Annotated in this window: 89 protein-coding genes and 1 riboswitch (1 of these 90 running past the window's edge); of the genes, 65 read left to right on the forward strand and 24 right to left on the reverse strand. The window is 53.1% G+C overall.

Annotation, left to right across the window (positions count from 1 at the left end):
• Window positions 1-1,451: 1,451 nt before the first annotated feature.
• From LQ229_RS08825 to LQ229_RS08895, 15 genes are all read left to right on the forward strand, one after another.
• Complete coding sequence (locus LQ229_RS08825) at window positions 1,452-2,297, forward strand: AraC family transcriptional regulator (RefSeq protein WP_230191494.1); 846 nt, start codon at window positions 1,452-1,454, stop codon at window positions 2,295-2,297.
• Window positions 2,298-2,404: 107 nt separating this feature from the next.
• Window positions 2,405-3,784 (forward strand): ADP-ribosylglycohydrolase family protein, encoded by a 1,380-nt coding sequence (locus LQ229_RS08830; protein ID WP_230191495.1) that lies wholly within the window; start codon window positions 2,405-2,407, stop codon window positions 3,782-3,784.
• A 20-nt stretch (window positions 3,785-3,804) separates the two neighbouring features.
• Window positions 3,805-5,145 (forward strand): extracellular solute-binding protein, encoded by a 1,341-nt coding sequence (locus LQ229_RS08835; protein WP_230191496.1) that lies wholly within the window; start codon window positions 3,805-3,807, stop codon window positions 5,143-5,145.
• A gap of 80 nt (window positions 5,146-5,225) precedes the next feature.
• A complete protein-coding gene (locus LQ229_RS08840) occupies window positions 5,226-6,137 on the forward strand; it encodes a sugar ABC transporter permease (RefSeq protein ID WP_230191497.1) in 912 nt (303 codons plus the stop codon).
• On the forward strand, window positions 6,137-6,964 hold the full coding sequence (locus LQ229_RS08845) for a carbohydrate ABC transporter permease (RefSeq protein WP_216539701.1): 828 nt from the start codon (window positions 6,137-6,139) through the stop codon (window positions 6,962-6,964). Before LQ229_RS08840 ends, LQ229_RS08845 begins: the two co-directional genes overlap by 1 nt.
• A gap of 471 nt (window positions 6,965-7,435) precedes the next feature.
• Complete coding sequence (locus LQ229_RS08850; RefSeq protein ID WP_230191498.1) at window positions 7,436-8,524, forward strand: ABC transporter permease; 1,089 nt, start codon at window positions 7,436-7,438, stop codon at window positions 8,522-8,524.
• A 36-nt stretch (window positions 8,525-8,560) separates the two neighbouring features.
• Window positions 8,561-9,148 (forward strand): TetR family transcriptional regulator, encoded by a 588-nt coding sequence (locus LQ229_RS08855; RefSeq protein ID WP_216539703.1) that lies wholly within the window; start codon window positions 8,561-8,563, stop codon window positions 9,146-9,148.
• Between the two features lie 178 nt (window positions 9,149-9,326).
• A complete protein-coding gene (locus LQ229_RS08860; protein WP_216539704.1) occupies window positions 9,327-11,135 on the forward strand; it encodes a sensor histidine kinase in 1,809 nt (602 codons plus the stop codon).
• Complete coding sequence (locus LQ229_RS08865) at window positions 11,110-12,762, forward strand: response regulator (RefSeq protein ID WP_230191499.1); 1,653 nt, start codon at window positions 11,110-11,112, stop codon at window positions 12,760-12,762. Before LQ229_RS08860 ends, LQ229_RS08865 begins: the two co-directional genes overlap by 26 nt.
• A 209-nt stretch (window positions 12,763-12,971) precedes the next feature.
• The gene (locus LQ229_RS08870) at window positions 12,972-13,976 is read left to right on the forward strand and encodes a Gfo/Idh/MocA family oxidoreductase (protein WP_216539706.1); all 1,005 of its coding nucleotides are present in this window, start codon (window positions 12,972-12,974) and stop codon (window positions 13,974-13,976) included.
• Window positions 13,977-14,017: 41 nt separating this feature from the next.
• The gene (locus tag LQ229_RS08875) at window positions 14,018-15,364 is read left to right on the forward strand and encodes a sugar ABC transporter substrate-binding protein (RefSeq protein ID WP_230191500.1); all 1,347 of its coding nucleotides are present in this window, start codon (window positions 14,018-14,020) and stop codon (window positions 15,362-15,364) included.
• A gap of 65 nt (window positions 15,365-15,429) precedes the next feature.
• Window positions 15,430-16,290 carry a sugar ABC transporter permease gene (locus LQ229_RS08880; protein ID WP_216541228.1) on the forward strand — a complete coding sequence of 287 codons (861 nt, stop codon included), beginning with the start codon at window positions 15,430-15,432 and terminating at the stop codon, window positions 16,288-16,290.
• Between the two features lie 15 nt (window positions 16,291-16,305).
• The gene (locus LQ229_RS08885; protein WP_230191501.1) at window positions 16,306-17,121 is read left to right on the forward strand and encodes a carbohydrate ABC transporter permease; all 816 of its coding nucleotides are present in this window, start codon (window positions 16,306-16,308) and stop codon (window positions 17,119-17,121) included.
• A 42-nt stretch (window positions 17,122-17,163) separates the two neighbouring features.
• A complete protein-coding gene (locus tag LQ229_RS08890; protein WP_216541226.1) occupies window positions 17,164-17,850 on the forward strand; it encodes an N-acetylmannosamine-6-phosphate 2-epimerase in 687 nt (228 codons plus the stop codon).
• 12 nt (window positions 17,851-17,862) lie between these two features.
• Window positions 17,863-18,846, forward strand: coding sequence for an ROK family protein (locus LQ229_RS08895; protein ID WP_216541225.1), 984 nt, complete (start codon window positions 17,863-17,865; stop codon window positions 18,844-18,846).
• 1,054 nt (window positions 18,847-19,900) lie between these two features.
• Here LQ229_RS08895 and LQ229_RS08900 read toward each other — a convergent pair.
• Together LQ229_RS08900 and LQ229_RS08905 are read right to left on the reverse strand one after the other, a co-directional pair.
• Window positions 19,901-21,412 (reverse strand): response regulator, encoded by a 1,512-nt coding sequence (locus LQ229_RS08900; protein ID WP_230191502.1) that lies wholly within the window; start codon window positions 21,410-21,412, stop codon window positions 19,901-19,903.
• Entirely contained in the window at window positions 21,409-23,151 is a 1,743-nt protein-coding gene (locus LQ229_RS08905; RefSeq protein WP_230191503.1) for a sensor histidine kinase, read from the reverse strand. Before LQ229_RS08905 ends, LQ229_RS08900 begins: the two co-directional genes overlap by 4 nt.
• A gap of 203 nt (window positions 23,152-23,354) precedes the next feature.
• Here LQ229_RS08905 and LQ229_RS08910 point away from each other — a divergent pair, with 203 nt between their 5' ends.
• The 4 genes from LQ229_RS08910 to LQ229_RS08925 all read left to right on the forward strand — a co-directional run bounded on the left by LQ229_RS08910 (window position 23,355) and on the right by LQ229_RS08925 (window position 31,054).
• Complete coding sequence (locus LQ229_RS08910) at window positions 23,355-24,677, forward strand: extracellular solute-binding protein (RefSeq protein WP_230191504.1); 1,323 nt, start codon at window positions 23,355-23,357, stop codon at window positions 24,675-24,677.
• 181 nt (window positions 24,678-24,858) lie between these two features.
• Window positions 24,859-25,698 (forward strand): sugar ABC transporter permease, encoded by an 840-nt coding sequence (locus tag LQ229_RS08915; protein WP_230191563.1) that lies wholly within the window; start codon window positions 24,859-24,861, stop codon window positions 25,696-25,698.
• Window positions 25,695-26,504: a carbohydrate ABC transporter permease gene (locus tag LQ229_RS08920; RefSeq protein WP_230191505.1), complete on the forward strand. Its 810-nt coding sequence runs from the start codon at window positions 25,695-25,697 to the stop codon at window positions 26,502-26,504. Before LQ229_RS08915 ends, LQ229_RS08920 begins: the two co-directional genes overlap by 4 nt.
• A gap of 35 nt (window positions 26,505-26,539) precedes the next feature.
• Window positions 26,540-31,054 carry an S-layer homology domain-containing protein gene (locus LQ229_RS08925; protein WP_230191506.1) on the forward strand — a complete coding sequence of 1,505 codons (4,515 nt, stop codon included), beginning with the start codon at window positions 26,540-26,542 and terminating at the stop codon, window positions 31,052-31,054.
• Window positions 31,055-31,768: 714 nt separating this feature from the next.
• Here LQ229_RS08925 and LQ229_RS08930 read toward each other — a convergent pair.
• The 6 genes from LQ229_RS08930 to LQ229_RS08955 all read right to left on the reverse strand — a co-directional run bounded on the left by LQ229_RS08930 (window position 31,769) and on the right by LQ229_RS08955 (window position 36,309).
• On the reverse strand, window positions 31,769-32,941 hold the full coding sequence (locus tag LQ229_RS08930) for an MFS transporter (RefSeq protein ID WP_230191507.1): 1,173 nt from the start codon (window positions 32,939-32,941) through the stop codon (window positions 31,769-31,771).
• 112 nt (window positions 32,942-33,053) lie between these two features.
• Complete coding sequence (locus tag LQ229_RS08935; protein ID WP_230191508.1) at window positions 33,054-33,305, reverse strand: hypothetical protein; 252 nt, start codon at window positions 33,303-33,305, stop codon at window positions 33,054-33,056.
• An 89-nt stretch (window positions 33,306-33,394) separates the two neighbouring features.
• Window positions 33,395-34,135 carry a hypothetical protein gene (locus LQ229_RS08940; protein ID WP_230191509.1) on the reverse strand — a complete coding sequence of 247 codons (741 nt, stop codon included), beginning with the start codon at window positions 34,133-34,135 and terminating at the stop codon, window positions 33,395-33,397.
• The gene (locus tag LQ229_RS08945) at window positions 34,132-34,848 is read right to left on the reverse strand and encodes an ABC transporter permease (protein ID WP_230191510.1); all 717 of its coding nucleotides are present in this window, start codon (window positions 34,846-34,848) and stop codon (window positions 34,132-34,134) included. Before LQ229_RS08945 ends, LQ229_RS08940 begins: the two co-directional genes overlap by 4 nt.
• Window positions 34,845-35,699: an ABC transporter ATP-binding protein gene (locus LQ229_RS08950; protein ID WP_230191511.1), complete on the reverse strand. Its 855-nt coding sequence runs from the start codon at window positions 35,697-35,699 to the stop codon at window positions 34,845-34,847. The genes LQ229_RS08945 and LQ229_RS08950 overlap by 4 nt, the downstream gene beginning before the upstream one ends.
• A complete protein-coding gene (locus LQ229_RS08955; RefSeq protein WP_230191512.1) occupies window positions 35,692-36,309 on the reverse strand; it encodes a TetR/AcrR family transcriptional regulator in 618 nt (205 codons plus the stop codon). Before LQ229_RS08955 ends, LQ229_RS08950 begins: the two co-directional genes overlap by 8 nt.
• 155 nt (window positions 36,310-36,464) lie before the next feature.
• Between LQ229_RS08955 and LQ229_RS08960 the strand changes: the two genes are divergently transcribed.
• From LQ229_RS08960 to LQ229_RS09005, 10 genes are all read left to right on the forward strand, one after another.
• Window positions 36,465-37,094, forward strand: coding sequence for a bifunctional 4-hydroxy-2-oxoglutarate aldolase/2-dehydro-3-deoxy-phosphogluconate aldolase (locus tag LQ229_RS08960; protein ID WP_230191513.1), 630 nt, complete (start codon window positions 36,465-36,467; stop codon window positions 37,092-37,094).
• 155 nt (window positions 37,095-37,249) lie between these two features.
• A complete protein-coding gene (locus LQ229_RS08965) occupies window positions 37,250-39,697 on the forward strand; it encodes a YcdB/YcdC domain-containing protein (protein ID WP_230191514.1) in 2,448 nt (815 codons plus the stop codon).
• Between the two features lie 681 nt (window positions 39,698-40,378).
• Window positions 40,379-45,532 carry an S-layer homology domain-containing protein gene (locus LQ229_RS08970; RefSeq protein ID WP_230191515.1) on the forward strand — a complete coding sequence of 1,718 codons (5,154 nt, stop codon included), beginning with the start codon at window positions 40,379-40,381 and terminating at the stop codon, window positions 45,530-45,532.
• 215 nt (window positions 45,533-45,747) lie between these two features.
• Window positions 45,748-46,692, forward strand: coding sequence for a sugar ABC transporter permease (locus tag LQ229_RS08975; RefSeq protein ID WP_216540519.1), 945 nt, complete (start codon window positions 45,748-45,750; stop codon window positions 46,690-46,692).
• 3 nt (window positions 46,693-46,695) lie between these two features.
• The gene (locus LQ229_RS08980) at window positions 46,696-47,508 is read left to right on the forward strand and encodes a carbohydrate ABC transporter permease (protein ID WP_216540520.1); all 813 of its coding nucleotides are present in this window, start codon (window positions 46,696-46,698) and stop codon (window positions 47,506-47,508) included.
• Window positions 47,509-47,608: 100 nt separating this feature from the next.
• The gene (locus tag LQ229_RS08985) at window positions 47,609-49,957 is read left to right on the forward strand and encodes a glycosyl hydrolase family 65 protein (protein ID WP_216540521.1); all 2,349 of its coding nucleotides are present in this window, start codon (window positions 47,609-47,611) and stop codon (window positions 49,955-49,957) included.
• Window positions 49,958-49,964: 7 nt separating this feature from the next.
• A complete protein-coding gene (gene pgmB, locus LQ229_RS08990; protein ID WP_216540542.1) occupies window positions 49,965-50,639 on the forward strand; it encodes a beta-phosphoglucomutase in 675 nt (224 codons plus the stop codon).
• Window positions 50,640-50,753: 114 nt separating this feature from the next.
• Window positions 50,754-52,550, forward strand: a complete 1,797-nt coding sequence (locus tag LQ229_RS08995) for a sensor histidine kinase (RefSeq protein WP_230191516.1) — start codon at window positions 50,754-50,756, stop codon at window positions 52,548-52,550.
• 4 nt (window positions 52,551-52,554) lie between these two features.
• Window positions 52,555-54,168, forward strand: coding sequence for a response regulator (locus LQ229_RS09000; RefSeq protein WP_216540523.1), 1,614 nt, complete (start codon window positions 52,555-52,557; stop codon window positions 54,166-54,168).
• A gap of 123 nt (window positions 54,169-54,291) precedes the next feature.
• Entirely contained in the window at window positions 54,292-55,584 is a 1,293-nt protein-coding gene (locus LQ229_RS09005; protein WP_216540524.1) for an extracellular solute-binding protein, read from the forward strand.
• Window positions 55,585-56,405: 821 nt separating this feature from the next.
• Here the strand turns inward: LQ229_RS09005 and LQ229_RS09010 are convergent.
• The 7 genes from LQ229_RS09010 to LQ229_RS09040 form a co-directional block, all read right to left on the reverse strand.
• Complete coding sequence (locus tag LQ229_RS09010; protein WP_216540525.1) at window positions 56,406-57,749, reverse strand: FAD-dependent oxidoreductase; 1,344 nt, start codon at window positions 57,747-57,749, stop codon at window positions 56,406-56,408.
• A 22-nt stretch (window positions 57,750-57,771) separates the two neighbouring features.
• Window positions 57,772-58,542 (reverse strand): carbohydrate ABC transporter permease, encoded by a 771-nt coding sequence (locus tag LQ229_RS09015; protein ID WP_230191564.1) that lies wholly within the window; start codon window positions 58,540-58,542, stop codon window positions 57,772-57,774.
• 103 nt (window positions 58,543-58,645) lie between these two features.
• Complete coding sequence (locus tag LQ229_RS09020) at window positions 58,646-59,554, reverse strand: sugar ABC transporter permease (protein WP_216540526.1); 909 nt, start codon at window positions 59,552-59,554, stop codon at window positions 58,646-58,648.
• Between the two features lie 10 nt (window positions 59,555-59,564).
• Complete coding sequence (locus tag LQ229_RS09025) at window positions 59,565-60,251, reverse strand: hypothetical protein (RefSeq protein ID WP_216540527.1); 687 nt, start codon at window positions 60,249-60,251, stop codon at window positions 59,565-59,567.
• A 60-nt stretch (window positions 60,252-60,311) separates the two neighbouring features.
• Window positions 60,312-61,610 carry a sugar ABC transporter substrate-binding protein gene (locus LQ229_RS09030; RefSeq protein ID WP_216540528.1) on the reverse strand — a complete coding sequence of 433 codons (1,299 nt, stop codon included), beginning with the start codon at window positions 61,608-61,610 and terminating at the stop codon, window positions 60,312-60,314.
• A gap of 134 nt (window positions 61,611-61,744) precedes the next feature.
• The gene (locus tag LQ229_RS09035; RefSeq protein ID WP_216540529.1) at window positions 61,745-62,503 is read right to left on the reverse strand and encodes a response regulator; all 759 of its coding nucleotides are present in this window, start codon (window positions 62,501-62,503) and stop codon (window positions 61,745-61,747) included.
• Window positions 62,481-64,325 carry a sensor histidine kinase gene (locus tag LQ229_RS09040; protein ID WP_230191517.1) on the reverse strand — a complete coding sequence of 615 codons (1,845 nt, stop codon included), beginning with the start codon at window positions 64,323-64,325 and terminating at the stop codon, window positions 62,481-62,483. Before LQ229_RS09040 ends, LQ229_RS09035 begins: the two co-directional genes overlap by 23 nt.
• 51 nt (window positions 64,326-64,376) lie before the next feature.
• Here LQ229_RS09040 and LQ229_RS09045 point away from each other — a divergent pair, with 51 nt between their 5' ends.
• Window positions 64,377-65,693 carry a transglutaminase domain-containing protein gene (locus LQ229_RS09045; RefSeq protein WP_230191518.1) on the forward strand — a complete coding sequence of 439 codons (1,317 nt, stop codon included), beginning with the start codon at window positions 64,377-64,379 and terminating at the stop codon, window positions 65,691-65,693.
• Window positions 65,694-65,786: 93 nt separating this feature from the next.
• Window positions 65,787-67,076, forward strand: a complete 1,290-nt coding sequence (locus LQ229_RS09050; protein ID WP_230191519.1) for an MFS transporter — start codon at window positions 65,787-65,789, stop codon at window positions 67,074-67,076.
• Window positions 67,077-68,164: 1,088 nt separating this feature from the next.
• On the opposite strand, the gene LQ229_RS09055 is transcribed toward LQ229_RS09050, so the two are convergent.
• Window positions 68,165-69,625, reverse strand: coding sequence for an amino acid permease (locus tag LQ229_RS09055; RefSeq protein ID WP_216540532.1), 1,461 nt, complete (start codon window positions 69,623-69,625; stop codon window positions 68,165-68,167).
• 91 nt (window positions 69,626-69,716) lie between these two features.
• Window positions 69,717-69,905: riboswitch (Lysine riboswitch) on the reverse strand.
• A gap of 174 nt (window positions 69,906-70,079) precedes the next feature.
• Here LQ229_RS09055 and LQ229_RS09060 point away from each other — a divergent pair.
• Window positions 70,080-71,936, forward strand: a complete 1,857-nt coding sequence (locus tag LQ229_RS09060) for an ABC transporter ATP-binding protein (protein WP_230191520.1) — start codon at window positions 70,080-70,082, stop codon at window positions 71,934-71,936.
• Between the two features lie 31 nt (window positions 71,937-71,967).
• A complete protein-coding gene (locus LQ229_RS09065; protein WP_230191521.1) occupies window positions 71,968-73,179 on the forward strand; it encodes an alpha-D-ribose 1-methylphosphonate 5-triphosphate diphosphatase in 1,212 nt (403 codons plus the stop codon).
• A 79-nt stretch (window positions 73,180-73,258) separates the two neighbouring features.
• On the opposite strand, the gene LQ229_RS09070 is transcribed toward LQ229_RS09065, so the two are convergent.
• Window positions 73,259-74,395: a conserved virulence factor C family protein gene (locus LQ229_RS09070; protein ID WP_216540535.1), complete on the reverse strand. Its 1,137-nt coding sequence runs from the start codon at window positions 74,393-74,395 to the stop codon at window positions 73,259-73,261.
• A gap of 255 nt (window positions 74,396-74,650) precedes the next feature.
• Here LQ229_RS09070 and LQ229_RS09075 point away from each other — a divergent pair, with 255 nt between their 5' ends.
• From LQ229_RS09075 to LQ229_RS09085, 3 genes are all read left to right on the forward strand, one after another.
• On the forward strand, window positions 74,651-75,790 hold the full coding sequence (locus tag LQ229_RS09075) for an amidase domain-containing protein (RefSeq protein ID WP_216540536.1): 1,140 nt from the start codon (window positions 74,651-74,653) through the stop codon (window positions 75,788-75,790).
• A gap of 101 nt (window positions 75,791-75,891) precedes the next feature.
• Window positions 75,892-77,406: an oligosaccharide flippase family protein gene (locus tag LQ229_RS09080; RefSeq protein ID WP_230191522.1), complete on the forward strand. Its 1,515-nt coding sequence runs from the start codon at window positions 75,892-75,894 to the stop codon at window positions 77,404-77,406.
• Window positions 77,407-77,507: 101 nt separating this feature from the next.
• Window positions 77,508-78,533, forward strand: coding sequence for an MBL fold metallo-hydrolase (locus LQ229_RS09085; protein WP_216540538.1), 1,026 nt, complete (start codon window positions 77,508-77,510; stop codon window positions 78,531-78,533).
• A 79-nt stretch (window positions 78,534-78,612) separates the two neighbouring features.
• On the opposite strand, the gene LQ229_RS09090 is transcribed toward LQ229_RS09085, so the two are convergent.
• Window positions 78,613-78,894, reverse strand: coding sequence for a hypothetical protein (locus LQ229_RS09090; protein ID WP_216540539.1), 282 nt, complete (start codon window positions 78,892-78,894; stop codon window positions 78,613-78,615).
• 180 nt (window positions 78,895-79,074) lie between these two features.
• Between LQ229_RS09090 and LQ229_RS09095 the strand changes: the two genes are divergently transcribed.
• The gene (locus LQ229_RS09095; RefSeq protein ID WP_216540540.1) at window positions 79,075-80,694 is read left to right on the forward strand and encodes an ATP-binding cassette domain-containing protein; all 1,620 of its coding nucleotides are present in this window, start codon (window positions 79,075-79,077) and stop codon (window positions 80,692-80,694) included.
• A gap of 360 nt (window positions 80,695-81,054) precedes the next feature.
• Here the strand turns inward: LQ229_RS09095 and LQ229_RS09100 are convergent, their stop codons facing one another.
• Window positions 81,055-81,519 (reverse strand): hypothetical protein, encoded by a 465-nt coding sequence (locus LQ229_RS09100; RefSeq protein ID WP_216539204.1) that lies wholly within the window; start codon window positions 81,517-81,519, stop codon window positions 81,055-81,057.
• 177 nt (window positions 81,520-81,696) lie between these two features.
• Window positions 81,697-81,882 (reverse strand): hypothetical protein, encoded by a 186-nt coding sequence (locus LQ229_RS09105; protein ID WP_230191523.1) that lies wholly within the window; start codon window positions 81,880-81,882, stop codon window positions 81,697-81,699.
• A 207-nt stretch (window positions 81,883-82,089) separates the two neighbouring features.
• Here LQ229_RS09105 and LQ229_RS09110 point away from each other — a divergent pair, with 207 nt between their 5' ends.
• The 3 genes from LQ229_RS09110 (at window position 82,090) to LQ229_RS09120 (ending at window position 85,625) form a co-directional block, all read left to right on the forward strand.
• Window positions 82,090-82,392 carry a LytTR family DNA-binding domain-containing protein gene (locus tag LQ229_RS09110; protein ID WP_230191524.1) on the forward strand — a complete coding sequence of 101 codons (303 nt, stop codon included), beginning with the start codon at window positions 82,090-82,092 and terminating at the stop codon, window positions 82,390-82,392.
• A 389-nt stretch (window positions 82,393-82,781) separates the two neighbouring features.
• Entirely contained in the window at window positions 82,782-84,356 is a 1,575-nt protein-coding gene (locus LQ229_RS09115; protein ID WP_216539201.1) for a methyl-accepting chemotaxis protein, read from the forward strand.
• 36 nt (window positions 84,357-84,392) lie between these two features.
• On the forward strand, window positions 84,393-85,625 hold the full coding sequence (locus LQ229_RS09120; protein WP_230191525.1) for a chemotaxis protein CheW: 1,233 nt from the start codon (window positions 84,393-84,395) through the stop codon (window positions 85,623-85,625).
• A 355-nt stretch (window positions 85,626-85,980) separates the two neighbouring features.
• Here LQ229_RS09120 and LQ229_RS09125 read toward each other — a convergent pair whose 3' ends face one another.
• Window positions 85,981-86,646: an endonuclease domain-containing protein gene (locus LQ229_RS09125; protein WP_230191526.1), complete on the reverse strand. Its 666-nt coding sequence runs from the start codon at window positions 86,644-86,646 to the stop codon at window positions 85,981-85,983.
• Window positions 86,647-86,871: 225 nt separating this feature from the next.
• On the opposite strand from LQ229_RS09125, the gene LQ229_RS09130 reads away from it, so the two are divergent.
• Window positions 86,872-88,140: an MFS transporter gene (locus LQ229_RS09130; RefSeq protein WP_230191527.1), complete on the forward strand. Its 1,269-nt coding sequence runs from the start codon at window positions 86,872-86,874 to the stop codon at window positions 88,138-88,140.
• Between the two features lie 12 nt (window positions 88,141-88,152).
• On the opposite strand, the gene LQ229_RS09135 is transcribed toward LQ229_RS09130, so the two are convergent.
• A complete protein-coding gene (locus LQ229_RS09135) occupies window positions 88,153-89,262 on the reverse strand; it encodes a glycosyltransferase (RefSeq protein ID WP_216539197.1) in 1,110 nt (369 codons plus the stop codon).
• A 275-nt stretch (window positions 89,263-89,537) separates the two neighbouring features.
• Between LQ229_RS09135 and LQ229_RS09140 the strand changes: the two genes are divergently transcribed.
• Together LQ229_RS09140 and LQ229_RS09145 are read left to right on the forward strand one after the other, a co-directional pair.
• Window positions 89,538-90,110, forward strand: coding sequence for a TetR/AcrR family transcriptional regulator (locus tag LQ229_RS09140; RefSeq protein ID WP_216539196.1), 573 nt, complete (start codon window positions 89,538-89,540; stop codon window positions 90,108-90,110).
• Window positions 90,111-90,296: 186 nt separating this feature from the next.
• Complete coding sequence (locus LQ229_RS09145) at window positions 90,297-90,461, forward strand: hypothetical protein (protein ID WP_216539195.1); 165 nt, start codon at window positions 90,297-90,299, stop codon at window positions 90,459-90,461.
• Window positions 90,462-90,529: 68 nt separating this feature from the next.
• Here LQ229_RS09145 and LQ229_RS09150 read toward each other — a convergent pair whose 3' ends face one another.
• Window positions 90,530-90,898 (reverse strand): helix-turn-helix transcriptional regulator, encoded by a 369-nt coding sequence (locus LQ229_RS09150; RefSeq protein WP_216539194.1) that lies wholly within the window; start codon window positions 90,896-90,898, stop codon window positions 90,530-90,532.
• Between the two features lie 196 nt (window positions 90,899-91,094).
• Here LQ229_RS09150 and LQ229_RS09155 point away from each other — a divergent pair, with 196 nt between their 5' ends.
• The 18 genes from LQ229_RS09155 (at window position 91,095) to LQ229_RS09240 (ending at window position 110,630) form a co-directional block, all read left to right on the forward strand.
• The gene (locus tag LQ229_RS09155; RefSeq protein ID WP_216539193.1) at window positions 91,095-91,517 is read left to right on the forward strand and encodes a hypothetical protein; all 423 of its coding nucleotides are present in this window, start codon (window positions 91,095-91,097) and stop codon (window positions 91,515-91,517) included.
• Window positions 91,518-91,608: 91 nt separating this feature from the next.
• Window positions 91,609-92,385: a CpsB/CapC family capsule biosynthesis tyrosine phosphatase gene (locus tag LQ229_RS09160; RefSeq protein ID WP_216539192.1), complete on the forward strand. Its 777-nt coding sequence runs from the start codon at window positions 91,609-91,611 to the stop codon at window positions 92,383-92,385.
• Window positions 92,376-93,119, forward strand: coding sequence for a Wzz/FepE/Etk N-terminal domain-containing protein (locus LQ229_RS09165; RefSeq protein WP_230191528.1), 744 nt, complete (start codon window positions 92,376-92,378; stop codon window positions 93,117-93,119). The genes LQ229_RS09160 and LQ229_RS09165 overlap by 10 nt, the downstream gene beginning before the upstream one ends.
• Window positions 93,100-93,789, forward strand: coding sequence for a CpsD/CapB family tyrosine-protein kinase (locus LQ229_RS09170; RefSeq protein WP_230191529.1), 690 nt, complete (start codon window positions 93,100-93,102; stop codon window positions 93,787-93,789). The genes LQ229_RS09165 and LQ229_RS09170 overlap by 20 nt, the downstream gene beginning before the upstream one ends.
• A 311-nt stretch (window positions 93,790-94,100) precedes the next feature.
• The gene (locus LQ229_RS09175; protein ID WP_230191530.1) at window positions 94,101-95,987 is read left to right on the forward strand and encodes a nucleoside-diphosphate sugar epimerase/dehydratase; all 1,887 of its coding nucleotides are present in this window, start codon (window positions 94,101-94,103) and stop codon (window positions 95,985-95,987) included.
• Window positions 95,988-96,010: 23 nt separating this feature from the next.
• A complete protein-coding gene (locus LQ229_RS09180; protein WP_230191531.1) occupies window positions 96,011-97,282 on the forward strand; it encodes an oligosaccharide flippase family protein in 1,272 nt (423 codons plus the stop codon).
• A gap of 22 nt (window positions 97,283-97,304) precedes the next feature.
• Window positions 97,305-98,405 carry a glycosyltransferase family 1 protein gene (locus LQ229_RS09185; RefSeq protein WP_230191532.1) on the forward strand — a complete coding sequence of 367 codons (1,101 nt, stop codon included), beginning with the start codon at window positions 97,305-97,307 and terminating at the stop codon, window positions 98,403-98,405.
• A 29-nt stretch (window positions 98,406-98,434) separates the two neighbouring features.
• Window positions 98,435-99,940 (forward strand): hypothetical protein, encoded by a 1,506-nt coding sequence (locus tag LQ229_RS09190; protein ID WP_230191533.1) that lies wholly within the window; start codon window positions 98,435-98,437, stop codon window positions 99,938-99,940.
• On the forward strand, window positions 99,940-101,127 hold the full coding sequence (locus tag LQ229_RS09195) for a glycosyltransferase family 4 protein (RefSeq protein ID WP_230191534.1): 1,188 nt from the start codon (window positions 99,940-99,942) through the stop codon (window positions 101,125-101,127). The genes LQ229_RS09190 and LQ229_RS09195 overlap by 1 nt, the downstream gene beginning before the upstream one ends.
• Window positions 101,124-102,323, forward strand: a complete 1,200-nt coding sequence (locus tag LQ229_RS09200) for a glycosyltransferase (RefSeq protein WP_230191535.1) — start codon at window positions 101,124-101,126, stop codon at window positions 102,321-102,323. The genes LQ229_RS09195 and LQ229_RS09200 overlap by 4 nt, the downstream gene beginning before the upstream one ends.
• Complete coding sequence (locus tag LQ229_RS09205) at window positions 102,313-103,671, forward strand: nucleotide sugar dehydrogenase (RefSeq protein WP_230191536.1); 1,359 nt, start codon at window positions 102,313-102,315, stop codon at window positions 103,669-103,671. Before LQ229_RS09200 ends, LQ229_RS09205 begins: the two co-directional genes overlap by 11 nt.
• Entirely contained in the window at window positions 103,664-104,641 is a 978-nt protein-coding gene (locus tag LQ229_RS09210; protein WP_230191537.1) for an SDR family oxidoreductase, read from the forward strand. Before LQ229_RS09205 ends, LQ229_RS09210 begins: the two co-directional genes overlap by 8 nt.
• Window positions 104,638-105,252 carry a sugar transferase gene (locus tag LQ229_RS09215; protein ID WP_230191538.1) on the forward strand — a complete coding sequence of 205 codons (615 nt, stop codon included), beginning with the start codon at window positions 104,638-104,640 and terminating at the stop codon, window positions 105,250-105,252. The genes LQ229_RS09210 and LQ229_RS09215 overlap by 4 nt, the downstream gene beginning before the upstream one ends.
• Before the next feature lie 19 nt (window positions 105,253-105,271).
• Window positions 105,272-106,513, forward strand: coding sequence for a hypothetical protein (locus LQ229_RS09220; protein ID WP_230191539.1), 1,242 nt, complete (start codon window positions 105,272-105,274; stop codon window positions 106,511-106,513).
• A 42-nt stretch (window positions 106,514-106,555) separates the two neighbouring features.
• Entirely contained in the window at window positions 106,556-107,650 is a 1,095-nt protein-coding gene (locus tag LQ229_RS09225; RefSeq protein WP_230191540.1) for a GNAT family N-acetyltransferase, read from the forward strand.
• 6 nt (window positions 107,651-107,656) lie between these two features.
• Entirely contained in the window at window positions 107,657-108,826 is a 1,170-nt protein-coding gene (locus tag LQ229_RS09230; RefSeq protein WP_230191541.1) for an aminotransferase class I/II-fold pyridoxal phosphate-dependent enzyme, read from the forward strand.
• A gap of 11 nt (window positions 108,827-108,837) precedes the next feature.
• Window positions 108,838-109,632: a GNAT family N-acetyltransferase gene (locus LQ229_RS09235; protein ID WP_230191542.1), complete on the forward strand. Its 795-nt coding sequence runs from the start codon at window positions 108,838-108,840 to the stop codon at window positions 109,630-109,632.
• A 29-nt stretch (window positions 109,633-109,661) separates the two neighbouring features.
• Entirely contained in the window at window positions 109,662-110,630 is a 969-nt protein-coding gene (locus LQ229_RS09240) for an LCP family protein (RefSeq protein ID WP_230191543.1), read from the forward strand.
• A 400-nt stretch (window positions 110,631-111,030) separates the two neighbouring features.
• Here LQ229_RS09240 and LQ229_RS09245 read toward each other — a convergent pair whose 3' ends face one another.
• Window positions 111,031-112,755, reverse strand: a complete 1,725-nt coding sequence (locus LQ229_RS09245; RefSeq protein WP_230191544.1) for a glycosyl hydrolase family 28-related protein — start codon at window positions 112,753-112,755, stop codon at window positions 111,031-111,033.
• A gap of 435 nt (window positions 112,756-113,190) precedes the next feature.
• Between LQ229_RS09245 and LQ229_RS09250 the strand changes: the two genes are divergently transcribed.
• From LQ229_RS09250 to LQ229_RS09265, 4 genes are all read left to right on the forward strand, one after another.
• Entirely contained in the window at window positions 113,191-113,964 is a 774-nt protein-coding gene (locus tag LQ229_RS09250; protein WP_230191545.1) for a hypothetical protein, read from the forward strand.
• Window positions 113,965-114,054: 90 nt separating this feature from the next.
• Window positions 114,055-114,249, forward strand: coding sequence for a hypothetical protein (locus tag LQ229_RS09255; RefSeq protein WP_216539173.1), 195 nt, complete (start codon window positions 114,055-114,057; stop codon window positions 114,247-114,249).
• A 17-nt stretch (window positions 114,250-114,266) separates the two neighbouring features.
• The gene (locus LQ229_RS09260) at window positions 114,267-115,193 is read left to right on the forward strand and encodes an ABC transporter ATP-binding protein (RefSeq protein ID WP_230191546.1); all 927 of its coding nucleotides are present in this window, start codon (window positions 114,267-114,269) and stop codon (window positions 115,191-115,193) included.
• A protein-coding gene (locus LQ229_RS09265) for an ABC transporter permease subunit (RefSeq protein ID WP_230191547.1) crosses the window boundary here: on the forward strand, window positions 115,177-115,343 show its start. The gene runs 601 nt beyond the window's last position; only the first 167 of its 768 coding nucleotides appear in the window; its start codon is at window positions 115,177-115,179; the stop codon falls past the right edge of the window. Before LQ229_RS09260 ends, LQ229_RS09265 begins: the two co-directional genes overlap by 17 nt.

The following is a 115,343-nucleotide window of genomic DNA, read 5'->3' on the forward strand; positions in this document are numbered from 1 at the left end:
TACGGTATTGATACACCAAAAAGCTTTCGACCTATGATCTGCCCATATTAATTACCCCAAAAACGGATACAGTTTGCAACTCTATTTTCATTTATGGCGATGGTCGTCAGGCCATGGGGGATTTGTATGAAATTTCAAACAGAATCGACGGACTTCAACTCATGCGTCGCTAGTTTTGTATGATTTTTCACCTACCTCTGCAAGGATCGGGGCTAAAATCGCGATCCGTGTATGAAATTTCGAACAAAATAGACGGATCCGATGTATGCGTCCCTCGTTTTGTATGATATTTCGCCTACATTTTGTCATGCCTATGCTGATTCATCATCGCAACCCGTTTTAAAATTAATGCAACGCCATGCCTCAAAATACGCTAACTCCGCCTAAACAGCACTTATGGGGGAAAGTAAGACCTTCCCAAATCCGCTACCTATGACCCTCTCTTCGGAACCATTCGCCGACGCCGAGACCCAGTAATACATTCGATACAGCGCTAGCGAGTTAGCAAAACGCCTCGCAGAACGGCAAAACCTGCGAAAGTGCTGCGAAAGTGCAGGCTTTCACGACCGAAACCGCCGGCTCCGGGGAAAAACTTGCAAAAGCGGATGAATGTTATACCGATAACTGCTCATACTTGAATGAATAGATGGAAAATGCAAATTCAGTCAATTTCATAATTCGCCACCGTTGATGTAGGTGGCTTGATTGCGCATATAAAGGGGATGCCTTCCTATATTTCGAAGTCGATCCGCGCGGATCTACACTCCTTGTTTAGTGCTAACGAAACCGACAATCCTTATTGGGCCTAAAACGACGACGTTCCAATCCTAACGAAAATAGGTATCGTTATTCCATGGAAATCGGCGGGTCTACCGCCTTTTTCCCCTCATTAGCGTGTTTCAGTTTCGTTGCGCCAGCAACAAGGTGATTTAGCAGGCATTAGCGTGTTAACGTTTCGTTAGCTCGCTCGATGGGTCGTCAGCCGCCAGCGCGCCAGCGGTATTTTGAAATTGACTCGATTTGCAGCAATTTTCCTCGGCAGAGCAACAACAAAGCGAAAGGGTGTAAATTGCAGGCTTTATGCGGCCGCCCCAACGGTTTCGGTCCATTCGGGCCATTCGCCTCATGACGGGCCTGTTCGGTTTTGTTGTATAATAAAACTTATTTCAAGAGGTAGTTCAAAAGGTCCTCTTTTGATCAAAAAGCAAGTAGGAGAGAAAACTCGACATCAAATCTTGCGTTCACCCTCGAAGAGCTTCCAATTAAAGAAGTATGTTTCCTCCGGAAACATTTCAGGTGCTCATGTAGATTTTGCACACATTCCGCTCCTTCTGAAAGTTTTGCGTAGCAAAACTCGCTTCGGAAGCATGGGCTTCGGGTTCTCGCAACCTTCACGTGCCGGGAAGTTGACTTTTTGAACTCGCATATCAATGGAAGAAGAGGTTTCTGCCATGGTAAGAAAGCTGCTAATCGACATATTCGAATGGTCTCCGACGACGCATATCGACCCGTTTCATACGCATGATCATTTGGAGATCGGATATTGCCTGTCCGGAACCGGGACGTTTTATTTCGGGAATAAGTCGTATTCGGTTCGTCAGGGCGACGTGTTCGTCGTCAATAATTTGGAGTGGCATGCGGCGTCTTCGCATCCGGACAATCCGAGCAATTATTTATTCCTCTATTTCGATGCGATGATTATCGAACAGGTAGACCCCGATTTGCTGCTGCCTTTCGTTTATTGGCCGAAACATTTCGAGAATAAAATTTCCGGAGAACTGCCTGTCGCAGGTCAAATCGGAAGCCTGTTTCAAGATTTATGGAAAGAGTATCGGAATAAGGGCCGCGGGTACCAAGGGATGATGCATAGCAAAATTTTGGAGATTTGCGCCCTGCTGCTTCGCCATTACGACACCGCCATATCGCTTAAAGACTGGAACCAGGCCTTAATGTCCTACTATCGTTTGAAGCCGATTCTGGATTATATGAAGGAGCAATTTCGAGAACCGATTACGCTCAATAGCGTCGCTGCCATGCTCGGATTGAGCCCGTCGCGCGCGCGTCATTTATTCGCCGAAAAGCTCGGAGGAGGTTTCAAGCAATATTTGCTCCAGCTTAGAATCAACGAAGCGAAAAGGCTGCTCGTCAGCACGGAATTGCCGATCGTCGATGTCATGCATCAAAGCGGCTTCCAAAGCCATGCCCCTTTTTACCGCGCATTTAAACAAATTGTCGGGATGCCTCCGCAGGTTTACAGAGAACAATCCTCAAAATTAGCCCTTTTTAAGAATGAATAATCGAATAATGTGAAGAAAGGCCCATGGAAATCACTTACAATGGGAATGGATTTATTTTTAAGAAGTCGGATTATAATACTGCAACATAAATGAACGGGGGGCACATCATGGCAGGATGGGATTCGCTTTACGCGTTAGTGCGTGAAGAGATCAAACAGCGAGAAGAAGAAGGTGCCGACACTTCCGGATTTGCGGAAAAGTTGCAAGCCTCCGGCCAGGACGAGATGAAGCTGATGTCCATCTACGAGGAGTTGAGGGATTTACCGATATCCCCCGATTTTCCTTATTCCGAGCCGAATGATTTGCAGGCCATCCGAGCCGCACGGCCTGAAGGGCCGCGCAAGCTGCGCTTGAATGCAAGCGACGAGCAATTGCGGGATAAGTTTTACGGCGCATGGCTCGGGCGTTCGGTAGGCTGCGCGCTCGGCAAACCGCTTGAAAGCATGCATTTTCTGGAAGGTCATGGCGGGAATCCTGGATGGAAAAACGTAAAACTCTGGTTTGAAGGCGCCGATGCATGGCCGATTCGCGATTATACGCCAGGGCGTTCAAGAGCGCAACAGGAGCTTGGACTGGAACTGGCGCCTTACGGCGAAAAAAGCCAGCTTGAAAATATCCGTTATATGGAAAGCGATGACGATATCCGTTATACCGTGCTCGCTCTTTCGCTGCTCGAGGAAAAGGGGACGGATTGGGATAGCTGGGATATCGGCAAGCTATGGCACCAAAAGTTAACGTATGCGCAAATGTGTACGGCCGAGACGCAATCCTATCTCAATTTCGCCAAAGTAACGCATCATCTGGAAACGGAACGGCCAAGCGATTGGCAGACGAAACTGGAGTGGGTCCGCCATTATTTGAACCCTTACCGCGAATGGATCGGAGCGCAAATCCGCGTAGACGGATTCGCGTACGGCGCGGCCGGCAATCCGGAGCTTGCAGCCGAGCTCGCTTGGCGGGACGCATCGTTCTCCCATGTGAAAAACGGCATTTACGGCGAGATGTTCGTCGGAGCGATGATCGCCGCGTCGTTTGTTGAAACCGATCCCGAGCGGATTGTCGAAATCGGGCTTAGCGAAATTCCGGCCAACTGCCGGTTGGCGAGCGCGGTGCGGCATGCGGTGGACATTGCGAAGAACTCTACCGGCCAGCTCGAGATGGCGGAGCGAATTTGGGAATCCTACAAACAGTACAATCCGGTTCATACAATCAATAATGCGGCTTTATGCGCCGCCTCGCTCGTATTTGCCCAAGGCGATTTCGAGCGTGCGATCACGACCGCGGTACTGGGCTGGGATACGGATTGCAACGGAGCGACCGTCGGTTCCATTATGGGCGCCATTCTCGGAGCGAAGAAATTGCCTGAGCATTGGACGGCGAAGCTGAACGATACGCTGTACGCGGAAATAACCGGCTTCCATCCGATTTCGATCTCCGAGTGCGCCGAGCGCAGTTACAAGGTGTTTCAAAAAATCAACAACGTATAGAAGCAAAGGGGAGGCTCATGATGAAAAAAGCGACAAAAGTATTCGCCACATTGCTGGTTAGCTGCAGTTTGATCGCGGCGACCGCATGCGGCAACGCGGGCAAAGAAGCGGGGAACGCCGACAGTCAAACCGAAGGCAAGCAAGAAGTGAAGGAGATCACTTGGTACCTTCATAACCAATACGGAAAAGAGTATTTCGAGAACGACGTTATTAAACCGTTCGAAGATCAGCATCCGGATATTAAAATCAATGTTACTTACAACGCCGATCCGGAACAAATTACGAAATCCCAACTGGCTGCGGGAGCAGGTCCGGATATTATTACGACGGACGGAACGACGACGCTGCGTCAGTTCGCCAAAGCGGGCTATCTCGTGCCGTTGGACGAATACAGCAAACAATACGGTTGGGACGAGCGTTTCATTCCTTGGGCCTATCCGCCCGTTACGGTGGAAGGCAGCATGATCGGCTTGCCGGGCAAATACGAAACGGAATTCGTGTATTACAACAAAACGCTGTTTGAACAAAACGGATGGGAAATCCCGACAAGCTACGAAGAACTCGTTGAGCTTTGCAAAAAAATGACCGAAAAAGGCATCATTCCGTTTGCGTTCGGCGCATCGGATTACCGCGGCGCCAATGAATGGTGGCTGTCGATGGCTTATAACGCCACGCTGGGACCGGAAACGTTGAAGAAGGTGCTGTCGGGCGAACTTCCTTGGAACGGTCCGGAATCGACGGAAGCGGTGCAAAAACTGGTCGATCTTTGGAAAAACGGGTATATTAACGACAAGAAATCGCATGCGATTACCGGCGAGGATGCAACCACATTGTTCCTGTCCGGCCAAGCGGCCATGAAGATGGAAGGAAGCTGGCTGCTCAATACGCTTAGCACGAAAGCGGGCGACCTCGATTGGGGCATATTCCCGATGCCGTCCTGGAAGGAAGGCGTGGAAACGAACCTGCCTCTGGCTTTGGGTATCGCATACGGCATTAACAAAAACTCCAAGCATCCGGATGCCGTCGCCGAGTTTCTCGATTATGTAACGCAACCGGAAGTTGCAGCCAAAGGCGTTGTGGCGATGGGGCTGCAGCCGATTAAAAATCTCGATTTGAAATCGATCCCGGATCTGGACAAGCATTACATCGAAGTGTCCGAATTGCTTGACGATTACGGCAAACGCGATGCAACCGGCTATTTGTCCTGGACATTCTGGCCTGCGCAGACAAGAGTGTACTCCTACGACAATATCGAAGCGGTTTTCTTGGACGGCATGGATTTGAAATCTTACATGGATAAGATGGAATCGACGTATCAAGAAGATAAAGCAAGCGGCAAAGTTTACGAATTTACGGAATAAACGGGTTGGGGGCGTACGCTCCCGGCTTTTCAAAGGGGAGCTTATCTCCCCTTTACTTTCATTTAACGGGGTGCGTGCATATGGCTGATATGGTTTCAATGTCTTCGAAGCCGACATCCGGACACCGGCCGAAACGAAAATCGCTGCTGCCTTGGCTGTTCGTTTTGCCCGCTCTGCTGTTGATCGGTTTTGTCATTGCGGTTCCGACGATCGGGACGTTCTATCTATCCCTGACCAATTGGGACGGCATTCGTCCGCCGGAATTTATCGGGCTGAAAAACTTCGCCAACTTAATCCAGGACGTTACGTTTTACAAAGCGCTGGGAAACAACTTCATGTGGCTGTTGTTGTTCTGTACGATCCCGGTCGCGTTCAGCTTGATTGTCGCCGTGCTGCTCACGCGCGTGCGGCGGGGGCAGATGTTTTACCGGGTGACGTTCTTTCTGCCCTATATCTGTTCGACGGTCGTAACGGCGAAAATTTGGAGTTGGATCTATAATCCTTTCTTCGGTATCAACAAAGTGTTGGAAGGGTGGGGGTTTACGAATCTTCCGCTATGGCTGGGCGATCCGGACAAGGCTCTCTTTTCCGTAGCTTTCGTCGACGGTTGGCGGTACTGGGGATTTTTGCTTATTTTATTTTTGACCGGTTTCCACCAAACCGACCGCAGTCTGGAGGAGGCGGCCATGATCGACGGAGCGGGGAAATTCAGAATTTTCCGGAGCGTCATTATTCCGCAACTGCGGCCGACGCTGCTGCTCATTATGATGATGACGATGATTTGGTCGTTTGCCGCATTCGACTACGTATACGTCATGACAGGCGGCGGACCGGGGAATGCGACGGAATTGATCGCGACGTACATGTACAAGGAAGCCTTGCAAAACCAGGCCCCGGGATACGCGAGTTCCATCGCGCTGGCATTGGCCTTGTTTAGCGGAATCATTATCGCGGCGTTCGGATATTTAAGAAAAAGGGGCTGGGAAGTATAATGGCAGAGCGCTGGTTTACAACGTTATCCCGTCATTTTTTTCTGATACTCGTACTCCTGTTTGCGATCGGGCCGATCGCGCTGCTGTTCATTAACGCGGTCAAGCCGCCGGAAGAGTTTCAGGTGAGCCCTTTCTCTTTCCCTTCGCATTTGACGATGGAAAATATAACGGCTGCCTGGACGATGGGGGAATACGGCAAAGCGTATTTGAACAGCATTGTAATCGGCTGCGCGGCCGTCGCCGTCATTTGCGTCGCCGGCGGACTGTGCGCTTACGCGCTGGCGAAGATGGAGTTTCGAGGAAAAGGCGCGATTCTCGCCTACCTTTTTCTTTGCGTCTCCGTGCCGCTCGGCATGTTTCTTGTGCCGCTGTTCTTCGTATGGCAGAAGCTGCATTTGATGAATACGATGATTGGCTTGATTATTATATACAGCGCCATTTTTCTGCCGCTGAACATTTTCATTCTGCGCACGTTCTTTATCGGCATTCCGAAAGAGCTGAGCGAGAGCGCGCGGATCGACGGCTGCAACGAGTGGATGATCTTGATGAAAATTATCGTGCCGATCGCCAAACCGGCGTTTCTGACCGTTGCGCTGCTTGCGGGCTTGTATACGTGGAACGAATTTTTCTTCGCCAACGCGTTCATCCAAGCGGAAGCGCTCAAGCCGGTTTCCACGAAATATTTGACGTTTGCGGGCAATTTCAGCTCGGACTGGAGCAAAATTTCCGCCGCGGGCGTCATCTCGATCTTGCCGTTTACGATCATTTACATGTTCCTGCAAAGAAGGTTTATCGAAGGCGTGGCGGAGGGCAGCTTGAAAGGCTAGGGCCACTCCGCAGATGCCGCTACTGCGGGGCGGGAAACGAATACGCAGCAACCAAAGAGGGCTTCGGCTCTCTTTTTCTATGCAGAGATTGCCAGACGCGCTGCTACTGGCTCCGGAAGCTCTTTTTCATTTAGCGTTAAATGGTGGAGTTATTTCGAAGAGGATGCGCAGTTGTCGCGCCGTGCGCCCTGTCACTCCTCCACCTCTTCTGTCGATATCCCCTTTGTTCAGCAAGCTGGCTTCTTTCGGCGATAAGCGCTACGGAAATTCACCCAAATCCTACAGAGTATATGTAGCAAATCTGCGAATCTTGCTTGATACGATTGACAAGAAATTTTGCTGCGCCTATAATTAAACAAATGTTTAAAACAATTGTTTAATTTAAAAAGAAAGGGTGAAAATTGATGGCAGCGGCAATCAAACAATTTTTGCGGCGTCCTGCAACGTGGGCGGGAATATTGTCGGCATTTTATGTTTCAAATCATTTTCAGTGTGGTATGGACGACAGGTTACGACGGAATAACGGATAACATTAGGCAGTTGCGGGTGGCGATTGTCAATGAGGATCAAGGATTTGGCATGGTGCTGACAGAGCGGATGCGGGAGGCATTGCCTGCGCAGGCCGTTTCTTATTCAAGCCTTGACGATGCGCGGCGGGACTTGAACGAGCGGCGGGTGCACATGGTTGTGCACATACTTTCGTCCTTTTCGGCGCAGCTTCAAACCCCGGATCAACTGGCGGAGATACGTTATTACACGAACGATTCAAATTCTTCGCTTATCCGCAGCATGATGCATGGCATGGCCGACGGCCTGACGAAGAACGCCAACCGGGAGGCCGTATCGATGGCGATCGCGCAATGGGCCGGCACCGCAGGGAACATGCCGGCAGACCAAGCGCAGATCATCGGGCGGCAATTGTCCGAGCGCGTCGCCTCCAAGCTTCAGGCGGATCATCCCGTACGCGGCATGAACAACCAGATGGCTCCGCTTATGCTGGTGCTCGCCTCGTTCGTCGGGGCTATGATCATGGGCATGAACATGGAGCAATCTTCGAGGTCTTTGCCGCATATCGGCCGTTGGCAACGATTTGCCGTACGTGGTATGATAAATACGATTGTGGCAGTGCTTGCCTCTTTGGTCGGCTGCACGTTATTTTGGGCCTTTGGAGGACAGATGGAGCACGGATTCGTCTCCGTTTGGGCGTTTCAATCGCTTGTCATGGTCACGTTTTTGTTTGTGGCTCAGATGTTTTTGCTGTTATTTGGCATGGGAGGCATGCTGTTCAATATTTTGGCGTTGTCGGTCCAGCTTGTCGCTTCCGGCGGATTAGTCCCCACAGAACTGTTATCCGGGTTTTACCGTTCGATAAGCGGGTTTTTGCCCGCTACCTATGCGGTGGAAGGACAAATGAATTTGCTGTTCGGCGGTCCCGGCGTTCAATCGGCGGCTGGCTATCTCGGACTCATTTTGCTCGTAAGCGCCGTCATTGGCTTGCTCGGCGTTGCGATTCGCGGCCGGCGAACGACAATACAAGCCGAACCTTCCGCCGCGGTGTAAGGTTCGGAATCGATTATGGAATGAAGGAGGCGTCTTATGGCGCAGACGGATTTGGACATCAAGACCCGCATATTGTATGCGGCCCGCAACATGTTTGCCCAGAACGGATACGACGGCACGACCGTCCGGCAAATTTGCGAGGAGGCGGGGGCCAACGTGGCGCTTGTGTCGTATCATTTCGGAGGGAAGGAAAATTTGTTCTCCGCCGTATTCGACGCTTTTTTACCTGTAGATCGATTGAAAGAATTGGATGAATTCGCGAACGATCCGGTGAACGGACTTCGTACCATTATGCGGGAGGTCATCCGCTTCCGGCTCGATAATCCGGAAATCATACGTATTATTCAACATGAAATATTGATGCGTTCGCCGCGCGCAAAAGTGCCGAGCAGCTATGTTTTCCCGATATGGGGCAAGCTTAAGGATTTTCTTATTCAGGGCAAGGGACAAGGCGTATTCGAGTACCGGTCATTGTCCCATACGACGATGTTCGTGTTGAACTCGATCCTGTTTCATTATGACGAATCGTTTTGGAGCCCGATGTACGAATTGGATCCCGAGCATTTGGCGGAAGACATCATTCGGTTTGTCCTGTCCGCCTTGCGGTCGAGTGAAACGAGTTGAGTTTGCCGGTCCAGTATATGATCTTGCAAGGAAACACGCAATTCGAGGGAAAGAATGGATCCCGATTGCGTGTTTTTCGTTATGCTCCCGATTTCGCCCGGAAATTTTTCCAATTGGTTTCGTGCAACCGAATGCTATAATGGGTTAAAAACGCTTTCACAACAAAGGGGAGCAGAGCATGAACCGTATTATAAGCGTTTTGGGGCAAAGGCGGTCCATTCGCAGCAACATCTTTTTCTCGATCATATTCTTTCTGGTCGTTCCGTTCCTGATCTCGTTCTATTATATCGACAGGCCGTTGGAGGCTGTCATCGAAGGCAAGATCGGCAGTTCTTCGCAGGACGCCTTGTCTCTGGTCAATATGAACGCGGATGTCGTGATGCAAGACATGTTCAAGATGGCAACGGAGTTGGCGGCAAGCCGCGAGATCGTCGAGATGCTGAATCGCCCGCAGCAAATGAACGAATACGAATGGCTGCAAATCAAACAAAATATACTCCAGAAATTAACGTATTATAATTTTACGGCATATGTGGCGGTGTTGGACGGAAAGGGTCATTTTTTCAGCAGCCGCTATACGGAACAGGCGAAATTTCAAGAGTTGACGCAATCCGCTTGGTACGCCGAACTCGTCAATGAGCCCGGGAAGCTGATTTGGTTGTATGGGGACAACTATACGTTTGCCGACGCCAGCCCGGTAATCTCGCTTGCCAAAAGCGTCTTCGACCCTTATACCAAAAAGCCGATCGGCGTTCTGCTGTTCAGCGTCAGCGAGGAAGATATCGCCAAATATTTAACGAAGCTGGACGGGGCGGCCTATATGCTCGATCAAGACGGCATCGTCATTTCCGGACCGGATGAATCGAAGATCGGAACGCCGGCTTCGCGGGAGATGGCAAGCGCCGCGGATTGGACGGATGCGAAAGGGCAAACGATTATGGAGAGGGACGGGGAGAAATGGATCGTCAATTACAGCACGATTCAGCAAACCGGTTGGAAAATCGTTCAAGTGATCCCTTACGATAAAGTGTTTAAACAAATCTTCGATATACGCAGAGCGAACATTATGATTACGGTCGTTATTTTCGTCATTTTTATTTTGATTACGCTTACGATATCGTATAATATCTCGAAACCGCTCAAGCTGCTCGGCAAAAAAATGCTCGATTTTGAAAATCAGGATCCTGACGGGATCGCGTTCGTCAAAGGTCCGAAGGAAATCGCGCTGCTCGCCGGCACGTACCATAAAATGCTGCGGCATATCAAGGAACTGCTTCAACGATTGAAAGAACAGTACCAGCAAAAGGAGGAACTGCGGTTTCAAGCGCTGCAAGCGCAAATCAACCCGCATTTTATACTGAATACGCTCAATAATATCAAATGGATGGCTTATATCCGGGGCGACCGCGAAGTGGGAGACATGCTGTCAAATCTCGGCGGAATTATGGAGTCGGCGCTCGGCAGGGGAGAGAACTTGATTCCTTTGCGGCGGGAACTCGATTATATTCGCAATTATACTTCGCTCATGAAAATGAAATATAATGAAAAATTATCGGTTACGATCGACGTTCCGGATGAACTCCTCTCAATGCAGGCGATAAAATTTATGCTGCAGCCGATCATCGAGAACAGCATCGGGCATGGGATCGAGCGGTTGCAAGGGATGGGCGAAATTGCGATCCGCGCGGAAAAGCGGGAAGGACATATGGCGATACAAATTAGCGATAACGGTGTCGGAATGGATGAAGAGAAGCTGAATCGCATTCGGGCTTCCTTATCTTTCGGCCCGGAAGGCGGGGCAACGGATCGAATCGGCTTGAAAAACGTCCACGACCGGATCAGGCTCCAGTACGGCGCTCCGTACGGATTAAGCGTTGAAAGCGCCCCGGGGGTGGGAACGACCGTAACGTTGAAGCTGCCTTGCAAAGCGACGAAGGAAAGGAGCGGCGAATATGAGGCCAATGAAAGTGATTTTGGCGGACGATGAAATTCTCGTTCGCCTCGGAATTCGATCGGTGATCGATTGGAACCGGCACGGGTTCGAATATGCGGGCGATGCGCCCGACGGCGCCGAGGCGCTCGACCTGATCCGCCGAACGAAACCGGATATTGTGCTGACGGACATCGTCATGCCGAATATGAACGGCTTGGAATTGATACAAGCGATCAAGCGGAGCGACCCGGGCATTCGAATTATCGTGCTGAGCAGCCATAACGAATACGATTATTTGCGTCAAGCGATGAAGCTGGGCGTGGATGACTATATTTTGAAAGCGTCGATGAAGCCGGAGGAACTGCTGGCGCTGCTGCTCGAGACGGCGGATAAAATCGCGGCGGAACGGGAGGAAGCGGATGCCGGCCCGATCCGCAGCCAGCAGCGCAAGGAATCGGAGGGACGCGACCGGCTCGCCCAGACGATCCACCGCTGGATCGGGGAAGATTCGCAAGATACGCCGCAGGGCGTTGCGGGAAGCGACCGGGATATCGCTGAGGACGAAAAGGAAATACCGCTAGCCGCCAACAATATGCTGCTGTTGCTGCGCGTGCACCCGCAGCCGCCGAATTCCGCCGGCGAACCGTTGGAGCTTCATACCTTGATCGATCTGGCCGAGCTGGAGATGCGCAAATGGCTGCACGGGTACGCCTTGCCTTATAACGACCATACCGTATTGCTGCTCATTCCGATCAAGGAGCCGCTCCCTGAACAGGACGGCATTGTCGAAGGCCTATGCGGCGACATCGTGAGCGCTTTGAAACGGTTTCTGGCCGCATCCGTCTCGATCGGCGTCAGCGAACCTTTTGCGGATCGAACGGGATTGAAGAAAGCATATTGGCAGGCGCGCCAAGCGTTGGAGAGGTATTTTTACGAAGGGACGGAGAAGGTGTACCGGTACGCGGCGGAAACGGAGTTATCAACAAAGAACGGCGAACCGTTATTCACGAAAGAAGACGAACGCGAATTGCGGAACCGGATCGAATTGTTGGACGAGACGGGCATGAAACGGATCGTCGGCCGGGTACTTGGCAGCATGCGGGAGAACAGGCGCCAGATCGATCTTAGTATTCAAATTTGCCTTGCGCTGCTGCATCATTTGCAAGCCGGACTCAAGAAATTCGATGAAGCTTTATTCGCCGAAGGCGAAGGGGAGCCGCTATATAAACAAGTGATCGCTTTTCAGGAACTGCACGAAGCCGAGCGCTGGTTCGACCGGTTGATCGACGATGCCGCGGACCGTGCCAGAGAGGCGTTAAAGAAGACATACCGGGAAGAAATTCAACAACTCATTTTGCAGATGAAACAAAACTACGCGGAAGACTGGTCGTTGAAGCAAGCCGCGCGCATGGCGAATATGAGCGAGAGCTATTTAAGCTATTTGTTCAAAAAGGAGACGGGAGTCGGCTTTGCCGCATATATAAACAACATTCGCGTCGAGAAGGCGGTCGAATATTTGCGCGAAACGAATTGGCCGGCTTATGTGATCGGCGAAAAAGTGGGTTACGACAACATCAATTACTTCGGCAGAGTGTTCAAAAAGTTGATCGGCCTTAGCCCGCAACAATATCGAATGCAGTTCCAACTGAAAGGGAACGAACATGCCATCCCCAAACATTAATTTGGGGATCTCTTTTTTCTTAAAATAATGAAAACGCATCCAAAAAAAGTGAACGATGGCGATATAACGCGACGTCGAATTGAAAATATGTGAATGAAGTCATAGGTTTTGTGCATTTCTTATCCGCCGCGCCAATTTTATAATGCAAATGTAAGCGCTTGATAACAGCTGTTATCGGGCGCCAAGACGACTACCGAGGGGGATAAAGCATGATGCACACAATGAAAGTTGCCGTGATCGGACTCGGCGTCATGGGCCAATCGCATACGCGCCTTTATGCCGAAATGCCGAATGTGGAACTGGCGGCCGTTTACGATATTAACCGGGAATTGACCGAACGGATTGCGGCGCAGTACGGAACGGTTGCCGCGGATCGGGTCGAGGCGGTTTTCGAAATGCCGGACCTGGACGCGGTCAGCATATGCACGGCGGACGATCAACATTACGAACTTGCTATGCTCGCTTGCAAATCCGGCAAGCATGTATTGATGGAGAAGCCGCTTGCGTCCGATATTCGCGAAGCGCAGGAAATTGTCGAGCGAGTCCGGCAATCCGGCATTAAGATGATGGTCGGACATACGCTGCGCTGGGACCCGCGCTATTACCGGGCATACGAGGCCGTCCGCGGGGGCAAAATCGGCAAGCCGCTCCATCTGTACGCCAGACGGAACAATTCATTCGCCAACGGACAGCGCCTGAAAGGACGCACCTCCGTGCTTATGTTTCTGGGCGTTCACGATATCGATGCGATCGAGTGGATTACCGGAGATCAAATCGTGGAGGTATATGCCGTAAGCGTGAAGGAAAGACTGGCCTCATTCGGCGTATCGGACGCTACGCTAACGACGCTTCGATTCGCATCGGGGACGGTAGGCAATTATGAGACGAGCTGGGTGCTGCCGGAGCATCATTTGGAACTGGACGCCAAATTGGATATTACGGGAACGGAAGGCGCTCTGAATGTCGATATCGTCAAACAGAACATTTCAATTCATTCGAATACGCGATTTACGTATCCAGATACGGCATACGGAGTGGAAATGTACGGAAGAATGACCGGCATTATGAAGGAAGAGCTGACGTCATTCGCGATGTCCGTACTCCATGACGAGCCGTTGCCGATTTCGGTTGAAGAAGCTTATCGCGCGGTATATATTGCGCATTGCATGGAAGAGTCTTTGCGAACCGGACGCCCGGTTGAAGTAAGATCATAACGGATGTGCCTATCTCGAAACGTTTGCCAGGAGGGGTTATGATGACAAGATCGACGAAATGGATTACATTGCTTCTGCTCGCTTTATCGCTTGCCGCGGCCGGCTGCGGCCAATCGGGCGGAAACGCGGGGGGCGGTAGCGAAGGCGAAGGAAATGCCGCTGCGGACCAGCCATATAAGGGACAGCAAATCAGCGTGCTGCTCGAAGGGCATCCGACGAGCAACGCGATGCAAAAAATGCTGCCCGAATTCGAGGAGAAAACCGGCATTAAGGTCAATTTGGAAATCGTTCCTTACAGCGATTTGACATCCAAGGCGTTAATGAACTTCTCGAGCAGTTCCGGGCGCTATGATGTCGTCATGGACGATATGGTGCACGGTATCGGGTATGTCAACGCAGGTTATGTCGAGCCGCTCGATTCGTTCATGCAGAATGAGTCGTTGACCGCTTATTACGACGCGCAAGATTTCGTGCCCAAATATTTGGACGTGATGAAAGTGAACGGTCAAAGCTATGGTTTGCCGGTATACGGCGAGAGCAATTTTTTGATGTACCGCAAAGATTTGTTTGAAAAATACGGCTTGCAAGTTCCGAAAACGTACGACGAACTTATGAATGCGGCCAAGACGATTCACGAACAAACCAACGGGGAAATCGCCGGCATTACGCTGCGGGGCGAACAAGGAATTCAGAACGTATACGTATGGTCGACATTCCTATGGGGCTTCGGCGGCCAATGGCTGAACGAACAGGGCAAGTCGGATATCGCGTCGCCGGAAGCGGTCAAGGCGCTCGAATTTTACCGTGAACTGCTCACGAAATACGGGCCTACAGGCGTAGCGAACTTCGGTTGGCAGGAGAACAGGCTGCTGTTCCAGCAAGGAAAAGCGGCGATGACGATCGACGCGACGGTCAACGGCGCATTTAACGAAGACCCGAAGGAGTCCTCGATCGTCGGCAATGTCGGGTATGCTCCGGTGCCGACGCAGACGGACCAGCCGAAAGGCGGCGCTTCCACCTTAACGGTGCACGGCATCTTCCTGTCGAAGGACAGCAAGTATAAGGAAGCGGCTTGGCTGTTCATGAGCTGGGCGACTTCGAAAGAGCAGCAGGTCAAGTCGATGTCGATCGATCCGAACGCCGGCGTCACTTCGCTTAGCGCGATGAAAGAGCAAGTGTTTATCGATAAATTCGGCGCCTTCAAGGATGCGATGCTGGAAGCGATCGAGAATGGAAATACGGACTATTTGCCGCAAATCGCCCAAGCGAATGAAATGATCAACAATACGGGCGTGGCGATCTCCAAGGCGTTGACCGGACATACGCCTCCGGCGGAAGCGCTTAAGGAAGCGAACGATCTGAACAATCGGCTGCTGGAAGCGAACTAACGACGAATCAATGAGGGTCGAGCGCCGCAACCAGGCCTTGACCCTCATGTAAGGAAGTGAGATGAATGCATAGAAGCCAGCGTTATTGGTTGATGCCGAGCATACTGATTCTGATTCTATTCTCGGTCATGGTACTCGGATATTCCGTTTATTTAAGCCTTCATAATATCAGCATGATTAAACAAACCTTTTCGTTCGTAGGCCTGTCGAATTTATTCGATTTATTCCAAGACAAACGGGCTTGGGCTTCCGTCGGCAAAACGCTGCAATTTTCTTTCATCGCGACATTCGCGGAACTGGCGCTTGGTTTGGCGATCGCCCTCTATTTCAACCGCCAATTCCCGGGACGAAAGCTGGTCAGGGCGCTCATGCTCATTCCGATGATTATGACTCCGGTCGTCTCCGGCTTGATATGGCGGATCTTCTACGATCCGAACGCAGGGATCGTCAACTATTATTTGGGCGTCCTCGGCTTGGGGAATAAGCATGATTGGCTGGGCAGCGTCGATTTGGCGATGTTCTCCGTCATCATTGCCGACGTATGGCAGTGGACCCCGTTCGTGTTCCTGATTATGGCTTCCGCTCTAGATGCGATGCCGGGCGAGCCGCTGGAAGCGGCGAAGGTCGACGGGGCCAATGCTTGGCAGACGTTTCGGAGCGTCGTCCTGCCGCTGTTAAAGCCGGCATTAATGGTTGCGTTGCTGCTGCGCCTAATGGACAGCATCAAGACGTTCGATATCATCTATGTCATGACGCGGGGCGGTCCTTCGCTCGCGACGGAAACCGCCAATATGTACGCGTATATTCAAGGGTTTAACAATTTCAACTTGAGCTATGCGACCGTCATTAATTTATCGATTACCGTTTTGCTTACGTTCGTGTTCACCTTTTTATATAAATCGATGACAGCGAAGACAAGAGGATAGGAAGGGGGGATTCGAATGCGCGCTGCAAAAGGGTCGTTGTTTTACATCGGCACGATCGTGATTCTGCTGTTTTTCATGATGCCGTTCGTATGGCTGGTCTTGACGTCATTGAAAAATTATAAGGATGCCTTTGCCTTGCCTCCCGTTTTCATTTTTACGCCGACGTTTGACAATTTCGACAACGTCTTCAATCGATCGGATTTTTTCAAGGCGTTCGGAAGCAGCTTCTTTATATCGACCGTGTCCACCGTGCTATGCCTTATATTGGGAACGGTTACCGCTTATGCGCTGGCTTTCTTTCATTTTCGGCGCAAATCGAAATGGATTACGTTCATACTGAGCGCGAGAATCGCGCCGCCGATCTTAATGCTGCTGCCTGTCTATTTTATCGCGGTTAAGGTCGGTTTAACGGATTCGTACTTGCTGCTTATTTTCGTCTATATGCTTATGAATTTGCCGTTTGTCGTATTAATGCTGCTTACCTTTTTCGAGGATATTCCGAATGAACTGCGCGAGGCGGCCTTTGTCGACGGCTGTACGGAGTTTCGCGCGTTTTATCGGGTCATCGTCCCGGTTGCCCGGGGCGGAATCGCCGCCACGTTTATATTGTCCATGCTGCTGGTGTGGAATGAATTTTTGGTCGCGCTTGTGTTGACCGGCCGGGAAACGCAAACATTGCCCGTCTTGATCACTTCGTTCATGACGTTCCAAGGCACCGAATGGGGGCCGTTAACGGCGGCGGGAACGCTGGTCATGCTGCCGATGCTCGTATTCGGCATTGCGGTGCAGAAGCATTTGGTCAAAGGAATGACGATGGGCGCGGTTAAATAATGCGGGATGAATGGCTATTAATGCGATAGGAGTGGATGGATAATGAGAACATCGGTAATGAAGTTAGGAGAACCGGGGTTGATCGTTTCTTGCCAGGCGTTGGAGAACGAACCGCTGTTCGGCGCGGAGGTCATGCCTAGAATGGCGCTGGCGGCCCGCCAATCGGGCGCGATCGGCATACGCACCAACGGCGTTGACGATATTCGCGGCATTAAGCGATACGTCGATTTGCCCGTCATCGGGTTGATCAAACGGGACATTCCGGGATCGGAAATTTATATTACGCCGACGATGGAAGAAGTGAAGGCGATCGTGGAAGCGGGAGCCGATATCATGGCCCTGGATGTGACGGATCGGGAAAACCGGCTGGAACGCGTAAGCGAAATGATCGCGTATGCCCGGCAAGCGGGCGTAGCCGTCATGGCGGATATTTCGACCTACGAGGAAGGGGTGGCCGCCGAACGTCTCGGAGCGGATTATATCAGTACGACGCTGTCCGGTTATACGCCATACAGCCGTCAACAGGAAGGGCCGGACTTGGACTTGGTCGCTCGGCTCAGCCGGGCGGTTCGTGTTCCGGTCGTTGCAGAGGGGCGCATTTGGAACCCGGACGATGCCGTGAAGGCAATGGACGCCGGCGCGGCGTACGTCGTCGTAGGCAGCGCCATCACCCGCCCTCAATTGATTACGAAACGTTTCGCGGATGCATTGCGGAAACGCGGGAGCTAAGGAGCGGTTCCGATGAATAAGCATGCTTTGCGCCGTGCGGACGAGGAAACGTTCTACGCGGTTGGCGTCGACTTGGGCGGGACGAAGATTAGCGCGGCGGTCATCGATCGCGGCGGACAAATATTGCAGCAGCATGTCATGCCGACGTTGGCCGGGCAAGCGGACGTTATGCCGCGGGTTGCGGAAGCGGTTGAAACGGTTTGGAGCCGGTTTGCGGCGGAATCGGGCGGCGCACGGATCCGGGGAATCGGTATCGGAACCGCAGGCCAAGTGGAGTGGGAAACGGGGACGATCCGCTACGCCAGCGATCTCATTCCCGGCTATACGGGAACGCGGGTCAAGTCGCTGCTAGAGGAGAGATTCGGCGTTCCCGTGTACGTCGATAATGACGTGAACGCGCTCGCGCTGACCGAGAAGTACTTGGGAGCCGGCCGCAACGCGAAGACGTTCGTCTGCCTGGCACTCGGCACCGGCGTAGGCGGCGCGGTGATGACGGGCGGACGGATCATGCATGGCGCCTGGGGAAGCGCGGGAGAAATCGGGCATTTATCGGTCGACTATAAAGGCCGTCCATGCATCTGCGGGAATGTCGGTTGCCTGGAACAGTATGCGTCCGGCACAAGCATCGCCAACTTGATGAACGAGCGGTTGCAAGCCGCCGGTCTTGCAGGGACGCGCGCGCCGCTCAGCGCCAAAGAAACGGCGGACTTATGGCTTGCGGGCGATCCGCTCGCGGGCGACGCGATGAATGAAGCCATTGCCGCGCTCGGATCCGCCGTGGCGAGCCTTATTCATCTGTTCAACCCGGAGGCCGTCGTCATCGGCGGCGGAGTCGCAGCCTGCGGCGAACCGCTCTTCCGCAGATTGCGCGAGGAAGTCCGCAGGCGCGCGATGCCTTCGATGTTCGCAGGCGTCACGATCGAGCCGGCATGCGGAGGCGGCATGAGCGGCGCCATCGGAGCGGCGTTGCAAGTGTGGGAGTACGCGCATGAGTAAACGACAGCGCTTAGCTTCATCGTAGTAACTGCGTGCATCCATTTATTTGATGGTTCAAACCGCGTTAAATTCCACCTAATCGGGGGCGCAGCTTCGTTTTTATGCCCGTGCCCCGCTCATCGACGGATTCGATGCATGCGCCGCACATTGTGTACGATTTTTCGTATACATTTACAGGATCGGGGCTCAAATCGCGTTATGTGTATGAAATATCGAATAAAATCGACGGATTCGATGCATGCGTCCAATGGAGCTGCATCGAGAATTGCTATCCGGACCGTACGACCGTTATTTTGCGTCAAAACCGCTTATTCGCTGTTTCGGCGGACATTGATTCCGTTATCCGTTCGTCGCAGGGCTTATTTTTACGCTTTTGCCGCGAATAAAAGATCGTCTGTCCGCTAACGGTCCGAAATCGGGTCGTTTGTCACAATTAGCGTCTCCTGTGTCCGAACTTGGGGAGCAGGGCGGTAGAAGTTAATGCAACGACAGTGCCGTGCGCCGCACATTGTGTATGATTTTTCGTATACAATTACAGGATGAGGGCTCAAATCACGTTATGTGTATGAAATATCGAATAAAATCGACGGATTCGATGCATGCGCCGCACATTGTGTACGATTTTTCGTATACAATTACAGAATCAGGGCTCAAATCGCGTTATGTGTATGAAATATCGAATAAAATCGCAGAAGTAACGGGCTATTTGCAGCTGCATGGGCAAAACAGACAGAAATCGACTCATATAGATCGATTATTGAAGTTACATGACGCGGACACAGGGTGGTGAGCGTGGATACAGCGTGGGCATGACGCGGGTACAGGGTGATGGGCGTGGATACAACGTTGGCATGATGCGGACACAATGCGGACACGGCGGACACAATGCGGGCATCACGCAGACACAATGCGGACACGGCGAACACAACGTGGATACGGCGCGGGTCAACGCGAACAGAACACGCGCGAACAGAACACGCGCGAACACGCGCTGATCGGCGCGACACGGCGCATACACGCTGTCATGTTGGAACGCTGCAGACGTAAGGAACCGTCAGGACGATCCCTCCTGACGGTTTTTCTTGTCGCGGCATTCCGACGGATAGCAGCCGAATTGTTCCGTGAACAATTTGGTGAAATGGCGCGTGCTGTAATATCCGACGGCTTCGGCCACTTGCCTCACTTTGAGATCGGGCTCTTTCAGCAGCAGTTCCTTCGCCTTCAGCATTCTCGTTTCGGTCAAATATTTAATAAACGTGCTGCCGTGCTTCTTATGAAACAGGGTGCTCAAATAATTGGGCGTGACATGGAGCAGTTCCGCAATTTGCTTGATTCCGATATCATGCATATAGTTTTGATCCACGTACGCAATCACGCATTGAACGATATCCTTCTGCTCGTTGTCGGACTGCGACGCGGCGGATGAGAGCATGGAATCGCCGTGATGCTGCAACGTCTTGAACCAATCGGCAAGTTCCCCGGACGGATTAGCGACGCCGAGCGAATAGGCGAGGAACTCTTGGATGCGGCAAAGCGCTTTGCGGTCCGGCGTACCGATCCCGTTCATTTCCTTCTCCAGCAAATCGACTTCCCGGGCATACGCCGGGTAGTTCCGATGCCTGTAGGATCGGCATACATTTTCGAGACGGGCGCCGATTCGCAGCCACTCTTCATGGCTTGCCAGCGCGGTCAGCCCGCTTAAACGATATGTCGCATTGAGGGAAAGCATGGAACGCAAGGAAGCGACCGTTTGCAACCGGCCGATTTGTTCCGCCATCGATTCCAGTCCCGCACATTCCTCCAGTTCGATCGCGGTGACGGCAAATTGCGTCCCGGGAACTTGCTCCAACCATTGGCGGACGGCCTGTTCCAACTGCCGTTCCCGTTCTTCCGCCCTCCGGCGGCCGGAAGGATGCCAAGCCCATATTATCGCGGGATGGCCTTCGTTTAAAGCAATGGCAAAGGAATGAAATTCGCCCGATAAGAAGCGGTCCCGGATCATCGATTGCAACTCGTTGATCAGCCGGTGCTGAAAATCGGCGAGTTCCCGCTCCGGAAGGCAGCTGTCGATATAGAATGCCAGCCCTTTGCAATGCACGGAGGCCAGGAGATGATTCGCTTCGTGCAAAGGCGTTCGGCCTTGCATCCATGAAGCGAGCGCGTGCTCGAACCGGCCGTTTCGTTCGATCATATGTTGGCGCAGCGCTTCGTTCGCCTGTACGACGCTGTCCTTCAATTCTTCCAAACTGACAGGTTTTAATAAATAATTGCAAGCGCCGAGGCGCAGCGCTTCTTTCGCGTATTGAAACTCGGAATATCCGCTTAAAATGATCCATTTGGTGAACGGCGAGACCGTTTTTCCCTGGGCGATTACATCCAATCCGCTAAGTTTAGGCATGCGAATATCGACAAATGCGACGTCGGGACGCTGCTCCTCGATGAGGCGAACCGCCTCTTCGCCGTTCCTGGCTTCCCCGACGACTTGAAGCGGCATATTCAACTCGTTCAGCATACTTCTTAACCCGGCCCTGACCAAACTTTCGTCATCCGCTAATACGATGTTCATTGTTGTTCGTCCTCCTCTGGTATCGCAATCGTTACGCGCGTGCCGGACCCCGGAATGCTGTGTACGGTTAAAGACGCATTGGGATAAGCGAGCTGCAGCCGCGCCTGCACGTTGGAGATGCCGATGTGACGCGAAGGTTCGGCATCCTGCGTATGCGTATCGAATCCGACGCCGTCGTCGCAAATTTCGATGCAAATATGCGGCCGGCCGTTCGTTTCGGTTATAAACGCCGATACTTTAACCTCATTTTCTTTATCGTCAGGTTCAACCCCGTGAATAATCGCATTTTCCAATATCGGCTGAAACAGCAACTTCGGAATTTTGAAATCGGCCGCCGCTTCTTCGTATTCAATAACGATTTTCAACTTGTCTTCAAAGCGGATTTGCTGCAGCAAAGCGTATTTCGTCAAGAATGCAAACTCGTTCTCGATGCTGGTCCATTGGTTCTCGTCCAGCATGTACCGCAGCATGCCGCTCAGCGAAATGATGGCGGTCTCCAATTTTTTCGTCTCGCCGATACGGTTCAGGCCGATCAATCCGGCAAGCGTATTGTACAGGAAATGCGGCTGGATTTGCGATTGCAGCGCCCGGTATTCCGCGTTCCGCTGCGCCAGCGCCGCCTTGTACTCGCGGTTGATCAAATCGTCGAGCTGCGAGATCATTTTGTTCAACGACTGGCCCAAATACGACAATTCGTCCGATCCGGCGATCCCGTACCTCGCTTGCAAATTTCCTTTCTTGACTTTGTTCATCACCTCGATCATATGTTTGACCGGCTTGACGATCCATTGCGAGAAATAGAGAAATACGAAAAACGTAACGACAAGTCCGCCGACGGATAACAGCACGGCGGTCGTATAGATCCAGCGCACTTTATTTTTCAGTTCCTCGTTGGACAAAAAGACCGTCATGACCCAATTGGCCGGCTTGATCGTTTGCGACACCGTCACATAGCCGGTATCCTTCGCTTTCGCGTCTCCGCCGGACCGAAGCTGCTTGATCATATCCTCGGACAACGGCTTGTTGGCGTAGATCACGTTGCGATCTTCGTCCATGATCACAACAACCGAACTGACGTTAAACCGGATGTCCTTCGTAATTTTCTCCAGGACGTTCGTATCCGCATCGGCCAGAATGACGGCCAGCGGTTGGCCGGAATCCGGGTTTTTGATGAGCCGGGAAACGGAAAATACTTGCAGCTCTTTTTGATTCGTCAAGTAATCTTGCGGATGGGAGCTGATGAAAGCGACTTTCCCGTCTTTTTGGATCGCTTTTTTATACCATAATTCGTCTTGAAACGGAAAATCCGCCACAAGCTCGATATTGTTGTTTTTGGCCGTCAAATAAGCTTTGCCGTTCGTCGTAATCGTAATCGTGCTCAATATGTCTTTGCGGGTATTGATCAAATAATTGGGCAGCGTGCTCTTTAATGCCCGATCCGTTTGTAATTTTGTGTATGCGCTTGCATTTTCATATAAATTATCGGCCGTAATTTTAAGCGCCTGGATGACATTGTCGTTCAAGTACGGTGAAGCGGTCAGCCGCTCCAAATCGTCCAAATAGGTTTCGATATTGCCGGCCACTGCGCGCAGCGTGCCTTCCGTTAATTGCTCCGTATCGGTCGTGAGCACATGTTGAGCGTAGAAGGGAAGGGCGAACGCCAGGATGACGAACGGGGTGACAATGGTCAGCGCATAAACGATAGTCAGCTTCGAACGCAACGATTTGAACATGTTCATGACCGCACCGGCCTCCTCGCCCCAACTCTTTGTATATAAGAATAGGTACAACCGGCAGACGAAGTCAATACGAAATTAAATAGTGTAGAAAAGAGCTGAGCGATTGTAGTTTTATGACATATGAAAGCGCAACCAGCCATGGTAACCTAATACCTGTGGGGCGAACCGGTCTCACAAAAATCGAACTGGCTTGGGGGATAGATATGAGAAAAACAAACTGGTTTAAAATGATCAGCGTTGTGATGGCGGCGGCGTTTCTACTGGCGGCTTGCGGCAACGCGGGTACGGGAGGCAATCCGGACGGGGAAGGCGCGGCCGGCGAAACGCCGAATGCGGCGGGCGGAAACGGCGGCAATTCGAAAGTGACGCTTACGGTCATGACCAATGTCGTCGGCGAACCGGCCAAAGTATTGCAGGACATTGCGAACAAATTTATGGACGAGAATCCGGATATTAAAGTAGATTTCAGCGCTCCGGGCGCCGAGTATGAGAACATTATGAAGATGAAAATGGCATCCAACGAGTTGCCGGATGTGTTCTCGACGCACGGTTGGGCGAAAGTCCGCTATGGGCAATATTTGGCCGATTTGAAAGACGAAGAGTGGGCGTCCAAGCTGGATGCGTCGATCAAGCCTTCCGTCACCGACGAAGAGGGCAAAGTATATGTGCTGCCGATGGATCAGGATAAGGGCGGCCCTGTGTATAACGCCAGCGTGCTGGAGGAGTACGGCGTCGAAGTTCCGGCGACATGGGACGAACTGCTGCAAGCGGCCGAAACGATTAAAACGAAAAGCGGCGGGAAGGTGGCTCCGATCCATATCGGCGGCGCGGATTCCTGGCCGATCGGACAGTTTTTCGATTTCTACGCGACATCGGTGTTCGTCAGTCCGGAACAAAACGATGCCGAGCAGCTGCTTGACGGAACGTTCGACTGGAACAAGTTTGACGTATTGCCGCAAATGTTCCTCGATTTGCAAGAGAAAGGCTATCTGAACAAGGATGTCCTAACGGCGAAATATAGCGATTCCGCCAAAGCCTTCGCCGAAGGGAAAGCGGCGTTCGGCGTATATGGCCCGTTCCTGATCGAAGAGGCGAAAGCGATCAACCCTGAACTGAAAGCGGGATTGATGCCGATTCAATCGGTCGTGGCAGGCGATACGCCTACACTGGTAGGCGGAGAGAAAACGACATGGGGCGTATGGAAAGATTCGCCGAATAGCGAAGCGGCGCGCAAATTCGTCGCTTACTTTGCCAAACCGGAGAATGTCGCTCTAGTCGCCGCTTCGAACGCGCTGCCGCCGGGATTGGAAGGCGTCGCCATCGATGCGGGCAGTTTGACGGCGGATTACGAGAAATATAAAGATTTGCGCGTCTTCCCGTATTTCGACCGAGTGTATTTGCCGAACGGCATGTGGGACGTGATGTGCAAAAACGGCCAAGACATGCTGGCCGGCGCCATCACGCCGCGAGAATATTCGGAAAATATGAAGAAGGAATACGAGAGATTAAGAGCGGCTAGCCAATAAAGAGAATGAGATACGGCCCGTTGTTTGTTATTGAAACCGCGGGCCGTTGATATAAGAGATAGGAACTCGAGATAGGAGGAGAGGAGAAACCATGCCTAGAAGCTCATCATGGCCGGCCGATGCGGAGAAGCGATCCGGTTCCGTTGCCAAATGGTTCCGTTCCGCCGGAGTGCTCAATTTTATGTATTTGCCGGCGTTATTGTTATTCGCCGTGTTCATCTTCTATCCGCTGATTCAAGGGGTGAAAATTTCCTTCACCAATTGGGACGGGTACTCCCAGCATTATGTATGGGTCGGGTTGGAAAAATACAAGCTTATGTTCTCGGATAAAAAAATCGTACAAACGATCCAAAACACGTTTATTTACGGCTTGGGCAGCACCATCTTTCAAAATTTGCTCGGCTTGGCCTATGCCTTGTTTCTGGACCAGAAAATTCGGGGAAAAGGCCTGGTGCGCACGGTCGTTTATCTGCCGGTCATTATAAGCCCGCTCATTATGGGTTATATCAGTTATTTTTTCTTTCAATACGACGGCGGCGCGTTAAACGACGCCATGATGCTGTTTGGCAAAGAAACGGTCGATTGGCTCTCGAACGGTCCGCGCGCCGTATGGATTATCACTTTTGTCAACACGTACCAGTACATGGGGATTGCGATGATTATTTTTTTGGCCGGATTGCAGTCCATTTCGAAAGAATATTACGAGGCAGCGAGCATCGACGGGGCCGGATGGTGGTTCCGCTTTAAAAGCATCACGCTTCCGCTGCTCATGCCGGCCATTACGATCAATGTCGTGCTCAATGTCATCGGCGGATTGAAGCTGTTCGATGTGATCGTCGCCATGACGAACGGCGGACCGGGATATGCGTCGCAATCGTTGTCCACGATGATGTACAATCTGTATTTCGCCCGCCAGGACGCCGGGTACGCCGCGGCGCTGGGGAATCTCATGTTCGCGATCATATGCGTCATCAGCATTACCGCGCTCGTGCTGCTGCGCCGGAAGGAAGTGAAAATGTGAAGAAATCGCTCAAGTACATCATTGCCTTGCTTATTACGGTCATTCACATTGTTCCTTTTTATATTTTATTCAACATGTCCTTCAAATCGATCGAAGATTCGAGCAGCAAATGGCTGCTTCCCCAATCCATTTACATTGGAAATTTCACGAATGCGTGGAAGGATGCGCAGTTGGGGCAAGCCGTGTTGAATAACGCCATCATTACATTCTCTGCCGTCATTCTTGTCGTTCTAATCGGAGCGTGCGCCTCCTATCCGCTCGCGCGGCATCAAACGAAGTGGAATCAATTGGTGTACACGATCAGCATCTCGTGCTTAATCGTGCCGGCGCTGACGATTCTGGTTCCCCTCTATAAATTTATCGTTGATATCGGCGGAATCAACACCTATTGGGCCATCATCTTGACCCAGGTCGCTTTCTCGCTGCCGATGACGATTTTTTTATTTACCGGGTTCATGAATTCCGTGCCCAAGGAGCTGGACGAAGCGGGGCTTATCGACGGATGCAGCCGTTACGGCATCTTTTTGCGCATCATATTGCCCTTGTTGAAGCCGATTACGGCAACGGTCATTATTTTGATCGGGGTACAAGTATGGAACGACTATCAATTTTCCGTATTTTTCTTGCAGAAGAAAACGATGATGACAATTCCCGTCGCTCTGTCGGGATTCATTTCGCAATTTCACAGCAATATCAATTGGGTCGCCGCCGGATGTTTCATCGGCATGATGCCTTTGACCGCAATCTATCTTTTACTGCAAAAATATTTTGTAAAAGGGATGGTAGACGGGGCGATTAAAGGGTAATGCGAGTCAATGAACATAATAATGAGGTGAATACGTTGCCAAAAAATTACAAATGGTTAGCCGCCTTGATGGTAATCGTACTTCTGTTGACGGATTTCGCAATGTCTGCCGGGAGGGTTCACGCCGAGCAAACGGCGGCAAGCGTTGCCGCCGGAATTACGTCGATCCCCGCGCCGGAGAAAAACGCGACGAGATTGACGCTGCCGGCCGTTCCCGACGGCTTCGAGATTCGGGTGAAGAGCTCGAGCAACGAAGCGGTTATTCCGTCGATGGATGCGCAAATATTCCCGCTGGAGACGGACACGGAAGTGATCCTTGTGCTGGAAGTGACGAAGGTAGCGGATCAATCCAAGGCGGATACCGTTCCGATCAAGGTTATTGTGCCCGGCGTTTCCTCGGGAACGGTCGTAGACAAGACGGCCTTGATTGGGGCAATCTCGGTTGCGCAATCGGTATACGATGCGGCCGTCGAGGGGACGGAACCGGGCCAATATCCTTTCGGCTCGAAGGAAGTTTTGTTCGTTTCCATTCAAACCGCACAAGCTGTTGCGGATAACGACAACGCAGACCAGCCTGAGGTCGATGCGGCTGTTGCAGCATTGAATCAAGCGGTCCACGAGTTTACGGAATCAATGATTAAAGGAGACGGGGACTTCCTGGATTCCGTTGTATTGACGGCGGACCGGACGACGCTAAATTTGGACGGCTTGGCCCGGTTGAGCCTGAGCGGAACGATGAAAGACGGAAGCCCGGCGGATCTTAGCCAAGCGACGGTCAACTATACCGTCAGCAATACGAACGTGATCGCCTCCGTGACGCCGACCGGTGCCACAAGCGCGGAACTGAGAGCGGGGACGAAGCTTAATTCCGCCGGCAAGGCCACGGTCACGGTCAATGTTACGCTGAACGGGGTGACGAAGACGGATACGGCGACGTTCGAGGTGAATTTTGCCGCAGACCGGCCTTCCTACCACGACTACCATCAGACGTTGACGATGAAAATGTTTATGGCCGCAAACGACGGCAAAGTTAGTCTGACCTTCGAACAAGCGCTGGAATCGATTCGAAAAATCGACCAGCTGACGCGCGGCATTCCGAAAATTATTTATTTGGTCGGCTGGCAGTTCGACGGGCATGATACGGGGTATCCGGCGCTAAACGTTGTTAACCCGAAGCTGAAACGGGCGCAAGACGCCAAAGCGGAGGACAGCCTGAAATGGCTGATGGACGAAGCGTTCAAATACAATACGACGGTCAGCCTGCACATCAATATGTTGGATGCCAGCGATCAAAGTCCTTTGTGGCAAACGTATCTGGATGCGGATGTGATCGCTAGAGAGAAGGACGGTTCGCTCAGGAAATACGTTTGGGGATATCCGATCAGCTATACGAAAGAATGGGAAGCGGGCCTGACGCAGCAAAGAATCGACGCTCTGCTGGAGCTGCTGCCGATCGGACGGGCGGGTACGATTCATATCGACGCCTTCCATCAAAATATACCGAAGCTGGAAGCGGGTTATATCAGCCCGTATCACGGCATCACTTCCCAGGAGGAAGCGGAAACGCAGAAAAAAATCATTCGCTATTTTTACGATAAAGGTGTCGATGTTACTGCGGAATTCGATAAAAGCTACAGGGTCGATCCGTTCATCGGCTTGCAGCGAATGGCTTGGCATATTCGTTGGAGCGCATCGGAGCAGTTTCGGATCCCGGCATCGTTATATGTAGGAGGAGACGGGGGAGACGATCGTTTAGGCACAGGCATGCTCGGCGAAGGGACGATCAAAAGCGATCCGGTCAATCTGAAAGGATTTCTGGAGGAATTCTCGTTAAAAACGGTGCCATGGTATTACTTGAACCGGCTGGATCGGATTTCCGACAGCAACGGCATCGTCACATTCTCCAATAACGTTACCAGCGAAAAACAAGGCGGGAAATTGATTGTGAAGCAGGGCGGCCGCGTGATGCGGGACGGCGACGACATCTTCTTCCCGGCGCTGTGGAATGAGACGGCAAACAAGGAAATCATCGCGTACAGCAAAGGCGGATACGAGAACCGGCAGTGGACGCTTCCGGGCGATTGGTCCGACGTTCCGGCTGTGGATATTTATACGATCGGTTTGGACGGCCTGCAATTGCTGGAAAAAGGAAAGCGCCTATCCGGCGGCATGCTTGCCTTAACCTTATTGCCCGGCCAAGGCGTTTCGATTTTTCCATCCGACGGAGTGGAATCGCAGAAACCGGGTCCGTTCCGGCTGATCTCCCCGGAGAACGGCGCTGCCGGCCTGAATGCGGCGAATGTCGCTTTCGGTTGGGAAGCGGCGGATTTGGCGGATAGCTACCGGTTGACCGTAGCCGAAGATTCCGGTTTCCGCACGGTTATATTCGATGAGACGGTTAAGGCAACCTCCTACGAACTGAAGGGTGTGCTGGCGAACGATAAGCAATATTATTGGAAAATAACGGCGCAGAATGAGGACTCCGGAGAATGGACCGACAATACAGATGGGCCTTCATCGTTCCATACGGCGATTACGAAGGCGCCGGCCGCTCCGGGCGGATTGAAAGCAATGCGGATTTCCGCCGAGATGGTGAAGCTGGCGTGGCAACCTTCCTATGCGGCAACGTCTTACTCCGTATACCGGAAGACAGCCGCGCCGGACGGCAGCGGAGAGTTTGTCCTTGCCGCCTCGGGCATCGACGGCTTAGAATATACGGACATGAACGCGCCGAAGGACGAAGGCCGCTACATTTACACGGTAACGGCGACCAATGCGATCGGGGAGAGTTTACAAGCCGAGCCGATTGAGGCGCAGGCGGTCGTTTACTTAAGCGATATGGATTGGACCGAGATCAAAAACGGCAAAGTGGCGACGAAAAAAGATACGAACGCTTCGGGACGCGAGCTGATTATGAACGGAACAACGTACGGCAAAGGAATCGGATCGCATCCCGACGCGACGATTACCTACCGTTTCGGCGGAAAGTACAGCCGCTTCTCCGCGATGATCGGCATTGACGATCAAGCTTTGGAAAACTCGAAGCTTCCGACGAACATCAAGTTTGCGGTTTATGCGGATGGCGAGAAGCTGTATGAAAGCCCTAATATCACAGCGAAGCCTTATGTTGAACCGATGCCGATCGATCTGGATATCGCCGGCGTGGATGAGTTCCAGTTAGTCTTAACCGGTCATGCCGCCGGTTCCAATCCGCAGACGACGGGATACGGCGACTGGGCCGACGCCAAGTTGGAGCTGGCTGAGACGACGGCGGCGATAGTGGCCGGAGAGATCAGATCGATCGCTTCCCCGGCGAAAGATGCGGTTACGTTGACGTTGCCGGAAGTGCCCGCAGGATTCACGGTAGCGGTTCATAGTACGGACCGGCCGGACGTCATCGCCGCCGACGGGCAAATCTTCCCGCAGGATGAGGAGACGACGGTAACGTTGGTGTTGGAAGTAACGAAAACGGCCGACGGTTCGAGCGCTTTGACGAAGAGCATCCAGGTTGTCGTGCCGGCCAAAAGCGCTGCCGAAGACGGCGAAAAGCCGACATGGCCAAGCGGAAGCCGTGTTACCGCTTCGAACGTGACGAAGAACAGTCTTACCTTAACATGGACCGCCGCTGCGGATAATGTAGGCGTAACGGCTTACAAAGCGATGTTCGGCGGTCGCGAGATCATGTTGTCGGGCGAAGTCCATTCCGTCGATATGACCGGTTTGAGCGCCGGAACTCGCTATACCTTTACGGTCGAAGCCGGAGATGCGGCTGGCAACTGGAGCAACGACGGCCCGAGCGTGACCGTATGGACGAAATCGAACGAAGGCGGTTCCGGAGGCAGCGGCTCCGGAGGCAGTACGGAAGGCGGTACGTCGGGAAGCGGCGGATCGGGAGGCGACGCTTCGAAGGATAAAGCCGAAGAGAATAAGCCGGACAACCGTGAAAGCGGAGGCGAAGGGACTGCAGATAACGGCGGAACGACCGGTTCGAACGAAGGCGAAGGTTCGTCCAACGTTGTTCTGACGGATGTATCCGCTCATTGGGCGGCGGCATCGATCGCCGAAGCGGTCAAGCGCGGCATCGTCACCGGCTACGACGACGGCACGTTCCGTCCGGACGGTCAAGTGACGCGCGCCGAATTCGCGGCGATGCTGAGCCGGGCCTTGAATCTGGAAGGCGTGGGAGAGGGCTTGACGTTCGCCGATTCCGACCGGATTCCGGCATGGGCTAAGCCTTTCGTGGCACAAGCAGTCCGCGCGGGCATCATTAAAGGCTATGATGATCATAAGTTCCGTCCGGAGCGAAATATGTCCCGCGCGGAAGTAGCCGTTATGATCGTTCGCGCGCTGGAGCTTCCGACCGATCCGAACGCGGCGCTTACTTTCGCCGATGCGGACCAGATTCCGGCATGGGCTCGCCCGCAAGTTGCGGCGGCGTATGAAGCCGGACTCATGCAAGGCAGAGGAGGCAACCGGTTCGCGCCGCAAGCGAATGCGACACGGGCCGAAGCGGTCGCTCTTATTCTAGCGATGTTGAACTATAAAGCGTAACTATTGTTAAGGGCTGCCCCGGTTCGTTCGGGGCAGCCCTCTTGCTTGGTGATGCGGCACGCAGGCTGCGTTTTCGATTCTCGGTACCGCAGCAACTGTAGAAATCCAGTAATTTTTCTTAAAACAACCATTTCTGCATCGATTATAAGTCTTCGGCCTTTTGTCGAAATCCCTTTCGTTCAGAAGTCGGCAGTTGCGAATTCCTGTAACGAGTCAATTTCATAAAACCGCTGGCGGCTGCCGACCCGTCGGGCGGGCTAAGGAAACGTGTATACACGCTAATAGCCTGTAAATCAACTGGATGCTCGGTGTAACGAAACTAAAACACGCTAATGAGGGGGAAAAGGCGGTAAAACCGCCGATTTCCAATGAATAACGATGCGTACTTTCGTTAAAATAGAAACGTCTTCATTTTGAGCCCAATAAGGATTGTCAGTTTCGTTTGCGCGCTTGCTGACCATGCGGCCAATAAAGTGTGTGAACAATGTAAAGGGAATTGGGAGTGGTTTACTAATCCACTAGAAAAAAACATTGTTGGCCAAAAATTTTGAAGGTAGACGATTTCTAATTATACGAATGGGAATTACACAGAGGAACAGGGAGAAACTTTTGATAGAAGAGCGGCTTAATAGAATGAAAAGGAGAAAACATATTCTATAGGTATGATATGATTTCTCCTTTCTTTTTACCTGCCGGCCGACGGCCGCAACAGGCCTATCTTTGCGCCGCATGCTTTTGGCGGTACGCAAACCCAAGCAGCGTAAACAGGAGAAACAACCCCCCAAGCGCCCAGAACATGCTTTGCGCGGACACGTATTGAATGCCGAGCCCGCCGAGGTTCGGTCCAATAATACTGGCGATGCTGAACAAATAAGTCGCGATGACGTTGGCGGTCGGCAGCAATTCCTTAGGCAGAATATCGGCCACATATGCCAGTCCGAGCGAATAGAAGGAGCCGAGCATTCCGCCCGCCACGGCGAACAACAAAGCGATCCCCCAGACGCTCGCGCCTGCGGCGGGGATGGCCAGGAAGGCGATTCCGCCGATAAAGCCGGCGGCCATTAATACGTTTTTGCGTTCGTAGCGGTCGCTTAGAATGCCGAGCGGCAGCTGCAGCAGCAACCCGCCGATTCCGAAGAAGGGAAGCATAAACGAAATCCAATGCGCATCAATGCCGATTTTGAGCGCATATAGCGGAAAGCTGGTGTTCATGGAAGCTTCCGTATAACCGTACAGAAACGCCGGCATGAGCGCGAACCAGGCCCAGCGAAACGCCTTGGCGTAGCGCCGCTCCGCGGTCGCGCCCGTTGCCGGTTTCTCCGCCCGGCGATTCGGCAGAAAGGTTACGACGAGCCATAAGACGATCAGGAAACAAAAGGCGATGGCCGCGAACGGCAACCATTCCCCGTACGGTTTCAAAGTCATGCCCAGCGGGCCGAGACTGAAACCAAGCCCGTACGACATGCCGTACAAAGAAATGTTGCGGCCGCGTTGATCCGCGGGACTCGACGTAATGACCCAAAGCTGCGTCGCGTAATGAAGCGCGCTGTCGCCCATGCCGACGGCAAACCGGAGCAGGAACCAAACCCAAAGATTAGGAAACAGCGGAAACAGCACAAGCGCAATCAATACGACGATTAAGCCCGAACTGAGCAATTTTTTATAGCCGAGGCGGCCCAGTAAAGGCTCCACGAACAGCATCATGGCAAATGTGCCGATATAGAGCATGCCCGCGTTAAGCCCGTTCAAATGGGACGGGATCCCCATTTCCTCCAAAATTACCGTTAATAGCGGCAGGAGCAAGCCTTGGCTTAATCCCGCCGCGACGATGGTAGCGATCAATATGGCGAATTGGAGCCGAGACGATCCTGAAGATGATGTATTCATGCTGCACCCCTTGAAAATAACTATAATTTTTCCGAAAATTTCAAAAAGAACATATAAAAAGACGCCGAATTGCCGGCGCCTTCCAACTCTTCCTTATATGCGGGTTCATTCGTCATCCTAACGGCACGAAATTGAGTACCACCATAAACACCACATAGGTTGCGATTGCCGAAAAAATGTATGTGAGTCCGGAACGTTTGCGCGATTGGAACAGGCGCAGCACGCCAATGCTTACTAATGGGCCGATGACGATAAGGAAAAATAGAATCGTAAGAAACATAGGAAGACCGATATCGCTCGTATCAACATAGGTCACGCGAAACACCTCGCTATAAATAGGTACTGGTGAAGCCATATCCTCCATTATATACAAATATTTAATATTTTACCGCATATTTTTGAATGAAAATAAGGCTAAATCTAGAATTTTTTGCGAACATGATCATGCATCTATTAATCCGTTTTTAATAGAAAGCGTTGATATAAGAAACGCAGCGCGATGACATGCACGGCAATGCCGGTGACTCCGCAAAGGGCCAATACCGGTATTGTCAAAGCCTCCGGCGTCATGCCGCTGGCCAAAAACGTTCTCGGAACCCAATAAGCCGGGACGATTCCGGCGAGCAATTGCCATGGCAAAGGAACAAAGTAGGCGATCGCAGGCAAAAAAACGATCAATCCCGCTCCTTTCGACCAGGCCAGGCCTTCCACTTTGTTCGATGCGCAGGCGGCCAACAATAAGGCGATTAACGGAGCTTCCATCGCCAGCATGGGAAGCGTCGCAAGCAAACTCGCGGTCTGCGCCGGTGCAAGGGAAGCTGCGAGCAGAAACATGCCGCAATAGAGGACGGATAATACGATCGGGAAAGAGAGACGGTACAGCAAGTAGCCCGACTTGGAAAGCGGCGTGACGGAATAATAGGCGATCAGGTTCTCGTCCCGTTCGTCCAGCATCATAAATCCGGCGAGCACTCCTAGAATAAGCGGAATAAGCAGCATCGCAAAGCTGAGGATCAGATTGTAATAAGGAGCCAGATCGAATCCGGCTTCGCGCTGCAGCAGCGCTGCCACGAACGGAATGCCGAACCGGACCGCCAATATAATAAGCATCGGAGCCAGCAAATAAAAAGCGAGCATCGGATCGCGCGCAATTTGTTTGACGTCTCCGCGAATAAGATGAAGGAACCGATTCATTTGCCGCCTCTCCTTTCGTTTCCGATTTTTAAAATGATGAACTTGCGGAATGAATGCCAAGTCCATAGAAATGCAATCGCGTTCCAGCCTGCCAGAAGCAGGAGGCCGTACGCCAATTCGCGCCAATCAAGCGGCGAGAACGCCGTACCGAGCAGCAGCAACGACGCTTTCGCGGGCAAAACGGCAAATAGCGGACTTGTCCATACATCCACGGTTTCGAAGAGCGGCAGGACGAAAACAAACGTGTACAGCGTAGACATGAAGAAGAAACCGTTCAACGTCTGGCATCTTACCGCCAGTCCCATACCGATCAAGGTAAAGAAAAAGGAAGTAAGCGCAACGCCTGTCACATACAGCAGCAGATTCGTATGAAAGCCGAAGGCGCCGACATGAACCGCATAACTTGTAACGACGGACAAGAGGGTAAGGGACAGCGTTTTCGACACGATATATTCCGCCGGACGATACGGCGTAACGAATAAATTGTCGTAGACGTTCTGCCCTTTCTCCAGCAGCACGAGACCGCCGATAAAGAAAAAGCCGAGCACGCTCGGATCGGAAAAGGTTATGAGAATGCTTGCCGTTTCCTTGTACTCCCGAGGCATGAGTCTCAGCAAAACGATATAGGCGGCGCTGATGAACAAATAAGCGTAATAGAAGCCGTGCCTGAACTGCAGTTTCATATCGTAAACGAAAGCCGACGCCAATCTCATCCCAAACTCCTCCCGGTCACTTGAATAAAAATATCTTCCAACGAAGCTTCTTGCGTATGGATCGTCTCGACCCGTTTCGTCCGCAGCATATCGAGAAAATGCGGATCCGTTCCGATTCCGTCCAGATGGAAATCGGCGCTCCGCAAGCCTTCGCCTTCCCGGTATTCGACGCGCAGCCGTTTGCTGCCGCGCTGCACTTTCAACGTCCGCGGCGAATCGATCAGACTGATTCCGCCGTCGACGATAAATGCGACGCGATCGCAAATTTCATCGGCCGCGCTCATATTATGCGTCGTGATCAGAATTGTTTTGCCCTCGGACTTTTTGGCCATGATCAAATCCTTCATCTTCCTTGCGTTGACCGGGTCGAGTCCGGATGTCGGTTCGTCGAGAAACAAAATATCCGGTTTGTTCAGCAGCGCCCGGCAAAAATTCAGCCTCATCTTCATGCCTTTGGAGAAATCGGATACTTTCGTCTTGGCAAATCGCTCCAGATCGACCATGGCGAGCAGCCGCTCGGGTTGTTCCGTCTCGCCCTTGTACAGGGAACGGAATAAATTCAAATTTTCCAATGCCGTAAAACGGTTGTAAAAATTGGGGAATTCAAAAGCGACTCCGATGTTCTCGTAATAATCGTTCGTGACCTCGCGCAATTCGCGGCCCATCACCCGAACTTGCCCCTCATACCGTTTCAGGATGCCGATCAAAATTTTTTGCGTTGTGCTTTTGCCGGCGCCCGACGGGCCGAGAAAACCGAAAATTTCCCCTTTGCCGATCGAGAAATCGAGCCCTTTCAGCGCAGGTTCCGTTTGCCCCGGATACGTATAATAAAGCCGTTCGACCTCAATCATGGCGCTTAGCCTCCTCCTTAACCAAGCCGCTGGCGACCAGTTCAATGAGCAATTCGATCGTTTCCTCGTAACGTTCTTCGCCGATTTGCCTTTTTTGCATGGCCAGAAGCACGATGGACCGGATCAGACTGACGATCGTTTCCGGATTGCGGGCCGCCATCCACCCTTGTTGCTGTCCGCGCACGATCAGCGGCACGAAGAAAGCCGAGTCGTCCGTAAACAACTCTTGCAGTTTATCTTCCGGCAGCTTGCGAAACACAGATTCCATCGCATCCTCGTCGTACATTTGGCGGATGAACGGATTTTCCTCCATCACGGCAAACGACCGCCGCAAAAATTGTTTGAACATTTCTCTCGTGATATGGTCCTGCGCGAAGAAATGCTCGATCAGCTGCGATCGAATGACGCGTTCCTCCTGCTGCAAAATTTCACAATACAGTTCCTCTTTGGAACTGTAAAACAAATAGAACGATCCTTGCGCGATTCCGACCGCTTTCGTTACGTCTTCGATGCTCGTCTTTTTTAATCCTAACACGGCGAAAAGCCGCCTTCCCTCGTCCAGCAGTTTATTGCGGATCGTTTCCTTTTCTTTTTCCGTAAATTTCGGCATAGGATCGACACCTCGTTTATTTTGAATTTATGAATAATTTATTTTTATATTCATAATATACGCCGGCATTGTCGATTTGTCCAGAGCCACATGAAGTTATGGTATAATGACGTTGACGTTCAACGAATTGAAAATCGACGAAAAGAGGAATACATATGGATATGACAACATTATTGTTGCGGCATCGCATCGTCGCCATATTCCGCGGCATTGCCGCAGAACAGGCGGATATGGCGGGGCAAGCTCTCGTAGACGGCGGCATTGCCCTAATGGAAGTGACAATGAATACGGAAGGAGCGCTGCCGATCGTTTCGCGCTGGCGCGAGCGCTTTGACGGGCGCGCCTATATCGGCGCAGGCACGGTGCTGGATGAGGACATGGCCCGGGAGGCGGTCGCCGCCGGCGCGCAATTTCTCATTTCTCCGAATTTGGACGAGGCGGTGATCGCATACGGCTTGGAACGGGGGGTCGACGTATGGCCGGGCGTAATGACGCCGACGGAAATCGTTCGCGCCTGGAAAGCGGGGGCGAAGGCGGTCAAGCTGTTCCCGATGGGGGCGCTCGGCCAATCCTACTTGCGCGAAGTTCGAGCTCCTCTGAATCATATCCCGATGATGGCGACCGGGGGAGTCGATTTGCATAATATTGCCGATTTTTTCGCGGCGGGGGCGGCCGCAGTCGGTCTCGGCAGCAAATTGGTCAACGCCGAATGGCTGGCGCGCGGCGATTACGAGCGATTGACGGACAACGCGCGGCAGTTTGTCGAGGCGGCGGGACGCGCCTAGAGGTTATTCAAAAAGTTTTTGAACACATTTTTAGCGTTCGTTCATAAAAAGTTCAAAAAAAATAATAGAAAATCCGGTAACTTTCTCCAATGCGATACGTTTTACTTTATAACGAACTATGAAAGCGTTTGCTTTCGAAGCGAGGAGAGGTTGGTTTGAACCGGAAACAGATGCGCAAAGCGATGATGAAGAAATCGATGGTAGCGGCAACGCTCACCTTTTGTTTAGTGCAGCAGGCGGTTGCCGCGGAGGCGGCCCATTCCGAGACGGTAACGGCGCAGTCCGGCCCAAGTTTTGCGGAAGTATCCGTCATGTCGGGAACCGCAACGAATTCGGGCGAAGGAAGCGCCTCCGTTTCAAGCGGGACGGCGATAAGGCAAGCGGAAGCGATCGATATCGCAGGCGGGTTGAATCCCGCGGATGCCAACATTTCCAAGGACGAAGCGGTATCGATTCTGCGCCGGCTGTTTCCGCATCTGCAAGACGCGGAAGTCGACCGGGCGGAATTCGGCGATCCGCACTCCAATCCGCCGAGCAACGAGAAAGTGTGGACCATCCAATGGTCTTATCGAAGCGGCAATTCCGGCATCGGCTTCAATAGCAGCGTCGATGCGATGACCGGCGAAGTGCTGCAAGCGAACATCGGCAATTTGCTCGAACTGAAATACGGCAATATATACGAGCCGCCGCAAATGACGCGGGAGCAGGCGCTCGAGAAAGTGAAAGCGTTTATCGCGAAAGCTTCGCCTACGATAAAGCAAGATCAGTTATCGGAAGCCAATGTTCAATATCCGGACGAGCAATCGCTGTTTGCGCCTGCGAAGTATTATTTTCGCTTCAATATACAGGTGGACGGCGTTTCCTCGGATAACGAATCCTTATCCGTGACGACGGACGGCAACGGCGAGGTAACGGATTATTACCGCAGCCGCTCCGAACTGCCCTATCCGAGCGCGAAGCCTGCAATTACGCAACAGCAGGCGGATCGGATCTTGGCGGACCGGCTTGTCATGGAACTTGCCTACGTTCCGGTTTACCGTGACGGGGCGCTTCAGTCCTACATGCTTGCATACCGCCCCGCGGCAAACGGCTATCAAATGATCGACGCGCAGACCGGCAAACCGGTCGCCGCGCCTGCGGGGGAACAATGGGAGCATGCCGAAACGATCTATAAGCGGGTGCCGAGAACGGACGCAACGTTCATTCCGAAAACGGGAGGCGTGGCGACAGGCGACGAAGCGGTCAAGCTCGTGACAGATGCGGCAAACGTTCCGGATGGAATGCAGTTGCGCCATTCATCGCTTACGTCGAGCCGGGGCGTCAAGAATGAACAAATGTGGCTGCTGACATGGGCAAACGAGGAGAATCGGGCGATGCCGTTCGGCGGCGACCGGTTCACGGCTCAAGTTGACGCGGATACCGGCCGCGTGATTCGATTCGGCACGGAACGCTTCCCGATGCCGGGAGTGAGGAGCGAAGGGGAATCGAAACAGCCTGCGGGACAAACCGTTACGCAACAACAGGCGGAGCGAACGGCGATCGAACTGGTGAACAAGCTGTATCCGAACGCCGCGGAGGCGTTGAAACTGGCGTCTTCGCCGCCCGCCTACATGAAGAACGGCGATAGCGACGATTATTTATTTTATTTCCAACGTTTCTATAACGATGTTCCGGTTGACGGCGATACCGTGACCGTTGGCATCTCCCGTTCGGGGGCGGTACGGAGCTATTCCGCGGAACGGACCGGGATGTTGGAGCATTGGGCGGAAGGGCAGAAAGCCGCCGTAACGGCGGAACAGGCGCTGCAAACGTATCGGGAGCAAGCGGTAATGGAACTGCGCTATGCCCGGTTCGGCGGATATTACGGAACGGACGGGAAGGAGCTTAAACCTTCTGTGAAGCTCGTATATGATATGAAATTCAAAGATCGGGACCGATCGTTTATTGCTTATATTGATGCGAACAACGGGAAATTGACGCAGACATGGTCGATTCCCGGCGGCGGTGCGAAGGATGCCGAACAAGCGGCCAAAGATATTGAGGGGCATCCTTCCGAGAAGGCGTTGACCAAATTGCTGCTTCACGGCATTTTGACGCCGGACGAACAAGGGCGTCTGCAACCGGATCGTTCTATTACATACGGTGAGTGGCTGGCGATCATGTCCAAAGCGGTAAATCCCTATTACCAGTCTCTCTATCCCGGTATGAATGAGGCTCCTTTCGCCGATGTTGCGCCGGAAAGTCCTTATTTTGCGGCTGTGAAATATGCGATTCAAGAGGGTTGGCTGGCCGAGGACCGCAATGCGCAATTGCGGCCTGAACAAGGGGTAACCCGGGAGATGCTGGCCGTCTCGCTGGCCAAAATCGTAAAGTACGATAAATTATCGCAGTTTCTGGCCGATGACAAGACGGTCGCGGAGTTGAAGGACGCTTCGTCGATCGAACGCAAGGGAGCGGCGGCGCTCTCCCTCAAGCTCGGATTGCTGCAACCGAAGGACGGGAAGTTCGAGCCTCAGGGAACGGTAACCCGCGCCGATGCGGCGGAGATCGTCATGCGCCTGGTCGCCTTGCAAGGGAAGATCGATACGGCGATCGGCAGATAAACGGAAAAAGGCTGTACCGCGCATGGTCAATGCTGATGCGGTGCAGCCTTTGTTAACTTGTTTAGTGGAAGCTCGTCGTCATGCGTTTAGCGGTAAAATCTGGAGCAAATAGGTTCTCATCGCGTAAATCGCGAAAGGTAACGGTATTTTCCGGAGCTAATCTCGAGCATTTCGGCGAAAATGTCGATTTCGGAGAAATTAGCGGTAGATTTTCCATGTAATGTGGCTGAAGAGGGGCAGTCGGGAATATTAGCGCCGGTTTTTGGAGCTAACTCCCAAAGAGGCCTCCCTATGCATGCTCCGTATGTATGCGACACAGGAAACCTGTAAAAACGGCGATATGCGAGAAAATGCGGCTCGTTCTCTTCCGGAGGCGGGCTGTATTTTTTTGCTTAGGACGAGTTCTCCTGTCAAGCACTTTGGAGCATGTAAAAATTTTCGGAAGCATGTAAAGATCTTCTGTATTTTGCCGCGCCGGAACTCATTATGATGAAGTTGGTTAGGCAGGATTGATGGAACGACCGGCAAACGGAAGCTACTGGGGGTTAATCGGAAAGAAGTTTCTTAAAAAGGAGGGGAGAAATAGAAATTCAATCGGAACCGTTTTCATCCTGATGGAACGGTTCGCAGACATGCGTCTAAGAAGAATCTGACAATAAACCGGTAATGGAGGTCTTATTCATGCTTAAAAATGCGTTTCAAAAATGGACGTCCGCTGTCTTATTCATTTGTGTGATGATAACGACGATCATTCCAACCGCGGCGGCGTACGGGGCGGAGGAAGGCGGCGGCGCCGGCTCGCTTGCGCTTGAAATCGCGCAAAGCCAAGTCAATGGCGAATACGCGCTGAATCTGTCGGAGGTCGGCAATGTAGATTGGCTTCATCTTAAAGGGGATGGCGCAGGGAATGTCATTCAGATCAAAAAAGCGGGCTCCAACTCCGTTACATTTAGCGTATATGGAGAAACAGCGGTGGAGGGGAAACCGAACCGGGGCAGCGACGCCAACTATATATCGTACTCATGGAGCGACGGTATGCCGGGATATGAAACAGGCGTTAAAGACACAGGATTCGGCGTGTTCTTTCCCGAGCGGAGCAGGGATGCCGGACCATATGAAAATGTGGGCTGGGATTTTACAGTAGCGCCGCAGCCGCAGGATACGACGATCGTATTCGGCTTGGGAATGTGGAACGCCAAGATTGATCTGAACTTCTATGCGGAGGATTCTCTTGTAGAAACGAAGCAAATTAGCGCCGGCGGCACTTCGCAAGTATACCAGTACCAATTGAAAGTGCCTGCCCATGTAAGCGTCAAAGTGGAGGGCCGGCAGACGGAAACCATCGCGAAATACGGCAACATCACGTTCTCCGGGCTTGCGGTCGGCATCGGGGAAGTTGTGGACAAACTGCCATTGCGGAACGAATATAATGCGGTGAAAGATATGGTTCAACGTCTCTATACGGACGAATCGTGGCAAGCGTTCGTCGCCGCAAGAGAACAAGCCAAGACGATATTGGAAAAAGCGGATGCAACGCAAATCGAAGCGGACAATGCTCTCCATGATCTGAAGCAGGCCAAAGCCGCGCTCGTTAAAAGAGAAACGAATATTATGGTCGATTATACGGGCTCATGGAAAGGCAATTACGCTTTCGGCAACGTGGAAGATCAACGGGACCGATATCAGACGTTCACACCGAAAGAAAGCTTTGAGATGGAATACGTTCAAGTTCGCGTGATGCCGGAATACGGCGCGAACGATCTCATCGTAGCTCTCTACGCCGTCAATGATGGCGGAATTCCTGAGGGCTCGCCGCTTGCGCAAGCCGTCGTGGACAGCGCCGCGGTTGCAAGCGATGGGTTGACAACGGCGAAATTGAGTTACTCTCTCGAACAAAATCAACGTTATGCCATCATCCTTTCGCAAACGAATCCGGTAAACGGCAAATATCAATGGGTCGTAACGAACAAAACGGAAGACTCGGAGAACGAATACTTTGGCAAGACGGTATTTGCAAACGGGTCGGCGCGGTTTGTTCCGGAAGCGAGCCTGGGCACCGGAATATTGCGGATCGTCAAAAAATCGAACCTGGATAAAAGCTCGTTGGAAGCGTTAATAGAGGAACTATCCCGCTATAACCGAAAATTTTACACAGCACAGTCCTGGTCGGCACTGGAGACCGAGCTGGCCCGCGCCAAAGAGGTGCTGCACGATTTTGACGCCGAACAGACAGAGATTGACGCAGCCTTCTCCGCCTTGCAGGCCGCATTCGATAACTTGTCGGTAAGCGGCGGCTTGGACGGTTTTGCCGAACAAATCGCCGCCATCGAAGGAGCCGTTGTGAAAGGCTATACCGAGGAGTCTGTGTATACTTTGAAACTTGCCGTCGAAGCGGCGAAATCTCTGGGGACCGATGCCTCCGAACAAGAGAAATTGCAAGCCTACTCGAACGTATTGAATACGCTGGACCGTTTGCAGGTGTCCGGCAAATATCAATATGAAACGAACAGGAAAATGACGGCTGCGTTCGGATTTGAGGGAGATAAGAACGCGTCGCTCGCTTTCCTGGACGGCTCGTACCAAATCGGGGGAGCACGGCCGGAGCAGCACGGGCCTGTCGCGCCTATGCAAATGGTTACCTTCGGCGTGACGGATACCGACCATATTTCATGGTATAAAGCGGAAGGCTATCTGCCGGTATTCGTCAGCGAATATACGAAGGACGACGTGAAGTACAAGATTGAGAGCTTCGGCAACAAACACACGGTCGAGGGCAAGGATTATGTCATCGATTATTCCAGAGTAACGGCAACGAATCTGTCGGGCGAGAAAAGATTGTTGCCGGTCGTTTCCGGCAATTTGATCCCTTTGAACGAACATGCGAACCGCACCTTTGTCATGGAAGCCGGGGAAACCGTGGTACGCGACTATGCGATCGAAGCGGATAAATACGAATACTTTGACGAAGGCGTAACGAAGTTTACTTCGCTAACTTCGGATCAAGTGGCGAGTCAAGGCTCATTCGACGATAACTACCAATCCATGAAGACGTATTGGGTAAATAGGCTGTCCGCATTGGTAAGCATCGATCTGCCCAACAAAGAACTTGTCAATGCGTTTAAAGCGGGCTATATCGATATGATGATTATTAAGGACGGCACCTATCTGCATGTCGGCGAGAACGGATATGCGAGATTATACTCCCACGATACGCTGGGGATTTTGGTGCAGCTGCTTCAAAGCGGAGATTTCCAATACGCGAAACAGTATCTGGAGAGCATCCCTTTGACCGGAGGAATCAATATCGAGACCGGCGAGATCGACGGCAACCTGTATTGGGACGCCAACTGGAAACTGGCTTGGGCCTATGCCGTTTATGTAAGCAAGACGGGCGATATCGGCATTTTTGACGAGCAAATGACTGCCGATGACGGGTCGAGAGGAACGATATTCGAGAAAAGAGTCAAATATGCGGCGCGGAGCATAGCGGACGATCGCAAGGAGAATGCCGACGGAATTATGAAGCAAACCTATGCCATCGACGATAAAGGTTATTGGACGATTGACAATCACTCCGCACTTATGGGATTAACGGCTTATGAGTACATCGGCCGCGAATTGTACAAAGCGACGAACGACGAGCGGTATATGCTGGAAGCGCAATGGGCCAAGGCCGAGTATAATGATTTATTGGAAAAATTCACAGCCAGATTGCAGAAAACGATCGATGACAAGAAGCTGGATTACATCCCGATCTCCGTCGTGCAAAGCAATGACGAGAACCGAACCAAAGATTCGAGAGACGCGAACTGGGCATCGATGTTCCTGTTCGGCAGATGGACATGGGACGGCTACTTGTACGGAGCGGAACAGCCCGAAGACAATATCAACATTTCGATGCTGGATCAAACGTATACGTACGGCATCAACAGACGAATCAACGAGGGAACGACCGATTCCCCTTACAATTTCGGCGGATACCCGCACGGTTTCTATTCTAGCGCGTACAACGCGGGTTACGGCAGCGCGGCATTGCGCGGGGAACAGTACAGAGATATGGGCATTAAAGCGTACGAATTTATGCTTGAGCGCTCCATGAGCGGACCGTTCAGTTGGTGGGAAGGGATTGATTATCCGAAACAGAAGACTCCATGGGCCAAAACGAACGATCGTCTGAGCGTGCATAATACGCCGGGCGGCGGCGGGTCGGCGCAGCATATGTGGGGACAGTCGGTTAACTCCAAAGTATTGATCGATGCGCTGATCGCCGAACGGATTTACAACCAAAACCGGAACTACGATATTATCGTGGGCCGCGGCATCCCGAAGGAATGGGTGGAGAACGCCGCGGACAATGCGAACGTCGTTGCGGAAGTGAACAACTATCCGGCGTTCCAGGGCGGCAGAGTCGGCTATAAAATCGTAAAAGACGGAAACAAACTTATTGTGACGTTCCATAGCGACTTGAACGGAGCCAAGGTAGGTTCCGAGGCGGAACGGCAATTCAGCATCCAATTGCCGAGCATGGTGAACAATATCGCCGCCGCATCGGCGGGAACCGTCGACGGTGCGAAAGGAATCGTCTCCGTGCCGATCGATACGCCCAAAGTAACGATCACGTTGGGCGACTCGGCGCAACCTGGCGATAAGCAGGAGCTTCAACTCGCATACGATCAGGTGAAAGATTTAGAGCAAGGTACGTATACGGACTCGTCCTGGACGGAATTCGTCGGGGCAAGAGCGAATGCGAAGGCCGTCTTGGACAAAGACGGGGCAACTGCGGCGGAAATCGAAGCGGCTTTGGCGGCTTTGCGCGAAGCGATCGACCGTCTTGAACAGTCGGCGAAACCGGTGTGGCCGCAGGGCAGCAAAGTAACGTACTCGAACGTCGGTACAAGCGGCTTGACGTTGCACTGGACCCCGGCAGCGGACGCGAAGGGGATCGCTCAATACAGCATCGTATGGGGCGAGCGGAATCTGACCGTAAAAGGCGATGTCCATACCGTTCGGATTACGGGATTAACAGCGGGTACGCAATATACCTTCAAGGTCGAAGCGCTGAACGAAGACGGCCTTTGGAGCGACAACGGACCGAGCGTTACCGTGAAAACCAATTCGAGCGGCGGGGGCGGCAATTCCGGCGGAGGCCAAACGGGAGGCTTGGATCAAGGTTCGTCCGGCAACTCGGGAGAGAAGCCTGGCGATACGAAGGAAGAAGGCGACAACGGTTCCGAAGAAGGTCAAGATCCCGGCAAGGACGGCGGAACGCCGCATCAGCCGGGGGATAAACCCGCTCCCGGCGAGAAGCTGAAGGATATCGCCGGACACTGGGCTGCCGAAGCGATCCGCAAGGCGGCGGAACTCGGCATCGTAACAGGCTATGAGGACGGCACGTTCCGGCCGAACCATCATGTAACCCGCGGCGAATTTACGGCGATGCTGGGACGCGCCTTGAAGTGGCGAGGCGATCACGCCGTCGTTGCCTTCGCCGACAAGGAGCGCATTCCGGCATGGGCGCAAGCGTTCGTAGCGGAAGCGGTCGGCGCCGGCGTCGTCAAGGGTTACGAAGACAATACGTTCCGTCCGGACAAAACGATCAATCGTACGGAACTTGCCGTAATGATCGCCCGGGCGGCGGGACTCGCAACCGATCCGAAGGCGGAGTTGTCCTTTGCCGACGCGGATCGAATCCCGGCTTGGGCCCGGCCGTATATCGCAGCCGCCGTCGACGCGGGACTTGTGAAAGGCAGAGGCAACAATCTTTTTGTACCGAACGACAACGCATCGCGTGCGGAAGCGGTCACGCTAATCTTGTCTTTGCTGGAATATAAATGATAACGAATAGGTCTGCGCCTCGCCGCTTCCATAGGAAGACGGCAGGCCGCAGGCCTTTTTTACTAAGCTCGATACCGAATGTAAAAATATTCGGTGCCATGTAAATATCTTCTGTTTTGCCGCGGCGTTGCGGCCCGTATCATGAAAGTACGCCGCCCGGCTTGCCGGGCAAGCGAATTTGCAAGAGGGGAAATGGACGGAGGTATGCGACCATAATGGCATCTTACACGGAAACGAATCGAAATCAAGCCGGCAGGCCGGCCAAACGGGGATGGAGGGGACTCGCCTCTTCGCCGACATTCGTAGGGTATTTATTCGTCGCGCCGATTCTCATTCTGATGGGAATTTGGTTTTATTATCCTTTGCTGCGCTCGTTTATTTACAGTTTTCAGGATATCAGCTTTCTGAATCCCGACGCGGCGCAATTTATCGGCTTGAGCAATTATGCGGAGATGCTGAAGGACGACGATTTCTGGGGAGCGCTCCAAAACTCGGTCATTTTAACGGCGGTGGCCGTGCCGCTGCAAACGGTCATATCGCTTCTGATCGCCGTTAACTTGAACAAGATCGCCCGGCTCAAGACGGTGTTCCGCACGCTTTACTATTTGCCGTACATCACGTCCACGGTCGCGGTGACGACCGTCTTCATGTATTTGTTCATGCAGCGGGACGGCATCGCCACAAAGTTCTTCACTTTGTTCGGCATGGAGGACGTATCGTGGTACGCCAGCACCAAATATGCGCTGCCGTTTCTGATCGTGCTGACGGTATGGACGTATGTCGGCTTTTACGTCGTCGTCTATTTGGCGGGATTGCAGACGATCCCCGGCGACGTATACGAAGCCGGCACGGTGGATGGGGCCAACGCCTGGCAGCGGCTTTGGTACATTACGGTGCCGATGCTGAAACCGACGACGTTCCTCGTGCTCACCTCGGGCATGATTTACGCGATGCAGTTGTTCGATCAGCCGTACGCTTTGGCGCGCAACGGGTCGCTGGGCAGTCCGGCGGGCGCGACGAGCACGATCGTCATTTATTTTTACAGCCAGGCGTTCAACTTTAACCGCGCCGGTTACGGAAGCGCCGCCGCTTTTATCATTTTTGCGCTGATCGTTATTTTCACCATCGTTCAAAAACGTTTCGTAAAGGAGGACGTATAGCTTATGACAAACTGGAAAATTACGTGGCTGCGTTACGTTCTTCTGCTGGCATGTTCCGTCTTTTTCATCGTTCCGTTCGGTTATGCCGTATATACGTCGTTTCTGGGCAAAGCGGATATCGATAAAATCGTGCCGATTACGAGAATGACGCTTGAAAACTACCGGGACGTGCTGCTGAACTCGGACATATCGATTTGGTATCTGAATTCCGTTATCGTGACGCTCGGCATTTTGGCGGGCAATATGTTAATCAATACGATGGCGGCCTACTCTTTATCGAGATTGCAGTACCGCGGCCGCAATGTCATTTTCTTCATCATCATCGGGATGATGATGGTTCCGTACCAAGTGACGATCATACCGATTTATTCGATGATCGTGAAGCTGGGCTGGCTGAACAGCTATCAAGGCTTGATCGTGCCGTTCCTGTTCCAAGGCTTTCTCGTTTTCTTGATGCGGCAATTTTTCATCACCATTCCGAAGGAATTGGAGGAGGCGGCGGAGGTCGACGGACTGACGAAGATCGGCACCTTCTTCCGCATCATTCTTCCGCTGTCCAAAGGCGCGCTCGGCACGCAAATCATTTTCAGCTTTACGGGCACGTGGAATTCGTTCGTCTGGCCGGTGACGCTGGTGAACGACAGCCGCTGGTACGTGCTGACGGTTGGGTTGAATACGCTCAAGAACCGGTATTTCGAATGGCCGAACGTCACGATGACCGGGGTCATCTTGTTGACGCTGCCGATTATTATCGTCTTCCTGATTTTCCAGCGCCACTTGGTGCAGGGCATCGCTACGACGGGGCTGAAGGGTTGACGACTGCAAGCGGCAGAAGGCATAAGCAAAAAGAAAAAAGCAAGCGTTAAACGACAGAAGAGCCATCGCCATATAACAAAGATGAGAGGGAGAGATTGGTTTGTTAACCTATGACGCCGGCCAAGGCGAACGGAAAAACTGGATTGTGGCGGAAATGCGGTTCGACGTCCGCCATTTGGCGAAATATGAGACGATCATGTGCCTGGGCAACGGTTATATGGGCGTACGGTCGTGCACGGAAGAGCGTTATGCGGGCGAGACCCGGAATTGCTTCGTCGCCGGAACGTTCAACAAGTTCGACGAGCGCGAAGTGACGGAACTGCCGAATTGCGCCGATATGACGGAACTGGATATTACCATCAACGGGGAAACGTTTCATCTGGAGAAAGGGAGGATCCATCGTTATATACGCCAATTGAATCTGCGAACGGGCGAGCTGACGCGCAGCCTCGTATGGGAAAATAACGAGGGCGAGGCGTTCGAATTCGTATTCCGCCGGTTTGTTTCCTTGCGGAATCTACACTTGTTTGGCATGAGGGCGGAGATCGTCCCTCTGACCGGCGAGGCGGAAATTGCGATCCGTTCCGGCATCAATGGGCAGGTGACCAATTCCGGGGCGCAGCATTTTCACGAAGGAGACAAGCGGATATTCGACAAGAAGCTGCTGCAGATGACGGCGACGACGACCGAGTCAAACATCGATTTCGCTTTCACTTGCACGCATCGCCACCGGATCGGAGAACGAGACATGGAACCCGAACCGCGCCTGTCCATCGGGCGGAGAAAGGTCGCGGTGGAATACCGCTATAAGCTTGCGGTCGGCGAGAAGATTACGCTGGAGAAAATAGGCGGCATTTACACGAGCTTGGACCGGGAGTTTGCGGCGTGTGGCGCTGCTGAATTGCGCGAGCGCGCTTTGATAGATTTGCAAACGGAAGCGGCGAAAGGCTACGAACAGCTGCTCCTGGAAAGCGCGGAGGAATGGTCGCGCAAATGGGAGAAGGCCGATATCCGGATCGAAAGCGCGCATGATTTCGACCAGTTGGCCGTACGCTTTGCCCAATATCATCTCGTTCTTATGACGCCGGCGCATGATAACCGGTTCGGCGTCGGGGCGAAAGGATTGTCGGGCGAAGGGTATAAAGGCCATTCGTTCTGGGATACGGAAATTTTCATTATGCCGTATTTCCTGTTTACCGAACCGGAGACGGCGCGCAAGCTGCTGGAATACCGGTACAACACGCTGGCGGGAGCGCGGCGCAAAGCGCAGGCCAACGGCTTCCGCGGCGCGATGTACCCGTGGGAGTCGGCGTTGACCGGGGACGAAGCGACGCCGGATTGGGGTCCTGTCGATGTCGTTACCGGCACGCCGACCCGAATCTGGACCGGGGCGATCGAGCAGCATATTACGAGCGATGTCGCTTACGGCGTCTGGCAATATTACCGGACGACCGGAGACGAGCGGTTTATGGAACGATGCGGTTACGAAATCGTGATGGAAACGGCGACGTTCTGGGCGAGCCGCCTGGAATGGGACGAAGCCGCAGGCCGATACCATATCAACGATGTGATCGGCCCGGACGAATATAAGGAACATGTCGACAATAACGCCTTTACGAATTATATGGCGCATTGGAACATCCGGACGGCGATCGCGTGCCACGACAAGCTTAGGCAGGAACGGCCCGAGCTATGGTCGCGGTTAAACGAGGCGCTCCATCTCGAAGAGGCTTGCCGCGAATGGAAGGCCAAGGCGGATTTGATCTACTTGCCGCAGCCGCGCGCCGAAGATCTGATCATTCCGCAGGACGACACGTATTTGCACAAAAAAATAATCAATCTGACGAAGTACCGCAATCAGCGGGAAGTCGGCCTCATTTTCGAGGATTACAACATGGACCAAGTAAGCGATATGCAAGTGTCCAAGCAGGCGGATATTATGGTGCTGTTCTATTTGCTGGAGCATCTGTTTCCGCGGGAAGTGAAGCGGGCCAACTGGAACTATTACGAGCCGAAGACGCTGCACGATTCCTCGCTGAGCATGTCGACGCATTGCGTATTGGCTTGCGACATGGACGATACGGCGCTCGCTTACCGCATGTTCGAGCAAGCGGCCCGCATCGACTTGGGGCCGAACATGAAATCGTCCGATCAAGGCATGCATACCGCTTCGATCGGCGGCATCTGGAAATCGGCCGTGTTCGGATTCGGCGGCGTGCGCTCGCTGGACGGCAAACTGCGCATCGATCCGCGCCTGCCGAAAGAGTGGGAGTCGTTAGCCTTTCCGCTATATTGGCAAGGGGACCGTTTGCAAGTGCGTATCGTTCAGGGACGCCTGGAAATCGTCAAGGAGACAGGCGTTCGTCCGTACGTGGAGTTCACGGTGCACGGCAAGCCTTACACGCTGAAGGACCGGCTTGAGATAGCGCTTGGGCAAGGGGAGGTTTGAGTTGAGCATGGACGTTAAAGCGTTTATTTTCGATCTGGACGGCGTGATTACCGATACGGCCGAACACCACTACCAGGCATGGGGGCTTCTGGCGCGGGAACTCGGCATTCCGTTCGACCGCACGTTCAACGAACGTCTGAAAGGAATCGACAGGATGCAGTCGCTGGAGCTCATTCTGGAGCGCGGCGGGATGCGGGACCGCCTCTCCCGGTCCGAGAAAGAAGCGATGGCGGGACGCAAGAACGATCATTATACGCAATTGATCGAAGGCATTACCCCGGACCATCTGCTGCCCGGCATCGCGGAACTGCTGCGCGACGTGCGCGAAGCGGGGATGAGAATCGGACTTGCATCCGCCAGCCGCAACGCCGGAACGATTCTAGCGAAGCTGCAAATCGGGCATTATTTCGACACGGTCGTCGACCCTGCCCTGCTGGCGAAGGGCAAGCCCGATCCGGAAATATTCCTCAAAGCGGCGGCCGACCTGAAGGCAACGCCGGCATGCTGCGTCGGCGTGGAAGATGCGGAGGCGGGCATTCGGGCGATCCGCGGCGCAGGCATGTTCGCCGTCGGCGTCGGCACGCCCGAAGCGATGAAGGAAGCGGATCTGATCGTTACCGGTACCGCGGAACTGAATTTCGAGAAAATTGTCGAATTATATCGGATTAAGTCTAAAGTTTGATCAAAAGCGGGGGAAACCTGTGCTATCATTGGTTGAGGAAACACTTTCCTTAGCCAATGATCTTTTCTATTAAGGCTATCGAATGGGGGATCGGGCGCGTTGCGGCGAATAACAATGAAGGATCGCAGCATCAATCAAAAATTGTTTTTGACTTATGTTCTTCTCATTATCGTGCCTCTGATCTTTATCAGCCTCATATCGTACTATTATTCCATTTCTTTTCTGGAAGGACGGATCGTGAATTCCTTTACGGAACTGAATCGGCAAATGATTACGAATACGGACGCCTTCCTGCAAAACATGCTGCGAACGTCCGGCGCGCCGTTTTACGATCAGGAACTGCTCGCGATTTTGGCCAAGGATTACGACAGTTACGAATATCCGGTCTATGAAAAAGCGAAAGACTATAAGTTCGTGAACGATTCGTTTTTTCGCAATATTTTGCTGTTTAACGACGATATCGATTCGCTGGTCATTTATCCCAACAATAACGACGTAGCTTACCGCAAAGGATATCAGGTCATTTACAATTACGAATACAAGCCGGACGAAGAGGAATGGTTTCGATACATTGTAAGCAAAGAAGGCGCTCCCGTTGTCGTCGGGCTTCACCCGGAGAAGCAAGTGAGTTCGTCGGAGCGATACGTCCTGACGGTCGGCCGGGTCATCGTCGACCCGACGACAAACCGGAAGTTGGGCGTGTTTCTCATTCATATTCGCGAGAATGCGCTGCAAAAACTGTACCAAGGCTTGAAGTCCGGTCCGGAAGCGGAACAAATCATTGTAGACGAGAACGGAGCGATTCTGTTCAGCACGCATACGGGAGAAGTGGACGAACAATTTCAGGCCGCATTGAGCCGGTACCCTTCCGGCACCTTCAACCCGGCAAGCCTGGAGGGGAGCGAGAAGTATTATATCGTTCATAATGCTTCCCAAGTCAGCGGTTGGCAATTTTATACGGTCATCCATAAAGACAAGCTGTTTCACGAAGTATACTCGATCCGCAATTTTATCGCCATGATCGTAGTGATTTTAATCGTCGTTGCGTTCATAGTTGCTTATCTGGTCTCCCGCAGCATTTCCAATCCGATCATGAAATTGAGCCGGATGATGAAAAAGGTGGAGCAGGGGAACTTCAACGTGACCGTCGACGTGAAGAGCGGGGACGAAGTCGGGCGTCTTAGCCGTTCCTTCAATGCGATGACAAGCGAGATCAAGAGCTTGATCGGGCGCATCAAGGAGGAAGAAGGGCGGAAACGGAGCGCCGAATTGAACGCGCTGCAGACGCAGATCAATCCCCATTTCATTTACAATACCTTGTCGGTCGTAAAATGGATGGCGCAAGCGCAGATGGCGGACAACATTACGGAAACGCTGGATTCGTTCATTCGGCTGCTGACGTTCTCGACGCAGAATACGCAGCAATTCGTCTCGATCGAAGAAGAAATTTCGTTTATTAAAAATTACGTCTCTCTGCTGCAATTGCGTTATTTTAATACGTTCGAGGCGGAGTATGATATTGCGGAAGAGGTATTGAACTATCGCACGCTCAAATTTATCGTTCAACCGTTCGTGGAAAATGCGGTATTCCACGGCTTCGCCGCCGGAAATCCCGTCAAATACCGACTTATCGTCTCCGTGCGGCAGAAGGGCGGCGCGGTCGAGTTCACGATCCGCGATAACGGCGCCGGCATGAGCGAAGCGCAAATCCGGCGATTATCGAAGGAAAGCGGCAAGGGCAAGAAAGGCATGAATTCGATCGGCGTTCGCAATGTGACGGAGCGCATCGGGCTTCATTTCGGCCCGGCGTTCGGCGTGAACATCGACAGTTCGCCCGGCGAAGGCACGGTCGTTGCGATACGCATTCCCGTTCTGGCGCACGCCGATTCCCCGCGGGAGAAGGAGGGTTAACGAGATGAAAACGTTGATTGTCGACGACGAAGCTTTCGTCAGAATGAGTTTGAAAACGTCCATCGATTGGGAGGGCCATGCGTTTGAACTGGCGGGAGAAGCCTCCAACGGCGAAGATGCGCTCGCGAAAATTGCCGAATTGCAGCCCGATATCGTATTTCTGGATATTAAAATGCCGATTATGGACGGTCTCGAAGTGATGAAGCGGCTGCGCGAAGGGAAGGAAATGCCCAAAATCGTCATCTTGAGCAGCTTCAACGAATTCGATTATGTCCGGGAAGCGATGCGGCTTGGAGCCTTCGATTATATCCATAAGCCGAGCCAGAGCGCCGCATGCCTTCTCGAAACGATGCTGCGGGCGCGCGAGGCGATCTTGCGCGAGCGGAAACGGACGCATGAAATGGAAAGTTTAAAGCATAACGTCGAACGGATCAAGCCGAACATGAAAGCTTTGTTTTTTAAGGAATGGGCGGCCGGCGCCGTGCGGCATGCGTGGGAAGTGGAAGAAAAGACACGGCTGTACGACATTGGCCTTAAGCAGCCGAATGTGTGCTGTATGGCGATGACGGTCGATCAATTTGCGAAAGTAAAGAAAAGATATAAAAAAAACATGGAGTATTTGCTCGGTTTTTCGATACAGAACATATTGAACGAAATATTCCGCAAATACGAGGAGATCGAATTTTATCAAGCCGACGACAAGCGGTTCGTTATTTTGAAATCGTATTCCAAGCTGCGAAGCTCGCAAGAGATATACGGCGAGCAATGGGAATTAATCAAATCCGTTCAAACCGCATTGAAGCAATTCTTGAACGTTACCGTCAGTTTCGGCGTCAGCGCTCCGCATGGCAGCCTGCTCGATATTCCGGCCGCCTGCAAGGAAAGTTCCCAAGCAGCCGCCGCCAATTTTTACGAAGGAGCAGCCGGCGTTTCGTTTTTCCAAAACCTTGCAACCGAGGCGGTTAACGACGCTCCTACGCAGATTGAAACCGATATGGTCCGGCTGATGAAGCAGGATATCGCAGAGGAGCGCTGGGACGGCTTGCGCGCGTCGCTTGAACGGTTGCATCAACGGATTCGCGAGAAACGGGAGCTTTCGCGCACGGACACGATCCGTACGGCGATCCATCTTCACTATAGCTTGCATGAAGTTTATACGACCGGGGCGGTTTCCGAATCGCCCGAATTTCCCGAAATCGAACAATTTACGGAAGCAGATACGTTACGGCAAATTTTCGATCTGCTGCAGCGGGAAGCCGAGCTTGTGCAAAACCGCAAATGCGCTGCCGCCCAATCCGGAAATTATAAGGTGCGGATGGTGCTCGAATATATTCACCGGCATTATAACGAAGAGTTGACGTTGGAAGAGCTGTCGCACTATGTCGATCTGAACAGTTCGTATCTAAGCCGGTTATTTAAAGAGCAGACAGGAATGATGCTGATCCAGTACATTAATCAGTACCGGGTGAACAAATCGCTTGAATTGCTCAGAAACAGCACGCTCAAAACGTATGAAATCGCCGAGAAGGTCGGGTTTACAAGCACGGACAATTTTTATATCGCTTTCAAAAAAATATACGGCCATCCTCCGAACGAATTCCGCAAACATACCCTATAGCCGACGTAAAAATATTCGGCGCGAAGTAAAGATCTTCTGTTTTTCGGGGGAGCGATCCTCTTTATGATGAAAGTACGCCGAACATTCGTCGGCGAATACTCGAACAAAAAGGGGAAAAGGCAGATGAAAAAAGCGTTAACTCTTCTGCTCTGCTGTATGCTGCTGATCGGGCTTACGGCAGCATGCGGATCGAAATCGGACGGCGGCGGAAACGGCTCGCAAACGGGCCAACCGTCGGGCGAGGCGCAGGAACCGGCAAAAGAACCGGAGCAGCCGGCAGAATCGGCTGAAGTGACGATGGCGTATTGGGCGAACGCAGCCGAGCAGAAAAATTTTGAATTCATGGTGAAGGGCATCGAGCAAAAATATCCCGGCCTCAAGGTGAAGCTGCAGCAATATCCGACGAGCGACGAATTCTGGAAAGCGGTGCCTGCAGCGATTGCCGCGGGCGTAGGTCCGGATATTATCGCTATGTCCGATGAAGGAAACTATGAATATATCGCCAAAGGCGTATTGGAACCGCTCGACGAATTGATCGATAAAGTCGGTTTCGACAAAAGCCGGATCTCGGCATCCCTATACAAAGGCTGGACGGACAACGGCAAACTTTACGGCATTCCGTACGATTCGTCCACTTCCATGATGTCGATCAACAAAGATCTGTTCGATAAATCGGGCATTTCCAAATACCCGGAAACGATGGACGAAGTGGTGGAATTGGCGAAAGCGATGACGAATGACGGCATGAAGGGAATCGTCGGCAGCATCGATCCGTTCCACATTACGCAATACGTTCATGCGTTTGGCGGGGACTGGAACTTCGGCAAAACGATCAACTCCCCGGAAAATATTCAAGGCGTACAGTTCTTCGTCGACCTGTTCCTGAAGCATAATGTCGCGATCGCGCCGATCGAAGTCGGGGCGCCGTGGGACGGGGAAGTGTTCGCGAAGGAGAAGGGCGCAATGTCCACAAGCGGTCCTTGGTATGTCGGTTATTTGAAAGAAGCCAATCCCGAGTTGAAATTGATCGCGCTGCCGATGCCGAAAGGAACGGTTGACGCCCAAAGCGCCTATTCGCACGGATTGTCCGTTTTGCAAAGCAGCAAAAACAAAGAAGCGGCGATGAAAGTCATCGACTACGCGCTGCGCGACGAAGCGCAACTCAGCGCGATCGAAACGGTAGGGTATTCGCCGGCGGTATCCTCGCTGTTGCCGAAATATTTGGAGCAATATCCGGATTTGAAGCCGGTATTCGACAATATGGAGAAAGCGGGCATGCCGTTCGCTTATCCGGAGCAAACGAAAAGCTTCAACGCCGATTTGGTGAAGGGCGTGGAAGAAATTATTTTCAAAGGCGGCAAGAAAAGCGTGGAAGAATTGCTGAATGAGCTGCAGGAAAAATACGGTCAAAACTAACGGTAAACAGCTGTCTCTCCCAGGGAGGAACGTCCCGGGGAGACAGCTGTTTTTTGTTCCGGCGAACGATTTCGACGGCGCTAAAGTACGGGCAATCGGACTGGCTCACGGGCGGATGCGGATTGCTTGGAGCGGCTGCTGCATCTTGTTAGCGGGAAAAAATACCTTTCATTAGTTGAGTTGATCGAGATCTTTTCAATTATCGGCATTTTCCGGAGCTAATTTCGTGCAGTTCGGCGAAAATGTCCATTTCGGAGAAATTAGCGGTAGATTTTCCATGTAATCAGGTTGAGGAGAAGGTATCGGCAATATTAGCGCCGGTTTTTGAAACTAACCATCCGTCGAGAGCGCTGTCCCTCCTCTGCCGTCCCCCGCTATGCGAATCCGTACCTCGCCTCTACTTATTGTAGGGCAAGACTCCGGAATTAGGGGGGCTAGCCGATCTACAGTCTACATTGCAGAATTTATAGCATGACAGGACTAGAACGGGCCGTCTTGCCATTTTATCGACGTCTATGCTGTATAAAATGCAACGTAGCGGCCCATTCCGCACGATTTATGATGCCTATGTTGCAGTATATACAACATGACAGGGTCAGAACGGGTGATCTCGCTATATATTCGGCGTTTATGCTGCATAAAATGCAACATAGCGATCTAACCCGCCTTTGAACCCCACGACAAGTTGTATTGTATACAACTTGCGCAGCCCCGATGTAGAAACTGACCTGGTGCAGCTCCAGAACGGGTAGATGACTCCGTTCAGCCCCGGCACAGGAAAAAATGCTCTGTTGCGCAGCCAGACGACTGTACATCTTGCCTTAGCGCAAACAGGCGTTTTCCTTCAACAATTCCGCCTGCAGTTCCGCTACGTCCACATCGGCGGCCCGGACGGACCGCTTATGGGCAAGAGCCGCCGCCGTGCCCGCGGCCTGGCCTGTCGCCATGCAGCTCGGCGTCAGGCGGGTCGTCGCCAGCGCTTCGTGGGTGGTGGAAATGCAGCGGCCCGCTGCCAGCAGGTTGTCGATTTCTTTGGCCACGAGACAGCGGTATGGAATATCGTACGCGCCGTCGCCGCCGATCCATGCCGCCTTCACGCCTTTGCCCGTCGGATCGTGAATGTCGACCGGATACCCGCTGCGGGCAATGACATCGTCGAATTTCCGGCCTTCCACGACATCCTCGATCGTCAAATGGTACAAGCCGTCGATCCGGCGGCTCTCGCGCACCCCGATCTGGGTCCCGACAGAAGAGATCGACGCCCGTTCGAATCCGGGCAGCTTCTTCTGCATAAATTCGGCCATCATCAATACTTGCCTGCGGCCTTCTTCCTCCGCTTGGGTCAAGTCAAGCACGTTCGTCGCGTCCAAGCCTTGCACCCGGGTGCAGTTGACCAGCACTTCGTCGTCGGCCGGTCCGGTGAAGAACAGCACCTGATCGCGGTTGATCGGCAAGTTCGCTTCTTTCCATTGCGAGTAAAATCCTTGCACGCCGGTAAGCGGAATTTTGTCCAGCTCAGCGATCGGCGTTTTGCGGTAAAAATTGTCGGGATTCTCGATCATATACCGGCGAACGCGCCCCAAGTCGACGCCTCTCATCCGGAATTTCATCGTCATCGGCTGCGTACGGTGATCGCCGTCGCGGCCTTTGAAGACCGGCGCGCCGGACAAATAGGCGAGATCGGCATCGCCCGACGTATCGACGAATACGCTGCCGCGAATGGCGATCCGGCCCGACTTGCCCGTTATTTCCACCGCGCGGATCCGGCCGTCTTCCGCAATGACCCGATCGACGAAACTGTGGACCAATAGCTGTACGCCGGCTTCTTTCAACATGTCGAGCACGAGCACTTTGAATATATCGGCATGATACGGCGTGACGGTATGGACAAATCCGACCGTATCGCGAAGATGGCCCGGCGAGCCGCCCGCCTGCATCAACCGGTCGACAATTTCCTGGGCAATACCTTGAATGACTTGTTCCCCTTGTTCCGTATGAAACGTCATCCAAGGATATACGGAAGCGGCCGTAGACATGCCGCCCACAAAGCCGTGCCTCTCGATCAGCACCGTACGGACCCCTTGACGGCCGGCGGCGATGGCCGCGTTAATCCCCGCAGGCCCGCCTCCGACAACGACTACATCGGCTTCAATCGTTTGGTTCATGATTAGCCTCCTACATGTATGATTATTCTTTCAATCCGGTCATCGCGACCCCTTCGATAAATTGCTTCTGCGCGAAGAAAAAGACGATCAAAAGCGGAACCGTCGCCATGACGGAGGCGCTCATCAAGTGATGCCACGCCGTACCCGCTTCGTCGGTGAACAGCGACAATGCGAGCGGCAGCGTCATCAATTTACGGTCGCTAATAAAGATAAGCGGATCGAAGAAGTCGTTCCAGCTTGTCAGGAACGTGAAGATGGTCAGCGTCGCAACCGCAGGCGCGGCCAGCGGCAGCATAATGCGCCAATAGATGCGGAGCCGTGAACAACCGTCGATCATGGCGGCTTCCTCCAATTCCTTCGGAATGCCGAGGAAGAACTGCCGCATCACGAAGACGCCGAACACGCCGCCCGCGCCGAAGATCGGCAAGACGATCAGCGGCATATGCGTATTGATCCAGCCGATTTCGCGCATGAACAAAAACATCGGAATCGCCGTTACCTCGGTCGGGATCATCATCGTGCTGAGCAACGCGAGAAAGACGAGGTTGCGCCCTTGAAACGGAATGCGGGCGAACGCATAGCCGGCCAGCGACGAGAAGAAGATGGTGCCGCATGTCACGACGGCGGCGATATAAACGCTGTTGAAATAAAACAGATGAAACGGTATCGTCCGCAGCACTTCGATATAGTTCTCGAAACGGACGGGCGAAGGTATGAATTCCGGCGGAAATACGAAAATTTTAGCCGGTTCTTTCAACGATGTGGAAATCATCCATAAGAAAGGGATGAGCATCACGATCGAGATTAGCAACAGTATGCCGTAATGGACGAGATGACTTGGCCGGATCCGCGCCAGCTTGCTTCGTTTGCCGCCGAACCCGGTCATCGGAGCCGCATCAGCTTTCATGGAATACCCACCTCTTTCTTAGCTGCCATTGAATCAACGTGAACGCGAAAATGATAGCGAACAAAATATAAGCGACCGCGGACGCGTAGCCGAACTCGAACATTTTAAAGGCTCTTTCCCAAATGTAATAGACGAGCACCTTCGTGCTGCCGCCGGGGCCGCCCTGCGTCATGACGTAAATTTGCCCGAACACTTTCAGCGATCCGATGATGGTCAGTATGACGGTCAAAAAGATCGTCGGCGAAATCATCGGAATCGTCACATTGAAGAACATTCTCGATTTTCCGGCGCCATCGATCCGCGCCGCTTCGTACAATTGGGCCGGAACTTGCTGCAGCGCCGCGATGAAGAGCACCATATTCAGCCCGACGTTCTTCAGCACGCTAGTGACGATAACGGCCGGCATGGCCAGTTTCGGATCGTACAGCCACGCGGGGCCTTGAATGCCGATCAATTGCAATATTTGGTTGATGAACCCGGAGTCTGTGGCAAACATATATTTCCAGACGATCGACCATACGACGAGCGAAGTCATGACGGGCACGAAAATCGCGGTACGGAATATGCCCATGCCGGGCAAATTTTTGGAGAGCGGCAGCGCTAGCAGCAGCGCCAGCGCGATATTCAGCGGCACAAGGCCTGCGGCGAAATAGAACGTATTTCCGAGCACTTTCCAAAATTCCGCGTCGCCCACAATCGTCCGGTAATTGTCCGCGCCGACGAATGACGCGTCGCCGAGCAGGGGCCAATCGGTCAAACTCATATAAAACGCCATAATTAAAGGAATAATGAGCAGCAGCAGAAATCCGATTACCATCGGCGACACGAACAGCCAGCCGGTAACGTTGATTTCTCGCCGTATGGCGCTTCTTCTGCGGGAACGAATTTGGTTTGTCATCGAATCATCCTCACTTGTCAATCTCATTCCGCAGCGCCGAAACGGCTCTCGCGATCTCGTCCGCCGTTTTCCCGGTCACGACGGAGCCGATCAGCAGCGCTTTAATGCCGCATTGCATGAACGGCCGTATATCGTCGGCGACGATCCTGCGCTGCGAAGGAACGATCACCGGAACGCCGGCATTGTCGACGAGCCACCGGTATTTGAGCAAATCCGCAAAGCTCAGTTTCGTTCCGTATTCGGCGCCGGGGACGACGGAAGCTTCCAGCGCGTCCATGCCGAAAGCGGAAGCGGAGGCGGTCAGCTTCAAATCGAACGTATCGTTCACGGCGAACGTGCGGGCCACTCCATGGTCTTTCAACAGGAAAGACGGGAGGTGGAACGCGTAGATGGAATAGAAATCGATGCCGATGTCCGCAAGCTCGGCGATTTCGTCGGCTTGAACGCCGTCGATCGAATCTCCCGGTACGATGCCGAGCGGGCCGCCGAACATCGAGCGGATTTCAAGGAAGCTGTCCCGGTATTGGTCCAGCGGGCCGAAACGATTGCCGCTCGCCCGGTGGTCGGCGCGAATATGCACCTTAAGCCCGTCGGCCCCCGCTTGTACGGCTGCTCTCGCTAAAGCCGCGTCGTTCGCGGGGAGGCTGACGAACAGTTGCAGCTTATCGGATTGCAGCGCCTGGCGCAAACGATTCATTATGTCATTCCTCCTGAGAAAGCAACGGTTCGAGCATACGTCGAACCGTCGCGATTGTTATTATTTGGATAACAGCGGCCCGACTTTGTCGGCCATCGTTTTGACGATTTGCTCCGGTTCGGCGATTTGTCCGAACAATTGGTCGAACCCGAACAAGATTTCCGTATCGATTTTTTGCCATTGAATATGTCCCGGCTGCAATCTTGCTTTCGGCATCTCGTCGATGACCGCCTGCTTAATGTCTTCCGGTGCCGGGTTGTTCGGCTGTTTCATAAATTCGTCGGACTCAAGCACGCTTTGGCGCGGCGGCACGAAGAACGTGGAGGTTTTCTGAATTCCGTCTTTGCTCGCCAGGAACTTCAGGAACTTCTTCGCTTCTTCCGGATGCTTGCTGTCTTTGAATATGACGTAGCCCGCTTGGCCCAGCATCGGTACGGAACCTTGCGAACCGGACGGCATCGGCGCGATGCTCCATTCGAAATCTTTGATTTCGCGCGCCTTGGACACATAGCTGTATACGTCGAAGAACATGCCGATTTTGCCGGATTCGAAACTGATTTGCTCGCCCGCTTTCGGGTGGGAGCCGTCGACGAACATCATTTGCTGCAGCATTTTCAACGTTTCAAGGCCGTATTGATCGTCCCAGGTGAATTCCGTCATCTCTTTATTGAACGGTCCGCTTCCGTTCGACCAGGAGTACGAGGACAGTACGATCCATGTTTTCCAATCGCGGAAGAAATTCGCGCCATATGTTTTATTTGCGCCCGTGCCGCTCGTCAAGGTTTTGGCATCCTTCACGAATTGGTCCCAAGTCCATTTGCCTTCTTTGGCAAGCTCGTTCGGCAGCGTAAGCCCGGCGTTCTGGAACGCGGTTTTGTTGTAAAACATAACGGACGGCGGCGTCGAGAATGGAATGCCGTACAGTTTATCGTTCTCGCGGAACAATTCGAGCGTGGAAGGAATGAAATCGTCCATGCCGAATTCGGCGTCATTGGCAAAATCGGATACGTCCGCGAAGATACCGTTTTCCATAAATTGCGGCACCATCCGTTCCGACATCCAGGCCACATCAGGCAGCTCTTTGCCGGCCGCAAGCACCGAAATCTTCTGCTGATAGTCCGGGAAAGGCACCGAATCGATCGTCACTTTAATGTTCGGATTCTGCTTCGTGAATTCATCGGCCAATCCGTTGTATACGTCAAGATGCGCCTGATTTCCCCAGGTCAAAAATTTCAGTTCGACTTGTTTGCCGCTGTCCGCCGGTTTCGATTCGTTCGGGCTTTGGCCGGCGTTGCCGCCGCATCCCGCCGCAATCAAAACCAGGATCACCGACAACAATGAGATCCAAAGTTTCTTCATTTCTGTACTCCCCCTGTTCATGTAATGGCTTACAGAAACTATTGTATTGTAAGCGCTATCTCGGAGAAATTGCGTCATTTTTACATTTGGTTCGATTTTTTTACTACAATTTTTTTAACCGCATTCCATTATGTTTACCCTTGTTCCCGATAGGCGGTTGGAGAGAGCCCGGTCTGCTGCTTGAACACGAGCATGAAATGCTTTGGACTCTGGTATCCCGATAAACGGGCGATGTCGTAAATTTTGAGCTCGGTTTGCAGCAGCAGATGCTTCGCCCGTTCGATGCGAACTTCGGTAATATAGTCTGACAAGTTCGACTTCGTTTCCTGTTTGAACAATCGGCTCAAATAGGCGGGGTTCAAATGCACGAGTTCCGAGAGCGTCTGCAAGCTTAAATCTCCTTCCGGATTCGCCTGCACATACTCTTTAATTTTGCGGATCCATCGTTTGCCGTCGGCCGATTTATCCGCCGTCCCGTCCTGCGCCGCGCTCTCGTCCCTTAGCGGCGCGGAAGGCCGGCCGGAGAGCCGGACGTAAATCCGTTCCAGAGCCGTCACGAACGCTTTCCGATCGACCGGTTTCAGCAAATAATCGGAAACGCCGTAGCGGATTGCTTGCTGGGCGTATTCGAAATCGCCGTATCCGCTAATAATGAGGACAGGCATATGCGGATATTTATCCTTTAATTTTTGAATGAAGACGAGTCCGTTCATTTCCCGCATCCGGATATCGGTAATGACCGCGTCGGGCAGATCGACCGATAAATACTCGAGCGCTTCCTTTCCGTTCTCCGCCTCCTTGACGACGGTAAAATGTTCGGTTACTTGGCCGATCAGGCTTTTGATGCCCCGGCGAATGCCTTCCACATCTTCAACGAGCAATATTTTGTACATCCGACTTACCTCCAATGACGGGAATTGTTATTGTAAACGCCATGCCGCTTCCCGGGATGCCGTCTATATCCAGTTCATACCGTTCTCCGAACATAAGCGTTAATCTTTGATGGATATTGCGCAGCGCAAGCTTGTTCGTCTCTTCGCCATGACCGAACGGTTCCTCGATCGACGCTTTCAATCGTTTGATTTCTTCTTCCGTCATCCCTTTGCCGTCGTCCCGGACGGTCAGCAGCAAGCTCTCCTCGAACCGGACACAGGAAATCCATATCGTGCCGCCATGCTCAAGTTCGCCGATGCCGTGATAAATGGCATTCTCCACCAGCGGCTGCAGAAGCAGTTTCGGCATAAGGCAGGAAGCGGCGGCCGGTTCGATATCCAGGACGACGCGCAGCCGATCCCCGTACCGCAATTTTTGAATTTGCACATAACTGGCGGCGGATTGGACTTCCATTTCCACGGAAACCAAACGGTCGTATTTGCCGACGGTGTAACGAAGCATTTGGCCGAGCGCGGTCACCATATCGGATATGTTGTACACGCGCTGCTCGATCGCCATCATATTGACCGATTCCAGCGTATTGTATATGAAATGGGGATTGATCTGGCTTTGCAGGGCAGACAGTTCCGCCTCCTGTTCCCGCAATCGCAGCAAATACACTTCATTGACGAGCCGGTTGATTTCCTCCGTCATCCGGTTGAAGCCGCGGCTTAATTGCCCGATTTCGTCATGGGACTCGACAGGCACGCTCTGATCGAAATGCCCCCGTTCGACCATCAGCATTTTTTTCTTGAGGCGAACGAGCGGAATGCTCAGCCGGTACGAGAACAATACGGCCAGCATACAGGCGGCGGCCAGACAGACCAAGCCGATCAACATCGTAAAATCGCGCAAATGGTTCGATTCTTTCAACAGCGATTTCACAGGGATGAAGCTGATCGCTTTTAATCCCGAATAGTCGGAAAAATCGACGATCGTCAAATATTTCTCGCCCGCGATATCCATATTCAAGGTAGAATTCCCGTTGGGAAGATCCTGTCTGGCACGGTCGAACGAAGCGGCTATTTGCTCCGAGCCTCCGTATCGTTCCTCGAAGACAAGCTCATTTTTTTCGTTAACGACATACAGGCCGCCTTTTTCCTCGAAACGGACGTTCCGCAATATTTGCCGGAAGAGGTCAAGCTTGATGTCGATCTTGATCAGGCCGATTCGTTTGCCCGTACCCGGTTCCTTCAGCAGGCGGGCGACCGAAAAATACGGCTGCGGACGGCTGTCGATATAATAGGCCGGCTCGTGCTGCGGAATGAGCGTCCAAGCGCCGTCCGCCTTTTTCGCTTGCCGGTACCAATCGCTGTCCGAAATGTCGATGTAGGAATAGATGGACGTGGAATCGACATTGCTGAAGACGATGCCGTTGTCCGCGATGATCTGGATACCTTTCACCTCGGGCCTGTTGTAGGCCAGTCCGGAGATATGGAGGAACATTTTCTCCGCGTCCTCGAACGCCGCGCGGGTGCGGGCGTAGTCGGGGCCGGACTCGGCGTATTTCTTCAAAATAGACGTTACTTTCGTATCGTAGAGCGGTATAAGCGATACCCGCTGCATTTCCATAAGCGTCCGATCCAGATTTTGATTGATCTGACCGACGATCTGGACGGAATAATCGGCCGTTCTCTGCTGAATGGTGGCGGAAAAATCGACAAACGTAACCAATCCTTGCACGGATAGCGGGATAAAAATCAACAACATGAAAATAAGTATCATTTTGGCTCGTAAACTGAGCGAAGACATCCGGTGCAGCTTCTTTTTCCAGGCATTCATATGGCCATCTCCCTTCGGCTCGCCGGTCTCTTTATATGAAACCGCTGTCAAATGATCCGTCTGCAAAGCGTCCTGCCAGACTTTCTCATTGTACGGTGTCAACCCGGTCTTTACAATGGTTTTCCGATGGAAGCGGGCAAGCTTTGCGCGATCGGCGGCGCCGTTTTGAACAAACGGGGCGGATATGGTAATATAGGGAAAATTGATCTGAATTGGTGGTGCGACATGGTCGACGGACGGAAGCTGTGGTTGAACGGGATACTCGTCGGAAGCTTGCTGCTCGGCGGGGCAACGGTACATGGGAGCGGTGCGGATAAGGCGGATATATCGATGTCGAACAAGAATATATCGACACTGGCGGTGCAGACGGCTTCGCAAATCGAGAATCTGTTGTTTGCGGCATTATCCGAAAGGGAGCCGGTAGTATCCTTTACATACGGCGGGCGCAGCGAAGGGCTTTCTTCGCTATTGGATACGGCATTGGAGCGGGCGATATCGTCTGATCCATACGTGCAGTACGTGATTAAACGCTATTCATACAACTGGAAGTCGACGTCCGCCTCGACGTCGATTACGGTATATTTGGAATACCGGGAAAGCGCGGAACAGACCGCTTATGTGGATCGGGAGGTGCAGCGCATCCTGCGCACGGTATTGAAGCCCGGCATGAACGATCATGAGAAGGTAAAGGCGATCCACGACTGGATCGTGCTCCACCTCGCTTACGACGTGACCCTCAAAAAAGATACGGCTTATGCTGCGCTGAAGGAAGGATCTACCGTCTGTCAAGGCTACGCGCTCCTCGCTTATAAAATGCTGAAGGAAGCGGGAATCGACAATCGGATCGTGGAAGGCGAAGCCGGCGGGCAACTGCATGTTTGGAATCTTGTACGGCTGGACGGCCTGTGGTATCATCTTGATACGACTTGGGACGATCCGGTGCCGGATCGGGAGAACGAAGTAAGCTATCAATATTATTTGCGTACGGACGATCAAATGAAGACCGACCATAAATGGAAAATGGGGAGTCAAACGGCCGCGAAGCCGTATGATCAAACAGTCGAGCAGTTGAAAACAAAGGATGCGGAGAAACGCGACTTTTACGAACAGCTCGAGATCGACTTAAATTATATTTACCTCAAACCGGATCATATTGCGTCCACGGTGGATCAACTGGTCGCCAAGGCGAAGGACGTCTTGGCAAGCGGCCGGAACTCCTTCACAATACGATATACGCGCGGCGATACGGTTCAGGAGGATATGAAGCAGATGCTTGCGCGGGTGGAAGGACTAGCTTCCGTGCGTTACCAATCGAGCGCGTTCGGGAATGAGGGAGACATTCTGTTGGAAATTGAAATGAAACGATGACATAAGTTTGGGGATGTAACATAATGGTTTGTCCGATTTGATAGGAACGTGAAATCATCGATCAGCTAAAATAATGCAAAGGGGAAAACATCGATGTTTCAACGTTCTTTTCGCAATTTATGGTTCAGTCAAACCTGTTCGAACACGGCGGATATCTTATATACGATCGCCTTGATTACGATGATGTATCAGATGAGCGGTTCGGCGACTTACACGGCGCTCGTTCCGCTATGCCGCACGCTCAGCATGAGCGTCAGCGGCATGCTCGCTCCATTAATGGTTGCGAAATACCGCTTAACTTCGCTTTTGCTCGGTTCGCAGGCGGTACAATTCGGCATGTTTTGCGTTATCGCGCTGTTTGCCTGGAAGGCGCTTGCGCCGCATAACGTCTGGGTGTTGCTCGTGCTTGTCGTCATCCTTTCCTTTTTTGACGGATGGACGACGCCGACGCGCAACGCCTTGGTACCGCGGTTAGTGCCGGATGACAAGCTGATGAAAGCGAACGGCTTTCTGGCTACAACGGATCAAACGGTGCAATTCGGCGGTTGGGCTGCCGGCGGCGTGATCGCCGCTACGATCGGCTCGCCGTTGACGCTAGGCTTGACGGCGGTGTTGTACGCCGTAGCATTGGCATTTACCGCCATGGTGCGCGATCCCTCCGCCAGCGGGCGGCATGCGGCGGAAGCGGCGGCAAGCCTTGCCGGGGAGGGCGTAATCGCGCCGGAGCGGCGTCATCGCCGGGATAGCGGCGCCTCGTCCGAGGGCGCGGCGGGCGGCACGCCTTCCCGCTGGGAGACGCTGCGGGAAGGCTGGATCGCCCTATGGCGATTCCGTTCGCTGCGCGCCATTACGCTGATGGATTTGATCGACGGCATCGGCGGATCGGTATGGATCGGTGCGTTTTTGCTCGTATTCGTTCAAGAGGTGCTGCATCAAGGGGAAGAATGGTGGGGTTTTATTAACGCCGCTTACTTTGTCGGCGCAATCGGCGGCGGACTGTTCGTCGTCGCGCTCGTGGAAAAGCTGGAGCGCCGCCTTACGCTGTTCATGGTCGCCGGCACGTTCGGATACGGACTGTGTACGCTGCTATTCGGGCTGAACGCGGGATTGGTTCCGGCATTGCTCCTTACCGTGCTGATGGGCCCGATGTTTCAAACGCGGGACATCGCCCGCAAGACGATGATCCAGCGCAGCGTATCGCGGGATATGCTGCCGAAGGTTTTATCGGCCCAAGCGACACTATCGTACGGGCTGTTCAGCTTGTCCGTACTGGCCATGGGCGTCGTGGCCGATACGTTGGGCATCGGCGCCATGTATGTAACCGCGGCGATTTGCAGCTTCCTCTCTGCGGGAGTCGGGCTGCTCTTCCGCAAAGCGTTCTAACGCGGATTGACGTGGCAAAGCCTTGGAGGCATTTTGGGGGATGCTTCCAAGGCTTTTTTAGCTGAAGAAATTTTGAAATTTCGTTCGAGGATGAGCAACTGCAAAAATTAAAAGCCATGAACTTGGTTCGTTATTCCGGTTTTTGCGCAAGACGAAAAAGGGTGTCTTCGAGTGCTATTCATGCCGAGTAAGTTCCATTGCCTCCATTGGCGTTGCATTAACTTTGCTTAGCAATCTTAAAACAGCTGTGTGGATTACCATGCGAATCCTTCATATTCCTTCTACCGCCCTGCTCCCAAAATTCGCGGACACAGATACGTTAATTGTGACAAACGGCCCGATTTCGGATAGTTTGCGGACAGACGATCCTTTATCCGCGGCAAAAGCGCAAAAACAAGCCCTCCGAGGAATGAATAACGGAACCAATGTCCGCCTAAACAGCAAATAAGCGGTTTTGACGCCAAATAACGGCCGTACGGTCCGGATCGCCATTTCTCGATGCAACGCCATTGCATTGCCTCTTCTGTATCTTGTTTTCTCCCCCCTTCTGTCGATATCCCCTTTGTTCAGAGACCAGTTCTGCCACCCAATAAGTCCGATGTATTATTGTTTGATGCGTCCCCAACGCCAAGCGTTGCCGCTCCATGTCCAGAGCTCGCCGATGAGCGAGCGATACCTTATCTAGCTCATGACCGCCTTAATCTGAGCGAGCGGAAGTTTGTCCTGAGCTTGCGGACTAGCAGCCGATACCGTTATATTGCAATGATCGCTTCATCTGAGCGATCGGGATTTCGGCAAAAGGCGCCGGCCGTGACCTGAGCGAGCGGGATTTCGGCAAAAGGCGCCGGCCGTGACCTGAGCGAGCGGGATTTCGGCAAAAGGCGCTGACCGTGACCTGAGCGATCGGGATTTCGGCAAAAGGCGCCGGCCGTGACCTGAGCGAGCGGGATTTCGGCAAAAGGCGCCGGCCGTGACCCGAGCGGGGGGGATTTCGGTAAAAGGCGCTGACCGTGACCTGAACGAAGGGGATTTCCACAAAAGCGCGAAAAAGAATAAACCCCGGAATGGGTACATGAGACACCGTTGCGCTATTCGCCGCTCGTATCGTGAAAACGGCATTCGTGAAGCGGGATAAGCTTCGTGCGCTTTGTCCATTTATACCCAAGCCAGACGATCACGAACAACGGCAGGCCGATATAGGAAACGAGCACGCCGTTCCAGTCGATGCGTCCGCCCGTGAACGCTGTATAGTTTTGGCCCAGAATGACAATCATGCACAGCGCGAAGGCGAAGATCGGGCCGAACGGGAACCATTTCGCCCGATACGGCAATTCGCTCAAGTCGCGGCCTTGCGCGACGAATGCCCGGCGAAACCGGTAATGGCTGACGGCGATGCCGAGCCAGGCGATAAAACCGGACATGCCGGAGGCGTTGAGCAGCCAGACATAGACGACTCCGTCGCCGAAGAAGGAAGCGAGAAACGCCAGCATGCCCACGAGCGCCGTTACCAGCAAGGCGTTGGCGGGTACGCCCCGCTTATTGATTTTGGCAAGGAAACGCGGCGCCTTGCCTTCTTGGGCGAGCACCCACAACACCCGCGTCGAAGCGTACATGCCCGAGTTGCCGGCGGAGAGCACGGATGTGAGAATGATCGCATTCATGACCGCTGCGGCGAAGGCGAATCCGGCCTTCTCGAACACGAGCGTAAACGGGCTGACCGCAATGCTCTCAACGCCGTCCTGAATCAAGTTCGGATTCGTATAAGGAATGATCATCGCGATCACGATAATCGCCAATATATAAAACAACAGGATGCGCCAAAAAATTTGCCGGATGGCGCGCGGCACGTTGTGAGCCGGGTTCTCGCTCTCGCCTGCCGCCACGCCGATCAACTCCGTCCCTTGGAAGGAAAATCCGGCGGCCATAAAAACGCCGAGAACGGCCATAAATCCGCCGTGAAACGGAGCGTCGCCGATCGTGAAGTTTTCGAATCCGATTCTCTCCCCGCCGATGATGCCGAGTATCATCAGCAGGCCGACCGCGAGAAAAATCAAGACGGTGGCGACTTTAATAAATGCAAACCAGTATTCCGATTCGCCGTAGCCTTTGACAGACAGACGGTTCAATCCGTATATGATCCCGAGGAAGAGCAGGCTCCATAGAAACGACGGGCTGTCCGGGAACCAGTATTTCATGATCAGCGTAGCGGCCGACAATTCGGCGGCGATCGTAATCGCCCAGTTATACCAGAAGTTCCAGCCAAGCGCGAACCCAAGGGACGGATCGACAAAGCGAGAGGCGTACGTGCTGAACGAGCCCGACTCGGGCATATAAGCCGCAAGCTCCCCTAAGCTTGTCATGAGGAAATAGACCATGATCCCTACCGCAATATACGCCGCTAATGCGCCGCCGGGTCCCGCCGCGTGAATGGCTCCCCCGCTGGCAAGGAATAACCCGGTGCCGATCGAGCCTCCGAGGGCAATCATCGTCAAGTGGCGCGCCTTCAATCCCCGCTGCAACCGTTCCTCCGTATTAGAATGGTTTATCATAAAAATTACTCCTTTTTTAAAATATAGAAAAAATTACAAAAAACCGTCGAAGCAAATTCGACGGCTTTATCCGAATACCGTACCATCCCTTCGTGAAGATAGCGCAACACGCGAACGGCTCGTTTCGCGTGACAGTTCTGCACCTGTTCGGATACAGCCCCAGCCTGCGTAAACGGAGAACAAACGCAAACTTCGGCGGAAATGCCTTTCATGCGGATTCGTCGAGCTTCTCCGGCTCTGGCCCGCATTACTTATCATTCCCGCAACCTCTACCTCACCTTCGGACGGCGAGGATTGTATTTGATGTTTTTACACCGTACAAGTATAAAGAACGAATCGGCAGCAAATCAATTGAAAAATACAGGAAATGGCCCCATCCCATTTCCAAAGGGGCACCGTCGTCGGGCGCCTTCCGCGATGTTATAATAGGATGAGACCAAAGGAGTGGGTGAGGATGAATAACGGATGGGGACACCCTCACGCGATGCACAAGATCGGCGGCAACGCCCCGAAAGTGTCGTTGAAGGAAGTGCCGCTGAGACGGATTCTGGGCATGTTCCGGCCATATATGGGATTGCTGTTTTTTATTGTGGCGCTCGCGCTGGCCGGAGCGGTGATCGGCTTGCTCCCGCCGCTTGTTATGAAAGAAATGATCGACACGGCCATACCGGATAAAGACATAAAGATGCTCGTATGGCTTGCCGTTCTATTGGTTGCGCTGCCGGTTGCGAGCGGCATGCTCGGCGTGTGGCAAAATTATTTGAACACCAAGGTGGCGCAAGGAGTGATGCGCGATTTGCGGCAAGGATTGTTCGGCAATTTACAGCGGCAATCGATCGGCTTCTTTACCGCATCGCGGTCGGGCGAAGTCATCCAAAGGGTGACGGACGACGTACAAGCCATTCAAGGCGTCATTACGAACGTCGTCGTTTCGAGCATTATGCAGACGGTCGTGCTCGCGACCTCGATCGGAATTTTGTTCGCGCTCGATTGGCGGCTTGCGCTCATCTCGGTCGTCGTCTTGCCGCTATCGATGCTGCCGGTGCGAAAAGTGGCGACGCTTCGCAAAAAAATGCGCAGCGAAACACAAAAGATGCGAGCGCAAATGTCGGCACAGCTTGGCGAGGTGTTCGGCGTGTCGGGGGCGATGCTTACGCGGATTTTCGGCCGCGAACAAAGCCAGGAACGGGAATTCGGCGCCTTGAACAAGCAGGTTATGGACATGGAGTTGAAATTAAGCTTGATGGGACGCTGGTTCCTTATGTTTGTCGGCTTGCTCGGGCCGCTCGGTACGGCGATGATTTATTTGTACGGCGGATATTCCGTCATTCAAGGCACGATGACGATCGGAGCGATCGTCGCCTTTGCAGGTTATTTGGGCAGATTGTATCAGCCTTTCGGCACGCTTCTTAATTTGCATGTCGAAGTGATGACGGCGCTCGGCGTCTTTCAACGCATCTTCGAATATCTCGATTTGAAGCCGGATGTCATCGAGCGGGAAGACGCCGTTTCTTTGCCGCAGGCCGCAGGCAACATATCTTATGAAGGAGTCTCTTATTCCTACGACGGCGAGACTGAGGTGCTGCACGGAATTTCGTTTGAGGCGAAGCCGGGAGAAGTTGTCGCATTGGTCGGCCCAAGCGGCGCGGGCAAAACGACGCTTATCGGCATGATCGCCCGCCTGTACGATCCGACCGCCGGCGCCGTTAAGTTGGACGGACGCGATCTGCGCGGCATACGGATCGATTCGCTGCGCAGCCAAGTCGCGTATGTGACGCAGGAATCGTTTCTGTTCCATGCGACGATACGCGAAAACTTGGCGTTCGCCAAAGAAAATGCGACAATGGAGGAGATGGAATCGGCATGCCGCAAAGCGTTCATTCACGATTTTATTGTCGGCTTGCCGCAAGGCTACGACACGGTTGTCGGCGAACGGGGACATCGTTTGTCCGGGGGAGAACGCCAGCGCTTGTCGATTGCGCGGGCGATTTTGAAGGATCCCGTTATTTTGTTATTGGACGAGGAGACGTCCCATCTTGACTCCGAGTCGGAAGCGTATGTGCAGGCGGCGCTGCAGCAGTTGATGAAGGGCAGGACGACGCTCGTCATCGCGCATCGGTTGTCGACGATTCTTGCCGCGGATCAAATTCTTGTCATACACGATGGCCGAATTGCGGAACGCGGGACGCATAGCGAATTGCTGGAGCGGGATGGGCTGTATGCAACGCTGTATGATACGCAATTTCAGGAAGCAAGCCGGGACGATGCGCGCAGTCAAGGCGATGAACGAAGAAATCCGCATCCCGTATAGGAATGCCGGATGGACGAAGGAGGCGACAGAGATGTCAAAACTGCTAATTCGAGGCGGGCGGGCGGTATTGCCGGACGCCGTCGCCGATGCCGATGTGGCCGTGCGGAACGGGCGGATCGAAGGAATATGGACGAAGGAAGAGCGCGCGCGAAGCGAAGCATGGCTGGCGGAAGCGAGGAAAGGCGATGCGTCCGGCGAAACGGTCATTATCGATGCCGAGGGGCGATACGTGCTCCCTGGGCTGATCGATACGCATTGCGATGCGATCGAGAAGGAAATTCAGCCGCGGCCGAATACGCTGTTTCCGCTGGATATGTCATTGATGGAATTCGAGCGGAAGCTGCCTTTGCATGGCATAACGACGATGTATCATTCGCTGTCGCTCGGCGTGGGATTGAGTTTGCGCGGCGACCATTTGCTCACCCAGTTGGTGGAATTGATCCGCGAATATCGCCGCAAACGGGCGATGATCCGCCATCGGATTCATTTGCGTTACGAAGTTTCCCATTTGGACGGCTTGCCGGTCGTCGAACGTTACGTGCGCGAACGCCAGGTGGACTATTTATCGTTTATGAATCATGTTCCGGGACAGGGCCAATATCGGGAACCGGGCTCGTTCGAGCGCTATGTCATGAAAAATCAGGGCGTCGATACGGAAGAAGTTCGCCGGATTACGGAAGAATTGATCGCGCGCGAGCGGCAGGTAGATTGGGACGGGCTGCGGCGCTTGGCGGGGATTGCGGCGGAGAACGGCATTTCGGTCGCTTCCCATGACGACGACTCTCCGCAGCGGGTGGAGGAATCGTCCGGATTCGGCGTGAACGTCTCCGAATTTCCGCTCAATGTGGAAACGGCCGTCTACGCGAAAGAGAAAGGCCTGCATGTATGCGTAGGCGCGCCGAATGTGGTCAGGGGCGTCTCCCATGACAAAAACATGCGCGCCGTCGATGCGATCCGCGCGGGAGCCGCCGATATATTATGCTCGGATTATCATCCGGCTTCGCTGCTTACGGCGGTGTTTAAACTGTTCGCCGACGGGGAGACGGATTTGCCCGCCGCGGTCCGCATGGCGACGTTGAACCCGGCGCGCGCGCTCGGGACGGCCGAAACGGTCGGTTCGCTCGAGCCGGGCAAAGCGGCCGACTTGATCGTCGTCGACCGTTTCGAAGGGCATCCTTGGGTTACACATACCGTCGTCGACGGAACGATCGTATACGAAGGCGGCGTGTACTATACGGGATAGCATGACGAAGGGCTGCTCCCCAAACGGCGGATAAACCGTTTGGGGAGCAGCCCTTTATTGTCCATGCGGCGAATGGCCGCTATTCGTCGTTGCGGCGCGCCATCTGCTGCCAAACGCTGCCTGCGGCGGCAACGCCTTCTTCGATGCGCTCAAGCGCCATTCTCGCTTGTAGGCCGACCTCGAACTCGGGGTCGGCCGCCGCTTCCCGCAGCGCGTCGAGCGCGGTTTCGTCGCCCGCTTCATATAAGAAGCGGGCTGCGCGCCAGCGCACGAGCTTGCTCGCGTCGCGCAGCGCGGCAATCATCGGTCCGATCGCGGCGGGGTCGCCGAGATCGGACAGCGTATCGCCGGCCGTGCGGCGCACGGCGGCGGACGAGTCTTTCAATGCCGCGAACAACGGCGGCATTGCTTCGGGCGCGCGCAGGTCGCCGAGGTACACCACGGCGAGGCGGCGGATCTGGCTTTGCGAATCGCGCAAAGCCTTCTCGATCAGCGGCAGCCGCTCCAGCGTCGGCTGCATCGCTTCAAGCGCCGCGTACCGCACGCGCCAATCCGGATCGTCGAGCTTCGCCGCGACTTCCTCGTCGGACAGCTCGCGCCGCGCCTCCACGAACGGCTCCTCGCTCGCACCAAGCGCAATCGCCTGGCGTACGAGCGCTTCCAGCCGTTCTTCCGGATAAGCCGCCTCAATCTCTTGTTCGACTTCCTTGGCGATTTCGGCAAGTTCGCCGTAACGTACGCCGTATTCCGCCAGACGCCGCTCCTTGATCAACGTCGCGCTGGCGACGGCCGTTACCGCTTTTGTAAACCGTTCCGACAGCGCAACCCGTTCCTCCTTGCCTTCGGCTTTGACGCGAATTTGCATCGGAATGTTGCGGAACGTTTGCACGAACACTTGCGCCTCGCCGAATCCGCCGCTTTCGCCGTCTTCCGCGCCCGGGATCGAGAGCGGCGCTCCCTCGTCTCCGAACGCTTCTTTCACCACTGCCAAAATCGCGGCCCAATCGGCGCTCGCTCGCCTGTCGAGCGCGACGAAATCAAGAGTATGAAACACGCTTTTTACGCCCTCGATATCCAGCATTCGCTGAATAAACGGCGGCGCCGAGCGGTAATTGTCCGCCGTATATGTTCTCCGTACGCCGGGAGCCAGCGACTCGTCCAAATGAAGCTTCATCGTATTCGGACTCGGCGTCGGCTCGATGGAAACGATTTTCATGCTATCCTTCCTTTCCTTGCAAGACCGGACCGGCCGGCCGTTTTTATATGTAGCTCTCCTTATATTGTACTGCTTTATTTGGCAACGTACAAAGTTATTTGCTTACGAAGCATATTTAGCGGCCCACTTTTCAGCAAGCTCCAATTGTTTTTCGGTACGAACGATTCATAAGAAACGAAAACGGGGAGATAATGAAGAAGGGGAGAAACTATGATCGGAGTGCGTAAAAAAATATTTTGTGAGGGATAGGACAACATGAGACGTATTTTGCTGTGTATAACGGTGCTGATCTGTGCGATCACAAGCGGCGCTTCGGCGGTTGTGGCGGCGGATGACGAAAAGGAACAGGCGCTCTCTTTTTTAAGAACCCTTTATCATGACCGCAATCAGCTTATTCTGAACGGGAATCCGGACACGATCGCCCAATATTACAATAAGGCCGATAAGTTGAGCCGCCTGGCGATGCGTCAAGAAATGCGGCGCAGCCAATATTTGCAGGCATGGGCCGAGAAGAGGGATATGCGTCTGACGGAAGCGGAAGGCGATATTCGCGTGACGCGGTTCAAGCTTGAAGGCGATAAGGCCCGAGTCTCGTTAATCCAAAGCGTGAAAATAGCCTATCAATATAATCAGGAGCATCATTTGCCGACGCAATCGTTCGGCGTTGGGACGCGCCACGCGCTGACGCTCAGAAAATTGGACAACCGCTGGTACGTCGTCAAAGAATGGTATTTGGATCCGATGGACGAGAACCCGAATTTGATTCCTGCCGACAGCGTCAAAGGGTTTCCGAAGAAAACGTTAACCGTGCAGGCGTCGGCCATGATGCAGTCGGACGCGCAATCGGCCCGGCCGCGCAGATACAATCGCGAGAAAGCGGTCGCTTATGCCAATAAATATGCCGGGGCGGCATGGGGCGCGGGCAATAAAGGCCGATACAATCCCAAGTATCGCGATTATACGTATGTAGGCGGCGATTGCACCAATTTCGCGTCCCAAGTCATCGGGGATTCCGAGGAAGGCGGGGGGTTGCCCATGACGGGCGACTGGCAATATTGGTATAGATCCGGGGGAAGCCATACTTGGGTGCAGACGGACCGATTGAAAAACTTTTTGCTGTATAGCGGATACGGCCGTTTAATTGCCAAAGGAACATTCACCCAAGTCGTGCAGCCGAGCGATAAACATCCTCAAGGAGCCGTCGCCAAGCTGGAGCCGGGCGATTTGATCGCCTATGAGATGAATGGAGACGTCGACCACTTCTCCGTCGTCGTCGGCCACGACGTCAACGGTTACCCGCTTGTCAATTCCCATACGGCGGACCGGTATAAAATGCCCTTCGATCTCGGATGGGACAAATCCACGAAATATTTGCTGATTCATATTAACGACTAAGCCGCGCGAACAACATTTGACAACCCCTTAACATATCCGCCGATGCTTTGACATAATCCTTAAATAGGACAAAGCGTCTTTGCGGGAAGGAGGGGTGAGGCTTGGCGTCATCCAAACTCATGAAACAAATGGCACTTCGGACGAGTGCCATTTTTCTCGTCAAATTGATCGGCTTTTTCGCGCGCATCCCGCTGTTTCGCATGCTCGGTGCGGAAGGGATCGGGCGTTACCAAATGGTATATTCGTTATACGTCGTATTGCTTACGTTTGTCACGGGCGGGTTTCCAACCTCGCTCGCCTTGACGACGGCGGACGATCCGGCGAAAGGTTGGAGGTACTTTACATTTCTATCCTTGATATTGGTCGGGCTCGGCGGCGTCGCGAGTTTCGGCTGCTTCGTCTTTGCCCCGCAGTTGGCGTCGATGCTCGGCGACCCGGGGCTCGCATTTGCAATTCGCTGCCTGGCCCCCGCATTGTTGATCGTCCCCGTCTTAAGCCTGATTCGCGGCCTGCTGCAAGGGATTGAAGCGTATGGATATATTGCGGTTTCCGAATTGATCGAACAAGCCGTACGGGTCGTCCTGATGCTGCTGCTCGTTTCGCTCCTGATCGGCAAAGGGACGGCTATTGCCGTTAGCGGGACGCTGCTGGGAGCGTTTGCCGGCGCAACCGCCGCCATTCTCTTTTTAATTCTCGTTCTGTTGTTTATCCCTTATCCGGCCGTACGCCGCCGTAAAGGAAAATGGTCCGTTTGGGAAAACGGTTCCGGGATGCGGCAATTATTTCAGGCGGGAGCCGTTATTTCCCTTAGCCGTTATATTATTCCTGTCTCCGAGTTTCTGGACGCGCTGATCATTCCGCGAAGACTGCAAGATTCGGGATTGTCCTTCCCGCAAGCGAGCGCTATCTTCGGCGAAATGTTCGGCATAGCTTCGACGATAACGTATATGCCGCTTATTGTGACGGCCGCGCTCATTCATACGCTGTCCGCCAAATTTATTGCCGACTGGCATCAAGGAGAGGGAGAACGATTCTACAGGCGCGTTCGCTTCTCGTTCGATATCGCGATGTTGTGGGGGATCGGAGCTTCGCTGACGCTTTTCTTTTACAACCGGGAGTTGTCCGTTCTCGTCTTCGGCGACGAATCGGCCGCCATAGGCATTCGTTATTTGGCGGTTGCGCCGTTATTCGCCGGATTGCGGGAGTTGACGTCGACGGCATTGCTCGCGATGGGGCGCAGGCGGGAAATACTGACCGGCCTCATCATCGCGCTTGTTGCCAGCAACGTTCTGAATATCGTGCTGGTGGCGATTCCGGGATTCGGATACCAAGGCATCGCGATCGGCATGATCGTCTTCGAAGTCATTGGTGTAATATGGAACTTGGCCGTCATACGCAAGCATAGCGGCGGGAAATTGCAATGGAATCCGTTCAACGCGGGAATATGGATCGTCTTGCTGCTGTTTTTCCTTCAGTTCAACCTATCGGCTATTCTGATTCCCCGGATGGAAATGCCGCAATGGTTTGAAGGAGCGGTGCGAGCGAGCTTTTCTTTTTTACTGATAGGCATTTACATATTGTTGCGCTTCATGAAGAATAAACACGAGCATTTATAAAGGAAACGATTCGCGGGCCGGGCGGTCCGATCGACAGGCACAACTTTTTTCTTTCGGTCATAATTTGCTATATTGTAATTAACGAAAGGAGAAGTCGCCGAATGCCCAAACCTCGATTTCAAAATATTGACAACGTCCCCACGGATAAAACGATGAAAGATTTCAGACAATGGCGCCAGGAACGGATCATAAAGAAAAAAGATTATTCGTTCCGTGTACCGAACGTTCAGCCGGAACTCGAGTACTTGCGTCATAACCGGACCGATTCGACTGTGACTTGGATCGGCCATTCCACGTTTTTCATTCAATACGCCGGATTGAATATCGTGACCGACCCGGTTTGGGCGATGCGGATGGCAATGAACCGCAGATTGTCCCCGCCCGGCATACCGCTTCGGGACATGCCTCCGATCGACGTCATTCTTATATCGCATTCCCATTACGATCATTTGCATATATCTTCCGTACGCCGCCTCTACGGCGCCGATACGTTGATCGTCGTTCCGGCCGGTCTGCGCCGTAAAATGATGCGCAAAGGCTTCACTCGCGTCGTCGAGCTTCAATGGTGGGAGCAATTGCAAGTCCGCGGCGTGAAAATCGCCTTCGTACCCGCACAGCATTGGACGCGGCGTACCCTTACCGATACGAACCGTTCCCATTGGGGCGGCTTTGTGTTGGAATATGCCGGCCGGCGGCCGGTCTCCGAGCGGCAACAGCTTCGAATCGCGTCCTTCAATTCGAAGAAGACGGGCGGTCCGGACGAATCGGGGGATGGCGGAGGCAAGGAAGATAAGCTGCCGACGATTCATTTTGTCGGCGATACCGGCTATTTCCGCGGCTTTCGCGAGATCGGCGAACGATTCGACATCGATGTGTCGCTCATGCCGATCGGCGCGTACGAGCCGGAATGGTTTATGACGTCCCAGCATGTCACGCCGGAAGAAGCGCTGCAAGGGTTTCTCGAGACGAAAGCCGGCCTCATGATTCCGATGCATTACGGAGCGTTTAAGCTGGCCGACGATACGCCGCGCGAAGCGTTGGATCGCCTGGAAGCGGAGCGGCGGCGGCTCGGCATCGGGAGCGAATCGATTCGGGTGCTGGCGCATGGGGAGACGCTGCGGTTGTAATTCGCCCGCAACGACGAATGACGGCTCGAGCCCGAGCCGTCATTGTCATTGGATTTCAATGTATGTATAATGTCATGCACTACGCAAACGAGGACAGCACCGCTCCGAAGATAAGGACGAAGAAGATGACATAAATCGCTACCCCGATTAATGCCCAGATCAGAGCGGCTCTGCTGTAATTTCTTTTGTTCGGATTCGTATTGCCGCCGAATGCCCATACGAACAACATAATAATGTTCACGATCGGGATAATCAGAAGCAGCATGGTGACTATCCAATCTTTGGTCGAGACGACCGGTGCGGTTTCTACCCCGGTCGAATAGCTTGCATGCGGGGCTTGCACATTAACATTGGTTTCCAAAATAAAAACACTCTCCTTGTAAATTTTGGCTTAGGAAACGTTTTCCTCGATTTAGTATACAAGGAGACGGTTTCATTTTACAATACAAATTTTTACAATGGAGACAGGACGAAACTGATTTTATATGCTATAATAATAATTTGAGTGTTTTATTATTATGTAGCAAAGGACGGGACTGCCATGATTACTACAAGCGGTGTGACGCTCCGGTACGGAAAACGCGCACTCTTCGAAGACGTTAATATAAAATTTACGCCCGGCAACTGTTACGGCTTAATCGGCGCGAACGGAGCGGGGAAATCGACTTTTCTGAAAATATTGTCCGGCGAAATCGAGCCGAATACGGGCGAGGTGCATATTACGCCGGGAGACCGTCTGTCGGTATTGAAGCAGAACCATTTCGAATACGACGAGTTTCCGGTACTGGAAACGGTTATTATGGGGCATGCGAAGCTGTACGATATTATGAAAGAAAAAGACGCGCTTTACGCGAAACCCGATTTCAGCGAGGAAGACGGCATTCGCGCCGGCGAGCTGGAGGGCGAATTCGCGGAATTGAACGGTTGGGATGCGGAACCCGATGCGGCGGCGCTCCTGATCGGGCTTGGCATTCCGCGCGAATTGCACGACAAGAAGATGGCGGAGCTGAGCGGAAACGAGAAGGTGCGCGTATTGCTCGCCCAGGCGCTGTTCGGACGACCGAACATTTTGCTGCTTGACGAGCCGACTAACCATTTGGACATCGAGTCGATCAGTTGGCTGGAAAACTTCCTGATGGATTACGAAGGAACCGTTATCGTGGTATCCCATGACCGCCACTTCTTAAACAAAGTGTGCACGCACATCGCCGATATCGACTTTGGCAAAATCCAGCTTTACGTCGGCAACTACGATTTCTGGTACGAATCGAGCCAACTGGCGCTCAAGCTGGTGCGCGAGCAAAATAAGAAAAAAGAAGAGAAAATCAAGGAACTGCAAGCGTTTATTCAACGTTTCAGCGCGAATGCGTCCAAGTCGAAGCAGGCGACATCGCGGAAAAAACAGCTCGAGAAAATTACGCTCGAAGACATACGTCCGTCCAACCGCAAATATCCGTTTCTGCATTTCAAGCCGGAACGCGAAGCGGGCAAGCAGTTGTTGACCGTGGATGGCATCGGCAAAACGCTGGAAGGCGAGAAAGTGCTGGATAACATCAGTTTCGTCGTAAACAAAGGAGACAAAATCGCGTTCGTCGGTCCGAACGGATTGCCAAAAACGACATTGTTCCAAATCGTCATGGGCGAGCTTGAAGCGGACAGCGGGGAGTATACTTGGGGCGTAACGACGACGCAGGCCTATTTCCCGAAAGACAACTCCGCTTATTTCGACGGGGTTGACCTTAATCTGGTCGATTGGCTGCGCCAGTACTCGAAAGATCAGGACGAGACGTTCTTGCGCGGTTTTCTCGGACGGATGCTGTTCTCCGGCGAAGAGGCGCTGAAGAAGGCGAGCGTGCTGTCCGGAGGAGAGAAAGTGCGCTGCATGCTGGCGAAAATGATGCTGAACGGCGCGAACGTCCTCGTATTCGACGAGCCGACGAACCACTTGGATTTGGAATCGATCACCGCGCTCAACAACGGTTTGATCGACTTCGACGGCACCATTCTGTTCGTGTCGCATGACCACCAGTTCATTCAAACGATCGCGAACCGCATTATCGAGATTACGCCGAAAGGCCTGATCGACCGGGTAATGTCGTACGACGAATATTTGGAAAGCGAAGAAATCAAGCAATTGCGCGCACAAATGTATGGCGAATAAAGCAAAGAGCCGGTAGAACGGCTCTTTTTTTAATCTTCGGACTCCGACAACGCCTTGCACCCTAAAATAGGGAACAATTGTATCTTATTAGCACTAGCGTTGCAATGGTCCATGCGAATAGCTGCGTCTACGTGTGACTTGGCGGACCCAGATTCCGTTAAATTGGCTAAATGAGTGTTTTTGCTTTCGATCAGAAACCAGGTTTGATATGCGATCGGTCTCTCTCGCTATCCTGAATGAACGGGATTTCGACAGAAGGCGCTTAGAAGGAGGTGCCTAACAGGGGCCCCCATTCAGGGCGTTTCCCTCACGGCACCAAACAAAAAAACGCCGCAAAATGCGGCGGATATCCCCGATTCCTCACAATATTTCGGCGTTTTTCTTGTCTTCTTCCGACAGCAGATCGGTGAATTGGTATACGTACGAACCGTTATCCGCAATCCGCAGTCTGGCAAATCCTTTTCTCTTCAAATAATCCAAATATCCTTTTGCCGCTTCCAAGGACAGATCCGTTCTCAACGCGATGTCGGCGGGCGTTACATAACCTTTATGCTTTGCTGCGATTTGCAAAATAAGCCGCTCGTTCTCCTCATATTTCTCATCGAATTGCACTTTGCCCTTTTCGATCAGCTTTTGTTTTATATTTTTGGAATATTTCACGCCGACATAGATGAGCGCCGCAAGGATGACAATGCCGCCCAAGACCCATAGAATCGTCCAAATATTTTCCGCTATAAATTTAAAAACCGCTGCGATCAGCCCTAAGATAAAAATAAAAGCCAGACAGCCGAGACACGACACCCCTTTATTTTCCACTGCCGCCAAACCGCCTCTCTCCAATGATTATCTTCATTCATTTTACTCGGTTTGCCAAATATCGACAAGGAAGAAAATAGGGCGCTATTGCATGAAAAGCTGTTAAAAATAAAAAGCCCACGCAAACGGCTGCATCGCCCTTCGGTGGACTTGGAAATGTTCGCGAATCATCGGGAATGGGATTTTTTAGGATCCGCCCGTGCGTCTCCGCTGATTGTTCGGTTTTTTCGTATTTTGGCTTTTGAGCGCTTTGATGTTGCCGCCTCCGTTAAACTGGTGTTTTTGGTCAAATTGCTGTTGTTTTTTTTGCGCAAGTTTTTGTTTGATAGCATCGGCTAAATTGATTTTTTTCGGCTCGTTTTGATCCGGCATGAGAACACCCCCAAGCATTTGTCCTCATTGTAAATGTTTTTGCGGACCGCATCAAGCGTAATTTCTTGCTGGGACCGTGGGAACGCATTTCTTGCGCTTGAACCGGACGACCTACGCCAAGTTGCGTCATAAAAACTAGTCTTCATACGGAAAATATATCAGCAACTAAGAACGAGGAAAGAGGTGGCCAGCTTGCTAATCCCAGTGATGCATAAGGAGAATGGGCCCGAATTGATTGATGTCGACGATATTTTGTACTTAACGATCTATAAGAAAGGAATTTCGATTCATACCGCTCATAACGTATATGAGCCGTTAACCACGCTGGAACATTGGCTCAAGTTGTTGAAGCCTAACGGTTTCGATAATCTCGACCGCTCCAATATTGTCAATCTTTCAAAGATTACCTGGTTCGATCCGTATACGAATATCGTATTTTTCGACGGGCAACAAGCATGCACCGTATCGGAGTCGAACATCAAGAAAGTAAAACATTTAAAAAGAAAATAATACCATATTTGACTTGAAAAATATGCACCCGTTCAAGCGGACGAATCGACGTATCGAATCCTCGGAAAAAATCGACAAAATTCGACATATTGTTGAAATTTACCCCGTTATAATGCAATAGAACCAGATATCGATTGGGCACAAAGTCGGGGGGGAAGCCGGAAATTGTCTGGATTGAGTCTCAAAGTAAAGATAACGAAATTGAAGGTGGACGGCCAATGGGTCGATGCGAAAATGTGTTTACAATGCAAAACGTATAAGCCGCTGGACCACTTCCACAATGAGAAACATGGAATCGGGGGAAAGAAAGCGAAATGCAAAAAATGCAGGCAGCACCGCTATGAAAGTTAGCAAATGGCACTCATATTCGACAAGAAGAGGGATGAAAAATGAAATTAAGTATTCGGGTCAAATTGCTTTGCAGTTTTATGTTCGTATTGCTGCTTTTGATTGCAGTAGGTTATATTTCGCTGTCTAGCATGGAGAGAATGGGGAATAGCGCGAAAAATATCGATCAGAACATTATGCCTAACGTGAACGCGCTGAGCGATTTGACCGCGGAAACGTTGAACGTGCAGCGGCTTGTTCTGCGAATCGCATCGGAGCCGAGCAAAGAAAAGCTTGCGGATCTCGAGGGAGAAGTGAATACCGCCGTGAGCAACATTGCGGAATTGAAATCGGAGTATGAAAGTCTTCCCACCACGCCGGAACAGTTGAAGATATATAATTTGTTTACTTCATTATGGGATCGTTATCTTGCGCAAATACCTCCCATTGTCGAGTCGGCCAAAAAGGACGATGCGGCTAAAACGTTAGAATTGGTCGATCCGACGGTACAGACCGGACGCGAAATGAGGGAACATCTGAAACAATTAGTCGCAATACAAACGGACGAAGCGAAAGCGACGACAAACGAAGCGATCGAATTGTATCGGTCGGGTCAAATTAACATTATCGTCATCGGCATCGTTGCGGTTATTATCGCATTGGGCATGGCCCTGTTAATTTCGGCCAATATTTCGCGGCCGATTCGCGAAATTGTAGAGCTGACGGGAAAAGTATCGAAAGGGGATTTACGGGAAAAAGCGAGGGTGAAAGGAAAGGATGAGACCGCCCAACTGTCCGTCTCCGTGAACGAAATGATCGATCAATTGCGGGAATTGATCGGACATACGATGGCTTCCTCGCAAAACGTCGCCGCGGCTGCGCAGCAAATTGCGGCGAGCACGGAGGAAATCGCCAGCGGTTCCAATACGCAAGCGAGCTCGGCGCAAACGATCAACGAGCTTTTCCGCGAGTTGTCTAGAGCCATCGATGCGGTTGCCGGAAACGCCGAAGAGGCGTCTTTGCTGTCCGGTCAGACGAAGGAGAGCGCTCAAGCGGGCATGCTTGTCGTTCAAACGTCCATCGAAGGAATGAACCGTCTCAGCGAACAAATGGCTTTATTGCAAAAAGACTCCGAAAAAATAGGCGAAATATTGGAACTCATCGATGAAATTGCAGATCAAACGAATTTGCTTGCTTTGAATGCCGCGATCGAGGCGGCGCGGGCGGGGGAACAAGGCAGAGGATTCGCCGTGGTAGCGGACGAGGTGCGCAAATTGGCCGAGCGAAGCGGCGGCGCGACGAAGCAGATCGGCGTTATCGTCAGAGGAATGCAGCAAAATACGAATCTTTGCGTCAGCACGGCGGAAGAAGCGGTCAATATGGCGCAGCGGACGGGGGAAGCGCTGCAGGATATTATGGGCAAATCGAACGAAACTGCGCAACAGGTGGCGGAAATCGCAGCTGCAAGCGAGGAGCAGGCCGCACAGGCCGGCGAGGTGTTGAACGCGATCGACACGATCGCCTCCGTCAGCGAAGAAGCGGCTGCCGCTGCGGAAGAAACGGCTTCTTCCTCGCAATCGCTCGCGGAGCTCGCCGAAGATTTGAACGAATCTGTATCGCTCTTCAAACTGCAATAACGGCGGAGAGGCGAGCATTCGTTTAGGAGGTTCGACGTGAAATTCGATAAGCCGTCCATTTCGCATACGAATATGGAACAATTTGACGAGCAATTGAAACTATTAGACCGGAAGCTGCTGCAGTTGGAAGAGGGGGCCGATATCGGGAAGATCAGGGAATTTATACATAGCATCGAGGAACATCCTTCTTCGAATATCCATGCGGCACAGGCGGGCCAAACGATTAGCGTCGATGCGGAGCGGCTTGCGCAGCTGCAACATGTAGCCTCCGAATTAATGGTCGGCAGCACCCGCTTGAACGATGTAAACGAGCGTCTGCGCCAGGAAATAGCGGATTCGTGCGGACAAGGCGTCTTGCAGCAGTTGAACGAGGTGACCGCAAGGATAAGCCGGACGATATCGGCGCTTCAAGAAGGGGTTGTGAAAACGCGGCTGTTGCCGCTCCAGCGGCTTTTTCGGCGGTATCCCCGTTTCGTGAGGGATATATCGCGCAAATTGAATAAGGAAATCGACTTCCTGATGGTTGGCGAACATACGGAACTCGACCGGGAAATGATCGATAAAATCGACGAACCGCTCGTCTCGCTGTTATGCAAAGCGGCGGTCCATAACATCGAAAGCGCGGAAGAACGGCAAAAAGCCGGAAAACCGCGCAAAGGCACGCTGCTGATGAAAGCGTCCCGTCTTGACAACGAAGTCGAAATCGTCATCGCCGACGACGGGAAAGGCCGCGGCTCGCAAGATATCGATACGGTTCAAGCCCAAATCCGTCAGCTTCAAGGCCGCCTGGACATCGATGAAACGCCGGGCAAAGGGACGACGATGACGATTCGGCTGCCGCTATCGTCGGCTACCGTTCGCGCCTTGCTGGTACGGCTTGGCGCCGAAGTGTACGCGATGCCCCTTCAGCAGGTCGTTGAAATCGTCCGGCTGCGGCCGGATGAGATCAGCACCGTTCAAGGCCGCGACGTATGCGTCATTCGCGAAACGGTGCTCCCGCTCGTACATCTTCGGCGCGCGCTCAAGATCGTCGCGAAGCCGGAATGCGAAACCAACGCCCGAATGTTGCGCATCGTCATTGCGGAAGCCGAAGGCCGGCGCGTCGCGCTCGCCGTGGACGAAACATTGGGCACCCGGGAAATGATCGTGCAGCCGCTGGGAGAATATTGGGCGGACGTCCCATTTGTCTCGGGATCTACCATTATGGGCGACGGCAAAGTCGCTTTCATTCTCGATATGGCATCTATATCGGCCGAGGGCGGAGCATGAATCCGACTGGCACCGGCGTTGGCAAAAGAGGCCGGATCCGCATGAATGAAATTTTCATTGGAAGTCCACGTCATTTATTGACGGATACAACTTAACGGATTGACAGGGTCTTATTTTGAAAAATCAGGGCTATTTTTTAAAATAACGGATTTTCGGCCCGATAAATGAGCCGATTCCTAGGAATAGGCCAGGTTTTCGGCATTTTCGTTCCATATAAGACCCTGAAAATCCGTTATTTATACAATTCGCCTCAATAAACGGGAAATAAGACCTTGAAAATCCGTTATTGTAACATTTCGGCGTGAACCGACCTCGCATGCCAAACCCACTAGCCAATCAAAAGTACACTAGCCAATCAAAAGTAAATATCCTTGCCGTTCAAGTCGAGCCGGTACGTCCGAATTCGCGTAGTACCCCGGTCCGGCTGGAGCCACGTTTTCTCTTTTAAACCGTGCAGCAATTTGCGTGCATACTTATTTTCGAAGCCGAGATGATCGCAGACGTCTTGGGGGGACAGCGGTCTGCTTAACCGCAAAGCCAACCTGACGATTTCTTTTTCAATAATGGTTAATGAGACGCTCTGCTTCTCCTCTCCAAACCATCGGCCCATGAATTGCTGTATGATCTGCTGGCACAGGCGGGGTCTCTCCTTCAGATCGTCGTATGAGAAACGGAGGACGCGCCAGCCGTCGATCGTGAGATGATTCTGGCGCAGCAAATGATCTGAAAATTGCCAGCGTGATATATTGCGCCAATGCGGACCGTACCCGTCAATCTCAATTGCAAGCCGGAAGAAAGGGCGGATATAGGCAAAGTCTAGAAACCGGCAACCGTCCTTGAAATCAAACACTTCATATTCCGGATGAAGATCTTGGAAATGTCCGAAAGCCGGCCACCAAACCTGGTTAAGAAATAGCTTTTCAGCATGGCCGCAACCGTCCTCCAGCCTCTTTCGACGTTCTCCGTTGCGTTTTTGCAGATGAGCGTTAATAAACAATTCATAACTTTCTTCGAAATTCATACCGTTTCGTCGCCTCCTAATAAAAGAACGCCGCCCGATTAACAGGACGAATCCTGCAATGGAGCGGCGTGTGCTTCACGTCGTTTTCATAAATTTTACCATAGGGACTGCAGCGCTTCAATCGAATATGTACAATCTACGCGAGCGCCGAAAGACGGTCTGTTTTACTCTTCTTCAAAATCGATTATAATGTTGCTTATTATCTCATGAAGGAGAATGCACGGCATGAGTTCCATGGGACAGCCAGAATTGAACAAGTCCGATTCGCGGGCGGCGCAGCTTCGCATGACGTATTTCTATATGTTTATGGTCTTTACGCCGGGGGCGGCCGTCTATTCTTTTTTTCCGGTGTACTATAAAGAGGTAGGATATACGGATGCGATGTACGGCATGCAAAATGCGCTCATTCCGATCGTAGGAATGGCGGCCAATTATTTATTCGGTTATACTAGCGACAAAACGAGCCGGATGAAAGGCATTATTCTCGGTTTGCTGCTTGCGATGACGGCATTGATGTTCGTCTTGTTTCGAATTCAGAACCCTTGGACGGTCATGGGGTTTATTTTATTGTTTCAATTCGTCTGGATCCCGATCAGCGTGCTGACGGAAAGTATGGCGATGCTGCAGGCGAAGCGGCTGGGCAATACCTATGCGGTCATTCGCGGCTTCGGAGCGGCGGGCTTTGCCGTTTCGGCCGTGGCGATCGGCTGGATGCTGGACCGCTTCCCCGGCCATCGGACGCTAAGCTGGATCATGATCGCCCTATCCCTTGGAACGATGGCTTGCTTGCTGCCGATCCGGGATCCGCGGGATCGGAAGATTGCGGGTGCCGCAGACCGGGGCGGAACGAGGCCGAAAGTGAACATGCGCGAGCTTGTGGTGTATGTGAAGGATAAACGGTTTATTTTTTTTATGCTCGTACTTGTGATGATGAACATTTCGTTTGTGATGAACGATCAATATTTCAGCTTTTTGATCCGGGAACGGGGAGGAACGCAGTTTGATATCGGGCTCGGCTGGATGCTGCCTGCCGCGATCGAGGTCGGGGTGTTTATGTATCTCGGGCGCAAAGGCGGGAGGTTCCGGCCGCTCGTAATGCTCGCGGCGGCGGCGCTTATCTTCGGCATTCGCGCGCTGGTGCTGGCGTATGCCGCCAATCTGACGCTAATATTGGTCTTCCAAGCGGTGCAGGGCGTGGCGATCGCGTTCTATCTCGTCAACTTGGCGGAATATATGATGATTCTGATCCCGGACCGCTTCCGCTCGAGCGGACAGGCGATTTTGAATATGGTGATGAGCATCGGCGCCACGGTTACCGGCAGCTTGCTCGGAGCGACGCTGTACAATAAGTTCGGGATCGAAACGATATACGGCGTTTCCGCCGCTCTCGTACTGACCGCCATTCTCGGCTTCGTCATCGGCCAGCGGCTGGAGCGGCAGGCGGAAGCGAACCGCCGGGCGGCCGCGCCCGTATCGGCGGACGGTGCGATGTAGTCCCGATACCCTTTACGATTCTAATAATTTCAATACGACATGACAACAGTATTCCGGATCGTAAGGGGTATGGTTCGGATTCATGAGGCCGCCTTCGCTTTCCTGCAAAGATTGCAGACGGTTGAACCATTTGTCGATCGTTTCCGTCGACGTCAATATTTCCGCAAAACCGTTTTTGACGAAATATTCGCAATTTTCCTCTTCTTGTCCCGGAATGGGACGGTAGAACAACATCGGAATTTGCTTGGCCAAGCCTTCGGTACAAGTCATGCCGCCGGGCTTCGTAATGAGCAAATCCGAGACGTCCATCAACTTGTTCACCTCATGGGTATAGCCGAGAATATGAATGTTCGGATGCTGGAACCGGGGATCGTTCTGCATTTTTTGAATCATTTTCTGATTGCTGCCCATACAAATAAGAAGCTGAACGCTCTCGCGCCAGCGGGACATGTACGTAAGCAGTTCCTCGTCGAACATCAGCCCCCAGCCGCCCCCCATAATCATCGCCGTAGGCATCTCTTTCAAGCCGAATTGCGCCCGCACTTCCTTCTTGTCATGCCGTTTCCAGAAGTTCGGGTGCACCGGGATGCCCGTCACTTCGATCCGGCTGGGGTGAATGCCGCGCTTCAGCAGAAGCTCCTCTACGTGCGGGGTCGAGACGAGAAATTTATTCACTTCCGGGTTGATCCAAGTTCCATGCGCATCGTAATCCGTAATCAGCGTAAACAACGGAATATCCAGGCCGAGACGCTTCAACCGCGACATGACGATCGTCGGAAACGGATGCGTACATACGACGATATCCGGATTCAACTGCCGGATGACTTGGGAAGCTTGGGTATAGAAAATGCGATGCATCGCAAGCTTGGTGAATCGGTTTACAGATTTGTCGTATTTTTTGCGGTAAAAAAATCCGACCAATTTCGGCTTCGAGCTGACCGTTTTGCGGTAAGCGGACACAATTAAAGGACCTACCGTCGGATTTAAAAATTTGCCCAGCTCGATGACACGGGTCTGTACTTGCGGACAAATCTGCTTCATTCCAACCGCCAACGCGTATGCCGCTTGCGTGTGTCCTGTGCCAAACGCTTCGGATAGAAGTAGGACTCGTTTTTTTCGCATATTCTCACCTGCTTCCATTATACCCAATTTACGTTATTAGGTGTATTGCTATGTACTGAACGTTGGCCGATTGCCTATGTAAAGGAATCATTTCATAGATTCCGAGTATTATGACGATGGAACCGGGACGCAACCCTTCAAATAGGGAAAGGATATGACCGATGTCCTTGCAATCCCGTCCCAAGCATGCTACATTAATCAATGACCCTTTGACCGTTTCCGTTCAATAGTCAAAAAATAGATCTTGATGCGCCTGCGCAGGAGGGGATTGTACCATGGCAGTGGACCGCAGAAAACAAATTCTGGAAGCGGCCGCCAAGTCTTTTGCCTTGTTCGGATATAAGGCGACGACGATGGATCAAGTGGCCAAAATCGCGAATGTCGGAAAAGGAACGATCTATACGTTTTTCACCAATAAGGAACAACTGTTTGATCAAATTGTACAACAAGTGATTCAAGAAATGAAGCAAATCGCCGACCGGGAAATCGATCCGGACAAGCCGTTTTTTGAAAATTTGTACCGGGTATTGGATCGGGTGCTCGATTTTCGCGCAAAGCACGAGCTTATTATTAAATTATCCCATGAATTGCGGGAATTCGGAACGCCGATGGCAAACAGCGGACTGGACAAGGTGGAACAGGCGATGCTGGCCTATATCGAACGCGAAGTCGCCCAAGCGGTCGCCAAGAAAGAAATTCGGCCGGTCGATCCGAAGGTAACGGCATTTATTATGCTCAAATTATATACGGCGTTGACCTCGCAATGGAGTCATGCGAATCCGCCGCTTCGCAAAGAAGAAATTCAACGGCATTTCCAAATTCATTTAATCGAAGGGTTGGCTCGGTAACTTCCTCGGTTCGTCCCGTGTTAAACGGCGCGACTGAGGTTTTTTTTCGACAAAAATAGAATAAATGTTTTTTTGTTGACATGCATAGAACGACAACATTACCGAGACAGGTACTTTATAATTATTTTTGTTGCTTCCTGGGTCGATGCAAAATATTGAATATGACGGATGGGCGGGATACATAGTATGGAAGAAGCGAGGAAGTACGAAGCCGGCGCGGAAGATACGAAGCATCCAAGGAACGAAAAAATCGAATTGGACGTTCAAACCATTTTGCATCAAATGGGTATTCAGGAGGATCGATGGCCGTCCGACATCATTGGTCCAATTCAACGGAAATCCGACTATTAAACAAAAACAAATACAATCCTCATCCGATCCGCTTTCCTTGTTCATGATCGGGCCTGAGGATTGTTTTTTCATTTCAACATACGTTCGGCGCGCACAAAAGCGATAAACCGCTTCGCTTCTTCTTCCGTCAGCTTGCGGCCGTCCACCGTAAGGCTGAACCGTTCCAACAAATCCGCATCGGATAATTCCAACTGATCCGTAAATTGGCGCACTTCGCTGTCCATCGTCGATTTCGGATCGAACGTGCGGCCGATTAAATAATCGATCGAAACTTCGAATAGATCTGCAAGTTGCATTAACGTTTCGAAATCCGGTTTTCTTCTGTTTTTTTCATAATGCGAGAGAGCCGCGCGCGTAATCCCGATGGATGCGGCAAGTTCTTCCTGCGTCCATCCCTTCTTCTCGCGCAATTCCGCAATCCGATTTCCATATTTCATAAATTCCCTCCTGACTCCGACTTGAACAAAAAAACGCTTGACATGCTACAAAATGTATCGTAAGTTATAGATACAAATTGTATCGAATGCCAAAATAGATACATTTAGTATCATTATATCCGCCCAAAGCATGGGGATATACCATTCGCATGAGCATGCTTGGGCAGCGTGAATTCTCGATTAAAGGAATGAAAATATGAATCAGAGCGTATCGCCTCAGCCGATCCGGCTTCGTTTGTCGCCTTCGGTCAAAGCGGATTTGTCGATTGCCTGCATTCATGGCCGCGTGATCGATTGCAAAAAGGTGCCTGTATTAATATTAGCGCTCAGTCCGGTCTCCATGGAAATAACGACCAATCTGCTGTTGCCGGTTTTCGGTCATTATGTGCTCTCCTTCGAATTTCAAATCGAGCAGGTATGGCTGAAGCAATACGGACAAGTGGCGCTGAGGAAAAAAGAGGATAATCTGTATCGATACCACATCTCTTTCGTTCCGAACGAATCGAATCGGCGCATGCTGACCGGATTGCTGAACGCGTACATACGCCGTACGCGCCCCAAGCATGTGGAAATTCATCAATTGTACAGCAAGCTGTCGCGTTACGATTCCATCGTATAGCAGGACCTTTTTTTAGATATTCCTTCTTATTTTACTATATTTCGCAATGAACCGCATTAATTCTTTAACACTAGTTATTTGGGTGATTTGTATGATAGACCTCCATTGCCATATATTGCCGGGCCTCGACGACGGTCCGAAAACGGCGGAAGGGTCTTTGAAGCTGGCGGCGGCAGCCATTCGGAACGGAATACATACGGTCGTAGCGACGCCGCACCATGCGACGAGGCGTTACCATAATTCGGCATCGAAAATCCGGAAAGCGGTCGATCGAATGAACGAACGTTTGCGGCTGCGAAGCATGCCGTTGACCGTGCTGCCGGGTCAGGAATTTCGTCTTCATCCGTCTTATTTATCGGACTACGACCGGGGGAAATTGCAGACATTGGCGGACAGCATGTATTTGTTAGTGGAATTGCCTTCCCGGGCGATTCCGCCCTATTTCAACGAGTTTGCGGAATGGATGAGCCGTTCCCGCCTGCAAATCGTCATCGCGCATCCCGAGCGCAATTTGGAAGTGGTGGAGCGGCCCGAATTGCTGCTTGAATGGAGGGAGCGCGGCATCTTCTTGCAAGTGACCTCGCAATCGCTGCTCGGATTGTTCGGCCGAAGAATTCAGCGTACCGCCGCGATCATCTGCAAACGCAAGTGGGCGCATATGCTCGCCTCCGACGCGCATAACACGCTGCAGCGCGGCTTTTACTTGCGGCAAGGGTACGAAACGCTGAAACAATTGGGAGGGGCGGATTACGCCCGTTGTTTGCAGCGCAACGCCGAACGTTTAATTCGCGGCCAAACCGTCGTTTCGTGCAAGCATCCATTGGATCAACCTATAAATACGGAGGCGAGGGATTCGCAGTGGAACTGAAGGAACTCATTCAAACGTTCAAAAAAAGGTTCTGGCTCATTCTGGCGGCCGTTGCGCTCGGCACCGGTGCAACGGGGCTCGTAACCTTTTATTATATTACCCCGCAATACGAAGCGTCTTCCAAGCTGATCGTCAATAAATTGTTCGCGGACGAATCCCCGCAGCCGGATGTGAATTCGATCAACACGAACATTATGCTCATTAATACCTATAAAGAGATCATTCAATCGACGGCCGTTATGGATAAGGTGGTACAGCGGTATCCGAATTTGAACGTTCCTGCGGAAACTCTTGTTCACAAGGTGCGGGTTCATTCCGTACGCGAATCGCAGATCATGACGCTCACAGTCAAGGATGCGAATTACGGCAGGGCGGCGGAAATCGTCAATTCGGTTGCGGCGGTATTTCAAGAGGAAATTCCGAAAATTATGAATGTCGACAATGTGACGATTTTGGATAAGGCCAAACCGGGCGAATCCGTGACTCCGGTCAGCCCGAATATGCAGCTTCATATCGCCGTCGGCTTTGCCTTATCTTTGCTGCTGGGAATTGCGGTCGTATTTTTGCTGGAATATTTGGACGATACGCTCAAGAACGAGGCGGAGGTCGAACAGTATCTCGGGCTTCCGACGCTAGGCGTAATCATGAAAATTCAAAAGAAAGATTTGAATGGCAAGACGGTGCATACCGAGAAAAATCAAGCGGGTGAACAATATGCCACGGTTAGCTCATGAACAAAAGCTGGTGATGGAAATCAATCCGAAATCGCGCATTTCCGAGTCGTTTCGGACGCTCCGGACCAATATTCGGTTTGCGAGATGGGAAAATCCGGTGAGGACGTTATTGATCACTTCGGCCGTGCCGGGGGAAGGGAAAACGACGACCGCCGCCAATCTGGCGGTTTCCTATGCGCATGAAGGCAAAAAAGTGCTCCTCGTCGATGCCGATTTACGGAAGCCTTCCTTGCATCTTATGTTCGGCCAAACGAATCTTTACGGTTTGACGAATCTGCTCACGAACGAAAGGCCGGATCAAGAGGCGATCCGGGAAAGCTATATTCCGAATCTGTCGCTCGTCCCGTCCGGCACCATTCCGCCGAACCCGGCGGAAATTTTATCGTCGTCCCGATTGGACTCGTTGCTGGAAGAGTGGAAGCGGCAATTCGATATCGTCATCTTCGACTCCCCTCCGACGTTGGCCATTACCGACGGATTGGTCGTGGCGACCCGCTGCGACGGAGTCATATTGGTCGTTCAAGCCGGGAAAGTCAAACTTGAACAGGTTCGGAAGGCGAAAATGAATTTGGAACTAGTCAAGTCCACCGTTTTGGGCGTCGTTCTAAATCATGTAAGACGAAGCAAAACGACGCAAGCGAATTTGCAATACTACGAAACGGACGAATAAGAGCGAGCGGCTTGCCGGGCAAGAAGAGGCCGGCTGCAGGTAATGTCTACTGTACCTATACCACCGTAGGCACTCGATCATGCTGTGGGTGCAAAACCTTAGACGTTCATCGTCGATGGTGTGATGTGAGGCGGGGTTAAATGCCCTTTATTGCTTTATTGCTTTTATTCATTAAAATCAACGGTGCGAACATGCGCCGATAGAGGTTGGAGTTATGCCGTTTTTGCGCGGGCAATCCGATTGGAGGGTTAAAACGGTGCAACTGCAATTTTTATAAAAAATGAACTGCTGTCCGAAATGGGAGGAACGATATGAAGTACGAGAAGCGAATGGCCATGTTGCTTGGAATGGATTTTTTGCTGATAGGGGCAAGCGTTTATTGGTCATACTTTCTTCGCTTTGACGGCGCGATTCCGGACGACTGGGTCCGGCAATTGGCCGTTTATGTTCTTATTTCAAGCGTAATTCATCTATCCTTGATGCACTATTTCAAGTTGTACAAAAGAATATGGAAGTTTGCGAGCATCGGTGAAGCCGTATCGATTATAAGGGCGATCGCAATCGGCAGCATCGTATCCTATGTCTTCCATATTGTCATTATGCGAGAACCGGTGCAGCTCGAAATAGCCTTCCTCTCTTTCGTAAACGTATTGTTCGCCGTCGGCGGCTCGCGATTCGTCTGGAGAATCGTTCGGGACGGATACGATAAGCGTGGCGGGAAAAAGGACCGAGCGTTAATTATCGGTGCAGGCAGCTGCGGAAGCATGATCGCGAAAGAATTGAAGTTCAATTCATCGGCGAATATGATTCCGGTTTTGTTCATTGACGACGACAACGCGAAGCATAAATGCCAGGTACACGGCATCCCGGTAATCGGAGGCAGAGAGATGATCCACAAAGCGGTCGAACAGTACGACATCGGCCAAATCATTATCGCCATCCCGTCCGCGTCGAAATGCGAAATGAAACGGATCATCGAGCTGTGCAAGTCGACCAAAGCGAAATTAAAGCTTATTCCGATCTTGAACGATTTGATCGAAGGCAAAGTCAGCATTAACGAAATACGCGACGTCGAAGTCGAAGACCTGCTGGGGAGAGAACCGGTCACGACCGATTTGCATGGCATCGCCGGCTATGTGGAAGGAAAAACCGTGCTCGTCACCGGCGCGGGCGGATCGATCGGTTCGGAATTGTGCAGGCAGGTTGCCCGTTTCCGTCCGGATCGGCTGCTGCTGCTCGGCCATGGCGAAAACAGCATCTACAACATCGAGATGGAACTGAGGCGCAGCTTCCCCGGGTTAGCGCTGATGCCGATTATTGCCGACATTCAGGATATGGCGCGGATGGACGAAGTGTTCCGGCAGTATCGGCCGCAGGTCGTCTTTCATGCGGCGGCCCATAAGCATGTTCCGCTGATGGAGCGAAATCCCGCCGCAGCGATCAAAAATAATGTGCTGGGCACGAAAAATGTGGCGCAATGCGCAAGCAAGTATGCCGCCGAACGTTTCGTGCTCATATCGACGGATAAGGCGGTGAATCCGACCAACGTCATGGGGGCGACGAAGCGGCTGGCGGAAATGATCGTCCAAAGCTTGAGCAGGAACAGCCAAACGGTATTCGCCGCCGTACGCTTCGGCAATGTGCTCGGCAGCCGCGGCAGCGTCATTCCCCGCTTCAAGGAACAAATCAAGCAAGGCGGCCCCGTCACGGTCACGCATCCCGACATGGTCCGCTATTTTATGACGATTCCGGAGGCGGTGCAATTAGTCATTCAAGCGGGCGCGCTGGCGCAAGGCGGCGAGGTGTTCATTCTCGACATGGGCAAACCGGTGCGAATCGTCGACTTGGCCAAAGACTTGATCCGCCTGTCCGGATTCGAGCCGGACAAGGATATCTCCATCGAATTTACCGGCATTCGCGAAGGAGAAAAATTGTTCGAGGAACTGCTTACCGACGAAGAAGGGATTTCGTCGACGAAGCATGACCGGATTTATATCGGCAAGCCGGCGGTTGTCGATGCGGCGCCGTTGTTTGCGGAAATCGACCGATTGCATGAAATCGTTATGCAGCAAGACCTCGAAACGTTCCGCACGCTGCTGCAACTCGTCGTTCCCGGTTATCATGCCGCTCCCGAGGAGGCGCAGACCGCGGCCGTTCCGGGACAAAGCGAAGAAGTTTACGCTTTGGCGGGAGCTTAGAGAGGACGTGTCATTTCATCCGGATGAAACTTATACGAACCGCGCCGTCGCTGCGCTTCAATTTTGCATGGACCTTCGCGGGCAACGTTGTTTATGCGCTCTGCCAATGGGCGCTCATCGCCATGATGGCCAAATGGGGCGGAGCGGCAATGGTCGGCCAATATTCGCTTGGCCTGGCCGTTACGGCGCCCGTCTTTATGCTCGCAAACTTGCAGCTTCGTTCCATTCAAGCGACGGATTCCGAGCGCCAATACGCATTCGGGGATTACATGGGACTAAGGCTGTGCACTTCCGTCTTGTCCGTTGCCGTCATCGCGGCGATCATGGCGATGAATCGCCATTCTTGGGAAATGACGGCCGTCGTGCTGCTAATCGGCTGTTCCAAAGCGATCGAGTCGGTGAGCGACGTCGTCTACGGCATGCTGCAGCAGCGGGAAAGACTGGATCTGATCGCAAAATCGCTGCTCGTCAAAGGGCCGTTGTCGCTGCTTACGATCGCATTGCTCCTATGGACGACCGGAAGCCTTGTCGTATGCGTCGCCGGTTTATGCGCGGTTTGGCTGCTCGTTCTCGTTGCGGCCGATATGCGATACGGCGCCCGATTCGAAACGTTGAAGCCGCGCTTGCGGCTTCAACAGCTTCGCTCCTTGGCCAAGCTTAGTTTCCCGCTCGGCATCGTCATGATGCTCATATCGTTAACCGACGCGCTTCCGCGCTATTTTATCGAATCGATTCTCGGTACGGAAACGTTGGGCTTCTATGCGTCGCTGGCTTATTTTATCGTTGCCGGAAGCACGGTCATGGGGGCGCTGGGACAAACGGCGAGCCCTCGGCTGGCCCGTTACTACGCGGAGAGGCGAACGGCGGACTACAAACGTTTGCTATGGAGGATGGGGGCGCTGGCGGCAGGTTTGGGCGCCGCGGGAACAGTCGTCGCGGCCGTTGCCGGCAAACCGATATTGGCGCTTGTATATACGCCGGAATATGCAGCGTACGGACCATTGCTCGTATGGATGATGGGGTACGCCGCCATATCCTACGCCGCTTCCTGTCTCGGGTACGGCATGACCGCGGCGCGCTTGTTTGCCGTGCAGCCTTATATATTTGCGTTGACGGCGCTTGCAAGCTTCCTCTCGCTGTGGCAGCTGGTGCCGCTCCACGGCGTGTACGGCGCGGTATATTCGCTTATGATCGCGGGAGGCGTTCAGGCGGCCGCGAGTGCGGCGGTCGTCGCGTATGCAGTATGGAAAAATCGAAAACGCGAGGGTGATCGTTTTGTCGCAACAACCGCTTAGAATTTTATTTTTTTTCGGAGTGATGAACCGCGGAGGGGCCGAGACGTTCGTCATGGACGTGTATCGGCATATCGACCGCAGCCGGATTCAGTTCGATTTTGTCGTCCATTCGCATAGAGAAGGCCATTTCGATCGCGAAATATACGAATTGGGCGGACGAATTTTCCATATTGCCGCTCCGGTATGGAGCCGGCTGTGGAAATACGAAAGGGACGTTCGCCGCATCTTGACGGAATACGGGCCGTTTGCCGGCGTACATAGCCAGCTGTATTATTTCTCGGGACTCGTCTTGCAATCGGCGAAAGCATGCGGCATACCGATTCGAATCGCGAACAGCAACAGCATACGGGACGGTTACCGGGATACGCCGCTAAGAACGATGTACCGGCGCATGATGCAAAGAAAGATCGCCGCCTGCTCGACCCACATGCTGGGCGTTTCGACCGCCGCGTGCAAGTCGTTATTCGGCGACGATTGTTTTGCCTCCGGCAAAGTGAGGATCGTGCCCAACGGGATTCATACGGATAAATACCTCCGTTTGCCCGAAGACAAACAGCAACTGCGCCGCAAGCTTGGCTTGCCCGAAGATACGCTGCTGATCGGCCATGTGGGACGTTTCGATCCGCCGAAGAACCACCGGTTCCTTCTCCGCGTGTTCGCAGATTTGCTTGCGCGCGTTTCGAACGCCCACTTGCTCCTTGCCGGCGACGGCCCTTTGCGTGCGGAGATCGAGCAGACCGCGTCCCGGTACGGGATCGAGGATCGCGTCCTATTGCTCGGCGTGCGCGACGACGTTCCGGATTTGCTCGCCGCGATGGACGTATTCGTATTCCCGTCTCTCTACGAAGGGCTCGGTTTGGCCGCGATCGAATCGCAGGCGGCGGGAGTGCCGTCCGTCATTGCGCGAACGGTTCCGGGGGAAGTCGATTTGGGGCTCGGATTGATTGCGTTCGCCGATCTGGAGGAACGGACCGACGGGTGGGTGGAGGCGATTTTGCGCCAGCGCGGCCGGGGGAAAATAAGCCGGGATGCGATCGAGCGAAGAATAATCGAGCGGAATTTGGAAATTTCGCAATCGAGCCGGTTGCTCCAATCGATTTACTGTTCGGCTCATAACACCTAACGGAACCTATTGATTGAGGCGAAAGGAATATGCTTATGCTATCTCGGGTCAAGATCGAGGCCCCGCGATCCGATACCGGTACGCGGCGCATGACGGGCGATTATCGCAGTTTTCTTATTTCCTGTTACGCGTGTCTTCTCGCGGCAACCGGATTTTTGGCTTTACAACCGAACTTATGGCATTGGTTCGTGATTCCGGTGCTGCTATGCGGTATCGCGATCGGGACGGACGCCGTCGACTGGCTGAGGGGGAAATCCGATCCGTTCGATCTTTTCGGCGTTATCGGCATGCTGGGCGTGCATTATTTTTTTCTCGCTCCGCTGCTTCACGTGCATTGGAACATATGGATGGGCGAGGTCAGCCCGCCCGACGATTGGAGAGAGTGGCTAGGGTATCTCTCCATTTTTAATTTTATCGGGATCATGATCTACCGCATCGCGCGCAATGTAAGATGGGGAACGAGACGGAAGGCCGCGAAGCGATGGGTTGTCAATCAACGCGCCTTCCTACCCGTCTGGTTTGCGTTTCTTGCCGCGACGCTGGCTCTGCAATTGATCGTCTATGCCCGGTTCGGCGGTATCGGCGGCTATATTCAATCGTATACGGAAGGAAACGCTTTTCAAGGATTTGGCATCGTGTTTATGTTCTCGGAAAGTTTTCCGATCGTGCTGGCGATCGGCGCGGCGCTGCTGTTGAAGCAGAAAAACGTTTCGGTCCCGGGCTGGGCCGTGCTGTTCGCGGCATTGACCGCATTCACGCTGCTGCAGCTGCTGTTCGGAGGGCTGCGCGGCAGCAGGAGCAACACGCTATGGTCGCTGTTTTGGGCGGTCGGCATCATTCATTACTATATCCGGCCCGTCACAAGGAAAGTGATTCTAGTCGGCCTTTGCTTTACGTTTTTGTTTATGTACATATACGGTTTTTACAAGGACCAGGGACTGGAGGGATTGAGCGGCATGCTGAACCGTTCGGCGGCAGCCGAGCAGGACGGCGGACAGCATAAGTCGTCGTGGCGGATGACGCTGCTTGGCGACCTGGCGCGCAGCGATATTCAATCCTATGTTCTCTACCGGGCCGTCCGCTATCCGGACGAGTACGGCTACGCTTACGGCTCCACTTACGGCGGCGCCCTCGCTCTGCTCGTTCCGCAGTTCGTATGGCCGGATAAGCCGCCCACGAAAGAAAAGGCGGGGACGGAGGCGCTGTTCGGCGAAGGATCGCACGTTCCCGGGCGATTCGAATCGTCAAGGGTATACGGCTTGCTCGGGGAGAGCCTCATCAACTTCGGCATTTGGTCGATTCCCGCGGCGTTCGCGGTATGGGGCTTCATCATCGGCGCCATTCGCAGATTGTCGGAAGCGTGGCGCCATCAAGACGTTCGGCTGCTGCTGCTGCCGCTGCTGATCAATTTATGTTTCGTTCTATTGGTCGGAGACTCGGACAATATCGTGTTTTTTATTGTAAAATCGGGATTTATGCCGTTTCTGTTCCTATGGCTGGTCACGAAACGGGATGAACGATTGGGGGGGTTGTAATGAGGAAAGGGCATTCGTACGCACCTTTTATTTTATTTGCGGTGACCGTTTCCCAAAGTATCGGGTTTATTGAAGGGCAAATCGCCTTCCTGCGCCGGAACGGATACCGCGTCGGCGTCGTAAGCTCGCCGGGCCGCGTCGGGTGCGAAGGGGCGGAGGTGTACTCCGTGCCGATGAAGCGGGGGATTTCCCCGATGAGGGATGTTGTAAGTCTATGGAAATTGTTCCGTTTGTTTCGCCGCCTGAAGCCGACGGTCGTCAACGCCGGAACGCCGAAGGCGGGACTCCTGTGCAGTATGGCGGCATGGCTTGCCCGCGTCCCGGTCCGCATATACACGGTCCACGGGTTGCGGTTCGAAACGGTAAAAGGGGCGAAGCGGGGACTGCTCATGCTGCTGGAAAAGGTAGCCGCGGGTTGTTCCCACCGCGTGCTGGCGGTCAGTCCCAGCTTGCGGAGCAAAATTGTCGATTGGCGCATCGCGCCGGAACGAAAAACGACGGTCGTTCTGCACGGCAGCAGCAACGGCGTCGATTGCGGCGCTTACGCGCCGACGGACGCGCTGCTGCGGAGGTCGAGAGAGATTCGCGCCGAGCACGGCATACCGGAAGACGCAGTCGTAGCCGGCTTTGTCGGCCGTCTTGCCAAAGATAAAGGGATCGAGGAACTGGTCGAAGCATTCGAGCAAGTGCAGCGGACTTATCCCGAATTGTATTTGCTGCTATGCGGCGATGATGAAGAAGAAGACCCGATCGGGCTGCCGACGCGGGAACGGATCGCGCGCAACGCTTATATTAAAACGGCGGGATTCGTATCCGACGTCGCTCCTTATTACCACAGCATGAATATGTTTGTGTTTCCCACTTACCGCGAAGGGATGCCTACGGTATTGCTGGAAGCGGGCGCGGCATCGCTGCCGGCGATCGCGACGGAAGCGACGGGATGCGTCGATGCGGTTGTCGCCGGCGTGACGGGGACGATCGTGCCGATCGGCGACAGCGGGCGGCTTGCGCGGGCGATCGAAGATCTGCTGGAACGGCCGGATGCGTCCAAACGGATGGGGGAACGGGCGAGAGAACGAATGGAACGGGATTTCGTCCCGCGGCAAATATGGACGGAACATTTGCGGCTTTATGAAAGCTTGCTGGATCGGCGAGGCTATCGTATCGGGGTGAAAATCGAAGCATGAAACTATTAGTGGCATTGGACACCCGTTTCTACCGGACCCCGGACGGCGCCGTCTGGACGCTCGCGCAGAACGGAGCCGGCTTCTGGGAACGGTATTTGGAAGTGTTCGACGAAGTGCTCGTTCTGGCGCGGGTCCGCGATATCGAAGCTTCTTCTTCCGGCTGGATTCGGGCCGATTCCGAGCGCGTGGCCTTCTACGGTTTGCCGTATTATATCGGCCCTTGGCAATATGTGCGTCAATGGCGCCGGCTGAAACGGGAAACAAGCCGGGCCGTCTCGTTATGCGACTGCGCGATGCTGCGGGTGCCCGGCACGATCGCGACGCTTGCCTGGCGCGAGTCGAAGCGGCAGAAGAAGCGGTTCAGCGTCGAAGTGTGCAGCGACGCCTGGGAGGCGCTAGCTCCCGGCACGGTCAAAAGTGTCGTGCGGCCGCTCGTTAGAGCGCTGGGGACGGTCCAGTTGAAGAAGCAGTGCCTGGAAGCGTTCGGGGCTTCCTATGTGACGGAGAAAACGTTGCAGCGCAGATATCCTCCGGGAGAGAAGACGGTCACGGCGCATTATTCTTCGCTTGAAATGGACGGCGGCATGTTCCGCTGCCATATTAGGGAGCCGAAGCGGCCGTTGACGATTTTGCATGTCGGCACGATGGAGACGCATTATAAGGCGCAGGATACGCTCATTCAAGCGTTGCGGATTTGTTTGGACCGCGGCTGCGACGTGCGGCTGCGTTTAGCCGGGGACGGCAGATGCAGGCCGGACTTCGAATTTCTTGTCCGCGAGCTGAAGCTGGAGGACAAAGTGACGTTTCTCGGCATGCTGCACGGATTGGAACAGGTGGCGGCGCATATGGACGAGTGCGATTTGTTCGTGCTCCCGTCGCTGGTGGAAGGGTTGCCGCGCGCATTGATCGAGGCGATGGCCCGCAGCATGCCCTGCATCGCTGCCGGAGTCGGAGGAATTCCCGAACTGCTCGGGCCAAGCGAATTGGTCGAGCCGGGGAATCCCGTCGCCTTGGCGGATAAAATCGAAGCCGTCATTGCCGATCCGCAGCGGATGGAAGAAATGGCGAGGCGAAATTATTTGAAGTCGCTCGAATACGCGCCGGAAGTTCTTCGCCGGCGCAGAACGGAGTTTTACCGTTCGCTCAGGATGAATGTCCATGCTGTGAACAAGGGGGAGGCGCGTTATGGAACTTGAGGAAAAAATAAAAACCAGAACGGCGGTGGCGGCCGTCGTCGGCTTGGGTTACGTCGGTTTGCCGCTGGCGATCGAAATGGTCAAGTCGGGTTACCGCGTCATCGGGATCGACGTGTCGCAAGCAAAGATCGGCAAATTGATGGCCGGGGAATCCTACGTCAAAGATGTGCCGCATGAAGATGTAGCGCAATGCGTCGAATCGGGACGATTTACGCTTAGCACGAGCTATGCTCCGCTGCACGAAGCCGATTCGATCAGCATTTGCGTTCCGACGCCGCTGCGCAAAACGAAGGATCCCGATATTTCTTACGTAACGGCCGCAGTCGATGAAGTGGTGAACGTGCTGACGAAAAATACGCTCATCGTGTTGGAAAGCACGACCTATCCCGGGACGTCGGAGGAATTGATCGAGCATGAAATCCGCACCCGGTTGGGTTATCGGATCGGAGAAGATTTTTTCGTCTGCTTCTCCCCGGAACGGGTCGATCCCGGCAACCCGTCTTATCATACGAAAAATACGCCGAAGGTTATCGGCGGAATTACGCCGAGATGCACCGAGATCGGGTCGATGTTGTACCGGAACATCGTAGATACGGTCATTCCCGTCAGTTCTACGAGAGTGGCGGAAATGGTCAAACTGCTGGAAAACACGTTCCGCAGCGTCAATATCGCGCTTGTCAACGAACTATCGTTAATGTGCGAGCGGATGGGAATCAACGTATGGGAAGTGATCGATGCCGCCGCCACGAAACCTTTCGGCTATATGCCGTTCTATCCGGGACCGGGAATCGGCGGCCATTGCATTCCGCTGGATCCGGTCTACTTGTCCTGGAAGGCGAAAACATACGACTTCTACACCCGATTCATCGAGCTTGCAAGCGACGTGAACGGCAATATGCCGCGGTTCGTCGTGCAAGAAATAAGCGATCTGCTCAATTCGCGCAAAAAGTCGGTGAACGGCGCGAACATAATGATGCTCGGCGTCGCATACAAGCGGGATATCGACGATGTCCGCGAATCTCCCGCCCTCGAAATTTATCATCTGCTCCGGGACAAAGGAGCCGAAGTGACTTATTACGATCCGTATGTTCCGCGCTTTGCCGATAAATATGGCAATGACTTGCATTCGGTCGACCTAAGCGCGGGGGCGCTCGCGCAAGCCGATTTGGTCATGATTGCGACGGATCACCGCTGCATCGATTACCGGTGGGTCGCCGCCCACGCCCCGCTCTTATTCGATGCGCGCAATGCGACGAAAGGCATTTGCGGGGATCATATTTATTTGCTTGGCGGCCAACGGGCGGCGGGCGACCGGATGCAAGGCCGCGCGGAGGTGGCTTATGTCTAGATACGTCGTTACCGGCGGGGCCGGATTTATCGGTTCCAATCTGGTTGAAGCGCTGCTCACGCAAGGACATGAAGTGACGGTGCTGGATAACTTCTCGACAGGCAAAAGAGAAAATTTGGAGCCGTTCATGCATCTTATCGACTTGATCGAAGGGGATATCCGGGATTTGGAAACATGCCGCGAGGCGGCAAGCGGCGCGGATTATATCCTGCATCAGGCGGCGCTCGGCTCCGTTCCCCGTTCTGTCGAGGATCCGCTGACAACGCATCTGAACAACGTGAACGGCACATTGAACATGCTGATCGCCGCCCGCGACGCGGGCGTGAAGAAGATCGTCCTCGCGTGCTCGTCGTCGGCCTACGGAAACGCGAAGGAGGCAGTGAAGAAGGAAACGCTCCCGCCCGCGCCGTTATCGCCGTACGCCGTCTCGAAGCTCGCGGCCGAACAATACGCCGCCGTGTTCTACGGCGTGTACGGTTTGCCTGCCGTCTGCTTGCGCTATTTCAACGTATTCGGGCCGAAGCAGGACCCTCTTTCGCAGTATGCCGCCGTCATTCCGCGCTTCGTCACGAAGCTCTTGCGCCGCGAGAAACCGGAAATTTACGGAGACGGCGAGCAATCCCGCGATTTCACCTATATCGACAATGTGGTGGCGGCGAATTTGCTTGCTTGCGCCGCCGGAGAGGAAGCAAACGGCAAGGTGTTCAATATCGCATGCGGCGAGCAAATTTCGCTGCGTCGGCTTTACCGGGCATGCTGCGACATGATCGGGACCGATATCGAACCGGCGTACATGGAAGCTAGAAAGGGCGACGTCGAGCATAGCTTGGCGGACGTGTCGGAGGCGAAGCGGCTTCTCGGTTACGAGCCGAAAGTCGGCTTCGAGGAAGGGCTGCGCCAAACGATCGGATGGTACGCGCGTCGGCATCAAGAAGGAGTCGCGGCCTTCAAGGCGGAGGCGGCCGTATGAAACGGATATTCGATGCGGCGGTTTCCGCGATCCTGCTCGTGTTGTTCAGTCCGGTTCTCGCCGTCGTCGCCGTACTCGTGAAACGCGAACTCGGATCCCCCGTTCTTTTTCGGCAGGAGCGTACGGGAAGGAACGGCGTCAACTTTCACATTCTCAAGTTCCGGAGCATGACGAATGGCACGGATGCGTACGGCAATTTGCTGCCCGACCAGCAGCGGCTTACGCGTTTCGGCTTGTTCTTGCGCAAATCGAGTCTGGACGAATTCCCGCAATTGTTCAGCGTATTGAAAGGCGATATGAGCCTTGTCGGCCCGCGGCCGCTCTTGCCTAGGTACGTTCCTTACTATACGGAGCGGGAGCGGCTGCGCCATACGGTACGGCCGGGAATGACCGGCCTGGCGCAAGTGAGCGGCAGAAACGCCTTGTCATGGGAAGAACGGCTCGAATTGGATGTGCAATACGTTGAGAACTATTCGTTTCGCCTTGATTTGAAAATTCTTCTGCTGACCGTCAAGAAAGTCATCGGCCGGGACGGAACCGTCGCCGTGCCTTCGTCGGTTATGCTCGATTTGGACGAAGAGCGCCGCGACGTATCCGGCGTTCCCTATTAAAACCTTTCAGGAGGAAAAGATGCAATCGTTAATTATCGCAAATCATGCAGCAACGCAAGCTGTCGATCATTGCCATTCTTCTCGCCTCAGGATCGTTTCCGAACTTCAATTTCCTTGGCTGCCTACTGCGGACGGGTCGGGTCAAACCGTACACCCGTCCGTCGTTTATTTTCCCGAGAAATGGAACGGCTACGCTTATTGGATGGCAGTATCGGGGTATAAGAACGGGATTGCCGCCTATGAGAATACCCATATCTTCGTCTCGAACGATTTGCTGGAGTGGACGGCGCCGCCGAATTTTACGAATCCGATCGATACGGCGGTTATCGGCGATTTCCAGTCCGATCCGAATCTGCTCTTTAAGGATGGCGTGCTGTATTTGTATTACAGGGACGGAAACACGCTTTTGCGCCGCATGACGACGGACGGATCGAACTGGGCCCCGCGCGAATTTTGCACGTCCGATGAGACGGTCGTCTCGCCTTCCGTCCATTATTTCTCGGGACAATGGCATATGTGGGCGGGCAAGCAGGACGAGGGCGGAGGACTTTATAGATACCAATCGAACGACGGAGTCCATTGGGGCGACGGGAGACGCTGCCGCACCAGCACGCGGCCGAATTTGACGATATGGCATTGCGACGTTTGGAGAGACGGGGCGCTGTATCATACGGTCGCTTCGGCGGGAACGGGCGGCTACAGCACGCTGAATACGACCCAATTGTATTACGGCAGCAGCATTGACGGCGAAAATTGGTATATCGACGAACTTCCATGCGTTCCGAAAGGAATCGATCAGCGGTTGGCCTGGCGCATCTACAAATCATGCGTCGTACCGCACGGCGGGAAGCAATTGCTGTTGGTCAGCGGCGGAGACAAACCGGGGGGCACTCAACTGTCCGCCGCCTGCTGGACCGAAATGTCGGCTTTCCCGAAGCCGGACTTTCCCCCGATCGACGAAAGATGGATCGACGATTACGGGACGATGGACGCCGGCGAACGGAAGGACTACGGATGGTTCAAGCCGTTTCCGTATCAACGGTTGCGCGGCATCGTCAAGCTGGAGCACGGGGGGACGCTCGTCGTCAGGCAAGGCGCGGATCCGGCACCCGCCTATACGTCGGTTCAAACGGTCGAATTGGATGCCGCCAAAGAGACGGAAATCGACATCGCCTTATCGTTTCCGTGGGTCAATGTGTCATTGCAGCATGCCGGATCGATCGCCGGATATGTGCGCAATTTTATTAGTTTATTGCGATAAGTCGCGAATTCCGACAATTCCGTATGAGGTGAGTATCCGAATATGTTCAAAGTAATAAGCCATATTGACGATCAGGAGTGGGACAGGTACGTCGGCCAATTCGACGACGCCGTTATGTGGAAGCTGGAATATTATCGTTTATATCTGAATGAAGGATTGCCCCAGGCCGCTGTTTACGAAGACGACGGCCAATTCGTTTTTTACCCGTATTTGAAAAAAACCATCGAAGGCGACTGGCTTCCCGAAACGTTGCGGAACCGATATTACGATATTAGCACCGCGTACGGGTTCGGCGGGCCGCTCGTGAAATGCAGTCCCGACCGCGAGGAACGGCTGATTGCGGAATTTCGGTCGGCGTTCGACCGTTATTGCCGTGCAAGCAACATCGTGACGGAATTCGCCCGCTTTCACCCGCTTCGGCCTTGCGCCGGCAAGCTTGCGAAGCATATGGACGTCGAGAAAAGAAAGCTGAACGTGTACATCGACATTAAGCCGGAATGGCGGGAAGAAGATTTTTTGAAATCGTATTTGAAAACAAGCCGGAAAAAGGTCAGGAAAGCGGAACGTCTCGGCGTTACCGCAACAGTCGATGAAACCGGGGAAAAGCTGGAGCAATTTCTGCAAGTGTACAATCATACGATGAACCGCCGGAAAGCGGCGGATTACTACTATTTCAGCTCCTCCTATTTCCAACATATCGTGTCCCGATTCCGCGGAAACTTCGTTTTTTTCCATGCGTGGTACGAAGGACGCATCATTTCGTCGGAACTGGCCTTCTACGACGACAAATATTTATACGCGTTTTTGGGCGGGACGCTGTTCGATTATTACCATGTCAGTTCCGAAAATTTCTTGAAGCATTTCGCGGTGATGTGGGCGCATGGCAAAGGGATTGAAAAGTATGTGCTCGGCGGCGGTTATCAAGAAAACGACGGTATCTTTATTTACAAAAAATCGTTCGCTCCAAGCAATTTGGCCGATTTCTGCATCGGCAAAAAAACGCATAATCAAGCGGTTTACGATGAGCTTTACGAAATTAGAAGCAGGCAGGGTTGCTTGACGGATCCGGATTATTATCCGGTTTACCGCGGCCGCTGGGAGACGGCGGAGCCGTTTGCAACCTTATCGGGAAGGTGACGGGCGATGAACGCCAAACGAATTTATTTGTCCAATCCGCATATCGGCCATCTGGAACAAGAGTATGTAGCCGAGGCGTTCGCAACCAACTGGATTGCGCCGCTCGGCCCCCATGTCGACGCCTTCGAGCGCGAGCTTGCCCAAGCGGTGGGAACGGCGGGCGCGGTTGCGCTGAGCTCGGGCACGGCAGCGATTCATCTCGCATTAAGGCTGGCGGGAGTGGGGCGCGGAGATACCGTTTTTTGCTCTACGCTAACGTTTGTGGCGAGCGCGAATCCGATTTTGTACGAAGGGGCGGTCCCCGTTTTTATCGATTCGGAGCCGGATTCGTGGAATATGTCGCCGGCCGCGCTGCAGCGCGCATTCATTGACGCCGAACTGCAGGGAAGGCTGCCGAAGGCTGTCGTCGTCGTCCATTTGTACGGCCAGAGCGCCGATATGGCTCCGATTCTCGAGCTTTGCGGCCTTTACGGCGTACCGGTGATCGAGGATGCGGCGGAGTCGTTGGGAGCGACCTACCGGCAGCGCTCAAGCGGCACGTTCGGCCGGTTCGGCGTTTATTCTTTTAACGGCAACAAAATGATTACGACATCAGGCGGAGGAGCCATCGTATCCGACGACCTGGAGGCGCTTGACAAAGCGCGCTTCTGGTCGACGCAATCGCGCGAGCCCGTACCTCATTACGAACATACGCAAATCGGCTTTAATTACCGGATGAGCAATGTAGCGGCCGCTATCGGCAGAGGGCAGCTGCGGGTGCTCGAAGAGCGGGTGGAGTCCCGTAGACGGGTGTACGACCGGTACTTCCGCGCCTTGTCGCGGTTGGATGGCATCGCCTTTATGCCGGAGGCTCCTTACGGCCGCTCCACCCGGTGGTTAACGGCGTTGACCGTCGATGCCGAGCGGACGGGATGGAACCGATCCCGTTTGCTGGAGGAACTGGCCGGGCGCAATATCGAGGCAAGGCCGGTGTGGAAGCCGATGCATCTGCAGCCGTTGTTTCAATCATGCTCCTATTATCCGCATGAGCAACATCGCAGCGTCTCCGATGAGTTGTTCGGCAGCGGCATCTGCCTTCCTTCCGGATCGGATTTGCAGGAGGAAGATCAGAACAGAGTCATCGATGCCATCATGACGCTTGTCTCGTCCGTCGCGGGGAAGCGGGTGCTTCAATGAGAAGGGATGCGATGGGGATGCAAGGGAGCTACGATGTGATCCGGTTAGGACCGGAATATGCATCCGGCATTTTCGAATTGATCCGGCTCGGTTCCGAGCCCGGCATTTACGAAATGACGATTTGTTCATGCGAAGGATACCGCAAATATATCATCCCGTTTCTTGAACGTCCCCCCTTCTCCCTCCATTCGACGTTTATGGGAATTGCGGACGGACGGGGCGTTCTTCTCGGCTTTGCGGAGTGGCGTTTAATCGTCCGCGCTTTGCATTTGAACAATTTGTTCGTGCACCCGGAAGCGAGAGGAAAAGGGATTGGGAAGTCGTTGCTCCGGTGGGGCATACGGTATGCCGAGGGGTACGGCGTACGGGAGATTACGCTCGATGGATTCGTCTCGAACGCAGGCGTGCTCGGCTGGTATGAGAGGGTCGGTTTCCGTCCCGTACATACGACCGCGTGGCTTGCCGGCGATTTGCCGGCGCTAACGCAATCGGGGAACGGCGGCGGACGAACGTTTCGCATCGGCAACTTGGACGATGCGCAGGACATTCATGCCGTGTATCAATTCTCGAATTTGGAGATTGAAACGTCGCTGGCGCGCTATGTCGTCGGCAGAATCGGCGGAGCTTATTATCGGGTGTCGACTCCGGCCGCTTTGCGGGACAAGGAACTGATCGCGGGATTGAAGGAATTCGATCCGGCGCGCAAGCTTGCGGCTCTCGTGCCGGAAGAAGCGCAAATGCCGGGCTGGCTCGCTAAAGTCGATACTAGCGTAAGAATGATGATGGAAGTGGGCGGAAAGACGTAATACGGTCACGATAATGGGGAGAGTCGAGCATGAGGCGATGGATGAAAATAGCGGCTTGCATCGGAGCCGGATTGCTGTTGCTGGCGGGAGGAACGATGCTGTACGCCTATATAAGCGTTAAGCAAACGGTGGACCGGATGTACGAGCCGCTGCCGAATCGCCCGCAATCGCCGCTTCGCGCGCAAGCAAGCGACAATCCCGTCCCGGTGCGCGGGCAGGGCGAAGCCGACGCCATGCCCGGCAACGCGGCGGAGATGGACGGCGAGGAATTGCAGCCGTTCTCCTTGCTGCTGCTCGGCGTGGACGAACGCGAGCAGGATGTCGGGCGCGCGGATACGATCGTATTCGCCACCGTGAATCCGGCGAAACGGTCCGTCCTTCTCGTAAGCATTCCGCGCGATACCCGGGTGGAAATTGCGGGTAAAGGCACGGTCGACAAAATCAACCACTCGTATGCATTCGGCGGAACGGCGATGTCCGTCGAAACGGTGGAACGGCTGCTCGACGCGCCCGTCGACTACTATGTCAAAACGAATATGGAAGGATTTGCGGAGATCGTCGATCAGTTGGGTGGCGTTGAGGTAGATAATGCGTTTTATTTCGACCACGACGGATATGTATTCGAAAAAGGAAAGAACGTGCTGGGCGGGGAAGCCGCGCTGGCTTACGCCCGGATGCGCAATGACGATCCCCGCGGAGATGTAGGCAGAACGCTGCGCCAGCAGCAGCTGCTGAAAGGATTGTTCGATTCGCTGCGTGATATTGCCAATATCGGAGATTTGCCGGGCATATTGGATATTCTCAAGAACGATGTAAAAACGAATTTGACATGGGACCGGATCAAAACGTTATTTATGAAATACAAGCCGCACCGGTACGAATTTCATCATGAGGTTGTGAACGGCAAAGGGAAAATGATCGATCGCATCTATTATTATATCGTCGATTCGCAAGAGAAAAGCAGAATTCACGATTTGATCGTCGACCAGCTTACATAACGAGTTCCGTAAGCGTCAAACTGAGCCCATCTTCAATACTGTGATCGAGACCGTGTTTGAATTGAAGTATCGGTTGGGGATAGGCCGTTGGATGATGTCCAATCGAATTGGGTGTTTTTAGTAGAAGTGCGCATTCCCGTTGGAAAATATCCAATATTTTCCGTATTTCCCCGTCTTTCTGCTCTGTTTGCGAAGATTTTATTGGAAGAAATCCAATGGAGAATCGCATGATGGGGCTAAAAGGATAATTCATTGGACAAAATCCAATAGAATCGTATAAAGCGGTCCGTTGGCCCCTTCATCCAAGCCCTCATCCGATCTACAAGGTGGGGGCTGCTTGATGCTTAACAAGCTCCCCTCCGCTATGCGCTAGCGGAGGGGAGCGATACTGTCCATTTGACTATGAGCCGATCAAGCCGAACGGTTTGAACACGGCCAGCGCGTCGACATACGCCCATACGACCGTACCGTCCGTTATCGCGCCGGAGATGCGGGACGGCGCCGAAGTTCCCGACGTGCCCGCACCGATGCAGCGGTATACTTTATTATTGGCGTTCACGGTCGTGCCGACCGTATAAGCTTTTCTGGGCGCCCAAGCGTTCTTGTTGGCAATACCCGCGGCGGTGCATACCCAGCCGACGTATCCGCCCGGCTCTGGATTGGTCCGGTACAGGCAATCGCCTTTCCGGAAAGCGCCGGCATCCGGAAGATCGCTGGCGCTGCTGACGAGGGAGCCGCCGATCTCGATCCGATCGAATCGGGACGGGAGCATATTCGAATCGACGGAACCGTACAACGTCTTGGCGTTGGTAGCATTGGCTCCGACCGTGCAAGTCGAGCCGTTGAAATAGATCGCGTTGCTCGCATGAAGCGGATCGACTATGACGGTATTGCCTGAGCAGCCGGCGTCCCGGCAACCGAGCAAATAGATGTCGCCCCGGTAGCCTACTGGGGTATACTGCTTCGAATTATGTTTGCAAATATTGCTTTCGACCGTAAGTCCGTCCGTATAGCGCGCGTAAATTCCGTATCCTCTGAATCCGGTTACGGTATTGTTTCGGATGGAAATATCGCTGTTTCTCGCATTCGCGTCGCCGCGAACGGTAATGCCGCCGATTCCCTCACTGCTGTTGGACAAATCGCCGTTGCCGTTAAGCGCGTTCCGCTCGATCGAACAGTCGAAGACGTTCGCCCCGATATAGATGCCTCCATTCGCTTCTTCGCCCGGATATGTCATTTCGATCATATTATCGACAATGCGAATTTCCGAGATCGAAAAGCCCAGGTCCGCTCTGCCTGTGACGAAGATGCCGCATAACGTATTCGTCTTCACCATATTGCCCGATACGAGAATGTCGCGGCCGCTTTTCGTAAACGGTTCGATTGCGATTCCTTTGCGGGCTTGCACGAAGTTCCCCGTAATGACGACTCGATCCGAGCCGGTCGCGCCGATTCCCCCTTCTTCGTAAATCGGTTCCAAACCGAAGTAGGATGCTCCGAGAAATATATTGTTTTCGATTACAATGTTTTGTCCTTCGATGCCGTCGCAGCCGCTGTCTCCCCATCGGCGGAACGTATTGCCTTTTACGATCAAGTTTTTGCAAAAATCGTAGCTGATCGCGTTTCCGCTATTGCTGTTCGCTCCGCCGCTTCCGCCGATATTGACCCCGCAATTTTGGAATATGCAATTCGTAACGACGATACCGTCGCAGTAGCGCATGTCTAACGCGCGAAATCCCGTATTATATAATTGCACGCCGTCAAAGACAACATTCCTGGAGCGGTCTAATCTTACGCCGACCTGGTAATGCGGGCTTTGCAGCGATTGGTTCGCTTCGTTGCCGTCCAATCCGATTCCGCCGACGATCAGTCCGGTTGCCCCGCCGTTAGAGTCTACCAATAGGCCGGTTCCCCCGAAATTTCCCGTTTTTTTCAGCGTTCCAACGCCTTGAATGATCGTTTTGCCTTGCGGCAAGATGATAGATTTGGATAAAAGATAAGTGCCGGGCGGGATGAAAACCGGAGTTCCCTTCGCGCTGTCGACCGCTTGCTGAATGGCCGCCGCGTCGTCCGCGACCCCGTCCCCTTTCGCACCGAAATCTTTAATATCCACTATATTCGCCATGTTTGATTCACCACACTTTCCGTATGCTTATGCAGCAGATTTGATATAACATATGAAACTCGCAAATAAAAAGTGATAGGGGAAAGAATCAACTTTGGTTGGCATATCATAGAATAGAGAAGAATAAGATGTGAGGAGCGGTAAAATTATCGTTGTTAAAGAGGTTGTTCAAAAAGTCCCCTTTTGATCACGAAGATGAACTGGGAGCGAACTCGACATCGAATCTTGCGTTCACCCTCGAAGAGCGTATGCTTACGAAGGATGTTTCCTCCGGAAACATTGCAGGTGCTCATGTAGGTTTTGCCTACACTCCGCTCCTCCTGAAAGTTTTGCATAGCAAAACTCGCTTCGGAAGCATGGCCCAAGGGTTCTCGCAACCTTCTCGGTGCTGAAAAGTCGACTTTTTGAACACGAACTTAAAGGAGGGCGCGGTTTGTGAGATGCGCTGTGCTCGGAGCCGGGGATGACGGATTGCGTTGCGCGATTCGCTTGGCGGCCCTCGGACACCGTGTCGTCGTCGCCGACCGCGATGCCGGGCGGATCGGCCGGCTGCGGGGAGACGCGCCGGACCGGACGGCGTTTGCGGCCGAACGGATGAAGGCGTGGAAACAATATGCCGACAATGATCTGCTCCTCTTTACCGTCAATGTTTCGTATGCCGTCCGGCATGCGGAAGCGGTCGTATACGCCTTGCCTCTATCAAACGACGCTTCGGGTTCGGGAGAGGGAACTGAGCTATCGTCCGCGGAGGGGCAGGCAGGGCGGATACTGGAAGAACTTGGCCCGAATCTCGGCAAGGCGCGGATCGTTGCGGTTCATACGGCAGTGCGGGCGGGAACTTGCGGCAGATTGGCGCAAAGCTTGCAGGAACGATACGGCCCATCGGTCCAGCTATGGATGATCCCTCCGCTATCCGATCCGCTGCATCCCTACGATCCTTCTTCCCGCTTGACGCGGCGGATTGTCATCGGCGTTCCGGAAGCGGTGCGGGCGGAGGAACAATTATCCGCTTTATTTCCGCTCGGGAGACGGCGTCTGCGGATAACCGACGTACGAACGGCGGAATTGCTGCAGATCGCATTCGACCGGTGGATCCAAGCGCGCGGCGAATGGGCGGAAGCGATGTCCGAGCAGTGCCGGAACGAGGGAGTGGCGCTGTCGGATTTGCTGGGGGAACTGCGGTTTGTCGCGGAGCGGTTCAGAACTTGAACTTGACAACGTTAGTTTGTTGAGGTAAATTGTAAAAATGATACATATTGTAGCAAATTGTTGAAGACGTTTCTAGAAGGGAACGATAATATGAAACAAACGGACAATATTTACTGTTTGGCATGCGGTCAAATTGTGCCGTCGTTACGGGCTGTTTCCGTATTTCGCACCGGCTATTTCCGCATTGAAACGCCGCTAGGCTGTTGCGAAGCCTGTTACGTCCGTCCGGTCTCGGATATGTTCTCTTCCGTCTCCGGGTCCGATTTGTCCGATTATTCGAAATAAGCCTAGGAGGAATCAGGTTGGCAGACAAGACGGTTGTGCAGTTCAGGGACGTTACGAAAAGAATCGGTTCCCGCACGATTATCGATAACATGACATTGGATATTCCCGCCGGACAAGTTTACGGTTTTCTGGGACCGAACGGGGCCGGCAAAACGACGACCATTCGCATGATGGTCGGGTTAAGCTCCATTTCCGCGGGCGATATTTGGATTGAGGGCAAAAGCATCTCGAAATCGTTCGAGCAGGCGGTCCGCCATATCGGAGCGATTGTGGAAAATCCGGAAATGTACAAATTTATGACAGGATATCAAAATTTGACGTATTTTGCGCGGATGATGCCGAATATTACGCGGGAGCGAATCGACGAAGTCGTCCGCTTAGTAGGGCTGGAACGTCGGATTGACGATAAGGTGAAGACGTATTCGCTTGGAATGCGGCAACGGTTAGGCGTGGCGCAAGCGATCATGCACCGTCCTTCCTTGCTCGTGCTGGACGAGCCCACGAACGGGCTTGATCCGGCCGGCATTCGCGAATTGCGCGATTACTTGCGCGCATTGGCCCGGGAGGAAGGGACCACCGTGTTCGTGTCGAGCCATATGCTATCGGAAATGGAGCTGATGTGCGATCGGGTCGCCATTATTCAGAACGGGCGTTTGATCGACGAACGCTCCGTTCACGATGCGGGCCGTTATTCCGGCATCGTTCAGGCGGAGTTTGAGGTGGATCGTCCCGATGCGGCGCTGGACGCATTATCAGGCAGCTGGACGGAAGCGTCCGTCTCGGCGGACGGGCAGAGGCTGATCGTCGAAGCGGACCGCGAACGAATTGCCGAAGCGAACGCGCAATTGGTGCAAGCCGGCATTAAAGTGTACGGCATTCGTACGCTGACGAAATCGCTCGAAGATCAATTTCTGGAAATGACGGGAAGTGAGCAGATTGTTTAGCTTTTGGAAATTAGTTCATAATGAAAACTTGAAAATATACCTTCGCTTGGGAACATGGGTCATGATCGGGATATTGGCGGGCTTGTCCTTGTTGATTCCGCTTTTGTCGTATACGGTCGACCGATCTGCGGCGATTACGCTTCAAGATAT

Origin of the sequence: Paenibacillus sp. CECT 9249, assembly GCF_918697855.1 — a bacterium.
GTDB lineage: Bacteria > Bacillota > Bacilli > Paenibacillales > Paenibacillaceae > MSJ-34.

Coding starts and splice junctions, on each gene's coding strand:
- pgmB (WP_216540542.1), top strand. CDS start 49,965: ATGGACGTTAAAGCGTTTATTTTCGATCTGGACGGCGTGATTACCGAT.
- LQ229_RS08940 (WP_230191509.1), bottom strand. CDS start 34,135: ATGAATCGGTTCCTTCATCTTATTCGCGGAGACGTCAAACAAATTGCG.
- LQ229_RS09050 (WP_230191519.1), top strand. CDS start 65,787: ATGTTTCAACGTTCTTTTCGCAATTTATGGTTCAGTCAAACCTGTTCG.
- LQ229_RS08955 (WP_230191512.1), bottom strand. CDS start 36,309: ATGCCGAAATTTACGGAAAAAGAAAAGGAAACGATCCGCAATAAACTG.
- LQ229_RS08915 (WP_230191563.1), top strand. CDS start 24,859: ATGTATTTGCCGGCGTTATTGTTATTCGCCGTGTTCATCTTCTATCCG.
- LQ229_RS09130 (WP_230191527.1), top strand. CDS start 86,872: ATGAGTTCCATGGGACAGCCAGAATTGAACAAGTCCGATTCGCGGGCG.
- LQ229_RS09070 (WP_216540535.1), bottom strand. CDS start 74,395: ATGAAAATCGTTTCCATCGAGCCGACGCCGAGTCCGAATACGATGAAG.
- LQ229_RS09010 (WP_216540525.1), bottom strand. CDS start 57,749: ATGAACCAAACGATTGAAGCCGATGTAGTCGTTGTCGGAGGCGGGCCT.
- LQ229_RS08945 (WP_230191510.1), bottom strand. CDS start 34,848: ATGAGATTGGCGTCGGCTTTCGTTTACGATATGAAACTGCAGTTCAGG.
- LQ229_RS08975 (WP_216540519.1), top strand. CDS start 45,748: ATGGCATCTTACACGGAAACGAATCGAAATCAAGCCGGCAGGCCGGCC.
- LQ229_RS09025 (WP_216540527.1), bottom strand. CDS start 60,251: ATGAATCGTTTGCGCCAGGCGCTGCAATCCGATAAGCTGCAACTGTTC.
- LQ229_RS08875 (WP_230191500.1), top strand. CDS start 14,018: ATGACAAGATCGACGAAATGGATTACATTGCTTCTGCTCGCTTTATCG.
- LQ229_RS09255 (WP_216539173.1), top strand. CDS start 114,055: ATGAAACAAACGGACAATATTTACTGTTTGGCATGCGGTCAAATTGTG.
- LQ229_RS09105 (WP_230191523.1), bottom strand. CDS start 81,882: ATGCCGGATCAAAACGAGCCGAAAAAAATCAATTTAGCCGATGCTATC.
- LQ229_RS09045 (WP_230191518.1), top strand. CDS start 64,377: ATGATCCGTCTGCAAAGCGTCCTGCCAGACTTTCTCATTGTACGGTGT.
- LQ229_RS09035 (WP_216540529.1), bottom strand. CDS start 62,503: ATGTACAAAATATTGCTCGTTGAAGATGTGGAAGGCATTCGCCGGGGC.
- LQ229_RS09020 (WP_216540526.1), bottom strand. CDS start 59,554: ATGACAAACCAAATTCGTTCCCGCAGAAGAAGCGCCATACGGCGAGAA.
- LQ229_RS08835 (WP_230191496.1), top strand. CDS start 3,805: ATGAAAAAAGCGACAAAAGTATTCGCCACATTGCTGGTTAGCTGCAGT.
- LQ229_RS09160 (WP_216539192.1), top strand. CDS start 91,609: ATGATAGACCTCCATTGCCATATATTGCCGGGCCTCGACGACGGTCCG.
- LQ229_RS09210 (WP_230191537.1), top strand. CDS start 103,664: ATGTCTAGATACGTCGTTACCGGCGGGGCCGGATTTATCGGTTCCAAT.
- LQ229_RS09170 (WP_230191529.1), top strand. CDS start 93,100: ATGCCACGGTTAGCTCATGAACAAAAGCTGGTGATGGAAATCAATCCG.
- LQ229_RS08905 (WP_230191503.1), bottom strand. CDS start 23,151: ATGAACATGTTCAAATCGTTGCGTTCGAAGCTGACTATCGTTTATGCG.
- LQ229_RS09235 (WP_230191542.1), top strand. CDS start 108,838: ATGGGGATGCAAGGGAGCTACGATGTGATCCGGTTAGGACCGGAATAT.
- LQ229_RS09215 (WP_230191538.1), top strand. CDS start 104,638: ATGAAACGGATATTCGATGCGGCGGTTTCCGCGATCCTGCTCGTGTTG.
- LQ229_RS08970 (WP_230191515.1), top strand. CDS start 40,379: ATGCTTAAAAATGCGTTTCAAAAATGGACGTCCGCTGTCTTATTCATT.
- LQ229_RS08855 (WP_216539703.1), top strand. CDS start 8,561: ATGGCGCAGACGGATTTGGACATCAAGACCCGCATATTGTATGCGGCC.
- LQ229_RS08830 (WP_230191495.1), top strand. CDS start 2,405: ATGGCAGGATGGGATTCGCTTTACGCGTTAGTGCGTGAAGAGATCAAA.
- LQ229_RS09040 (WP_230191517.1), bottom strand. CDS start 64,325: ATGAATGCCTGGAAAAAGAAGCTGCACCGGATGTCTTCGCTCAGTTTA.
- LQ229_RS09055 (WP_216540532.1), bottom strand. CDS start 69,625: ATGATAAACCATTCTAATACGGAGGAACGGTTGCAGCGGGGATTGAAG.
- LQ229_RS09125 (WP_230191526.1), bottom strand. CDS start 86,646: ATGAATTTCGAAGAAAGTTATGAATTGTTTATTAACGCTCATCTGCAA.
- LQ229_RS09095 (WP_216540540.1), top strand. CDS start 79,075: ATGATTACTACAAGCGGTGTGACGCTCCGGTACGGAAAACGCGCACTC.
- LQ229_RS09140 (WP_216539196.1), top strand. CDS start 89,538: ATGGCAGTGGACCGCAGAAAACAAATTCTGGAAGCGGCCGCCAAGTCT.
- LQ229_RS09110 (WP_230191524.1), top strand. CDS start 82,090: ATGCATAAGGAGAATGGGCCCGAATTGATTGATGTCGACGATATTTTG.
- LQ229_RS08870 (WP_216539706.1), top strand. CDS start 12,972: ATGATGCACACAATGAAAGTTGCCGTGATCGGACTCGGCGTCATGGGC.
- LQ229_RS09195 (WP_230191534.1), top strand. CDS start 99,940: ATGAGGAAAGGGCATTCGTACGCACCTTTTATTTTATTTGCGGTGACC.
- LQ229_RS09030 (WP_216540528.1), bottom strand. CDS start 61,610: ATGAAGAAACTTTGGATCTCATTGTTGTCGGTGATCCTGGTTTTGATT.
- LQ229_RS09005 (WP_216540524.1), top strand. CDS start 54,292: ATGAAAAAAGCGTTAACTCTTCTGCTCTGCTGTATGCTGCTGATCGGG.
- LQ229_RS09180 (WP_230191531.1), top strand. CDS start 96,011: ATGAAACTTATACGAACCGCGCCGTCGCTGCGCTTCAATTTTGCATGG.
- LQ229_RS08935 (WP_230191508.1), bottom strand. CDS start 33,305: ATGGAGGATATGGCTTCACCAGTACCTATTTATAGCGAGGTGTTTCGC.
- LQ229_RS09065 (WP_230191521.1), top strand. CDS start 71,968: ATGTCAAAACTGCTAATTCGAGGCGGGCGGGCGGTATTGCCGGACGCC.
- LQ229_RS09115 (WP_216539201.1), top strand. CDS start 82,782: ATGAAATTAAGTATTCGGGTCAAATTGCTTTGCAGTTTTATGTTCGTA.
- LQ229_RS08880 (WP_216541228.1), top strand. CDS start 15,430: ATGCATAGAAGCCAGCGTTATTGGTTGATGCCGAGCATACTGATTCTG.
- LQ229_RS09200 (WP_230191535.1), top strand. CDS start 101,124: ATGAAACTATTAGTGGCATTGGACACCCGTTTCTACCGGACCCCGGAC.
- LQ229_RS08845 (WP_216539701.1), top strand. CDS start 6,137: ATGGCAGAGCGCTGGTTTACAACGTTATCCCGTCATTTTTTTCTGATA.
- LQ229_RS08995 (WP_230191516.1), top strand. CDS start 50,754: ATGAAGGATCGCAGCATCAATCAAAAATTGTTTTTGACTTATGTTCTT.
- LQ229_RS08980 (WP_216540520.1), top strand. CDS start 46,696: ATGACAAACTGGAAAATTACGTGGCTGCGTTACGTTCTTCTGCTGGCA.
- LQ229_RS09230 (WP_230191541.1), top strand. CDS start 107,657: ATGAACGCCAAACGAATTTATTTGTCCAATCCGCATATCGGCCATCTG.
- LQ229_RS09245 (WP_230191544.1), bottom strand. CDS start 112,755: ATGGCGAATATAGTGGATATTAAAGATTTCGGTGCGAAAGGGGACGGG.
- LQ229_RS09155 (WP_216539193.1), top strand. CDS start 91,095: ATGAATCAGAGCGTATCGCCTCAGCCGATCCGGCTTCGTTTGTCGCCT.
- LQ229_RS09150 (WP_216539194.1), bottom strand. CDS start 90,898: ATGAAATATGGAAATCGGATTGCGGAATTGCGCGAGAAGAAGGGATGG.
- LQ229_RS09190 (WP_230191533.1), top strand. CDS start 98,435: ATGCTTATGCTATCTCGGGTCAAGATCGAGGCCCCGCGATCCGATACC.
- LQ229_RS08825 (WP_230191494.1), top strand. CDS start 1,452: ATGGTAAGAAAGCTGCTAATCGACATATTCGAATGGTCTCCGACGACG.
- LQ229_RS09175 (WP_230191530.1), top strand. CDS start 94,101: ATGAAGTACGAGAAGCGAATGGCCATGTTGCTTGGAATGGATTTTTTG.
- LQ229_RS08960 (WP_230191513.1), top strand. CDS start 36,465: ATGGATATGACAACATTATTGTTGCGGCATCGCATCGTCGCCATATTC.
- LQ229_RS09225 (WP_230191540.1), top strand. CDS start 106,556: ATGTTCAAAGTAATAAGCCATATTGACGATCAGGAGTGGGACAGGTAC.
- LQ229_RS09000 (WP_216540523.1), top strand. CDS start 52,555: ATGAAAACGTTGATTGTCGACGACGAAGCTTTCGTCAGAATGAGTTTG.
- LQ229_RS08895 (WP_216541225.1), top strand. CDS start 17,863: ATGAATAAGCATGCTTTGCGCCGTGCGGACGAGGAAACGTTCTACGCG.
- LQ229_RS09145 (WP_216539195.1), top strand. CDS start 90,297: ATGGAAGAAGCGAGGAAGTACGAAGCCGGCGCGGAAGATACGAAGCAT.
- LQ229_RS09060 (WP_230191520.1), top strand. CDS start 70,080: ATGAATAACGGATGGGGACACCCTCACGCGATGCACAAGATCGGCGGC.
- LQ229_RS09075 (WP_216540536.1), top strand. CDS start 74,651: ATGAGACGTATTTTGCTGTGTATAACGGTGCTGATCTGTGCGATCACA.
- LQ229_RS09240 (WP_230191543.1), top strand. CDS start 109,662: ATGAGGCGATGGATGAAAATAGCGGCTTGCATCGGAGCCGGATTGCTG.
- LQ229_RS09205 (WP_230191536.1), top strand. CDS start 102,313: ATGGAACTTGAGGAAAAAATAAAAACCAGAACGGCGGTGGCGGCCGTC.
- LQ229_RS08900 (WP_230191502.1), bottom strand. CDS start 21,412: ATGAACATCGTATTAGCGGATGACGAAAGTTTGGTCAGGGCCGGGTTA.
- LQ229_RS08860 (WP_216539704.1), top strand. CDS start 9,327: ATGAACCGTATTATAAGCGTTTTGGGGCAAAGGCGGTCCATTCGCAGC.
- LQ229_RS08840 (WP_230191497.1), top strand. CDS start 5,226: ATGGCTGATATGGTTTCAATGTCTTCGAAGCCGACATCCGGACACCGG.
- LQ229_RS08910 (WP_230191504.1), top strand. CDS start 23,355: ATGAGAAAAACAAACTGGTTTAAAATGATCAGCGTTGTGATGGCGGCG.
- LQ229_RS08950 (WP_230191511.1), bottom strand. CDS start 35,699: ATGATTGAGGTCGAACGGCTTTATTATACGTATCCGGGGCAAACGGAA.
- LQ229_RS09135 (WP_216539197.1), bottom strand. CDS start 89,262: ATGCGAAAAAAACGAGTCCTACTTCTATCCGAAGCGTTTGGCACAGGA.
- LQ229_RS09015 (WP_230191564.1), bottom strand. CDS start 58,542: ATGCTCATCCCTTTCTTATGGATGATTTCCACATCGTTGAAAGAACCG.
- LQ229_RS08865 (WP_230191499.1), top strand. CDS start 11,110: ATGAAAGTGATTTTGGCGGACGATGAAATTCTCGTTCGCCTCGGAATT.
- LQ229_RS08850 (WP_230191498.1), top strand. CDS start 7,436: ATGTTTCAAATCATTTTCAGTGTGGTATGGACGACAGGTTACGACGGA.
- LQ229_RS09185 (WP_230191532.1), top strand. CDS start 97,305: ATGAACCGCGGAGGGGCCGAGACGTTCGTCATGGACGTGTATCGGCAT.
- LQ229_RS08890 (WP_216541226.1), top strand. CDS start 17,164: ATGAGAACATCGGTAATGAAGTTAGGAGAACCGGGGTTGATCGTTTCT.
- LQ229_RS09220 (WP_230191539.1), top strand. CDS start 105,272: ATGCAATCGTTAATTATCGCAAATCATGCAGCAACGCAAGCTGTCGAT.
- LQ229_RS08930 (WP_230191507.1), bottom strand. CDS start 32,941: ATGAATACATCATCTTCAGGATCGTCTCGGCTCCAATTCGCCATATTG.
- LQ229_RS08885 (WP_230191501.1), top strand. CDS start 16,306: ATGCGCGCTGCAAAAGGGTCGTTGTTTTACATCGGCACGATCGTGATT.
- LQ229_RS09085 (WP_216540538.1), top strand. CDS start 77,508: ATGCCCAAACCTCGATTTCAAAATATTGACAACGTCCCCACGGATAAA.